This window comes from Spirillospora sp. NPDC052269, assembly GCF_040679435.1.
Taxonomy (GTDB): domain Bacteria; phylum Actinomycetota; class Actinomycetes; order Streptosporangiales; family Streptosporangiaceae; genus Spirillospora.
Genome location: NZ_JBFAUU010000014.1, coordinates 112,018 through 227,360, shown reverse-complemented (window position 1 = coordinate 227,360; position 115,343 = coordinate 112,018). Strand labels below are relative to the sequence as shown.

General features: G+C 72.6%; 92 protein-coding genes and 2 tRNA genes. 44 read left to right on the top strand and 50 right to left on the bottom strand.

From position 1 onward, the window contains the following. Positions 1-75 precede the first annotated feature (75 nt). A complete protein-coding gene (locus tag AB0L06_RS29140) occupies positions 76-1,119 on the top strand; it encodes an SPFH domain-containing protein (RefSeq protein WP_500234308.1) in 1,044 nt (347 codons plus the stop codon). A 151-nt stretch (positions 1,120-1,270) separates the two neighbouring features. Here the strand turns inward: AB0L06_RS29140 and AB0L06_RS29135 are convergent, their stop codons facing one another. Together AB0L06_RS29135 and AB0L06_RS29130 are read right to left on the bottom strand one after the other, a co-directional pair. Next, positions 1,271-3,760 (bottom strand): Tex family protein, encoded by a 2,490-nt coding sequence (locus AB0L06_RS29135; RefSeq protein ID WP_500234307.1) that lies wholly within the window; start codon positions 3,758-3,760, stop codon positions 1,271-1,273. Between the two features lie 133 nt (positions 3,761-3,893). After that, positions 3,894-6,074 carry an MMPL family transporter gene (locus AB0L06_RS29130; RefSeq protein ID WP_500234306.1) on the bottom strand — a complete coding sequence of 727 codons (2,181 nt, stop codon included), beginning with the start codon at positions 6,072-6,074 and terminating at the stop codon, positions 3,894-3,896. A gap of 233 nt (positions 6,075-6,307) precedes the next feature. Here AB0L06_RS29130 and AB0L06_RS29125 point away from each other — a divergent pair, with 233 nt between their 5' ends. Together AB0L06_RS29125 and AB0L06_RS29120 are read left to right on the top strand one after the other, a co-directional pair. Beyond that, the gene (locus AB0L06_RS29125; protein WP_500234305.1) at positions 6,308-7,573 is read left to right on the top strand and encodes a sensor histidine kinase; all 1,266 of its coding nucleotides are present in this window, start codon (positions 6,308-6,310) and stop codon (positions 7,571-7,573) included. After that, the gene (locus tag AB0L06_RS29120; RefSeq protein WP_500234304.1) at positions 7,546-8,190 is read left to right on the top strand and encodes a LuxR C-terminal-related transcriptional regulator; all 645 of its coding nucleotides are present in this window, start codon (positions 7,546-7,548) and stop codon (positions 8,188-8,190) included. Before AB0L06_RS29125 ends, AB0L06_RS29120 begins: the two co-directional genes overlap by 28 nt. A 122-nt stretch (positions 8,191-8,312) precedes the next feature. Here the strand turns inward: AB0L06_RS29120 and AB0L06_RS29115 are convergent, their stop codons facing one another. Beyond that, positions 8,313-11,690: a S8 family peptidase gene (locus tag AB0L06_RS29115; RefSeq protein WP_500234303.1), complete on the bottom strand. Its 3,378-nt coding sequence runs from the start codon at positions 11,688-11,690 to the stop codon at positions 8,313-8,315. A 311-nt stretch (positions 11,691-12,001) separates the two neighbouring features. After that, a complete protein-coding gene (locus AB0L06_RS29110; RefSeq protein WP_500234302.1) occupies positions 12,002-12,409 on the bottom strand; it encodes a cupin domain-containing protein in 408 nt (135 codons plus the stop codon). A 63-nt stretch (positions 12,410-12,472) separates the two neighbouring features. Between AB0L06_RS29110 and AB0L06_RS29105 the strand changes: the two genes are divergently transcribed. Together AB0L06_RS29105 and AB0L06_RS29100 are read left to right on the top strand one after the other, a co-directional pair. Then, positions 12,473-12,952, top strand: coding sequence for a MarR family winged helix-turn-helix transcriptional regulator (locus tag AB0L06_RS29105; RefSeq protein ID WP_500234301.1), 480 nt, complete (start codon positions 12,473-12,475; stop codon positions 12,950-12,952). A 238-nt stretch (positions 12,953-13,190) separates the two neighbouring features. Beyond that, positions 13,191-15,038 (top strand): glycosyl hydrolase family 18 protein, encoded by a 1,848-nt coding sequence (locus tag AB0L06_RS29100; protein ID WP_500234300.1) that lies wholly within the window; start codon positions 13,191-13,193, stop codon positions 15,036-15,038. A gap of 110 nt (positions 15,039-15,148) precedes the next feature. Here AB0L06_RS29100 and AB0L06_RS29095 read toward each other — a convergent pair whose 3' ends face one another. Genes AB0L06_RS29095 through AB0L06_RS29080 form a run of 4 tightly spaced genes read right to left on the bottom strand, consistent with a single transcriptional unit; the run spans position 15,149 to position 18,546 of the window. After that, positions 15,149-16,027: a nucleotidyl transferase AbiEii/AbiGii toxin family protein gene (locus AB0L06_RS29095; RefSeq protein ID WP_500234299.1), complete on the bottom strand. Its 879-nt coding sequence runs from the start codon at positions 16,025-16,027 to the stop codon at positions 15,149-15,151. A gap of 10 nt (positions 16,028-16,037) precedes the next feature. Then, positions 16,038-17,030: a nucleotidyl transferase AbiEii/AbiGii toxin family protein gene (locus AB0L06_RS29090; protein WP_500234298.1), complete on the bottom strand. Its 993-nt coding sequence runs from the start codon at positions 17,028-17,030 to the stop codon at positions 16,038-16,040. Beyond that, on the bottom strand, positions 17,030-17,929 hold the full coding sequence (locus AB0L06_RS29085; protein WP_500234297.1) for a nucleotidyl transferase AbiEii/AbiGii toxin family protein: 900 nt from the start codon (positions 17,927-17,929) through the stop codon (positions 17,030-17,032). The genes AB0L06_RS29090 and AB0L06_RS29085 overlap by 1 nt, the downstream gene beginning before the upstream one ends. After that, on the bottom strand, positions 17,926-18,546 hold the full coding sequence (locus AB0L06_RS29080) for a hypothetical protein (protein WP_500234296.1): 621 nt from the start codon (positions 18,544-18,546) through the stop codon (positions 17,926-17,928). Before AB0L06_RS29080 ends, AB0L06_RS29085 begins: the two co-directional genes overlap by 4 nt. A gap of 65 nt (positions 18,547-18,611) precedes the next feature. Between AB0L06_RS29080 and AB0L06_RS29075 the strand changes: the two genes are divergently transcribed. Continuing rightward, entirely contained in the window at positions 18,612-19,304 is a 693-nt protein-coding gene (locus AB0L06_RS29075) for an HAD family hydrolase (protein WP_500234295.1), read from the top strand. Here the strand turns inward: AB0L06_RS29075 and AB0L06_RS29070 are convergent. Continuing rightward, positions 19,287-19,877 carry a YceI family protein gene (locus AB0L06_RS29070; protein WP_500234294.1) on the bottom strand — a complete coding sequence of 197 codons (591 nt, stop codon included), beginning with the start codon at positions 19,875-19,877 and terminating at the stop codon, positions 19,287-19,289. The genes AB0L06_RS29075 and AB0L06_RS29070 overlap by 18 nt on opposite strands. A 121-nt stretch (positions 19,878-19,998) precedes the next feature. On the opposite strand from AB0L06_RS29070, the gene AB0L06_RS29065 reads away from it, so the two are divergent. Both AB0L06_RS29065 and alaS read left to right on the top strand, forming a co-directional pair. Beyond that, entirely contained in the window at positions 19,999-20,409 is a 411-nt protein-coding gene (locus AB0L06_RS29065) for a winged helix-turn-helix transcriptional regulator (protein ID WP_500234293.1), read from the top strand. A 202-nt stretch (positions 20,410-20,611) separates the two neighbouring features. Beyond that, entirely contained in the window at positions 20,612-23,308 is a 2,697-nt protein-coding gene (alaS, locus tag AB0L06_RS29060) for an alanine--tRNA ligase (protein WP_500234292.1), read from the top strand. 137 nt (positions 23,309-23,445) lie between these two features. On the opposite strand, the gene AB0L06_RS29055 is transcribed toward alaS, so the two are convergent. Beyond that, entirely contained in the window at positions 23,446-24,480 is a 1,035-nt protein-coding gene (locus tag AB0L06_RS29055) for an NAD(P)-dependent alcohol dehydrogenase (RefSeq protein ID WP_500234291.1), read from the bottom strand. Between the two features lie 186 nt (positions 24,481-24,666). Between AB0L06_RS29055 and AB0L06_RS29050 the strand changes: the two genes are divergently transcribed. Continuing rightward, positions 24,667-24,741 (top strand) — tRNA-Pro (locus tag AB0L06_RS29050). A gap of 117 nt (positions 24,742-24,858) precedes the next feature. Beyond that, positions 24,859-24,932, top strand: a tRNA-Gly gene (locus AB0L06_RS29045). 68 nt (positions 24,933-25,000) lie between these two features. On the opposite strand, the gene AB0L06_RS29040 is transcribed toward AB0L06_RS29045, so the two are convergent. After that, entirely contained in the window at positions 25,001-27,142 is a 2,142-nt protein-coding gene (locus AB0L06_RS29040) for a beta-glucosidase family protein (RefSeq protein ID WP_500234290.1), read from the bottom strand. Positions 27,143-27,300: 158 nt separating this feature from the next. Beyond that, positions 27,301-29,766, bottom strand: coding sequence for an ATP-binding protein (locus AB0L06_RS29035; RefSeq protein WP_500234289.1), 2,466 nt, complete (start codon positions 29,764-29,766; stop codon positions 27,301-27,303). Between the two features lie 187 nt (positions 29,767-29,953). On the opposite strand from AB0L06_RS29035, the gene AB0L06_RS29030 reads away from it, so the two are divergent. The 4 genes from AB0L06_RS29030 to AB0L06_RS29015 all read left to right on the top strand — a co-directional run bounded on the left by AB0L06_RS29030 (position 29,954) and on the right by AB0L06_RS29015 (position 33,466). Then, positions 29,954-30,409, top strand: a complete 456-nt coding sequence (locus AB0L06_RS29030) for a carboxymuconolactone decarboxylase family protein (RefSeq protein ID WP_500234288.1) — start codon at positions 29,954-29,956, stop codon at positions 30,407-30,409. A gap of 227 nt (positions 30,410-30,636) precedes the next feature. Beyond that, positions 30,637-31,455, top strand: a complete 819-nt coding sequence (locus AB0L06_RS29025; RefSeq protein ID WP_500234358.1) for a sulfurtransferase — start codon at positions 30,637-30,639, stop codon at positions 31,453-31,455. A 110-nt stretch (positions 31,456-31,565) separates the two neighbouring features. Further along, the gene (locus AB0L06_RS29020) at positions 31,566-32,636 is read left to right on the top strand and encodes a Dyp-type peroxidase (protein ID WP_500234287.1); all 1,071 of its coding nucleotides are present in this window, start codon (positions 31,566-31,568) and stop codon (positions 32,634-32,636) included. Next, positions 32,633-33,466: a family 1 encapsulin nanocompartment shell protein gene (locus AB0L06_RS29015; protein WP_500234286.1), complete on the top strand. Its 834-nt coding sequence runs from the start codon at positions 32,633-32,635 to the stop codon at positions 33,464-33,466. Before AB0L06_RS29020 ends, AB0L06_RS29015 begins: the two co-directional genes overlap by 4 nt. Here AB0L06_RS29015 and AB0L06_RS29010 read toward each other — a convergent pair. Further along, positions 33,463-33,951, bottom strand: a complete 489-nt coding sequence (locus AB0L06_RS29010; protein WP_500234285.1) for a MarR family winged helix-turn-helix transcriptional regulator — start codon at positions 33,949-33,951, stop codon at positions 33,463-33,465. The genes AB0L06_RS29015 and AB0L06_RS29010 overlap by 4 nt on opposite strands. 47 nt (positions 33,952-33,998) lie before the next feature. On the opposite strand from AB0L06_RS29010, the gene AB0L06_RS29005 reads away from it, so the two are divergent. Continuing rightward, positions 33,999-34,445, top strand: a complete 447-nt coding sequence (locus AB0L06_RS29005) for a MarR family winged helix-turn-helix transcriptional regulator (protein ID WP_500234284.1) — start codon at positions 33,999-34,001, stop codon at positions 34,443-34,445. On the opposite strand, the gene AB0L06_RS29000 is transcribed toward AB0L06_RS29005, so the two are convergent. Then, a complete protein-coding gene (locus AB0L06_RS29000) occupies positions 34,442-35,551 on the bottom strand; it encodes a cystathionine gamma-lyase (protein ID WP_500234283.1) in 1,110 nt (369 codons plus the stop codon). The genes AB0L06_RS29005 and AB0L06_RS29000 overlap by 4 nt on opposite strands. A gap of 66 nt (positions 35,552-35,617) precedes the next feature. Further along, entirely contained in the window at positions 35,618-36,286 is a 669-nt protein-coding gene (locus AB0L06_RS28995) for a hypothetical protein (protein ID WP_500234282.1), read from the bottom strand. 195 nt (positions 36,287-36,481) lie between these two features. Between AB0L06_RS28995 and AB0L06_RS28990 the strand changes: the two genes are divergently transcribed. Next, positions 36,482-37,975, top strand: coding sequence for a carbon-nitrogen hydrolase family protein (locus AB0L06_RS28990; protein WP_500234281.1), 1,494 nt, complete (start codon positions 36,482-36,484; stop codon positions 37,973-37,975). A 2-nt stretch (positions 37,976-37,977) separates the two neighbouring features. Here the strand turns inward: AB0L06_RS28990 and AB0L06_RS28985 are convergent, their stop codons facing one another. Continuing rightward, positions 37,978-40,080, bottom strand: a complete 2,103-nt coding sequence (locus AB0L06_RS28985; protein ID WP_500234280.1) for an AAA family ATPase — start codon at positions 40,078-40,080, stop codon at positions 37,978-37,980. Between the two features lie 67 nt (positions 40,081-40,147). On the opposite strand from AB0L06_RS28985, the gene AB0L06_RS28980 reads away from it, so the two are divergent. Continuing rightward, positions 40,148-41,848, top strand: a complete 1,701-nt coding sequence (locus AB0L06_RS28980; RefSeq protein WP_500234279.1) for an AfsR/SARP family transcriptional regulator — start codon at positions 40,148-40,150, stop codon at positions 41,846-41,848. Here the strand turns inward: AB0L06_RS28980 and AB0L06_RS28975 are convergent. From AB0L06_RS28975 to AB0L06_RS28965, 3 genes are all read right to left on the bottom strand, one after another. Beyond that, positions 41,845-44,898, bottom strand: coding sequence for an AfsR/SARP family transcriptional regulator (locus AB0L06_RS28975; RefSeq protein ID WP_500234278.1), 3,054 nt, complete (start codon positions 44,896-44,898; stop codon positions 41,845-41,847). The two genes, AB0L06_RS28980 and AB0L06_RS28975, sit on opposite strands and share 4 nt — an antisense overlap. After that, on the bottom strand, positions 44,895-46,094 hold the full coding sequence (locus tag AB0L06_RS28970; protein WP_500234277.1) for an RNA-guided endonuclease InsQ/TnpB family protein: 1,200 nt from the start codon (positions 46,092-46,094) through the stop codon (positions 44,895-44,897). Before AB0L06_RS28970 ends, AB0L06_RS28975 begins: the two co-directional genes overlap by 4 nt. Before the next feature lie 201 nt (positions 46,095-46,295). Beyond that, the gene (locus tag AB0L06_RS28965; RefSeq protein WP_500234276.1) at positions 46,296-47,078 is read right to left on the bottom strand and encodes an IPT/TIG domain-containing protein; all 783 of its coding nucleotides are present in this window, start codon (positions 47,076-47,078) and stop codon (positions 46,296-46,298) included. 184 nt (positions 47,079-47,262) lie between these two features. Here AB0L06_RS28965 and AB0L06_RS28960 point away from each other — a divergent pair, with 184 nt between their 5' ends. Beyond that, positions 47,263-48,978: an ExeM/NucH family extracellular endonuclease gene (locus AB0L06_RS28960; protein ID WP_500234275.1), complete on the top strand. Its 1,716-nt coding sequence runs from the start codon at positions 47,263-47,265 to the stop codon at positions 48,976-48,978. Between the two features lie 61 nt (positions 48,979-49,039). On the opposite strand, the gene gabT is transcribed toward AB0L06_RS28960, so the two are convergent. Further along, positions 49,040-50,380 carry a 4-aminobutyrate--2-oxoglutarate transaminase gene (gabT, locus tag AB0L06_RS28955; protein WP_500234274.1) on the bottom strand — a complete coding sequence of 447 codons (1,341 nt, stop codon included), beginning with the start codon at positions 50,378-50,380 and terminating at the stop codon, positions 49,040-49,042. A gap of 92 nt (positions 50,381-50,472) precedes the next feature. On the opposite strand from gabT, the gene AB0L06_RS28950 reads away from it, so the two are divergent. The 7 genes from AB0L06_RS28950 to AB0L06_RS28920 all read left to right on the top strand — a co-directional run bounded on the left by AB0L06_RS28950 (position 50,473) and on the right by AB0L06_RS28920 (position 57,260). Next, on the top strand, positions 50,473-51,963 hold the full coding sequence (locus AB0L06_RS28950) for a PucR family transcriptional regulator (RefSeq protein WP_500234273.1): 1,491 nt from the start codon (positions 50,473-50,475) through the stop codon (positions 51,961-51,963). A 20-nt stretch (positions 51,964-51,983) separates the two neighbouring features. After that, complete coding sequence (locus AB0L06_RS28945; RefSeq protein ID WP_500234272.1) at positions 51,984-53,411, top strand: aldehyde dehydrogenase family protein; 1,428 nt, start codon at positions 51,984-51,986, stop codon at positions 53,409-53,411. Between the two features lie 57 nt (positions 53,412-53,468). Next, positions 53,469-54,989, top strand: coding sequence for a hypothetical protein (locus AB0L06_RS28940; RefSeq protein WP_500234271.1), 1,521 nt, complete (start codon positions 53,469-53,471; stop codon positions 54,987-54,989). A 15-nt stretch (positions 54,990-55,004) separates the two neighbouring features. Beyond that, positions 55,005-55,229, top strand: coding sequence for a type II toxin-antitoxin system Phd/YefM family antitoxin (locus tag AB0L06_RS28935; RefSeq protein WP_500234270.1), 225 nt, complete (start codon positions 55,005-55,007; stop codon positions 55,227-55,229). 174 nt (positions 55,230-55,403) lie between these two features. Further along, entirely contained in the window at positions 55,404-55,919 is a 516-nt protein-coding gene (locus tag AB0L06_RS28930; protein WP_500234269.1) for a Scr1 family TA system antitoxin-like transcriptional regulator, read from the top strand. Continuing rightward, positions 55,916-56,101 carry a DUF397 domain-containing protein gene (locus AB0L06_RS28925; protein WP_500234268.1) on the top strand — a complete coding sequence of 62 codons (186 nt, stop codon included), beginning with the start codon at positions 55,916-55,918 and terminating at the stop codon, positions 56,099-56,101. Before AB0L06_RS28930 ends, AB0L06_RS28925 begins: the two co-directional genes overlap by 4 nt. Before the next feature lie 277 nt (positions 56,102-56,378). After that, positions 56,379-57,260, top strand: a complete 882-nt coding sequence (locus AB0L06_RS28920) for a hypothetical protein (protein WP_500234267.1) — start codon at positions 56,379-56,381, stop codon at positions 57,258-57,260. Between the two features lie 50 nt (positions 57,261-57,310). Here AB0L06_RS28920 and AB0L06_RS28915 read toward each other — a convergent pair whose 3' ends face one another. Next, positions 57,311-58,219: a LysR family transcriptional regulator gene (locus tag AB0L06_RS28915; protein ID WP_500234266.1), complete on the bottom strand. Its 909-nt coding sequence runs from the start codon at positions 58,217-58,219 to the stop codon at positions 57,311-57,313. Positions 58,220-58,334: 115 nt separating this feature from the next. Between AB0L06_RS28915 and AB0L06_RS28910 the strand changes: the two genes are divergently transcribed. Further along, the gene (locus AB0L06_RS28910; RefSeq protein WP_500234265.1) at positions 58,335-59,546 is read left to right on the top strand and encodes an MFS transporter; all 1,212 of its coding nucleotides are present in this window, start codon (positions 58,335-58,337) and stop codon (positions 59,544-59,546) included. Positions 59,547-59,637: 91 nt separating this feature from the next. Here the strand turns inward: AB0L06_RS28910 and AB0L06_RS28905 are convergent, their stop codons facing one another. Further along, positions 59,638-60,888, bottom strand: coding sequence for a cytochrome P450 (locus tag AB0L06_RS28905; protein WP_500234264.1), 1,251 nt, complete (start codon positions 60,886-60,888; stop codon positions 59,638-59,640). A gap of 13 nt (positions 60,889-60,901) precedes the next feature. After that, positions 60,902-62,290, bottom strand: a complete 1,389-nt coding sequence (locus AB0L06_RS28900; protein WP_500234263.1) for a glutamine synthetase family protein — start codon at positions 62,288-62,290, stop codon at positions 60,902-60,904. Between the two features lie 160 nt (positions 62,291-62,450). On the opposite strand from AB0L06_RS28900, the gene AB0L06_RS28895 reads away from it, so the two are divergent. After that, positions 62,451-63,236 carry an acetoacetate decarboxylase family protein gene (locus AB0L06_RS28895; RefSeq protein WP_500234262.1) on the top strand — a complete coding sequence of 262 codons (786 nt, stop codon included), beginning with the start codon at positions 62,451-62,453 and terminating at the stop codon, positions 63,234-63,236. Between the two features lie 63 nt (positions 63,237-63,299). Here AB0L06_RS28895 and AB0L06_RS28890 read toward each other — a convergent pair whose 3' ends face one another. Then, complete coding sequence (locus tag AB0L06_RS28890) at positions 63,300-64,745, bottom strand: APC family permease (protein WP_500234261.1); 1,446 nt, start codon at positions 64,743-64,745, stop codon at positions 63,300-63,302. A gap of 201 nt (positions 64,746-64,946) precedes the next feature. On the opposite strand from AB0L06_RS28890, the gene AB0L06_RS28885 reads away from it, so the two are divergent. Next, a complete protein-coding gene (locus AB0L06_RS28885; protein WP_500234260.1) occupies positions 64,947-65,519 on the top strand; it encodes a MarR family winged helix-turn-helix transcriptional regulator in 573 nt (190 codons plus the stop codon). 4 nt (positions 65,520-65,523) lie between these two features. Here the strand turns inward: AB0L06_RS28885 and AB0L06_RS28880 are convergent, their stop codons facing one another. The 8 genes from AB0L06_RS28880 to AB0L06_RS28845 all read right to left on the bottom strand — a co-directional run bounded on the left by AB0L06_RS28880 (position 65,524) and on the right by AB0L06_RS28845 (position 74,186). After that, the gene (locus tag AB0L06_RS28880; protein ID WP_500234259.1) at positions 65,524-66,402 is read right to left on the bottom strand and encodes a Vgb family protein; all 879 of its coding nucleotides are present in this window, start codon (positions 66,400-66,402) and stop codon (positions 65,524-65,526) included. Beyond that, on the bottom strand, positions 66,399-66,905 hold the full coding sequence (locus tag AB0L06_RS28875) for a hemerythrin domain-containing protein (protein WP_500234258.1): 507 nt from the start codon (positions 66,903-66,905) through the stop codon (positions 66,399-66,401). The genes AB0L06_RS28880 and AB0L06_RS28875 overlap by 4 nt, the downstream gene beginning before the upstream one ends. A gap of 162 nt (positions 66,906-67,067) precedes the next feature. Continuing rightward, a complete protein-coding gene (locus AB0L06_RS28870) occupies positions 67,068-69,314 on the bottom strand; it encodes an RCC1 domain-containing protein (RefSeq protein WP_500234257.1) in 2,247 nt (748 codons plus the stop codon). 261 nt (positions 69,315-69,575) lie between these two features. Next, positions 69,576-70,745: an NAD(P)/FAD-dependent oxidoreductase gene (locus AB0L06_RS28865; RefSeq protein WP_500234256.1), complete on the bottom strand. Its 1,170-nt coding sequence runs from the start codon at positions 70,743-70,745 to the stop codon at positions 69,576-69,578. A gap of 23 nt (positions 70,746-70,768) precedes the next feature. Continuing rightward, positions 70,769-70,957 carry a ferredoxin gene (locus AB0L06_RS28860; RefSeq protein WP_026416192.1) on the bottom strand — a complete coding sequence of 63 codons (189 nt, stop codon included), beginning with the start codon at positions 70,955-70,957 and terminating at the stop codon, positions 70,769-70,771. A gap of 30 nt (positions 70,958-70,987) precedes the next feature. Further along, on the bottom strand, positions 70,988-71,836 hold the full coding sequence (locus tag AB0L06_RS28855; protein ID WP_500234255.1) for a fumarylacetoacetate hydrolase family protein: 849 nt from the start codon (positions 71,834-71,836) through the stop codon (positions 70,988-70,990). Next, entirely contained in the window at positions 71,833-72,738 is a 906-nt protein-coding gene (locus AB0L06_RS28850; protein ID WP_500234254.1) for a DODA-type extradiol aromatic ring-opening family dioxygenase, read from the bottom strand. The genes AB0L06_RS28855 and AB0L06_RS28850 overlap by 4 nt, the downstream gene beginning before the upstream one ends. Next, a complete protein-coding gene (locus AB0L06_RS28845) occupies positions 72,726-74,186 on the bottom strand; it encodes an aldehyde dehydrogenase (protein ID WP_500234253.1) in 1,461 nt (486 codons plus the stop codon). Before AB0L06_RS28845 ends, AB0L06_RS28850 begins: the two co-directional genes overlap by 13 nt. A gap of 116 nt (positions 74,187-74,302) precedes the next feature. On the opposite strand from AB0L06_RS28845, the gene AB0L06_RS28840 reads away from it, so the two are divergent. Both AB0L06_RS28840 and AB0L06_RS28835 read left to right on the top strand, forming a co-directional pair. Continuing rightward, a complete protein-coding gene (locus AB0L06_RS28840; protein WP_500234252.1) occupies positions 74,303-75,790 on the top strand; it encodes an aldehyde dehydrogenase in 1,488 nt (495 codons plus the stop codon). Continuing rightward, the gene (locus tag AB0L06_RS28835; RefSeq protein WP_500234251.1) at positions 75,787-76,491 is read left to right on the top strand and encodes a gamma-glutamyl-gamma-aminobutyrate hydrolase family protein; all 705 of its coding nucleotides are present in this window, start codon (positions 75,787-75,789) and stop codon (positions 76,489-76,491) included. The genes AB0L06_RS28840 and AB0L06_RS28835 overlap by 4 nt, the downstream gene beginning before the upstream one ends. Before the next feature lie 55 nt (positions 76,492-76,546). Here AB0L06_RS28835 and AB0L06_RS28830 read toward each other — a convergent pair whose 3' ends face one another. After that, positions 76,547-77,308, bottom strand: coding sequence for a type 1 glutamine amidotransferase (locus tag AB0L06_RS28830; protein WP_500234250.1), 762 nt, complete (start codon positions 77,306-77,308; stop codon positions 76,547-76,549). A gap of 107 nt (positions 77,309-77,415) precedes the next feature. Here AB0L06_RS28830 and AB0L06_RS28825 point away from each other — a divergent pair, with 107 nt between their 5' ends. The 3 genes from AB0L06_RS28825 (at position 77,416) to AB0L06_RS28815 (ending at position 80,675) form a co-directional block, all read left to right on the top strand. Beyond that, complete coding sequence (locus AB0L06_RS28825; protein WP_500234249.1) at positions 77,416-78,012, top strand: TetR/AcrR family transcriptional regulator; 597 nt, start codon at positions 77,416-77,418, stop codon at positions 78,010-78,012. Between the two features lie 189 nt (positions 78,013-78,201). Next, a complete protein-coding gene (locus tag AB0L06_RS28820) occupies positions 78,202-79,602 on the top strand; it encodes a DHA2 family efflux MFS transporter permease subunit (RefSeq protein WP_500234248.1) in 1,401 nt (466 codons plus the stop codon). Positions 79,603-79,655: 53 nt separating this feature from the next. Then, entirely contained in the window at positions 79,656-80,675 is a 1,020-nt protein-coding gene (locus AB0L06_RS28815) for an LLM class flavin-dependent oxidoreductase (protein ID WP_500234247.1), read from the top strand. 18 nt (positions 80,676-80,693) lie between these two features. Here the strand turns inward: AB0L06_RS28815 and AB0L06_RS28810 are convergent, their stop codons facing one another. The 5 genes from AB0L06_RS28810 to AB0L06_RS28790 form a co-directional block, all read right to left on the bottom strand. Next, entirely contained in the window at positions 80,694-80,945 is a 252-nt protein-coding gene (locus AB0L06_RS28810) for a ferredoxin (protein ID WP_500234246.1), read from the bottom strand. A gap of 5 nt (positions 80,946-80,950) precedes the next feature. Beyond that, a complete protein-coding gene (locus AB0L06_RS28805) occupies positions 80,951-82,213 on the bottom strand; it encodes a cytochrome P450 (protein WP_500234245.1) in 1,263 nt (420 codons plus the stop codon). A 111-nt stretch (positions 82,214-82,324) separates the two neighbouring features. Then, positions 82,325-82,918, bottom strand: coding sequence for a TetR/AcrR family transcriptional regulator (locus AB0L06_RS28800; RefSeq protein WP_500234244.1), 594 nt, complete (start codon positions 82,916-82,918; stop codon positions 82,325-82,327). 229 nt (positions 82,919-83,147) lie between these two features. Then, on the bottom strand, positions 83,148-84,656 hold the full coding sequence (locus AB0L06_RS28795) for a carboxyl transferase domain-containing protein (RefSeq protein ID WP_500234243.1): 1,509 nt from the start codon (positions 84,654-84,656) through the stop codon (positions 83,148-83,150). Positions 84,657-84,693: 37 nt separating this feature from the next. Continuing rightward, a complete protein-coding gene (locus AB0L06_RS28790) occupies positions 84,694-86,052 on the bottom strand; it encodes a sensor histidine kinase (RefSeq protein WP_500234242.1) in 1,359 nt (452 codons plus the stop codon). A 621-nt stretch (positions 86,053-86,673) separates the two neighbouring features. Here AB0L06_RS28790 and AB0L06_RS28785 point away from each other — a divergent pair. Further along, positions 86,674-88,119 carry a serine/threonine-protein kinase gene (locus AB0L06_RS28785; protein WP_500234241.1) on the top strand — a complete coding sequence of 482 codons (1,446 nt, stop codon included), beginning with the start codon at positions 86,674-86,676 and terminating at the stop codon, positions 88,117-88,119. Positions 88,120-88,146: 27 nt separating this feature from the next. On the opposite strand, the gene AB0L06_RS28780 is transcribed toward AB0L06_RS28785, so the two are convergent. After that, entirely contained in the window at positions 88,147-89,262 is a 1,116-nt protein-coding gene (locus AB0L06_RS28780; protein WP_500234240.1) for a PP2C family protein-serine/threonine phosphatase, read from the bottom strand. Between the two features lie 178 nt (positions 89,263-89,440). Between AB0L06_RS28780 and AB0L06_RS28775 the strand changes: the two genes are divergently transcribed. Both AB0L06_RS28775 and AB0L06_RS28770 read left to right on the top strand, forming a co-directional pair. Then, positions 89,441-89,632 (top strand): hypothetical protein, encoded by a 192-nt coding sequence (locus AB0L06_RS28775; protein WP_500234239.1) that lies wholly within the window; start codon positions 89,441-89,443, stop codon positions 89,630-89,632. 186 nt (positions 89,633-89,818) lie between these two features. Beyond that, positions 89,819-91,102, top strand: a complete 1,284-nt coding sequence (locus AB0L06_RS28770; RefSeq protein WP_500234238.1) for an AMP-binding protein — start codon at positions 89,819-89,821, stop codon at positions 91,100-91,102. Positions 91,103-91,156: 54 nt separating this feature from the next. On the opposite strand, the gene AB0L06_RS28765 is transcribed toward AB0L06_RS28770, so the two are convergent. The 3 genes from AB0L06_RS28765 to AB0L06_RS28755 all read right to left on the bottom strand — a co-directional run bounded on the left by AB0L06_RS28765 (position 91,157) and on the right by AB0L06_RS28755 (position 93,561). Beyond that, a complete protein-coding gene (locus AB0L06_RS28765; protein WP_500234237.1) occupies positions 91,157-91,633 on the bottom strand; it encodes a ribose-5-phosphate isomerase in 477 nt (158 codons plus the stop codon). A 49-nt stretch (positions 91,634-91,682) separates the two neighbouring features. Next, a complete protein-coding gene (locus AB0L06_RS28760; RefSeq protein ID WP_500234236.1) occupies positions 91,683-92,540 on the bottom strand; it encodes a hypothetical protein in 858 nt (285 codons plus the stop codon). A gap of 85 nt (positions 92,541-92,625) precedes the next feature. Next, complete coding sequence (locus AB0L06_RS28755) at positions 92,626-93,561, bottom strand: ATP-binding protein (RefSeq protein WP_500234235.1); 936 nt, start codon at positions 93,559-93,561, stop codon at positions 92,626-92,628. A gap of 249 nt (positions 93,562-93,810) precedes the next feature. Here AB0L06_RS28755 and nicT point away from each other — a divergent pair, with 249 nt between their 5' ends. Next, positions 93,811-94,935: a Nickel transporter NicT gene (nicT, locus tag AB0L06_RS28750; protein ID WP_500234234.1), complete on the top strand. Its 1,125-nt coding sequence runs from the start codon at positions 93,811-93,813 to the stop codon at positions 94,933-94,935. Between the two features lie 42 nt (positions 94,936-94,977). Here the strand turns inward: nicT and AB0L06_RS28745 are convergent, their stop codons facing one another. Then, positions 94,978-95,586 (bottom strand): mycothiol-dependent nitroreductase Rv2466c family protein, encoded by a 609-nt coding sequence (locus tag AB0L06_RS28745; protein WP_500234233.1) that lies wholly within the window; start codon positions 95,584-95,586, stop codon positions 94,978-94,980. A 269-nt stretch (positions 95,587-95,855) separates the two neighbouring features. On the opposite strand from AB0L06_RS28745, the gene pepN reads away from it, so the two are divergent. Next, positions 95,856-98,390: an aminopeptidase N gene (pepN, locus tag AB0L06_RS28740; RefSeq protein ID WP_500234232.1), complete on the top strand. Its 2,535-nt coding sequence runs from the start codon at positions 95,856-95,858 to the stop codon at positions 98,388-98,390. Positions 98,391-98,441: 51 nt separating this feature from the next. Here pepN and AB0L06_RS28735 read toward each other — a convergent pair whose 3' ends face one another. Together AB0L06_RS28735 and AB0L06_RS28730 are read right to left on the bottom strand one after the other, a co-directional pair. After that, positions 98,442-98,894, bottom strand: a complete 453-nt coding sequence (locus AB0L06_RS28735; protein ID WP_500234231.1) for a DUF8820 family protein — start codon at positions 98,892-98,894, stop codon at positions 98,442-98,444. A gap of 20 nt (positions 98,895-98,914) precedes the next feature. Next, positions 98,915-100,153: a DUF6745 domain-containing protein gene (locus tag AB0L06_RS28730; RefSeq protein WP_500234230.1), complete on the bottom strand. Its 1,239-nt coding sequence runs from the start codon at positions 100,151-100,153 to the stop codon at positions 98,915-98,917. Positions 100,154-100,295: 142 nt separating this feature from the next. On the opposite strand from AB0L06_RS28730, the gene AB0L06_RS28725 reads away from it, so the two are divergent. Then, positions 100,296-101,273 (top strand): hypothetical protein, encoded by a 978-nt coding sequence (locus AB0L06_RS28725; protein WP_500234229.1) that lies wholly within the window; start codon positions 100,296-100,298, stop codon positions 101,271-101,273. 15 nt (positions 101,274-101,288) lie between these two features. Here AB0L06_RS28725 and malQ read toward each other — a convergent pair whose 3' ends face one another. Together malQ and AB0L06_RS28715 are read right to left on the bottom strand one after the other, a co-directional pair. Continuing rightward, the gene (gene malQ / locus AB0L06_RS28720) at positions 101,289-103,172 is read right to left on the bottom strand and encodes a 4-alpha-glucanotransferase (protein WP_500234228.1); all 1,884 of its coding nucleotides are present in this window, start codon (positions 103,170-103,172) and stop codon (positions 101,289-101,291) included. A gap of 123 nt (positions 103,173-103,295) precedes the next feature. Beyond that, entirely contained in the window at positions 103,296-104,720 is a 1,425-nt protein-coding gene (locus tag AB0L06_RS28715; protein WP_500234227.1) for an amidase, read from the bottom strand. A gap of 183 nt (positions 104,721-104,903) precedes the next feature. On the opposite strand from AB0L06_RS28715, the gene AB0L06_RS28710 reads away from it, so the two are divergent. From AB0L06_RS28710 to AB0L06_RS28700, 3 genes are all read left to right on the top strand, one after another. Further along, positions 104,904-105,749, top strand: a complete 846-nt coding sequence (locus AB0L06_RS28710; protein ID WP_500234226.1) for a nuclease-related domain-containing protein — start codon at positions 104,904-104,906, stop codon at positions 105,747-105,749. Between the two features lie 637 nt (positions 105,750-106,386). Then, complete coding sequence (gene ilvD / locus AB0L06_RS28705; RefSeq protein WP_500234225.1) at positions 106,387-108,240, top strand: dihydroxy-acid dehydratase; 1,854 nt, start codon at positions 106,387-106,389, stop codon at positions 108,238-108,240. Between the two features lie 334 nt (positions 108,241-108,574). Further along, entirely contained in the window at positions 108,575-108,934 is a 360-nt protein-coding gene (locus AB0L06_RS28700; RefSeq protein WP_500234224.1) for a DUF1330 domain-containing protein, read from the top strand. A 64-nt stretch (positions 108,935-108,998) separates the two neighbouring features. On the opposite strand, the gene AB0L06_RS28695 is transcribed toward AB0L06_RS28700, so the two are convergent. The 3 genes from AB0L06_RS28695 to AB0L06_RS28685 form a co-directional block, all read right to left on the bottom strand. Beyond that, positions 108,999-109,211, bottom strand: coding sequence for an FmdB family zinc ribbon protein (locus AB0L06_RS28695; protein WP_500234223.1), 213 nt, complete (start codon positions 109,209-109,211; stop codon positions 108,999-109,001). 40 nt (positions 109,212-109,251) lie between these two features. Beyond that, positions 109,252-109,761: an HNH endonuclease gene (locus tag AB0L06_RS28690; protein WP_500234222.1), complete on the bottom strand. Its 510-nt coding sequence runs from the start codon at positions 109,759-109,761 to the stop codon at positions 109,252-109,254. Between the two features lie 428 nt (positions 109,762-110,189). Further along, positions 110,190-111,986 (bottom strand): hypothetical protein, encoded by a 1,797-nt coding sequence (locus tag AB0L06_RS28685; protein WP_500234221.1) that lies wholly within the window; start codon positions 111,984-111,986, stop codon positions 110,190-110,192. A gap of 309 nt (positions 111,987-112,295) precedes the next feature. On the opposite strand from AB0L06_RS28685, the gene AB0L06_RS28680 reads away from it, so the two are divergent. After that, entirely contained in the window at positions 112,296-114,374 is a 2,079-nt protein-coding gene (locus tag AB0L06_RS28680) for a prolyl oligopeptidase family serine peptidase (RefSeq protein ID WP_500234220.1), read from the top strand. A gap of 76 nt (positions 114,375-114,450) precedes the next feature. Continuing rightward, the gene (locus tag AB0L06_RS28675) at positions 114,451-115,230 is read left to right on the top strand and encodes a class I SAM-dependent methyltransferase (protein WP_500234219.1); all 780 of its coding nucleotides are present in this window, start codon (positions 114,451-114,453) and stop codon (positions 115,228-115,230) included. The last annotated feature ends 113 nt before the right edge of the window (positions 115,231-115,343 follow it).

Genomic DNA, 115,343 nt, shown 5'->3' with positions numbered 1-115,343 from the left:
TGTCGCTATTCGCGGGAAGAAGGTAGCAGGCACGGTTAGGATCCGTTCGGGGCTTTCCGGCGCAGTGGAGGGGACATGGCCTGGTTCGAACGGGAATTCATCGCGGTTCCGGATGAACGCAAGGGACAGCTGGTGTTCAAATGGCCGGATGTGAACATCCGGCGGTTCACCAAGGCGATCGTCAACGCCGACCAGGCGGCCCTGTTCGTCAACGCCGGCCGGATCGTCCAGATGCTGGGCCCGGGGCGCCACACGATCGACGCCGAGGAGCTGCCCGGCCTGGGCGCGGTGGTCGACCGGATGACCGGCGGGAACGCCTACCGCGCCGAGCTGTACTTCGTGCACACCCGGGAGTTCACCGGGATCACCTTCGGCGGGCGGATCGACAACGTCCAGGATCCGAAGAGCGGGCTGATCGTGACGCTGCGGGTGTTCGGCGACTACGCGCTGCGGGTGACCGACCCGGCGCGGCTGATCGTCAACCTCGCGGGGACGGTGGACCTCACCGACGCCGAGGGCGTCGCGGCGTGGGTGAGCGACCAGCTGCTCAAGGCGATGCGGGCGGGGGTGACCACGCAGATCGTCCGGAACGGGTGGCCGATCCTGGGGCTGTCGGCGTACTCGGAGGAGATCGAGAACGCGGCGGTCGCGGCGGGCAACGACCAGCTCGCCGCGTACGGGGTGGCGATCACCCAGATGGGCAACTTCGACGTCAACCTGTCCCCCGAGGACGAGTCGGAGCTGAAGCGGCTCGCCCGGGACGTCCAGTACTCGCAGCTCGCGGGCGGGTTCAACAACTACGCGGCGGGCCAGATGGCGCTGGGCGCGGGGCAGGGCATGGCCCAGGGCGGGGCGGCGAACGCGGGGGCGTTCCTGGCGGCCGGGCTCGGGCTGGGCCAGCAGGCCGCGGCCGCGCAGCCCCAGCCGCAGGCTCCTCCGGCGCAGGCCCCGGCGGCCGTCGTCTGCACGTCCTGCAACACCGGGAACGCGGCGGGCGCGAAGTTCTGCATGGGCTGCGGCCAGCCCGTCGCCCAGGCCGTGCACTGCACGGGCTGCGGGACGCAACTGCCCGGCGGAGCCCGGTTCTGCGGCAACTGCGGGCAGGCCGCCTCGGGCTGACCCTTCTCAGACCATGCGCGGGTCGCGTGCCGACCACACGGGATCCGCGCCTTCCGAAGGCTTCCGGGCCGTGTCCTCGGCGTCAGACGAGGACACGGCCCGGAAGCTCGTTCAGGGGCCCGCGGGTTCTCTCAGCGGGCCGGAGAACCGGTCACTTGCCTCGGCGGTCCTGCTTCGGGAGGCCCTTGTCGAGGCCCGCGCGGCGCAGGGCGTCGGCCATGGCGCTGTTGCCGACGGGGGCGCTGCCGCCCTGACGTCCGCGGCCGCCGGCACCGCCACCGCCTCCGTTGCCGCCACCGCCTTGGCGGCGCTGCTGGCCGCCTCCGCGCTGGTCTCCGCCGCGCTGCCCGCCGCCGCGCTGGCCGCCGCCCCGCTGGCCTCCGCCGCCGCCTCCGCCGCGCTGGCGGTCGGCGGGCTTCTGGCCCTCGGCCTCGTCCTCCAGGCGGAGGGTGAGGGAGATGCGCTTGCGCTGCAGGTCGACGTCCAGGACCTTGACGCGGACGATGTCGCCGGGCTTGACGACGTCGCGCGGGTCCTCGACGAACTTGCTGGACATGGCCGAGATGTGGACCAGGCCGTCCTGGTGGACGCCGACGTCGACGAACGCGCCGAAGGCGGCGACGTTGGTGACCACGCCCTCCAGGATCATCCCGGCCTGCAGGTCGGCGAGCTTGTCGACGCCCTCCTTGAAGGTGGCCGTCTTGAAGGCGGGACGCGGGTCGCGGCCCGGCTTCTCCAGCTCGGACAGGATGTCGGTGACCGTCGGCAGGCCGGTCGTGTCGTCCACGAACTGCTGCGGCTTCAGCGAGCGCAGCGTGGCGGTGTTGCCGATCAGGGCCTTGATGTCGGTGCCCGCGGCGTCCAGGATGCGCCGGACGACCGGGTACGACTCGGGGTGGACGGACGAGGCGTCGAGCGGGTCGTCCCCTCCGGGGATGCGCAGGAAGCCCGCGCACTGCTCGTAGGCCTTGGGGCCGAGCCGGGCCACGCCGCGCAGGCCGTCGCGGGTGCGGAACGGGCCGTTGTCGTCGCGGTGCGCGACGATCGAGGCGGCCAGGCTCTCGCCGATGCCGGACACGCGGGTCAGCAGCGGGGCGGACGCGGTGTTGACGTCCACGCCGACCGCGTTCACGGCGTCCTCGACCACGGCGTCCAGGGAGCGGGACAGCTTCAGCTCGGACACGTCGTGCTGGTACTGGCCGACGCCGATGGACTTCGGGTCGATCTTGACCAGCTCGGCGAGCGGGTCCTGGAGGCGGCGGGCGATGGAGACCGCGCCGCGCAGGGACACGTCCAGGTCGGGCAGCTCGCGGGCGGCGTAGGCGGACGCCGAGTACACCGACGCGCCCGCCTCGGACACCATGATCTTGGTGAGCTTGAGGTCGGGGTTCGCGGTGATCAGGTCGGCGGCGAGCTTGTCGGTCTCGCGGGACGCGGTGCCGTTGCCGATCGCGATGAGGTCGACCTGGTGCTCCTTCGCCAACTTGGCGAGGGTGGCGAGCGAGGCGTCCCACTGGCGGCGCGGCTCGTGCGGGTAGATCGTGTCGGTCGCGACGACCTTGCCGGTGGCGTCGACGATCGCGACCTTCACGCCGGTGCGCAGGCCCGGGTCGAGGCCCATCGTGGCGCGGGTCCCGGCGGGCGCGGCGAGCAGCAGGTCCTTGAGGTTCCCGGCGAAGACGCGGACGGCCTCGTCCTCGGCGTCCTGGCGGAGGCGGGTGCGCAGGTCGATGCCGAGGTGGACGAGGATCCGGGTGCGCCAGGCCCAGCGGACGGCGTCCTGGAGCCACTTGTCCGCCGGACGGCCCTGGTCGGTGATCCGGAACCGCGCGGCGATCTCGGTCTCGTAGCCGGTCCGGACGGCCGGGTCGGCCTCCTCCGTCTCCGGCTGGAGGTCGAGGTCGAGGACCTCCTCCTTCTCGCCGCGGAACAGGGCGAGGATGCGGTGCGAGGGCAGCTTGGCGAAGGGCTCGGCGAAGTCGAAGTAGTCGGAGAACTTCGCGCCGGCCTCCTCCTTGCCCTCGCGGACCTTGGCGACGACGCGTCCGCTGGTCCACATGCGCTCGCGCAGGGAGCCGATGAGGTCGGCGTCCTCGGCGAACCGCTCGACCAGGATGGCGCGGGCGCCCTCCAGGGCCGCGGACGCGTCGGCGACGCCCTTCTCGGCGTCCACGTAGCCGGCGGCGGACTCGGCCGGGTCGTGGGCCGGGTCGTCCAGCAGCAGGTTCGCGAGAGGCTCGAGGCCGGCCTCGCGGGCGATCTGGGCCTTGGTGCGGCGCTTGGGCTTGTACGGGAGGTAGATGTCCTCCAGCCGCGCCTTGGAGTCGGCCGCCATGATCTGGGCCTTCAGCTCGTCGCTGAGCTTGCCCTGACCGTCGATCGACTCCAGGATCGCGCCGCGCCGCTCGTCCAGCTCGCGGAGGTAGCGCAGGCGCTCCTCCAGGTCGCGGAGCTGGGTGTCGTCCAGCGCGCCGGTCGCCTCCTTGCGGTACCGGGCGATGAACGGGACCGTGGACCCGCCGTCGAGCAGATCGACGGCGACCCGCACCTGTCCCTCCCGGACGCCGAGCTCGTCGGCGATCCGCTCGGTGATGGGCCGCGGGGCGGCCTGCTCGGCGGCGTTCTGGCTGGTGACTGTCACGTATCGATTCGCTTTCTCCCCTGGGATGTCGCCCGAGCATTGTCCAGGAACCGGGGCCGCTTGTCGCGTCAGCCCCGGTTCCCGGACGTACTCGTCCTCCTCCGGCGGCGATCACCGGGGGTGGGACGACCCGTCAGCCCACCGGCATGCGCGGGGCGATCCGGCCGCCCGGCGCCGAGCGCTTCCTGGACAGCGGGCCCGGCCACCAGTTCGCGCGTCCGAGCAGCACCATCAGCGCGGGCAGGACGATGATCCGGATCACCACGGCGTCGACCAGGACGGCCACGGCGAGCCCGACGCCCATCTCCTTCATGTCCATGAGGTGGAGCGCCCCGAAGATCGCGAACACCGAGATCATGATGACCGCGGCACTGGTGATCGTCCCGGCCGAGCCCGTGATGCCCTCGGCGACCGCGCGGCGGGTCGGCAGCCCGGCCTGGGCGGCCTCGCGGATCCGGCTGACCAGGAAGACGTGGTAGTCCATGGACAGCCCGAACAGGACCGCGAAGAGGAAGAGCGGGATCCAGGCGACGACCGCGCCGGTGCTGCTGAAGCCGAGCGGCCCCTCCAGCCAGGTGTGCTGGAAGACCAGGACGAGCGCGCCGAACGCGGCCCCGACCGACAGCAGGTTCACCACGATCGCGGTCAGCGCGACGACCACCGAGCGGAACATCACGGCCGTCATCAGGAAGGACAGGCCGAGGACGAACCCGACGACCAGCGGCATCCGGTCGGACAGCTGGGCGCTGAAGTCGACCGAGCCGGCGGGGTCCCCGCCGACCCAGCTCTCGGCCCCGGCGACCTTCCCGACGGTTGCCGGGACGAGGTCGTCCCGCAGCTGCGCGACCGCGTCGCGGGCCTGTCCGCTGTTCATGCCGTAGGGGGTGGCGAGCGTGAGCATCTGGACGCGTCCGTCCGCGGAGGCGCGGATGTCCGGTCGCGGCCCGCGGGTGATGAACAGGCGGTCGCCGTCGGTGCGGGACGCGAGGTCGGTCAGGGCGGCGTGGACCTGACGGGCCTGGTCCGGGGCCGTCCGGACGACGATCTGGTGCTCGGACGACTGGTCCGGGAACGCCGCGACCAGGCGGTCATAGACGCGCAGGGCAGGGATCGCGCGCGGGAGCTGGTCGGTGGTGGTCGGACGCAGCTGCATGTCGAGCGCCGGGGCGGCGAGGGCGAGGAGCGCGACGACGGCCAGGACCAGCGTGATCGCCGGGTGCCGCAGGGCCGGACGCAGCAGCGCGGGCCACAGGCGCGGGTTCTCGCGGGTCGCGGTCAGCCGCCACAGGACCGGGACGCGCGGCCGGTCCACGCGCGGGCCGAGCTTGGCGAGGACGGCGGGCAGCACGGTCACCGAGCCGAGCATGGCGACCGCGACCACGACGATCGCGGCGGTCGCGAGCGAGGTGAAGATCACGTTGCCGGTGAGGAACAGCCCGGCCATCGCGACGATCACCGCGACACCGGAGACCACGACCGCGTGCCCGGAGGTCGCGGCGGCGATCTCGATGGCGTCCCGGTGGCCCGCGCCGCGCATCCGCTCCTCGCGCTCCCGGCGCAGGTAGAACAGCGAGTAGTCGACGCCGACGGCCATCCCCATGAGCATGGTCATGCTGCTCGCCGTGTCGTACATCGGGACGAGGTGGGAGACCAGCATGGTCATCCCGGTCGCGCCCGCGATCGCGGTGATCGCGAGCAGCACCGGGACGCCCGCGGCGATCAGCGCGCCGAACGCCACGATGAGGATCAGCAGCGTCACCGGGAAGCCGATGCCGTCCGCGCGGACCAGGTCCTTCGCGATCAGCTCGGACATGCCCTTGCCGATGGACGCGCCGCCGGTCTGCTCGACGCGCAGGCCAGGGTGCTTCTTCTGCACGTCCGCGGTCCGGTCCAGCAGCGGCTGGACGCGCTCCTTGGCGGTCAGCGGGTCGCCGCCCATGGTCGCCGGGACCATGAGCGCCGCGCCGTCCTTGCTCGGGATGGCCGCGCCCACCTTCGTGACCTGCGGGATCCCGCGCAGGGCCGCGGTCACCTCGGCGGCGGCGGCGCGCGCCTCGGCCTCGGGCAGCGGCCCGGAGCGGGACGTGATCAACACGTTCTCCGTCGCGGGCGGGGTCACGCCGTGGGCGTGCGCGACGCGTCCGGCGGTCCCCGCGTCCCGGGCGGCCTGGTCGAGGTCGGTCGCCTTGTTCGTGCCGAGGGCCCCGCCCAGGACCACGCACGCCACCACGAAGACGATCCACAACCCGATGGCCCGCCAGGGGTGGCCCGCGCTCCAGCGGGCCACCCGCACTGTCACCGATCGCCTGCTCATGAGCGCGGCACCTTTCCGTCCCGTCCGACGACCTTTCCGGCCGGCGAACGTCCTGTTTCAACGACGGTTCGATGTTCGTGCGGCGGGAGCTTCGGGACACTGGGCCAACCTCCTCCTCGGGGGTAGGGGAAAGCCCACCACCGCGATAGGGGGTTCAGGCCCCCTGCCCGGTTCGCGCCTTCCGGGCACAATGAGCGTGTGAAGGGCGGGCAAGTGGACGGCGAGGCGAGCAAGTGAACGGCGAGGGGCACGACCATGCCGGCGTGGCCGGGCTCGCGGTCGCGCGGAGCCTGCTCCAGGCGGTGCTGGCCCAGGTCGCGAACCTGCCGCTGGCGATCCTCCTCGGGGTGTCGCTGGCGCTCGTCCCGATCGGGGTGGGGCTGGCGCTGCTGCCGCCGGTGCTGCTCGCGGTGCGCGGGCTGGCGAACCAGCAGCGGCGCTGGGCGAAGGAGTGGTCGGGGATCGACATCCCGGTCCCGTACCGTCCGCGCCCGGAGGGCGCGACCGGGTTCGGCCGGGTGCGGTGGCTGCTCGGCGACCCGGCGACCTGGCGCGACATGCTCTGGACGCTCGTGAACTCGGTGACCGGCGTGGTGTTCGCCGGGCTGCCCGCCGGGCTGGTCGTGTACGGCCTGGAGGGCGTCCTGGTGGTGCCCTGGCTGTCCGGCCTGCGCTCGTTCGGGTGGGGGCCGTTCTGGCCGCTGGGCGACTACGGCCTGACCGGGGCGCTCGGCTGCCTGCTGCTCGGGTCGGTGCTGGTGCTGCTGGGCTGGCTGGGCGGGCCGCCGATCATGCGGGCGCACGCGATCATCAACCGGTCGATGCTCGGCCCGACCCGGGGACGGCTGGAGGAGCGCGTCCGGGAGCTGACCGAGACCCGGTCGGACACCGTGGACGCGTCCGCCGCCGAACTGCGCCGCATCGAGCGCGACCTGCACGACGGCGCGCAGGCCCGGCTCGTCGCGCTGGCGATGCACATCGGCCTCGCCGAGCAGATGGTGAAGGACGACCCGGACACGGCCGTGCAGCTCCTGGTCGAGGCGCGGGAGGCGAGCGGGACGGCGCTCACCGAGCTGCGCGACCTGGTCCGCGGCATCCACCCGCCGGTGCTCGCCGAGCGCGGCCTGGACGGCGGCGTCCGGGCGCTCGCGATGAGCCTGCCGATGCCGGTCGAGGTGACCGTGGACGTGCCCGGACGGTCCGCTCCCCCGGTCGAGTCCGCCGCGTACTTCGCGGTGGCCGAGATGCTCGCGAACGTGGCCAAGCACGCGGACGCGGAGCGGGCGTGGGTGGACATCCGGCACAATGGCACCGCGCTCGTGATGACCGTCGGGGACGGCGGGCGCGGCGGCGCCGATCCCGCGCGGGGCAGCGGGATCCAGGGCATCACACGCCGCCTGGCGGCCTTCGACGGCACCGTCGCGGTCACCAGCCCCGAAGGTGGGCCGACCGTCGTGACCATGGAGCTGCCGTGCGCGTTGTCATCGCCGAGGACCTAGCCCTGCTGCGGGACGGCCTGATCCGGCTGCTGTCGGCCTACGGGTTCGAGGTGGTCGAGGCCGTGGACAACGGGCCGTCGCTGAAGCGGGCCCTGCTGGCGCACCATCCGGACGTGGCGGTCGTGGACGTCCGGCTGCCCCCGACGTTCACCGACGAGGGGCTGCGGGCGGCGCTGGACGCGCGGCGCGAGATCCCGGGGCTGCCCGTCCTGGTGCTGTCGCAGCACGTGGAGCAGCTGTACTCGCGCGAGCTGCTGTCGGACAGCTCCGGCGGCATCGGCTACCTGCTGAAGGACCGCGTGTCCGACGTGAAGCAGTTCGTGGAGGCGGTGCGGCGCGTCGCGGACGGCGGGACGGCGCTCGACCCGGACGTGGTGGCCCAGCTGCTGACCCGGCGGTCGCGCGAGGAGCCGCTGAAGGCGCTGACGCCGCGCGAGCGCGAGGTGCTGGAGCTGATGGCCGAGGGACGCTCGAACGCCGCCATCGCCGGGAAGATGTTCGTCACCGAGAAGGCCGTCACCAAGCACACCGCGAACATCTTCGCCAAGCTCGGCCTGCCGGTGTCGGAGGACGACAACCGGCGTGTGCTGGCCGTCCTCGCCTACCTGCACGCCTGACGCGCTGGCCTTGCACGCATGACGTGCGGAACGCGCATGCCTCACGCGCGGAACGTGAACGCCTGACGCGCGAGAGGGGCCGTCCCTTCATGGGACGGCCCCTCTTTTTTGCGGGTCGGGGGTTAGCCGACGGTGTAGGAGTAGGGGATCGCGGTCAGGACGTCGCCGCCGGTGTAGATCGCGCCGAGCAGGCCGTTGAACACGCCCACCGGCGAGGTCACCAGGTAGAGCACGCCGTTCACGACCGTGCCGGGCTTGGCGGTCGGCTTGATCGTCACCGACACCTTGCCGCTCTTGCCGGGCTGGACGACGACCGGGGTGCCGTTCGGGGTGAAGTCCCCGGTGATGGCCGTCTTGTACGGGTCACCGGCCGGGGAGGTCACGGTGGCGTCCCACGGCTGGGCCTTCGCCAGGGCGCCGAGCGTGCTGGTGCCGGACGGCGCCGGGCCCGGGAACGGGCCGATCTGCTGGACGTAGCTGAACCAGAACCCGCGCGCGAGGACGTGCCGTCCGCCCGCCTCGCTGACGCGCGCGATCGAGGTCAGGTCGCCCTTCTTCGCCGAGGCGAGGTCGCCGAACACGTCCGGCTGCCCGGACGGGCCCTGCAACTCGACCTGCGCCGGGGTGCTGGACTGCGCGGCCAGCGACAGCGACCGGGTGCCGGGCGGCACCAGGTACGCCGGGACCGACGAGCTCGGCGTGATCGGCAGCGTGATGGTCGGGGACGAGCCGATCGGCGCGAGCGCCACGTCGGCGTAGTCCCGCAGGCGCGGGTTCACCTGCACCGGGACGGGCGCGACCCCGTGGTTGGCGTAGGTGAGGGTGAAGGTCGCGGCCTTCCCGGCGGGCAGCTTCGCGCCCTTCGGGAGGGAGCCGGTGACCTTCACCTGGTCGAATCCGACCGTCCCGGTGAAGTTCTGCGAGATCTCCTTGCCGCTGACCGGGTTGGCGACGATGACCGTCAGCCGCCAGCGTCCGGGCGCCGGGTCGGCCTGCGTCACCTGGAGCGTGCCCGCGGTGACCGGGGTGCCGTCGTCCTTGAAGTCGCGCGCGTTGGACCCGGTGCCGATGAGCTGGCCGTCCGGGTCCACGAGCGCGGCCTGGACCAGGACGTTCGGGTCGCGGGCGAGCTTCAGGGTGACGCCGAGGTCGTGGCGTCCCTTCGGCACGTCGAACGCGTACGTCGAGGTCTGCCCCGGGGTGTAGGCGCGGGCGTTGCCGCCGATGATCGTCCCGCTGAACGTGCCCTTGCCGCCCTTGGTCGGGATCAGCGTCCGGATGACGGCCGGGATCGACCCCGCCTGGCCCGCCGCCGTCCGGAACCAGACGGCCTCGGGGAGGTCGCCGCGGGTGCCGTCGGTCCTGGCGCGGAAGGTGACGCTGCCGGACTGGCCGGGCTTCAGCGTCAGCGAGGACGGGCTGACCGTGCCGCGCGCGACCGCCTTGCCCGCGCTGGTCGCGAACTGCACGGGGCCGCTGTACGACTGCGCGCCGGACTGCGGGCTGTACAGGATCGCGGTCCAGGTCCCGGCGGCCGGGTAGCGGACGTCCACGTAGGCGTGGTTCGCCGACACGTTGGCGCCCTGCGGACGCGAGTTGGCCGCGTACGAGCCGTCCGGGGCGATCAGCGTGAGCCGGACGACCGGGCCGACCAGCGCGCCGTTCGGCTGCGTCGCGTTCACTCCCTGCCAGGCGGTCGAGACGCCCAGCACGTCCGTTCCCTTGGCGACGTTGAACGTCACCTTCTTGTAGGCCCAGGGCGCGCCGTTGGTCGCGTACGGCATGGTCGGCAGCGACGAGGCCTTGAACGGGACGGTCTGCCAGCCGGTCTGCTTCGTGCTGTAGGACCGCGTCCCGAGGTCGACCTTCGTCGGCGTGGCGCCATGGTTGGTGAACGAGATCTTCTTGCTCACCGTCGCGCCGGGCGTGCCGATCAGCGTCGTCTGGGTGAGGTCCGGGACGACGTTCGCCGAGCCCTTGTAGGCGCGGGCGGCGTCCACGGCGGCCTTGACGTCCAGCAGTCCGGCGCCCTGCTCGGGGCCGGGCAGGCCGAGGTCGTGCGCGGTGCCCGTGAGTAGCCGCTTGACCAGCCACGGGGACGGCGACTGGCCGTGGTGCGCGGACCGGAACGCCTGGATGACCAGCGCGGCGGCGCCCGCGGTGATCGGCGCGGACTGGCTCGTCCCGCCGAACGACTGGATCGAGGCCGGCTTGCCGGAGTAGCCGACGCAGCTCTCGTACTTCTCGGGGTCCGGCGTGCACAGCGCCCAGTCGGACTCGCCGGGCGCGACCAGGTCGGGGGTGCGTCCGCCCTGGCTGATGCCGCCGGACGACAGCGCCGAGATGTTGTTGGAGATCCACTTGCCGGGCTTGGCGAAGCGCGCGGCCCCGTACCCGGTCTGCTGGTAGTTCTGGAAGTCGGTGGACGCGCCGGCCGCGATCACGTTCGGGTCGGTGGACGGGCTGCCCTGCGTCCCGCTGATGCCGCCGTCCCCGGTGGAGACGGTGACGGTGATCCCCGCGCGCACGGCGGCGGCGTTGAACAGCCGGATCGTGTCGCGGCTGCCGTCGTCGGGGTACACGTTGGAGCCGAACGACTCGTTCAGCACGTTGACGTGCTTGGTGATCGCGTAGTCGATCGACTGGAGGATGGCCGAGTTCGGCAGCAGCTCGCCGCCGGCCTTCAGCCCGATGATGGACGCGCCGGGCGCCATGCCCAGCACCCGGATGGTGCAGCCCTTCGGGACGTTCTGCGACGGGTGCGCGAAGTCGGACACGTCGTAGGTCATCCGGCCCTGCGCGCCGATCGCGGACGCGTCGCCGAACGCCTCGGCGCCGCCGGACGGCGTGTCCGGGCCCTCGCCGGAGAAGTCCTGGTAGTCGGCGAAGACCTTCTTCCCGTTCGCGCGGACGAAGTCGGGGTTGTTCGGGTCGACGCCGTCGGCGATGTAGGCGACGGTGACGCCCGAGCCGTCGACGCCGTCCTGGTGCGCGAGGGAGGCGCGGGTGGTCGTCAGCGCCTCGGGCTCGAGCAGCGGCCTCTTCGGGTCGGACGGGCAGACCATGGGCGCCAGCGCGGACCGCCCGGACTGCGCCTTCGCCATGCCCTTGACCGGCGTGGTCGGCTTCTGGTTCGGCGTCGGGGGCGCGACCGGCACGTTCGTGTCGGGCACGACGGCCGCGACCGCCGGGTCGTTCGCGAGTGCGACGGCCTGGTCGGCGGAGACGGTCGCGGCGAACGACGGCACGGCCCGGTAGGCGGTGATCTTCGTCCCGCCCGCGTTCCGCACCTTCGCGACGAGGGCGTCCTTCGCGGACGGCGTCCTCAGCAGCACGATCACCCGGGACGGCTTGCCCGCGTCGGGCTTCACCGCCGCGTGGACGGGCGCGGCGGCCTGGGCGGGCGCGGTGACCGCTCCCGCTCCGAGCGCCAGCACCGCCGCGCCCAGCCCGGCGAGCACACTGCTCCGCCGGGTGGGCGCGAACCGCTGGACGGACACGACACGCCGCGCGGCCTTCCGTCGAGGCGATCTCCCATTTCGTAGGGCCATGAGGTCCCTTCACAAGATCCTTCGCGGCCCCGGGCGGGTGAACGCGGCCACGAGAGCGGCGTCCGGTCGGGAGGGCCGGACGTGTCGCCGCGGAGCAAAAGCGGCGAACGTCCGAATATCAACGGATCTTGACGGGTGGGACAAGAGGGAGAAATGCGACGATTGGATCACGCTTGTGTTTGGGACATCCCGGGGAGCCGGATTTCGCCGGGCCGGTAATTCGTGGGGCTAACCTTCACCCCCGGCCCGGCGGCGCCTCGTCAGCGCGCCCAGAGCGGGACGATCTGCTCGCCGACCTTGGGGGCCAGGTCGCAGTCCTCCAGGCTCTCGGGGACGTGGACGAGGCTCCCGGCGGGCGCGGCGACGACGGCCTGGTAGCCGTCCGCGGAGACGACCATCTGGCGGGCGACGCCACCCGGCAGAACGAGGGTGTCGCCGGACGCGACGTCCACGCGGTCGTCGCCAACGGTGAAGGTCGCGGCGCCGCTCAGGCAGGTCCACACCGATTCGTTGTCGAAGACGTGCAGCGGACCGGTCACGCCGGGCACCGCGTCCACCTTCCACACGGCCAGCTTGGACGTGCCGCCCTGGGTGGGCGTGGCGAGGGACGTCATGACGCCGTTCGGAGTCTCGGTGCGGCGGGACTCGGCGTCGCGGATCACGGCCATGGGGGTTCTCCCGGTAAGGTTTAGACAACTGGGTTGTCCATATAGTCAACGAGGTTGTCTTTCATGTCAAGCTACGAGGCCGCCGCACCGGGCTGGGAGCTGCCGCTCCGCCTGCTCCTGGCGTTCCGGACGATCATCGACGAGACGCACGAGGAGCTGGCAAGACAGGGCCATCCGAACATGCGCCCCATGCACGGCTCGGCCTTCCAGGCGATCGGCCCGCACGGCACCACCGCCGTCGAGCTCGGACGCCGGCTCGGCGTCAGCAAGCAGGCCGCGGGCAAGCTCGTGGACACGCTGGAACGGCTCGGCTACGTCGAACGGGCCTCCGACCCGTCCGACGCGCGGCGCAAGCTCGTCCGGCTGACCGGGCACGGCATGGACGCGCTGCGGCTGTCCGCGGAGATCTTCGAGGCCGTCCGGAACCGCTGGGCGGACGAGCTCGGCCACGACCGGATGCGCGCCTTCGAGGCCGACCTGCGCGCGCTGACGCCCGGCGACCTCTGGCGCCTGGACACCCCCGGCTGGTTCGGCGGCTCCTGACGCGGGCGGTGGCGGGACGGGGCGGGCCGTCCGCACCGGAAGTGCACCGGAGCGTGTGAACCGATCTTCCGGACCGGCGCAGCATACGGGGCGGACCAGCGTGATCACGGTGAAACGGTGCGCCGAAGGCCCTTGCCGGGTGCTGTCAGCGCGGTTAACATCGCGGCGACTCTTAGGAAACTTTCCTAAGAATAATTGGATTCCTGTTGGTTCGGGGGCGCGAACTGAACGGAGAATCATGGTCACAGCGGGCCGACGACGGATCCTCGCGATCCTGTCCGCACTCACCGCCGCGGCGGGGCTGACCCTCACCGCGGCGCATCCCTCGGCGGCGGCCGGAGCCGTCACCGCCACCTGCGCCAAGACCTCCGACTGGGGCACGGGCTTCGAGGGCTCGTGCACGATCAGCAACGGCACGTCCGCCTCGATCGGCTCCTGGAAGCTGGAGGGCGACCTGCCGTCCGGGACCGCGATCACCTCGGCCTGGAACACCACGCAGACCCACTCCGGCAGCCATTACACCTTCGTGAACACGTCCTGGAACGGAACCGTCGCGGCGGGCGCGACCACGAGCTTCGGCTTCGACGGCAGCGGCACGGGCTGGTTCTCCGGCTGCACCGTCAACGGCGCGGCGTGCGACGGCTCGGGCACCCCGCCCGGCGGTGGGGACGACACCCAGCCGCCGACCGCTCCGTCCGGCCTCAAGTCGACCGGCAAGACCGACACGACGGTCGGCCTCTCCTGGACGGCCTCGACCGACAACGTCGGCGTCGCGGGCTACGACGTCTACCAGGGGACGACCAAGGCGACCTCGGTGACCAGCACGTCCGCGACCGTCACGGGCCTCACCGCGAAGACCGCGTACAGCTTCACCGTGAAGGCGCGGGACGCCGCGGGGAACGTGTCCGCCGCGTCCGACGCGGTGTCGGTGACGACCGCCGACTCCGGGGGCGGCACCCCGCCGCCCGGGGGCTCGAAGGTCATGGGGTACTTCACCGACTGGGGCATCTACCAGCGGAACTACCACGTCCGGAACATCGACACGAGCGGCACCGCGAGCAAGCTGACGACCATCAACTACGCGTTCGGCAACGTCACCAACGGCCAGTGCGCGGTCGGCGACAGCTACGCCGACTACGACCGCTTCTACGGCGCGGGCGAGAGCGTGGACGGGACGTCCGACACCTGGGACAACGGCGCGCTGCGCGGCAGCTTCCACCAGCTGCAGGAGCTGAAGAAGAAGTACCCGAACCTCAAGGTGATCTGGTCGTTCGGCGGCTGGACCTGGTCCGGCGGCTTCACCCAGGCCGCGCAGAACCCGGCCGCGTTCGCCGACTCCTGCTACAAGCTGCTCAACGACCCGCGCTGGGCGGGCCTGTTCGACGGCATCGACATCGACTGGGAGTACCCGAACGCCTGCGGCCTGAGCTGCGACACCAGCGGCTTCGCGTCCTTCAAGAGCCTGCTGTCGGCGGTGCGCTCGCGGTTCGGCTCGTCCCAGCTGGTGACGGCGGCCATCACGGCGGACGCCACGTCCGGCGGCAAGATGGACGCGGCCGACTACGCGGGCGCGGCGCAGTACGTCGACTGGTACAACGTCATGACCTACGACTACTTCGGCGCGTGGGACGCCAAGGGCCCGACGGCCCCGCACTCCCCGCTGACCTCCTACGACGGCATCCCGATCAAGGAGTTCGACAGCACCGACACGATCGCGAAGCTGAAGGGCCTCGGGATCCCGTCCGGCAAGCTGCTGCTCGGCGTCGGCTTCTACGGACGCGGCTGGACGGGCGTCACGCAGAAGGCCCCCGGCGGCACCGCCACCGGCCCGGCCGCCGGCACCTACGAGCAGGGCATCGAGGACTACCGCGTCCTCAAGACCAAGTGCCCCGCCACCAGCGTGGTCGCCGGGACCGCCTACGGCCTGTGCGGCAGTGACTGGTGGAGCTACGACACCCCGGCGACCATCGGCGGCAAGATGGGCTACGCCAAGTCCCAGGGCCTCGGCGGCGCGTTCTTCTGGGAGATGTCCGGCGACACGGGCAACGGCGAACTCGTCTCCGCCGTCCGCTCGGGACTCGGCTGATCCCTCTCCCCCGGTCGCGGCCCGGCCCTCCCAGAACGGCGTCAGGGCCGCGATCCCACCAGAAGGCCCCCGGTGCCTCCTCCCGCCGGGGGCCTTCGCCCTGCCCTGGGTCACTGGGCGTCGAAGGTGCTCCGGAGTGCCCTCATCAGGCGGTCGACGAGCTGCAGTGGATCGTAGGTGAGGGCGCGGTCGCCCTTGTGGAGCCCGTCCCGATCCCAGCGGGCCTCCGACAGGCGGCTCAGGAGCCACGCCTCGGTCCCCGGCCCGGGCTCGACCGTCCAGGTCAGGAGGCCGGCCGGCAGGTGCACATGCTCGGCGAGCAGAACGGCGTCGAACAGGTCCTTACGCTTGCAGACGGTGTCCTTGACCAGCCAGGCCAGCTTCCAGGCGAGCGACAACTCGGGCGTCGCTCCGAGGACGGTCAGGGGAGCGCCGCCGTCCGGCCTCGGGATCCGCGTGTACTCGGGATCCGCGGGCAGCCTCTCGTCGAGCGCGAAGTCGATCTGAACGGTCCCGTGTCCGGCGCGTCCGGCGTCCCAGGGCAGGATGACGCGGCGGCCCGGCGCCTCGTCGTAGTCCCAGATGTCGTCCCAGGCCGCGCGGCCCGCGTCGATGATCACGGGCGGGACGGGCGAGGTGTTCTCGCGTGACATCCGCGCGGCGGCGTCCACGACGTCCCTCAGGAGGCCCTCTTTGTGGGCGGCCTCCATCCGGAGAGTCTCGGCATAGTATTCGTCCCAGGTCAGGAGGCCCTCGGCGTGGTCGTCCAGGAGGCCCTTGGCGTGGTCGTCGTCCCCGGTCGGGCTGCTCGGGATGACGACGAAGTCCAGGTCGCCCGGCTCGCGTGCGAGGTCGCCGTACCAGGCGCGCAGGAGCGTGCTCCCGCGCAGCACCATGCTGCCGGCCAGGCGGTCGGAACCGGCGATTCCGGCGAGGACGTGGTCCGCCACGCGCGACCGGGCGCGGGAGATGGCCTTCTTCTTGTTCATACCTCGCCTCTCAGAGAAGGTCGAAGGTGGGGCGGAGCGCCTCCATCAGGCGGTCGATGTACGGCTGCGGGACGTCCGGGAGGGCGGGACGGTCCTTGCGGAACTCGTCCCACTCGACGTAGGCCAGGGATTCGCGGAGGCTCTTCTCCGTCACCGGTGCCTCCTTGTAGGAGTCGTCGGCCAGCCCGAAGACCTTCGCCAGCAGGTCCGCGGACAGGGACGCGTGCTCGGCGAGCAGGCACGCGTCGTACAGGTCCTTGCCCTCGGGGTAGATGTCGTTGGCCAGCCAAAGGAGTTTCCAGGCCAGTGACAGCTCGGGCGACGCGGCGAGGACGCGGGCGGAGCCGGAGCCGTCCGCGCGCGGAACGTCGGCGAACTCCGGCTCGGACGGCAGGTGCTCGTTGAACACGAAGTCGACCTGGACGGTGCCCCCCGGAGTGCGCTCGGCGCTCCACGGCAGGACGACGCGGCGCCCCGGCACGCGGTCGTAGGTCCAGATATCGGACCAGACCGCGCCGTCCGCGTGGATGCGGACCTTGTCGGCGCGGGATGCGGCCTCGGCGGCCTGCCCTATGCCTGTCAGCAGGTCGTCCGTGCGTTGCTCACGTACGCCCCATGTCTCTGGGCGGAGCATGAAGTCCAGGTCGCCCGGGTCGCGCGCGGCGTCGCCGTACCAGGCGCGCAGAAGCATGCTGCCGCGCAGCATCAGATTCTCCGACCAGGACGAACCCGCGACGGCCGCCAATACGTGGTCGAGCGCGCGACGGCGTGCCACGAACCAGCGAGCACTGTCGCCCGGGTCACCGAAGCGCGGCTCGCTGGGACGCAGTGCGCGGTTGTGGTGCCTCATCGCCGGGTCGAAGACCGGGATCTGCGCGGCGCCGGGAACCGGGCGGATGGTCGGGGGGAGGGACAGGCGGGAAGCGGTCTCGGCGTCGGGGGCGTCCGCGGGCAGGCGTGCCGTGTGGGGCCATGGGCCGTGGCGCAGGTCGTCCCAGGTCATCAGGGGTCCTCGGGGGTTGCGAAGGTGGGGCGTAGGGCCGCTAGGAGGCGGTCTTTGAAGGGGGTGGGAGACGGCGTGGTGCTCGGCAGTTCCAGGCGGAAGCTGTCCCAGTTCAGGTCGGCGTCGGCCAGGTTGTCCCGCAGGGCGGCCTCGGTCACCGGCGTGGCCTTGGACTCATCGGCGAACTCGTACACCTCCGTCAGCAGGTCGGCGGGCAGCGTGACGCGCTCGGCGAGGAGGCAGGCGTCGTACAGGTCCTTGCCCTGGGGAGGCGCGTCGTTGGTGAGCCAGAGCAGCTTCCAGGCGAGGGACAGCTCGGGCGTCGCGGCGAGGACGGTCGTGGGCGGGCCGCCGTCCGTCCTCGGGATCTCGGTGCGCTTCGGCTCGACGGCCGCGTACTCGCTGAACGCGAAGTCGACCTGGACGTGGCCGTCCCCGGCGTCGCCGGCGTCGTAGAGCAGGACGAGGCGGGCGCCCGGTGCCTCGCCGTACTCCCAGATGTTCTCCCAGTACGCGCCGTCCGCGTCGAAGAGCACCGGTGCGCCCGTCGGCGCGTCCGCGCGGGGTGCTCGCGCGGCGGCCTCCTCGACGCCGCTCAGGATCTGCTCGGCGGGCATGTCGAAGAAGCCGATCGTGTCCGGGACGACGACGAAGTCCAGGTCGCCGGGCTCGCGCGCGTCGTCGCCGTACCAGGCGCGCAGGAGCATGCTGCCGCGCAGCATCAGGTTCTCCGACCATTCCGAACCGGCGATCACGGCGAGGACGTGATCGAGCGCGCACCGTCGCGCCAGGGCCTCGGCGGTGGGGGCGGCGGGAGCCGGTGGCGCCTCGGACCAGGGCTCGTCGTCCCGGGGGGCGGTGGGAGGCCAGGGCGGGGAGGGGGGATTCTTCCGGCTCATCGGGGCTCCTCGGTGATCCAGCCGTCGTCGAGCGACGGGGTGTCGTCGTGCACGACGTACTCGCGCTCGACCTCGACGATCTCGTGGCCGGCCGCGCGCAGGGAGGTGACCAGGGCGTCCAGGCGGGCGGCGGCCGTGGGCGCGCCGACGCGGTGGCAGCGCTGGGTGACGAACCGCTCCGGACGTCCGTCCGGGCGGACGCGCCGGGCGTTGCGGGACAGGTGCGCGCCGTGCGCCACGGCCAGGACGGCGAGCGCGGCGAGGTCGGTCTCCGGGGTGAGCAGCAGCTTCATGTGGTGCTCGAAGTAGGAGCCGAGCGCGTCGCCCTCGGCGTCGGTGCGCGGGACGCCCTCGTTCCAGGGCGCGGCCTCCACCTTGACGCGGACGACCCGGAGGCCGTCGCCGCGCAGGTCGTCGGCCGTGCGGGCGGCCTCGGCCAGGACGGCGTCGCCGGCGCCGGAGCGGCGCAGGCTCAGCATCGGCTGGGACGGGGTCCGCCCGCGGGCGAGTTCGATGAGGGTGAGCTTGAGTCCGCGCGCCGTGGCGGCCTCGCGCGCTCGCGGCGCGTCGGGGGCCGCGACGGTCAGGTGGATCTCGAAATCACCCTTGATGTTCACCTTGTGGAGGGTCGCAGAATTTCGAGACCCAGGTCATCCGGTTTTCGAATGACAGAATCTCGAATATGGACTCTCCCGTCGCCGCCGTCCTGTTCGACCTCGACGGAACGCTGATGGACCACGAGACGGCGTCCGTCCGGGCCGTCCTGGAGTGCTGGCCGGACGCCGATCCCGCGTTCCTGGCGCGGCGGTGGGGCGAGCTGACCGACGAGTACGTGGAGCGCTTCGCGGCGGGCGAGATGAGCTTCACCGAGCAGCGGCGGTGCCGTGCGGTCCTGCTCGCGGACGAGCTGGGGCATCCCGGGTGGGACGAGGCGAGGGCGGACGCCTGGTTCGCCGACTATCTCGTCCGCTACCAGGGGTATTGGGCGGCGTATCCGGACGTCCTGCCCGCGTTCGAGGAGCTGGCGGCGCGCGGGCTGCGGTTCGGGATCGTGACGAACGGGGACGGCGCGCAGCAGCGGGCGAAGCTGGAGAGGATCGGGGTCCTGCCGCGTGTGGCGGACTGCGTGATCGCGTCGCGGGAGGTCGGGGCGGCCAAGCCGGACGCGGCGATCTTCGCGGCGGCGTGCGGCCGGCTGGGGCTGCCGCCCGGAGCCGTCCTGCACGTCGGGGACCTGCTCGACACCGACGCGCGGGGCGCGACGGCGGCGGGGCTCACCGGGGTCTGGCTGGACCGTCCCGGCACCGGCTCCGCCGCCGACGTCCCCCGCATCGGCACGCTCGCCGAGCTGCCCGGCCTACTCGGACCCGGTTGAGGCGGAGTTCAGGACGGCCTCGACCTCGATGGTGATCTCGACCTTCTCGCCGAGCGCGACGCCGCCGGGGATCGGCGTGTTGGTGTCGACGCCGAACTCGGTGCGGTCGATCACGCCGGAGGCCACCATCCCGGCGCGGACGCCGCGGCCGCTCTCGTCGAAGATGTCCGGGCCGAACCCGCCGATCTCCAGGTCGAAGGTGACGGGCCTGGTCACACCCTTGATCGTCAGTTCGCCGTCCAGCTCGAACCGGCCCTCGCCGCGCGCCGGGCGCAGGCCGGTCGAGCGGAAGGTCATGGTCGGGTGCTCGGCCACGGCGAAGAAGTCGTTGGCGTTCAGGTGGGCGTCCCGCTGCGCGTTGCCGGTGTCGACCGACCCCATCCGGACGGTCGCGGTGACAGTGGAGTCGAGCGGGTCCTCGCCGGTCGTGAACGTCGCGTCGAAGTCGTCGAAGCGGCCGCGGACCTTGCTGATCATCAGGTGCCGGACGGCGAAGCCGACGGAGGAGTGGACGGTGTCCACGGTCCAGGTGCCCGCGACATAGCCGGGGATCTCGACAAGCTGCGCGGTCATCGTGTCTCCTTGGTTCTGGGTAGTAAGTCGGTTCCTCGAAGGAACCGGCTTCATCCTGCGAGAATCTCGGCAAGTCCCACAAGAAGGCACTTTTTCCTGCCACAGGCACCCGGAGATAACCATGGACGTCAGCGGCCCGAGCGGGCTCATCAACGAGGCCTGCCCCGCCCTGAGCGGACAGTCCGCCGAGGCCTGCCGCGCCCGCAGGACCCTCGACCGCGTCGCCGAGAAATGGACGCTGATGGTCGTCGCGGTGCTCGGCGAGCGCACCCTGAGGTTCGGCGAGCTGAAGCGCGAGTGCGTCGGGATCAGCCAGCGGATGCTGACCGTGACGCTGCGCGGCCTCGAACGCGACGGCTTCGTCGTCCGGACCGTGTACCCGGAGATCCCGCCGCGCGTCGAGTACACGCTGACCGAGCTCGGCCGGACGATGCTGCAGGCGATCGTGCCGCTCGTCGAGTGGACCGAGTCGCACGGCGAGGAGATCGACGCCGCCCGCGCCGCCTACGACCTCCGGACGGCGGAGGGGTGATCCGGACAACCCGGGTGCGGATCGGGGGTTCGGCGGCTACCTTGGGTGACATCTGACGGAACGCACGGAGCAGACGCAAGGACGATGGATCTTCACGAGGTGGGGCGGCGAGCTAGCCGCGCCGAGCCGGAGAACGCGCGGGGACGCGCGGTCCGGCTCGGCGGTGTGCGCCGCTGCCCCGACCACCTCGTGAGGGTTCACCATGCTGTCCAGTGACGTCCGTTCGACCTTCCTGACGTTCTTCCGCGAGCGCGGCCATGTGCGCGTGCCGTCCAGCCCCCTGGTGCCGGACGATCCGACGCTGCTGCTGACGAACGCGGGGATGAACCAGTTCAAGCCCTACTACCTGGGCGAACGCACGCCCGAGCACCAGCGGCTGATGTCGGTGCAGAAGTGCGTGCGCACCGTCGACATCGAGAACGTGGGCCGGACGACCCGGCACGACACGTTCTTCGAGATGCTCGGCAACTTCGCGTTCGGCGACTACTTCAAGCGCGAGGTCGTCCCGTGGGCGTGGGAGCTCATGACCGGGCACTACGGCCTGGAGCGGGACCGCCTGTGGGTGACGGTGTTCCGCGACGACGACGAGGCGGAGGCGATCTGGCGGAGCCTCGGGGTCCCGGCGGACCGGATCCAGCGGCTCGGCATGGCCGACAACCACTGGTCGATGGGCGTGCCGGGGCCGTGCGGGCCGTCCTCGGAGCTGCACTACGACCGGGGCCCGGCGTTCGGCCCGGACGGCGGCCCGGCGGTGGACGGCGAGCGCTACCTGGAGCTCTGGAACCTGGTGTTCATGGAGAGCCTGCGCGGCGCGGGCGACGGCAAGGACGGCTACGAGGTCCTCGGCCCGCTGCCCGCGCGGAACATCGACACCGGGCTCGGGCTCGGACGGCTCACCGCGATCCTCCAGGGCGTCGACACCGTCTGTGAGACGGACATGATGCTGCCCGCGTTCCGGCTCGTCCAGGAGCGGGCGGGCCGGGAGTACCCGGGGCGGCACGGCGGCGAGGTCGCGACGTCCATGCGGGTCGTGACCGACCACGCGCGGACGGCGGCGTTCCTCATCGCGGACGGCGTGCTGCCGTCCGGGGACGGGCGCGGGTACGTGCTGCGGCGGCTGCTGCGCCGCGCGATCCGGCACGCGCGGCTGCTCGGGATCGAGGGGCCGCTGCTCGCGGACCTGACCGGACGCGTCGTGGACGGCCTCGGCGGCTTCTGGCCGGAACTGGTCTCCGGGCGCCCGCTGGTCGAGCGGGTCGTCACGGCGGAGGAGGAGCGGTTCGACCGGACGCTGCGGCAGGGCTCGCGGCTTCTGGAATCGGCGATCGCGACGTCCTCCGGTTCCGGCTCCGGCGGTGAGCTGTCGGGGCGGACGGCGTTCGATTTGCACGACACGTACGGGTTTCCGATCGACCTGACCCTGGACGCGGCGCGCGCGGCGGGCCTGTCCGTGGACGAGGACGAGTTCGGGCGGCTCCTGGAGGCGCAGCGCAGGCAGGCGCACGAGGCGAGTCAGGGCCGCAAGGGCGACGCGGTCGCGCGCCAGGACCTCTACCGGGGCGTGCTCGCGCGTCATGGCCGGACCAGGTTCGTGGGCTACGACCGGACGTCCGCGGAGGGACGCGTCGTGGCGCTCCTCACCGGCTCCGATCCCTCGCACGCGCATGAGGAGCTCCTACCCGCGCAGGGCGCGCGCGGGCAGGGGGAACTCTCGCGTGCGTTCGAGGGGGCGACGGTCGAATTGGTGTTGTCGCAGAGCCCCTTCTACGCGGAGGCGGGCGGGCAGGTCGGGGACACCGGGCGCGTCGTCACGCCGTCCGCGACGCTCGACGTGCTGGACACGCGGCTCGGGCTCGACGGGCTGCACGTCCACACGGTCCGGGTCGTGTCGGGCGAGGTCGGCGTGGGCGACGAGGCGGAGGCGGTCGTGGACGCGGACCGGCGCACGGCGACCGCGCGGTCCCACAGCGCGACGCACGTCCTGCACGCGATGCTGAAGCGCGTCCTCGGCGACCACGCGGCGCAGCGCGGCTCGCGGGTCGAGCCGGGACGGCTGCGGTTCGACTTCGCGCACTTCGGCGCGGTGACGGAGGACGAGCTGGCGACCGTCCGGACGCTCGTGAACGACTACCTGCTGGACGATCCGGAGGTGCGGGTCTGGGAGGCGGACCGCGCGGCGGCGGAGGCGGCGGGCGCGGTCGCGCTGTTCGGCGAGCGGTACGGCGAGCGGGTGCGGATCGTGGACATCGGCGACGCGTCCCGCGAGCTGTGCGGCGGGACGCATGTCGGGCACGGCGCGCAGGCGGGCCCCGTGCACCTGCTCGGAGAGTCGTCGGTCGGGTCCGGGCTGCGCCGCATCGAGGCGCTGACCGGCCCGGACGCGCTGCGCCACCACGACCACGAGCGCGTCCTGCTGCGTGAGCTGGCGGACCTGCTGTCCGTCCCGGCGGACCGGGCGCCGGACCGGCTGCGGCAGCGGCTCGCGACCCTCGCGGAGGCGGAGCGCGAGCTCGCGGCGCTGCGCGCGGCGGACCTGTCGTCCCGCGCGTCCCGGCTCGCGGCGTCCGCGACCGGCGACGTCCCGGTCGTGTCCGCGCGGGTGGACGGCGTGGCGGCGGAGTCCCTGCGGGGGCTGGCGGCGGAGACCGCGGGCCTGCTGCCGCGTCCGGGCGCGGTCGTCCTCGGGACGGTCTCCGGCGGAAAGGCGCTGCTGGTGGCGGCGGTCTCGGAGACACTCGGCGTCGAGGCGCGGGAGCTTCTGGCGAACGCGGCGCGCGTCGTCGGCGGAGGCGCGGGCGGGCGCGGCCCGGTCGCGAACGCGGGCGGACGGCGCGTGGAGGCGCTGCCCGAGGCGCTGAAGGCGGCGGAACGGACCGTCCGGAGCGTCCTCGCACCTTGAGCCCTCGCGCTTGAGTCCTCGAGCCTGAGACCTCGTGCTTCGAGTCCTCGTGCTTTGGGTCCTCGTGCCTTGACCGGAGGTCGCGTCCCGCGGGAGCGGTCCTGCGGGACGCGAACGGTCACTTCAGGCGCGAGCGGTCAGTTCGGGACGATGACGGCGCGGCCGTCGACCTCGCCGGCGTGCAGCCGCTGGTAGGCGACCGGCGCCTCGTCGATCGAGTACGTCTCGACGTGGACGTCCAGCACCCCGGCGCGGGCCAGGTCGAGCACCTCGATCAGCTCGGACCGGCTGCCCCAGTACGGCGACCGGACGGACGCGTCGTAGGCGATCGCGCCGAAGCCCACGGAGGCGAAGCCGCCGCCGATGCCGACGATCACGACGTCCGCCTCGGTGCTCGCGACGGCCGTGGCGGTCGCGGTGGTCGGCGGGGCGCCGACGAAGTCGAACACGGCCTGCGCGCCGATCCCGCCGGTCAACTCGCGCACGCGCGCGGCGGCCTTGTCGTCGGACATGACGGTCTCGTGCGCGCCGACCTCCTTGGCCAGGGCCAGCTTCTGCTCCGACACGTCCAGCGCGATCACGCGGGCCGGGGACAGGGCGCGGATCAGCTGGATCCCGACGTGCCCGAGGCCGCCCGCGCCGATCACCACGGCCGTGCTGCCCGGCACCAGGCGCGGCAGCGCGCCCTTGATCGCGTGGTACGGGGTGAGCCCGGCGTCCGTCAGCGGAGCGCTCCGCGCCGGGTCGAGATCACCGAGCGGGACGAGGTGGCGCGGCGCGTCCACCAGCAGGTACTCGGCGATCGCGCCGGGCGCGCCGAGTCCGGGCGGCTGGATCTTGAGGGCGGCGGCACGTCGGCAGTAGTTCTCCTTGCCCTGGGCGCACTCCGGGCACGTCCCGCAGCCCCACGGCCCGTACACGGCGACGGACTCGCCGACCGTGAGCCCGGTGACGCCCGCGCCGAGCGCCGCGACCGTGCCGACGCCCTCGTGGCCGAGTGTCAGCGGCAGGCCGATGCCCAGTTCGGCCGAGCTCTGCATCACGACGAAGTCGGAGTGGCAGACCCCGGCGGCGGTCACCCTCAGCAGCACCTGTCCGGGGCCGGGTTCGGGGTCCGGAACCTCGACGACCTCGGGCGCCCTCCCGACCTCGCGGAACTGGACGGCCTTCATGATCTCCCCTTCCCCGTCCGGCGACCGGTCTGCGGACCCGCGTCACGCGGTCCATACCCCCAACCACCCCATCTCCACCTCAACCCGCGAAAAGCCTCAGGGAGGCAGAATCTTCCCGGGGAGACACATCACTCGCCTCGCATCTCTGCGCCGATGCCGCGGAACGGGATAGACTGCTGCGCGCTGCGGGCTGTAGCGCAGTTTGGCTAGCGCACCGCCTTTGGGTGGCGGGGGTCGCCGGTTCGAATCCGGCCAGCCCGACGGACGAGGCGAGGCGGGGCCCACGGGTCTCCGCCTTCCTCACCCCGTTATCGAAGCGACAACCACTGGGAAAACCCGGTACGCTACGGTCACGGACGAGGCGATGCCTCACCCCACGCGGATGTAGCTCAATGGTAGAGCCCTAGTCTTCCAAACTAGCTACGCGGGTTCGATTCCCGTCATCCGCTCCACGCACGAAACGACAACGGCGGCCTCCCGGCCGCCGTTTCGCTTTTCTCACCTAGGATCTACCGCCGTTTCAGCAAAGGCTTCCGGAGAGCGAGACCGAGCGCGAGGAACTGCCGACCATCACCTTGGCGCAGCCCTTCATCTGCTGCCAGGAATGGGTCGTCGTGTTCCAGTACGAGAAGGCGCGGGCGTCCAGCGGGAAGGTGACGCGGGCGGACGCGCCGGGCGCGAGCGAGATCTTGCCGAAGCCCCTGAGCTGCTTGGCGGGCTCCGGCACGGCCTTGCTGGACGGCAGCCCGAGATACAACTGCGGGACGGCGTAACCGCGGCGCTTGCCGGTGTTGGTGACGGTCACACTCACCCCGGTCCGCGACATCTTCAGGGCGCTGAACTTGAAGCCGGTGTAGGAGAGCCCGTATCCGAACGGGAATGCCGGAACATATCCCTTGGCGTCGTAGTGCCGATATCCGACCAGCAATTCCTCGCCGTATCGGACGGTGTTCCCGGCGCCTGGATACTGGGCCGGGTTTCCGCTGATCGGGGCCTGCTTCTCGGCGGCGGGGAAGGTGACCGGGAGTCGTCCGCCCGGGTCGACATCACCGAAGAGGACACGCGCGATCGCCGTCCCGCCCCGTCCGCCCGCGTACCAGGACTCCATGATCCCGCGGACCTTGCCCGCCCACGGCGTCAGCACCGGACCGCCGGTCTGCAGCACGACCACGGTGTTCGGGTTGGCCTTGGCGACGGCCGCGACCAGGGCGTCCTGGTCACCGAGCTTCCCGTCCCCGCAGCGCAGCGTCAGGCACTTCACGTCGGCGTCCTCGGCCCGCGCGTCGGCGACGAACACCACCGCGACCTTCGCCGCCCGGGCCGCCTTCACGGCCGCCGCGACGTCCTTTCCGCTCTGGTAGGTCACGTTCTTGGCCCCGGCGCGCGTGGTCAGGCCCTTCAGCGGTGTGACCGTCGACACGGGCTTGACGTACGCCGACCCGATCCCCGAACGCATCTGCGCGGCGGGACCGCCGATCACGGCGATCTTGCTTCCGGACTTGAGCGGCAGCACCCCGCCGGTGTTCTTCAGCAGCGTGATGCCCTGCTCGGACAGTTGCTGGGCGGTGCGGCCATGCGCGGTGTAGTCGATGTGTCCATCGTTGGCCGGACGGGCCCGGTCGAACACCCCGAAGGCGAACAGGGTCCGGAACCGGGCGCGGAGCCGGGCGTCCACGTCCGCCCAGGTGATCTTCCCGTCCTGCAGCGCCGAACCGAGCGCGGGCGGGCTGTACTGAACGCCGATCGGCATCTCCAGGTCGAGCCCGGCCTTCATCGACCCCACGGTGTCCTTGGCGCCGAGCAGCCAGTCGCTGACCACGAATCCCGTGAAGCCCCACTGCTTGCGCAGCACGCCGTCCAGAAGCGGCGTGTTGGAGCAGCTCGGCAGGCCGTTGACCAAGTTGTATCCGCACATCACGCTGCCGACCTTGGCGTCGCGCACGGCGGACTCGAACGGCGGCAGGTAGACCTCGTGCAGCGCCCGCTCGGACACCACGGCGTTCACCGAGTACCGGTTGGCCTCCTGGTTGTTGGCCGGGAAGTGCTTGACCTCCGCGATCAGTCCCTTGGACTGGACGCTCTGGATCCAGGACGCGCCCATGCGCGAGGTCAGCAGCGGCTCCTCGCCGTACGCCTCGAACGTCCGCCCGCCCCTCGCGGTGCGCATGATGTCGACGGCCGGGCCCAGGACGACGTCGTTCCCGTGGTGGACGGCCTCGTCCGCGACCACGGCGCCCGCCTGCCGCGCGGCCTTCGGGTCGAAGGTCGCCGCCAGGGACAGCCCGGACGCCAGAGCCGTGTTCGGGCCCTGCTTCACGCCCATCGACCCGGCGTCCACCAGGTACAGGTCCGGGATCCCGAGCCGCGGCACACCGTGGACCGTCCCGGCCCGGTACCGCGCGTCGTCGGCCGCCCGCAGCGGCCCGACCAGGTCGTCCCCGGCGAGCAGCGCCAGCTTCTCGTCCCCGGTCAGCGCCGCGACGAGCGCGTCCGCCCGCCGCTCGGCGGGCAGCCCGCGGTCGCACCAGGGCCGTCCGGACGGGGCGGCGCAGGGCGCGCTGTTCGACGCCGCGCCCGCGACCTGCGACTGGATCACCGGAGCGGCGAGGAGCCCGGCGGCCGCCAGGGTCCCGACGACGGCCACGGTCTTACGTCTGATCATTTCTTGCCGACTCCCAGGAGGGGCGCTTCAGGAGGCATCGGCGATGTCGCTCCCGAGATCTTCGCCACACTGAGGCGCAAAGCTAGCAATCGGCACGAAAGGCGGGCAAGCAATACATCCCACCTGTTCAGCGGTGAACCAGGCGGGTGGGATGGGAGTCAGGGGGTCTGGAGGAGTGCCTGGCCGGCGGCCCGGTGTTCGGCGGCGGTCGAGGGGTCGGTGTCGGCCAGGACGGCGGCGATCCCCTCGTGGGCGAGGACCTCCTCGTGGCGGTAGCCGACCTCGGGCGCGAGGCGGAGGGCCTGGCGGTGGAGGCGGAGGGCCTCGTCGGGGAGGCCGGCGAGGCGGCAGGTCTCGCCGTAGCCGTTGAGGAAGTGGATCTTCCAGTGCTCCTCGAACAGCTCGTCCAGCAGGGCGAAGGCCCGGCGGTGGCTGGCGAGGGCCTCGTCGTAGCGGCCCATCTGGCGGAGCGCCACGCCCAGGCAGTTGAGGCACCAGGCCTCGTTGTGCTTGTGGCTGTCCTCGCGGGCCTGTTCCAGGGCCCGGGTGAGGTGCTCGGTGGCCTCGTCGGGGTGTTCGGAGGCGATGGCCACGCCGAGCGTGATGCGGGCCGTCAGGGTGGACGGCCAGTCGGACTCGGAGGCGGTCGGCTCGAGGGTCTGGCGGGCGCGGGCGGCGGCGGCGTCGCGGTAGCCCAGCTGGAGGAGGGCCCAGGCCTCGTTGGCGGTCGCGTGGGCCCTGCCCATGGGGGAGTCGATGGAGTCGTAGAGCGCGGCGGCCTCGCAGAAGAGGGTCAGCGGCTTCTGCACGTCCCCCTCGTCCCAGAGGAGGAGCGCGCGGCGCATCGTCAGTTCGGCTTCGGCCCAGGTGTCGCCGGTCTGGGCGATCAGGGGTCCGGCGGTGTCGTAGGCGGCGTGGGCCTCGGGCATGCGGCCCGCGTTGTAGCGGGCGAAGCCGAGGTCGCTGTGCGCCTCGGCCAGGCGGAGCGGGTCGTCCAGGCGCCGGGCCGCGTCCAGGGCGCGTTCGAACAGGACGTTGAGGTGGGTCGTTCCGCAGCGGCGGGCGAAGAAGGCCCGCATGAAGCGGGGCAGTTCGCAGGCGTGGACGTCGGCTCCGGCCGCGACCGCCGTTTCGAAGACGGCCATCAGGTTCGTGTACTCGGTGGCGAACCAGAAGAGGGCCTGGTGCTTGTGGGTGAACGCCGGGAGCTCGGCCGGGGGCTCGCCCGCGGTCGGCGCCTGGCTGCGCGACAGGTAGGGCATCGCGGCCTCGGCGGCGGCCGCCGCGTGCACGTAGTAGTCGAGGACGCGTCCGACGGCGCGGTCGCGGTCGTCCTGGGTGTCCTGCTCGGCGGTGGCGCGGCGGGCGTGCTCGCGGACGAGGTCGTGCAGCCGGTAGCGGCCGGCGGACGGCTGCTGGACGAGGTGCGCGTCGAGGAGGTCCTCCAGCATCGTCCTCGCGGTGCGCAGGGGGACGTCCGCGACGGCCGCCGCCACGTACTCGTCGAAGGACGAGCCGGGCAGCAGTCCCAGCAGGCGGAAGAAGCGGCGCTGCGACCGGTCCAGCTGCCGGACGGACATCGCGAAAGCCGTGTCGAACTCGCTCGGGCCCTCCGCCATCCGTTCGACGAGGATGCCGACCGTCCAGCCCGGACGGTGCCGGAGGCGGGCGGCGGCCAGGCGCAGCGCGAGCGGCAGGTGGCCGCACAGGCGCAGCACCTCGGCGGCCTGCTCGGGCTCGCGGGCGAGGCGTCCCTCCGGACGGCCCGACTCGCCGCTCGCGCGGGCCAGCAGCTCGGCACTCTCCTCCGGGGACAGGACGTCCAGGGACACCGGCGGGACCTCGTCCAAGCCGAGCAGGCGGTTGCGGCTGGTGATCAGCGCGACCGAGGCGCCCGCGCCGGGCAGCAGGTGCCGGACCTGGTCCGCCCCGGCGGCGTTGTCCAGGACGACGACCGCGCGCCGGGACGCCAGCTCCGAGCGCCAGAACGCGGCGAGGGGCTCGACGCCGCCGGTCTGCGGGATCTTCTCGGACGGGACGTCGAGCGCGGCGAGCAGCGCCCGCAGCGCCATGTCGGGGTCGAGCGGCTCGCGTCCCTCGGTGAATCCGTGCAGGTCGAGGTAGAGCTGTGCGTCCGGAAAGTCGGGTGTGAGCCGGTGCGCTGCGTGGACGGCCAGGCAGGTCTTGCCGACGCCGGGCATGCCGTCGATCGCGACCAGCCGGTCGGCCTCGACGGCGGCGAGCACCGCGGCGAGGTCGTCCTCGCGTCCGGTGAAGTCGGGCACGTCCCGGGGCAGGTCGTTGCGCGGCGGGCGCGGCGTCCCGGCGGGCGGCGACGGCGGCTGCACCTGGCGGCTGGTCTTCGGCGGCGCGGGCAGCGGGCTCCCGGCGCGCTCCCACAGCGGACGCAGCGGACGCGGATCGCGCTTGACCAGGCGGCACAGCTCGACGACCGCGGGCCAGGGCGGGACGGTCTGTCCGCCCAGGTACCGCGACAGCGAGGACGAGCTGAGGCCGGTGTCCCGCGCGAGGGCCCGGACGCCGCGTCCGGACAGCTCCTGGATCAGCCGCAGCCGTTCGGCCAACTCTTCCTGCGGGTCGGTCGTCCGCTGTTCCGCCACCATCGCGATCCCCGCCGATCTGTCCCGCCTCGCCGGAAGTTTCCCGGTACGAGTTCTGGCTGGTCGTGACCGTACCAGCTGTCCCACGGTGTCCCACGGGGATCGTCCCGGGCGCCCGTTCCGGCTGTGATTAAGCCATGCCGCCGCGGAACACGGGGCGGCACACCGGACACGGACAGAGGAGAACGACATGCAGGCTCGGATGAAGAACCCCGCCCAGGTCCTCGACGGCGCGATGAAGCCGATCCAGGAGCTCTTCAAGGCCGTCCACACCGGCGGAGTGGACGCGCAGACCCTCGAGCTGGTGCACCTGCGCGTCAGCCAGATCAACGGGTGCAGCGCCTGCGTCGACGCCGGGGTCAAGGGCGGCCGCAAGGCGGGCGTGAGCGAGGAGAAGCTGGCCACCACCGCCGCCTGGCGCGAGGCCCCGTACTTCTCCGACGAGGAGCGCGCGGCGCTGGAGCTGGCCGAGGCCGCGACGCGCCTGGCGGACCGTCCGGACTCGGTGAGCGACGAGATCTGGGACACCGCCGCCACCTACTACGACGAGAAGCAGCTCGCCGCGATCGTCATGATGATCAGCGTCACGAACCTGTTCAACCGGCTCAACGCCACCACCCGGCAGATCGCCGGCGCCTGGGGCTGATCCGCCCCACCCCACAGAAGACGACGAAGGCTAGGAGAAGCGCCATGGCTCGCTTCTTCCAGAACGCCGACCTGGTGAAGCGCGCGGCGGGCTGAGCCCAGACCCCTCGCAGGTGATGCGGTGCGTCCCCCCGGACGCAGCGCTCAGCCGCGTTCCCCGGCGTCGACCTGGGCGGGCGGTCGGGGGTGGGCGGGGGGCGTCCGGCATTATGAGTGGTCGTGGACGAAATGCGAGTTTTGGTTGATGTCGAATGGGTGCGGGCGCGGCTCGGGACGCCGGGGCTGGTGGTGCTGGACGCGTCCGTGGGCACCCATCGGGCGAGCGGCGCGGGGCGGATTCCCGGAGCGCGGCGGTTCGACATCGACGGGGCGATGTCCGATCACGCGAGCCCGGTGCCGCACACCATGCCGGGCGCGGAGCAGTTCACCGAGGAGATGCGCGCGCTCGGTGTGAACTCGGACGACACGATGGTCGTGTACGACGCGGCGGGCATCTACTCCAGCGCCCGCGCCTGGTGGATGCTGCGCGCCATGGGCTTCGACCGGGTGGCCGTCCTGGACGGCGGGCTGCCCGCGTGGATCGCCGCAGGTCATCCGACCGAGGAGCACGACTCCGCCCCCGTCGGACGCGGTGACTTCACGGCGCGGCCGCGCGACGGGTGGTTCGTGGACGCGGACGAGGTGGCCACGGCCCTGGACGATCCGGAGCGGGCCGTGCTCGACGCGCGCTCGGCGGGACGGTTCGAAGGGACGGCCCCCGAGCCGCGTGACGGACTGCGCGGCGGTCACATGCCGGGCTCGGTCAGCCTTCCGTTCACGGGCCTTCAGGACGACGGGCGCATGCTGCCGCCGGACGACCTCCGCGAGCGCTTCGCGCGGGCGGCCGGAGGACGGGAGCGGCTCGTCGTCAGCTGCGGGTCGGGCGTCACCGCGTGCGTGCTGGCGCTGGGCGCCGAGCTGGCCGGATACCGCGACGTCACCGTGTACGACGGTTCGTGGAGCGAGTGGGGGCTTCCGTCCGGACGTCCCGTGCAGACCGGGCGATAAAGGAGATCAACGACACATCCGTGTGCTTTTGGACGGTGCTTGGGGTTGAGGAGCCGCACGGGAAGGTAGAGACACCGCTAGGGCCCACGCGATCATCGAGGAGATTCGTCATGCCGCCGCAGCAGCAGCCGCAGCCCCAGCGACCCGACCCGCAGGCGGTGCTCGGCCCGCTCACCGACGCCGCCGTGTTCCTCGTGGTCACCATAGAGGCCGGGGCCGAGCAGGTGGTGCACGAGCTGCTCGCCGACATGTCCGGGCTGGTCCGGGCGGTCGGGTTCCGGATCCCCGAGGGGAACCTGTCCTGTGTGACCGGCGTCGGCTCCGCGGCCTGGGGCCGGTTGTTCTCCGGGAACCGTCCGGCCGAGCTGCACGCGTTCGCCGAGCTCGAGGGTCCCCGGCACCGCGCGCCGGCCACGCCCGGCGACCTGCTGTTCCACATCCGCGCCCGCACCATGGACCTCTGCTTCGAGCTCGCCACGCACATCATGGACCGGCTGCGCGGCGCGGTGACCGTCCAGGACGAGGTGCACGGCTTCCGGTACTTCGAGAAGCGCGACCTGCTCGGGTTCGTCGACGGCACCGAGAACCCCGGCGGTTCCGCCCTCGAGCGCGCGGCGCTGGTGTCGGCGGAGGACGACCCCGAGTTCGCGGGCGGCAGCTACGTGATCGTCCAGAAGTACCTGCACGACCTCCCGGCGTGGAACGCGCTGCCGGTGGAGGCGCAGGAGCTGGTGATCGGCCGCCGCAAGCTGTCCGACATCGAGCTGGACGACGCCTCCAAGCCCGCCGACTCGCACGTCGCGGTGAACACCGTCGTCGGCCCGGACGGTGGGCAGCGGCAGATCCTGCGGGACAACATGCCGTTCGGCGCCCCCGGGAAGGGCGAGTTCGGAACGTACTTCATCGGCTACTGCCACACGCCCGAGACGACCGAGCAGATGCTCCGGAACATGTTCCTCGGCACCGCCGACGGGAACACCGACCGCATCCTGGACTTCTCCGCCGCGGTCACCGGCTCCCTGTTCTACGCCCCGACCCTCGACTTCCTCGACGCGCCGCCCGACCTGCCCGCCTCCGACGTCGCGGCGGCCGGTCCGCCCGTGTCGGCCGCGGCCACCGACCTCGCGCCGGGCGATCCGTTCGGGTCGCTGGGCATCGGCGGACTGAAGGAGACCCCGTGAACAACCTGCACCGCGAACTGGCGCCGATCTCGGCATCGGCCTGGGCCGATCTGGAGGACGAGGTCCGCCGCACCTTCACCCGCGGCGTCGCCGGACGCCGCCTGGTGGACGTGCCGGACGCGGCCGGTCCCGAGCTCGCGGCCGTCGGCACCGGCCACCTCGACGCGGCGGACTCCCCCGCCGAGGGGGTCACCGCGGCGCTGCGGACGAGCCGTCCGGTCGTCCAGCTGACCGTGCCGTTCACCGTGTCCCGCGCGGCCGTCGACGCCGTGGAGCGCGGCGCGCGGGACGCCGACTGGCAGCCCGCCAAGGACGCGGCCGCCAAGCTCGCCCGCGCCGAGGACCGCGCGATCTTCCACGGGTACGCCCCCGGAGGCATCGCCGGGATCGCGTCCGAGGCCGTCACCGCCTCCCCGGCCCGTCCGCTGCCCGTCGAGGCGTCGCACTACCCGGACGTCGTCGCCGAGGCCCTCGCCACGCTGCGGCTCGCGGGGGTGGGCGGGCCGTACGCGCTCGTCCTGGGCTCGGACGCCTACACGGCCGCGACCCGCTCGTCCGACCAGGGCTACCCCGTCTACCAGCACCTCGCCAAGCTGGTGGACGGCGGCATCGTCTGGGCTCCGGCGCTCGACGGCGGCGTCGTCATGAGCACCCGGGGCGGCGACCACCGGCTGAGTCTCGGCCAGGACCTCTCCATCGGCTACACGAGTCACGATGCGTCCGGCGTCAACCTGTACCTGATCGAGAGCTTCACGTTCTTCGCCTACACGGCCGAGTCCGCGGTCGCGCTGACCGGGCCGTCCCCGCAGTCGCACCGCACCGGCTTCTAGCCGGTCCCCCTGTCGGTTCCCGGGGCGGCGACCGTCGCGCCGAAGGACGTCACGAACGCCGTGATCAGGCGGGCGAACTCGTCCCGGTCGCCGTCCGGCCAGTCGGCCATGACCTGCGCGAAGAGGCGCCGGCGCATCCGGTGCGCGCGGTCGAGGCCGTCGCGGCCGGCCGCCGTGAGCTCCAGCAGTGTGCGCCGCCGGTCGGACGGGTCGGGCCCGCGGGTCACCAGGCCCTCCTCCTCGGCGCGCAGCGCGAGGCGGCTGGCGCGGGGCTGGTCCACGCCGAGGGCGGCGGCGACATCGGTGACCGCGCACGGACCGCCGTGCCCCTCGATGGCGTCCAGGACGCCGAACAGCGTCGGGTCCATGCCGCCGGGCCCCGCGAGTCTTCCCAGCGTGCGGCGGGTCTGGCTGCGCCGGATCGCCACCATGGCCCGCTCGACGGCCGCCACCGCCTCGCTCTGGTCACCTGTTGCGCTCGACATGCATGTCATCCTACATTCATTGTAAAAGTACATGCATTGGAGGACGGATGACCGACACCTTTCCCGGAGCCTTTCCCGACGCCCGCACGGACCGTCCGATCGGGTACTGGCTGCGGCACATCGACGGCGCGCTGAGCGCGAACCTCGGCCGGCTGCTCGCCGAGGACGGGCTCACCCGGCGCGGCTGGCAGGTGCTCAACACCGTGTCGTACGAGCCCGTCACCATCGCCGACCTCGACCGGACGCTCGACGCCTTCATCTCGCCGGACGAGCCGACGATGCGTCCGCAGGTCGAGCGGCTGGCCGAGCTCGGCTGGGCGCGCCTCGACGGCGACACGGCCGAGCTGACCGGCGAGGGCGTCCGCGCGCACCGGCGCATCCGTGACGCGATCGGCGTCCAGCGCGCGCGGATGACCGAGTGCTTCACGCCGGACGAGTTCGGGTCGCTGATGGAGATGCTGCGGCGGTTCGCCGCCCACCTCGAAACCGTCTAGTCGAGGGTGTCCAGGGCCAGGAGGACGTCCGCGACCAGGTCGTCGGCGTCTTCGATGCCACAGGAGAACCGGATGAAACCGGGCGGGACGGCGTCGCCTCCCCAGCGGGCGCGGCGCTCGGCGGTGCTGTGCACGGAGCCGAAGCTCGTCGCCTCGCCGACCAGGCGCAGCGCGCCGAGGAACGCCTCCGCAGCGTCCTGCGACGGCAGCGTGAACGACACGACGCAGCCGAACCGGTGCATCTGCCGTGACGCGAGTTCGTGCGCCGGGTCGCTCTTCAGGCCGGGGTAGCGCAGGCCGCTGACCAGCGGGTGGTCGCGGAGGGCGGTCGCGAGCGCGAGGGCGTTCGCGGTCTGGCGCTCGAGCCGCAGCCCGAGCGTCGCCAGGGAGCGGTGCGCGAGCCACGCCTCCATCGGGCCGGGGATCGCGCCGATCGTCTTCCGCCACGTCCGGACGGAGGCGGCGAGCTCGGGGTCGCGGGTGGTGACGTGGCCGAGCAGCAGGTCGCCGTGGCCGGTCAGGGACTTGGTGTCGCTGGCGACGGCCAGGTCTGCGCCGAGGTCCAGGACGCGCTGCCCGAACGGCGTCGCGAGCGTGTTGTCCACGGCGACGAGCGCGCCCGCGGCGTGCGCGGCCTCGGCGATCCGGGCGATGTCGCAGACGTCCAGGCCGGGGTTGGACGGCGTCTCGAGCCAGACCAGCCGCGCGCCCTCGACCAGCGCGAGCTGCGCGTCGTCCGCGGTCGGGGCCATGCGGACGCGCACCCCGTAGGACTCCAGGCGATCCCGCAGCGAACGGGTCGTCTGGTAGCAGTCGTCCGGCATGACGACGGTGTCGCCGGACGAGACCAGCGACAGCATCGCGGCGGACACGGCGGCCATCCCGGACGAGAAGACGGTCGTCGTGCCGCCGCCCTCCAGGTCGCTGATCGCGTCCTCCAGCAGCGTCCACGTGGGGTTCGTGTCGCGACCGTAGGTGTAGGGGCCGGCGGCCTCGCCGGACAGGTGGAAGTGCGCGGCGAACGTCGGGCCGGGCAGCTCCGGCGTGTGGTTCTCGGGGGCGGGCCGTCCCGCCCGGACGCTGCGCGTGCTCTCGCCGTCGGCCATGCCGTCCTCCTTCGGGATCTTTCGCCCGAAGGGTAACGGCACAGGTCAGAGCACCGGTCACCCGGGTCAGGGGTGGCGGCGGGGGGCGGGGGCCGGGTCGGGGTCGACGCCGCGCCGGGACGGGCCGGACGGCGCGGGTGACGGCGCCGGGGCGTCGCCGTCGGCGGGGGCGGGGAGCATGCCGATCTCGGCCAGGTAGGCGCGGCCCCGGGGCGTGATGTCCCACAGGTTGCTGCGCCACTCCCTGCGCCGCCACACGACGCCCGCGGCGAGCAGGCGGCGGCCGACCCGGCTGATCTCGGTGTCGTCGGTGCCGAGCTCGGTCGCCAGGTCGCGGTTGGACCGGCCGGGCCGGGCCGCGACGGCGACCAGGAAGCGGGCCGCGTGGCCGCCCGGGCGCAGGCCGAGCTGGAGGCCGGACGGCATCCGCCGCAGCGCCCAGTGCGCGACGTCGATGAGGCCGAGCACCCGGCCGCGCTGCTCGCGCTGGTCGGGATCGAGGGCCGGGAGATCGAGGTAGCGCGTCCGGTGGAGCCACTGGAGGCCGTCCTTGAGGGCGGTCAGCGCCGGCTCGTCGGCACAGAGGGACGCGTCGGTGATGAGCATGCCGAGCGCGCTGAAGTGCCCCTCCTCGATCGACTTCGCGTGCTCCAGGGTCTCCAGCAGGCGCTCGGCCTCGGCGAGCCGCCCACGGCTCGCTCCGAACGCGGGGGTCGTCGCTGCGGTAGTCGCCATATCAGGGGTCCTCGGTCTCGTGGACGTCGCTACGACCGGGCGCTCCTCGACCGGCCTTCCTCCACTGTCCGTCGATGCCAAGTGAATGTCAAGTGACTCATCCGGTTCGCGCCAAATGACACGGAAGCCTTACCTGGTCGGGGATAGGGTCGTGTCAACCCCCTGCCGCGCGCTGTCACCCCCCGGAGGGCGCACATGACGGAACGGCTCGCGGAGCACCCGCCCGCGACCGCGGAGTACCCGTCCGACCCGGCGGACCTCTTCGTCCGCCTGTACGACGAACTGCCCGCCCGGTTGCACCGGGCGTGGCCCCTGAACCTCTGGTACGAGGACGACCGGGTCCGCAAGACCGCCGACGACCTGCGCGAACGTATCGCCGACGAGGGCGCGCTCGACCCGGCCGAGACCGCCGCGACCGTCGCTGCGGACGAGGACCGCGGCCGCTTCACGCTGCTGCTCGCCCTGGACGGCGCCCTCGCGCTCGCCAACCCGTACGGGCCGTTCCACGACGCCGCCGCGCTGACCGGGATCACCGTCCGGTACCTGGTCGAGGGCCGGTTCGACAGCGGGGCGGCGGGCGGCGCGCTGCTCCCCCGCTGCGCCCTGCCCGGACGTCCCGACGGCATGCGCTCGCTGCCGGACTTCTTCGGCGTCCACCGCGTCCCGCCGCACCTGTGGGACAGGATCGAGCACACCCGGCTGGCCGCCGTCCACGACCCGCACCTGTCCCGGGACGTGCCGGTCGAGGTCGGCTGCGCGCCGCTGATGGAGTCCTACGGCGACATCCGGGTCGAATTCGCCGAACGGGCCGCGCGCACGGTGTACCGGCTCGACCCGGCCGACTCGGCGGAGATCCGGGCGCGGATCCGGACGATCGTCCGGAAGCTGGACGAGGCGGGCGCGCGGATCGCCGTCCTGCCCGAGGCGACGCTGTCGGACGGCCTGCTGGAGGTGTGGAAGGAGGCCGCGTTCGACACCGCCCGCCCGAACTCCCCGCTGCGGCTGCTCATGCTCGGGTCCGGGCCGCTCGGCGGGGGCGACCCGCCGCCGAACCGGGCGGTGCTGATCGACCGCTGGACGGGCACGGAGCTGCTCGTCCAGGACAAGCTGAGCCCGTTCGTCCTCGGCGAGCAGCAGTTGCGCGACTGGGCTCCGCCCGGCGCGCCGCCCGCGGGCACCGCCGAGGAGGACATCGCGCCCGGCGCGGCCGTCCGGCTGCTGGACTGCTCGCTCGGCCGGCTCGCCATCCTGATCTGCGAGGACCTGAGCCGCGCGGACCGCTGGGACCGCGAGCTGATGGCGGCCGGGGCGTCCCACCTGCTGGTGCCGATCTTCTCCAAGCCGATCCTGCGGTTCCGCTGGGAGGAGCAGAACGCGCAGCGCCAGGTCAACACGCTCGGCGCGTGGGTCGTGGTCGCCAACAGCCTGGTCGTCGGGAACGGCATGCCGCACCCGCCGGCGCCCGCCGACCGGCACACCTGCCTGGTCGCGGGCCCGGACGGCGCGGCCCGGCTCGACTACGCGTCGGTGCTCGCCTTCGGCGCCGCCGGACGCGGCGACGAACCCGGCCTCACGGCGGACGGCGTCCTGCCCGTCCTGCACGCGGGAGCCGCGCACGAGGCGTGGCTCCCGCACTGGTCCGACGGCCTCCCCGAGGAGGACCCGCTGGACGACTGCACCCTGGACTGACGTCAGCCGGGGTCGGGTGGTGTGCGGCCCTCGACGAGGTGCTGGTCGGGGACGTTCAGCGACAGGCCCGAGCGGTGCCAGGGCGTCTCGGCCGCCTCGCGGGCGCGGGCGGCCTCCTCGGGACGGTCCAGTTCGTCCAGGGCGACGGCGAGCAGGGACAGGACGCGTCCGCCGAGGTGTTCGTCGCCGATCTCGGCGAAGACCTCTGCGGCGTGCGCACCGAGCTCCGCGGCCTTGTCCGGCTGGCCCAGCCTCAGGTGCGCGACGACGATCCGGGGCAGGCACCAGGCCTCGCGGAGCGGCATGCCGCGCGTCCGGTAGATCTCCCGGGCCGTCTCCAGCTCGTGCAGCGCGCGCTGCGGATCGCCCGCGTACAGGGACGCGACGCCGAGCCCGAGCCAGCACAGGCCCTCGGCGTTGCCGTCGCCCGCGGGCGCGGCGAGCGCGAGCCCGGCGCGTCCGTGCCGCCGGGCCTCCTCGGTCATCCCGGACTCGCCGTAGGCGACCGACAGCTGCGCGTGGGCGCGGCTGATCAGCGCGTCGTCGTCCGGGAGGACGTCCAGCGCGTCGGTGAGCAGGCTGATCGCCGCGTCCGCCGCGCCGAGGACGCGCGCGCCTGCGCCCATCGCGAACAGCACCCCGCCGGGCAGCAGTTCGGCCGGGACGGTCGTCCGGTCGGCGAGCGACGGGACGACGAACAGCCGGCCGACGAGCCGTCCGGGCGATCCGCCGCCCGCGAGGTAGCCGCGGATCGCGGCCATCACGTTGGCGTGCTCGGCGCGCATCCAGGCGACCATCTCGGCGGCGTCCGTGAAGGGCGTCCCGGTGTGCAGGGCGTCGGCGGCGGCGCGGTGCACCTCGACGACCTCGGGTTCGCAGTAGATCTGGTAGGTCGGGATCGTCTGGCGGAACAGGCCGCGGATGCCCGCGAGGTAGTGCTCCAGGAGCCGTTCCAACGCGCGGGCGCACGAGACCGGGCCGTCGCCGGTCTCGGCGAGTCCGCGCGCGTAGAGGCGGAGCAGGCTGTGGTAGGCGTAGCGGCTCGGCGCACGGCATTCCAGCAGGCCGGAGTCGACGAGCGACTCGCAGAGGTCCTCGGCGTCCAGGACGTCCAGGTCGAGCAACGCGGCGGCGGCCTCGACGTACAGGTCCGGGCCGTCGTGCAGGGCGAGCAGCCGGAACGCGCGGGCCTCCTCGATGCCGAGCTGGGCGTAGCCGAGCGCGAAGCAGGACTCGACGGCCTCGTCCCCGATGCGCAGTTCGCCGAGGCGGCTGCGCTCGTCGGCGAGCCGTCCGGCGAGGACGGCCGGGCGCATCCGGGGACGGGCGGCGAGCCGGGACGCGATGATCCGCACCGCGAGCGGCAGCAGCCCGGACGCGTGCACCAGGCGCAGCGACGCGTCCGGTTCGGCGGCGATGCGCTCGGGTCCGGCGACCCGTCCGAGCAGGGCGGTCGCGGCCTCCGGGGTGAACGGCGCGAGGTCCAGGTGCGCGGCGACGGGCAGTTCGGCGAGCCGCGTGCGGCCGGTGACCAGGACGGCGCTGCCGGACTCGCCGGGCAGCAGCGGCGCGATCTGCGCGGCGTCGCGGGCGTCGTCCAGGACGACGAGCACGCGGCGTCCGGCCAGGTGGGAGCGGAAGAGCGCGGCGCGGCGGTCCGGTTCGGGCGGGATCTCCCGGTCCGGGGCGCCGAGCGCGCGCAGGAACGCGGCGAGGACGGCGGCGGGCGCGGCGGGGGCCGGTCCGGCGCCGTGCAGTTCGGCGTAGAGCTGGCCGTCCGGGAAGGCGTCCCGGACGGTGTGCGCGACGTGCAGCGCGAGCGCGGTCTTGCCGATCCCCCCGAGCCCGGCGACGGTCACGACGGGCACGGCGCTGCCGTCCCGGGTGGTGAGCGCGGCGGCGAGGCGGGCGGTCTCGGCGTCCCGTCCGGTGAAGTCGGGCAGATCGGGCGGGAGCTGCCCGGGCTGCACCGGACGGCAGCCGGACGTGCGGGCGGGCGTGCGGGTGGGCGTGCGGGTGGCATCGGCGGGCGGAGCGGTGGCGGGCACTGCGTCGGTGGGCGGAGCGTCGTTGGACGGAGCTTTGGCGGGCGGCGCGTCGGACATGGCGATCCCCTCGTTCCCCTCAGGCGTTATTTTGCATGTCGGTCACGTCTGCGGCGGAAGGGACCAGATGGGCGATGGTCCGCGTTTCGCGGTGCTCGGACCGGTTCGCGGGTGGCGCGGGGACGCCGAGCTGGGCCTCGGCGCGCCGCAGCAGCGCGCGATGCTGGCGTTCCTGCTGCTGCAGGAAGGGCGGGCCGCCGCCGCGCAGACCATCGTGGAGGCGCTGTGGGGCGAGCGTCCGCCGGAGAAGGCGATCGGCGCCGTCCGCACGTACGCATCACGGCTCCGTTCGGCCGTCGAGCCCGACCGCGCGCGGCCGGAGGTGCTGCTCAGCGCCGGGGACGGGTACCGGCTCGTCCTGCCCGAGGGGGCCTTGGACGCCACGCTGTTCCGGACCAGGCTCGCCGCCGCCGAGCGCGCGCGGGCGTCCGGCGAGCTCGGCTCCGCGCGGCGCCTGGTCGCGGACGCGCTGGCGCTCTGGACGGGTGATCCGCTGGACGATCTGCCGGGGCCGTTCGCGCGGGCCCAGCGGGCGCGGCTCGCGGAGTGGCGGCTCGTCGCGTCCCAGACCCGGTTCGAGCTGGACCTGGCGCTCGGCCTGCACGAGGAGGCCGTCGCGGAGCTCGCGCTCCTGGCGGCCGCGCATCCGCTGCGGGAGGCGTTCCAGCGCCTGCTGATGCTCGCGCTGCACCGGGCCGGACGGCGGGCCGAGGCGATCGAGGTGTTCGAGCGGTCGCGGTCGCTGCTGGACGCCGAGCTCGGGCTCGATCCCGATCCCGACCTGGTCGAGTTGCGCCGCATCATCGCCGCAGGTCCGAGCGTGTTCTCGGCGGTCGCGCAGCTGCCGACCGACCTGATCGACTTCACCGGGCGCGAGGAGCCGACCCGGAAGCTCGTGCGCCTCCTGTCGGGCGGGCCGACTGTCGCCGGGGTGTGCGGGCCGGTCGGGGTCGGGGCGTCGGCGCTGGCCCTGCGCGTGGCCCATCTCGTCAGAGATGTGTATCCCGACGGCCAGCTTTATGCCGACATGCGGCGCAGCGATCCCGACGCGATCCTTCTGGACTTCCTGCGGACGCTCGGCGTCCGCGCCGAGAACGTCACGGACCGCGCGGAACGGGCCGCGCTGCTGCGCTCGGCACTGCGCGGACGCCGGATGCTGCTCGTCTTCGACAACGTGCCGGACGCCGCGTCACTGCGTCCGCTGCTCCCCGGCGGGAACTGCTCGGTGCTCGCCACCTGCCGGACCCTGCCGGGGTGCGTCCGGCAGGCGATCCATCTGGACGAGTTCTCCGAGGACGAGGCCGTCGCGTTCTTCGGACGCGTCGCCGGACGCGACCGCGTCGCGCGCGAGCCGGAGGCCGTCGCCGAGGCCGTCGCGCTGTGCGGACGGCTGCCGCTCGCCCTCCGGATCCTCGCGGCGCGGCTGGCGTCCCGTCCGGGCTGGACGGTCGGATCCCTCGTCCGCCGCCTCGCGGACGAACGCCGCCGCCTCGCCGAGCTGAAGGTCGGGACACTCGGCGTCGAGGCGGCGTTCGCGCGCGAGTACGCGCTGCTCGACGCCGAGCAGGCGCGCGCCTTCCGGCTCCTCGCGCACGCCGGCGGGCCCTCCTTCTCGCTTGATATGGCCTCTGAGCTGCTGAAACGTCCTCACGATGAGGTCGAGGGCGTGCTCGCGGCGCTGATCGGGTCCGGCCTCCTGACCTCGCCGTCGCCCGGCCGGTTCCGCTATCCCGACCTGCTCCACCTCTACGCCCGGAACCTCCCCTAGCGGGCGCAGGTGCCGGTCGGGCTCGGCTGGGCGCCGGTGGCCAGGAGGGCGCGGACGCCCTCGGTCTCGGCGATGCCGAGACCGGTGAAGATGTCCAGGGCGGTGCGCCATTCGCGGCGGGCGCGGGAGGTCTGGCCGAGCGCGGCCCACGCCCGGCCGAGGACGACCCGGGTCCGCGCCTGCTGCCAGTCCACGCCGATGACGCGCGCGACCGCGAGGGATTGCGAGGCGGTGTCGGCGGCGTCCTCGAACTGGCCCAGCGCGAGCCTCGTCTCGGCCATCCGCATGAGCACCTGCGCCTCGCGCAGCGGCAGCGAGTGCGTCCAGCAGACCGTGAGCGCCTCGTCGTATGCGCTGAGCGCTTCGGCGTGCTGGTCCAGCGCCCCCTGGATCTGCCCGACCAGGTACAGCGCGTAGGCGACGGCGACCGGCGCGTCCGCCCGGCGGGCCAGCGAGAGTCCCTGGTAGCCGGTGGCGAGCGCGGACGCCCGGTCGCCCAAGGCGAGGTGCAGCTGCGCGATGTTCGCCAGCCGCGTCCCCTGCCCGCGCAGGTTCCCCGTCCGGACGTCGATCGCGAGCGCCTCCTCGCAAAGGCGCAGGCTGGACGCGAGGTCGCGGCGGTAGAACGCGTCCAGCGCCAGGACGCCCAGGGCCTCGGCGAGCGCCGGTTCGTCGCCCAGATCACGGCAGAGTCCGACGGCGCGCCTGAGCAGCGCGGTGCCTCCGGGCTCCTTGGCGCGGTGGATCAGGTGGTATCCGAGGACGAACGAACCGGCCATCTCGGCGCGCAGGCTCCCGGCGATGTCGCCGCGCCGGTCCCCGGCGGAGAGCGACGCGTCCAGGAGTATCCGGGCGGCGACGACGAACTCCGCCCAGCGGGAGCCGTCGTCGAGTTGCTGGGCGAGGGCGAGGGTCAGTTCGGCGACGCCGGAAAGGGGTAGGGCGTCGTCGTCGGCGTACAGCGTGACCAGCGCGAACAGTTCCGAGAGGTGGTCGGTCGTCCACTGGGTCGCGGCGCTCGCGGACGCGAACCGGGGCGGGCCCGCCGCCTGCGCGCTGGTCTCCCCGAGCAGGACGAGCGCCTCGCGCTGGGCCTCCAGGTGGTAGTCCAGCAGGCGGGCGAACGCGGCGCGCCGCTCGCCCGGGCCGCGGCGTTCGCCGAGGGCCCGGGCGAACAGCAGGGTCAGGTTGTGGAAGCGGTACCGGCGCGGCGCGGGCGAGGCGAGCATGCCGAGCTCGACGAGCGAGTCGGCGAGCTCCTCGGCCTCGTCGGCACTCGTGCCGAGGAGGGCCGCGGCGGTCCCGGCCGAGATCACGGGCGCGTCCGAGAGCGCGAGCAGGCGGAAGGCGCGGGCCTGCGCGGCGTCCAGGTGCTCGTAGGCCAGCTGGAAGGTGGACTCGACGGCCGTCCGGCCGATGCGGAGCTCGGCGAGCCGCCGGTGGCCGTCGGACAGGCGGGCCAGGAGGCGTTCGACCGTCCAGTCCGGGTGCGCGGCCAGCCGGGACGCGACGATCCGCACGGCGAGGGGCAGCCGGTCGCACAGCCGCAGCACCTCCTCGGCGGCGGACCGCTCGGCGGCCGTCCGCGCCTCCCCCGCGATGCGCGCGAACAGGTCCAGCGCCTCGGCGCGGCCGAGTGTGTCGAGGTCCAGGTGGCGGTCGACGGGGAACGCGGCGGGACGGGCCCGTCCGGTGACGAGCACCGCGCAGCCCTCGCCGCCGGGCAGGAGCGGCCGGAGGCGCGCGGCGTCCCCCGCGTTGTCCAGGACGACCAGGACCCTCCGGTCGGCGAGCCACGAGCGGTAGAGCGCGGCGGCGGCCGCGACGTCGTCCGGCTGGTGCGCGTCCGGGACGCCGAGCCGCCGCAGGAAGCCGCGGAGGACCTCGCTCGGCTCGACCGGCCGGGCCCCGGCGGCCTCGTCCGGTTCGTCCGCGCCGCTCTGGAACGTCCCGAGGTCGGCGTAGAGGACGCCGTCGGGGAACGCGTCGGCGACCTGGTGCGCGGTCTGGACGGCCAGGGTCGTCTTGCCGACGCCCGCGCCTCCGGCGAGCGTCACGATGACGGGGGCGCGGGCGGGCCGTCCGCCTCGGCCGGGGTCGGTGAGCGTCGCGCGGAGGTCCGCCAGCTCATGCGTCCGCCCGACGAAGTCGGGTACCGCATGGGGCAGCTCGTACGCGCGCGTGGCGGCGCATGCGGGCGGCTCGGCCGGGACGGCCGGTTCCAGGTCGGCGGCGGAACGAAGGATGCGCTGGTGCAGGTCCTGGAGGACGGGGCTCGGGCGGGCGCCCAGCTCGTCCGCGAGCGAGCGGCGGGCGGTGGCGTACGCCCCCAGCGCCTCGGCACGGCGTCCGCTCCGGTACAGGGCCAGCATGCGGAGGGCGTGGAGGCGCTCGCGCAGGGGGTGGGCGGCTGCGAGCGCGGCCAGCTCGACGGCGGCTTCGGCGTGGTCGCCCAGGGCCAGGTCGGCCTCCAGGCGGGCTTCCAGAGCGTCCAGGCGGAGGAGGCGGAGGCGCTCGCGATGCGCGGTGGCGGACGGCCCGGGCAGGCCGACGAGCGGTTCGCCGCCCCACAGGGCGTCGGCGTCCAGGAGCAGGCGGCGGGCTTCTGCGTGGTCGCCGCGTCCGGCGGCGTCGCGGGCGTCCTGGACGAGCCGCTCGAACACGACCGCGTCGACCGACTCCGGCGGGACGCGCAACGCGTACCCGCCGCCCACCGAGACCAGGACGCGCGGACGCGTCCGGTCGTCCTCCAGCGCGTGCCGCAGCCGGGACGCGTAGGTGCGGACCATGCCCACCGCGCGGGCGGGCGGCTCGCCCTCCCAGAGCGCGGCGACCAGTTCGCCGATCCCGGCCGTCCGTCCGCCGCGCAGGAGCAGTGCCGCGAGCAGCGCCCCCTGCTGCGGCGATCCCGTGCCGATCCGCGTGCCGTCCTCCTCGCTACCGTCGCGCCGGACCATCAGCGGTCCGAGCAGCGTGAAGCGCAGCCGTGTCGAGTTGACGTCCTCCCTGGCTTGAAGACCGGGGATTCCTGCCGGGCCGCTGCGGTTCATTCGGCGGCCCCTGGGTGGGTTCCTGCTTCGTCGGCGTGTGCCAGCACGAGTGCTGGTCTTATCTCGCCTCCACAGGCGTTTGACCTGTCCGCCCGTCCGGCGGCCAGGATGTTGATCGCGGCGTTGTGGTCACGGTCGTGGACGGTGTCGCAGTGTGGGCAGGTCCAGTGACGTACGTGGAGCGGCTTGGGCCCGTCCTTGACTCCACAGGTCGAGCAGACTTGGGAAGTCGGCTCGTACCGGCCGATCCTGCCGAACCAGCGGCCGTGCCTGGCCGCCTTGTACTCCAGCATGGAACAGAACGCCGACCATCCGGCGTCGTGAACGCTCTTGGCCAGGCGAGTGCGAGCGAGCCCCTTCACCGCCAGGTCCTCCACATACACCGCTTGGTTCTCGCGGACGATCTTCGTGGAAAGCCGGTGAAGGAACTCGCGGCGCGCATCGGCGACCTTCGCATGCTGACGTGCGACCTCGGTCCGGGCCTTGACCCGGTTCCTTGATCCCTTCTCGGTCCGAGACAGGGCCTTGTGGAGCTTGCGGAGCTTCTTCTCCGCCCGTCGCAGGAAGCGTGGACCTGAAATCTTGGTGCCGTCCGACAAGACGGCGAAGTGCGACAGGCCCAGGTCGATCCCGATCTCAGGCCCGGCGGCCGGTAGGGAGTCGTCGCCGGCCTCCACCACGAAGGAGGCGAAGTAACGGCCCGCCGCGTCCTTGAGCACCGTGACCGAGGAGGGCTCAGCCGGAAGCGGACGGGACCATCGCACCGAGATCTCACCGACCTTGGCCACATACAAGCGGCCGTTCGCACGAAGGGAGAAGCCGTTGCGGGTGAGGCGGATCGCCTGCCGCTTGTCCTTGAGAGACCGGAACCGGGGCGGGGCTACCTTTGCCCCCTTGCGCCTACCGGTGACCGAAGCGAAGAAGTTGCGGTACGCGGTGTGCAGGTCTCCCAGAGCCTGAATCAGCACCACCGAGGACACCTCAGCCAGCCAGCCACGTTCACTGGTCTTCTTCGCTGCGGTGATGACCTGCTTCTGCAAATCAGTGTCAGTGACATACGGCAGTCCGGCCCCATGCGCTGCCTGCCGGATACGCAGCCCGTCGTTGAACACCACTCGTGCACACCCGAACGCCTTGGCCAACTGGATGCGCTGACCGGGCGTCGGATAGAGACGGAACTGGTAACGCAACTGCACGACCAAGACCATAGCTTCCTGGCTCAGGAGCCGAACGGAAGATACTTCAAACCGGCAGGCGACACGTTCACCAGCCGATCCTGCGCCGGCACGCTGAGCCAACGGCGTACTGAAGGGCGCGCTCGCGCCCAAGAAGTGGGTCACCCCGGAAACCCTCTCGGATGTCGATCTGAGACTGGGTCGCGGCCGGTCCGGGCCCGGTCACCGGTGGACGGTGAACGGGTCGGGGCTGGTCGCGGAGCCGCCCGGGGTGCGCACGACCAGGTGTCCGGTCGTCGCGTCCGCCGGGACGGTGGTGGTGAGCCCGGTGTCGGTGACGCCCGTGACCTCCGCCTCGGCGGCGCCGAAGCGGACGGCCGTGGCGGACGCCAGCCCGACCCCGGTGACGCGGACGGTCTCGCCAGGCGCCGCGTCCGCCGGGTCCACGCCCCGGACCTGCGGACCCATCGCCTGGTCGCGCCCCTGCTCCGCGGGAGACAGCAGTGTGGCGAACACCGCGCGCAGCTTCTCGGCCGTCTCCCGCGAGAACAGTCCGACCAGCGCGGCGATCGCGGCGATCCCGTACGGGTTGACGTCGTCCGCGCCGCCCGCGCCCGTCACCAGGCCGCCGCGCAGCACCAGGTAGACGATCAGCCCGAGCAGCGCGCCCGCGAACGGGAGCGACAGGTACATCATCAGCCAGCTGCGCCGCAGCGACCGGTTCCCGACGTACCAGTACAGCGAGCGCGACACGTGCACGCACGAGCCGAGCGCGCCCGCGGCGAGGACGACCAGGAACATCGACTTGTCGCGGGACAGGTGCGTCCGCCAGCCGAACCAGTTCAGCGTGTGCCCCGGCGCGACGGTCGCGCCGGGAGGCGTGGCGGGAGGCCACGCCTGGACGAGCAGCGCCACCAGCACGACCGCGAGCAGGGCCACGACCAGCGCCACCGCGACGATGTCGCGGGTGCGCGCGTACTCGCTGCCGACCGGTGACTCCTGCACGGATGTTCCTCACCTCGGGGACGTCTCACACATATCGCTCCGTTCGGTCGGGCCGTTTCCACGGTGGCACACCTCGGAGTGCGGCGAGGGAGAGCGGCGAATTCACCCCAACTCATTACAAATTGGTGGAGTCTTCACCCTTGGTTCTGTTTGGGGCGTACGTCCGCCTCTACGCTCGCGTCCCATGCGCCGAAAAGCATCAGCACTCGCGGCCGCGGCCGTCGTCGCCGCCGGGCTCGCCGGATACTCCGGCACCGCCCGCGCCGAGACCCCCGCGACCGCCTGTGAGACTCCCGCCGACCACCGGATCGCGCAGGTCCAGGGGTCGGGAGACGCCTCTCCCCTCGCCGGGCAGACCGTCCGCGTCGAGGGCGTCGTGACCGGCGACTTCCGCCGCACCGACCAGCTCAAGGGGTTCTACATCCAGGACCCCACGCCCGATGCCGACCCGGCGACCTCCGAGGGCCTGTTCGTCTTCTCCACCCAGGACGTCAAGGCGGGCGACCGCGTCCAGGTCACCGGCAAGGTGACCGAGTACAGCGGGCTGACCGAGCTGTCGCCCGTGTCCGCCGTGGACGTCTGCGGCGCGACCGATCCGATCAAGCCGGTCGACGTCTCGCTCCCGCTCCCCGCGGGCGTGACGATGGAGCGCTACGAGGGCATGCTCGTCCGCTTCAAGCAGCGCCTCACCGCCACCGAGGTCTACAACCTCGGCCGCTACGGCGAGGTGTCACTGTCGTCCGCCGGACGCCTCTTCAACCCCACCGAGGGACGCGGCAAGACGCAGGCGTGGAACGACGCGCACCGCATCCTGCTGGACGATGGCTCGAACGTGCAGAACCCGGCCGTCCCGCCGTACACCAAGCCGAAGGTCCTGCGCGTCGGCGACTCCACGGCGAACCTGACCGCGATCGTGTCGCAGGGCTTCGGCGCCTACCGGCTCGAGCCGCCGGTGCTGCCGACGTTCGCCCGGACCAACCCGCGGCACGCCAAGCCGTCCCCGGTCGGCGGCGACGTCCGCGTCGCCAGCTTCAACACCCAGAACTGGTTCACCACGCTGAACGAGCGCGGCGCGACCTCCGTCGAGGAGCGCGACCGGCAGCTCGCCAAGCTGGTCTCGGCGATCAAGGGCCTGAGCCCGGACGTCGCGGGCCTGATGGAGGTCGAGAACAACGACGCCGCGGGCGCCGACTCGGCCATCCAGACGCTGGTCGACAAGCTCAACGGCGAGGTCGGCGCGGGCACCTACGCGTGGATCCGGCACGTGAACCCGGGCACCGACCAGATCCACGTCGCGGCGATCTACAAGCCCGCCAAGGTCCGTCCGGTCGGCGCTCCGCGCTCGTCCGACGCGCCGGTCTTCGAGCGCCCGCCGCTCGTCCAGACGTTCGGGCTCGCGAGCGGCAAGGGCGCGACGTTCACGCTCATCGCCAACCACTTCAAGTCCAAGGGCTGCACCGGCGCGACCGGCGCGGACAAGGACCAGGGCGACGGCCAGGGCTGCTTCAACCCGCGCCGCGTCGCGCAGGCGAAGGCGATCACCGAGCTGGCCGCGGGCGAGAGGAACCCGGTCGTGCTCGGCGACCTCAACGCCTACACCGCCGAGGACCCGGTGAAGGCGCTGGTCTCCGGCGGCCTGGTCGGCCAGACCGAGCGGTTCGTCAAGCCCGCGCAGCGCTACAGCTACGTGTTCGACGGCCAGTCCGGCGAGCTGGACCACGTCCTGGCCGGGAAGGCGCTGTCCAAGCGCGTCACCGGCGCGGCGATCTGGCACATCAACGCGGACGAGCCGCTCGCCGAGGGCTATGAGACGAAGTACAACCCGCCGTTCCTGTACCACCCGGACGCGTACCGGGCGTCCGACCACGACCCCGTCGTGATCGGCATCGACCTGCGCTGACCCTCTGAACGACGATGCCCGGAGCGCCGCCTGCGCGGCGCTCCGGGCATCGTCGTCTCGATCAGGCGGTGGCTTCGGCGAAGGCGTCGGCGAGGATGTCGAGGCCCTCGTCGAGGAGGTGGTCCGGGATGACGAGCGGCGGCAGGAAGCGCAGCACGTTGCCGTAGGTCCCGGCGGTGAGGACGAGCAGGCCGGCGGCGTGGCAGCGGCGCGCGATCTCGGCCGTGACCTCGGGGTCCGGGTCCTTGGTGCCGGGCTTGACCAGCTCGACGGCGATCATCGCGCCGCGTCCGCGGACGTCCCCGATCACCTCGTGCTTCCCGGCCAGTTCGCGCAGGCGCGGCAGCATCGTGTCGCCGATGGCGCGGGCGCGCTCGACGAGCCCCTGCGACTCGATCTCCTCCAGGACGGCCAGGGCCGCCTCGCAGGCGAGCGGGTTGCCGCCGTAGGTGCCGCCGAGGCCGCCGCCGTGGACCGTGTCCATGATGTCGGCGCGTCCGGTGACGGCGGCGAGCGGCAGGCCGCCCGCGATGCCCTTCGCGGTGGTGATCAGGTCCGGGACGATGCCCTCGTGCTCGGACGCGAACAGGTGCCCGGTGCGCGCGAAGCCGGTCTGGACCTCGTCCGCGATGAACAGGATGCCGTTGTCCTTGGCGAACTCGGCGATGCGCGGCAGGAAGCCGGGGGCGGGCTCGATGAAGCCGCCCTCGCCCGCGATCGGCTCGATCACCACGGCGGCCACGTTCTCCGCGCCGATCTGCTTGGTGATCTGCTCGATGGCCTGCTGCGCCGCCTCCGGGCCGCAGTTCTCCGGCCCGGTCGGCCAGCGGAACGGGTAGGCCAGCGGCATCCGGTAGACCTCAGGCGCGTACGGCCCGAAGCCCTGCTTGTACGGCATGTTCTTCGCCGTGAGCGTCATCGTCAGCAGCGTCCGGCCGTGGTAGCCGTGGTCGAACACCACGACGGCCTGCCGCCCGGTCGCGTACCGGGCGATCTTGACGGCGTTCTCCACGGCCTCCGCGCCGCTGTTGACCAGGATCGACCGCTTCTCGTGGTCGCCGGGCGTGAGGGTGTTCAGCGCCTCGCAGACCTGCACGTACGACTCGTACGGCGCGACCATGAAACAGGTGTGGGTGAACTTCTCGACCTGGGCCTTCACCCGCTCGGCCACGCGCGGGTTGGCGTTGCCGACGTTGGTGACGGCGATCCCGGAGCCGAAGTCGATCAGCGAGTTGCCGTCCACGTCCACGACGACGCCGCCGCCCGCGTCCGTCACGTACACCGGCAGCACGCTGCCGACGCCGGGCGGGACGGCCGCCTTGCGGCGCTCCTGCAACTCCCGGGAGCGGGGGCCGGGGATCTCCGTGACGATGCGCCGTTCCTGGGCGATTTCGCTGGTCATAGGCCTGACGGTAGACCGGCGGGGCCGTAGGCTGAACTCGCCGCGGCGGCGAATCGGCGCCGCCCGGCTCGCCCTCACGGAAGGATTCGGACGTGCCGCCCCGCCTCGCCGCCGTCGCCGCGCTGCCCCGGCTCGGCCTGCGCCCGCTCACGCCCGTCCCGCCGGACGCCCCGGTCTCCTGGGTCGCGGTCAGCGAACTGGAGGATCCGACCGCCTATCTGGAGGGCGGCGAGCTGCTTCTCACGACCGGCATGCGGCTGACCTCGGAGAACGCCGACGAGTACGTGTCGCGGCTGGTGCGCCGTGAGGTCGCGGGCGTCGGGTTCGGGATCGGCGTGGTCCACGACGCGGTGCCTCCCGCGCTGATCTCGGCGGCGCGGACGCACGGCCTGGCGCTGCTGGAGGTCCCGCGCGCTACGCCGTTCATCGCAGTGGGCAAGGCGGTCTCCCGGATGCTCGCCGCCGAGTGGTACGAGGACGTCACGCGCGCCTTCCGGGCCCAGCGGGCCCTGTCCCGCGCCGCGATGGACGGCCCGTCCGCCGTGATCGTCCGGCTGGCCCGCGAGCTGGGCGGCTGGGCGCTGCTGCTGGACGCCACCGGGGCCGTCCGGCACGCGGAACCGCCGTCCGCCGCGTCCCGCGCTCCCGGCCTGGCCCCGGATCTGGCCCGCCTCCGCCCGGCCCCGTCCACGACGGCCCTGAGCGGGTCGGGAGCCCGAGGACGGGCGGTCGTGGGCAGTCTGTCCCTCGTGAACGGGGACGCGCACGTGGTCGTCCAGGGGATCGGGCTGGGCGACCGTCCGCTCGGATTCCTCGCGGTCGGGACCCCGGAACCGCTGCCGCACGTGGCGCACACGATCGTGGGCGCCGCCGCCGCGCTTCTGACGCTGCGTTCGGAGACACCCCGCTCGGGCCGCGATCTCCGGGCCGCCCTGGCCGCCGCCTTGCTCGACCTCCCGGCGCCGGACAGGGCCGCGCCGCGCTTCCCCGCGTCCGTCCTGGCCTGCGCGAACACCGCCATCGTGGACGCCCTGGAGGCCGATCCGCTCGGCGACCGCTGCCTGGCCCTCCCCCGCCCCGGGCACGTCGTGGTGATCGCCCCCTCGCCCGACGTCCGCCGGGTCGCGGCCCTCGCGAACGGCCCGGTCGGGGTGAGCGAGCCCGCCGCGTCCGCGTCTTCTCTCGGGACTGCGCTCGTCCAGGCCGAACGGGCCCTGGCCGCCGCCCGCCGCACCGGCGAGCCCCTCGGATACGACGAACTCCCAGGTCAGGGCCTTCTCGGCGTCCTCGACCCGAACCTCGCCCAGGGCTTCGCGGACGCCCTGCTCGCTCCCCTGCGCGCCGAACCGTCCCTCCTGACGTCCCTGCGCGCTTACCTGGCCGCCGGCGGACGCCTCGAAGAGGCCTCGCGCGACCTGGACGTCCACCGGCACACGCTGCGCACCCGCGTCCGGCGCGTCTCCGAGCTCCTGGGCCGTGACCTGGACGATCCGGGCGTCCGGGCCGAGCTGTGGGTGGCACTCGCCGTCACGGACAACGCGGCCGGTCCGATTGGCCTGACCGGCGCATCCGACCTGGAGTAAGCAGAGATAACGTCGGTTCTATGGACGTGACTCCTTTCTGGCTCGCCGGGCGCCCCGAGACCGGCACCGAAACCCTCGTCGTGACGCACCCGTACGACGGCCGCGAGGTCGGCGTCGTGGCCGTGCCCACGCCCGAGCAGGTCGAGGAGGCCGTGGCGGCGGCCCACGCCGTCCGCGATCAGGCCGCCGCCCTGCCCGTCCACGTGCGCGCGGACGCGCTCATGCACGTCTCCCGCCGCCTCTACGAGCGGCTGGAGGAGATCGCCCGGCTGATCACCTCCGAGAACGGCAAGCCGCTCATGTGGGCGCGCGTCGAGGTCAAGCGCGCCGTGTCGGTGTTCCGCTTCGCGGCCGAGGAGGCCCGCCGCTGGTCCCCGACCATGCAGCGCCTCGACACCGAGCCGGGCGGCGTCGGCCGCATCGTCTACGTGGACCGCGTCCCCAAGGGCCCCGTACTCGGCATCGCGCCGTTCAACTTCCCGCTGAACCTCACCGCGCACAAGGTCGCCCCGGCGATCGCGGCGGGCGCGCCGATCATCGTCAAGCCCGCCCCGGCGACCCCGCTGTCCGCGCTCGTCCTGGGCGAGATCCTCGCCGAGACCGACCTGCCCGCGGGCATGGTCTCGGTGCTGACCGTCCCGAACGACCGCGCCTCGGACCTCGTGGACGACCCGCGCCTGCCGATCGTGTCGTTCACCGGCTCCGTCCCGGTCGGCTGGTCGATCAACGACCGTGTCCCGCGCAAGCACGTCACCCTCGAACTGGGCGGCAACGGCGCGGCCGTCGTCCTGCCGGACGCCGACATCGACTGGGCCGCGTCCCGCATCGGCCTGTTCTCGAACTACCAGGCCGGGCAGTCCTGCATCGCCGTCCAGCGCGTCTACGTCGACGAGACCGTCCTCGACGAGTTCCTGCCGAAGCTGACCGAGACCGTGGAAGCCCTGGTCACCGGCGACCCGTGGGACGACAAGACCCAGGTCGGCCCGCTGGTCAGCGAGGCCGCCGCCGAGCGCGTCGAGGCCTGGGTGAACGAGGCCGTCGCGTCCGGCGCGAAGATCGTCGCCGGCGGCACCCGCGAGGGCGCCACCTACGCCCCGACGATCCTCACCGACGTCCCCGAGGACGCCAAGGTCCTCCGCGAGGAGATCTTCGGCCCCGTCCTGGTCGTCCAGAAGACCTCCGGTGTGGACGAGGCCTTCGCCAAGGTCAACGACTCCAAGTTCGGCCTCCAGGCGGGCGTCTTCACCCGGAACGTCGACGTCGCCTTCCGCGCCCACCGCGAGCTGAACGTCGGCGGCGTGATCATCGGCGACGTCCCGTCCTACCGCGCCGACCAGATGCCCTACGGCGGCGTCAAGGACTCCGGCGTCGGCCGCGAGGGCCTCCACTCCGCCATGACCGACTACACCGAAGAAAAGATCATGGTCCTCACCGGCCTCCCCCTCTGATTTCCCCTGGCGGCCGGGGCCCTCGGGCGGCCCCGGCCGTCAGCCACAATGACCGGCGTGCCCCCTATCTCGCCCGTCCTGCTCGGCCTGGCGGCCAACCCGTCGCTGCCGCCCGTCCTGCTGCCCCGCCTGATCGCGCTCGACGCCCCGGACCTGGCCTCCGAACTGGCCAGACGCGACGACCTCACCGCCGCGCAGGCCCTCGTCCTGATCGCCACGGACGAGTCGTGCGCATGGTCACTAGCCGAAACCCTGAACCCGGACGACCTCGACCCGGCGACCTTCCCCGAAGCGGCCCTCGCGCTGCTGGACCAAGGCCACGGCCGCCCCGAATGGGCCCGCCTCCTGGCGGTCGACCCGGACCCCAGGCGCCGCGCCCGGCTCACCGACTGCCCGAACCTCCCCGCCGACGTCCAGTACACCCTCGCTCGCGACAAGGACCCCCAGGTCGTCGAGGAACTCGCCTGGACAGCCCTGCCCGAGCTCGCCGCCGCGCTCGCCCTGCATCCGCACGCCGGCGTCCGGACCGGCGTCGCCGCCAACCCCGCGACCCCGCCGTCCCTCCTCGCATCGCTGCTCACCGGTCACGGCCTTCCCCCGGCCGTCCGTTGCGAGGTCTGCGAGCGGGAGGAGATCCCGTTCGTCCACGACCCGTCCTGCCCGCACATCGACTGCCACTTGCCGCCCGGCGCGGCGTGCGACGGCTCGCACCAGTCCACCGTCCAGGTGACGCGCCAGCAGGCGCTGGAGAACCCGTCCACCCCGACCTCGGCGGCCATGTCGTTCGCGGACAGCCCGTTCTACTCGCTCCGCTACGCGCTCGCGTCCCGCGCCGACCTGACCCCCGAGGCCGCCGAACGGCTCGCCACCAGCAGCGAACCGGGCGTGCTCGGCCAGCTGGCCGCCAACCCCGCGATCAGCACGTCCCTGATGCGCACGTTCGCCACGTCGACGGACTCGTTCATCCGCCGCTCCCTGGCGTTCAACCCGCGCGTCCCCCTCGACGCCCTGGCCGCCCTGGCCCCGATCACCAAGCTCGGCACCACCAACGCCCTCCCCCGCGTGCTGGCCGCCTCCCCCGACGAGACCGAGGCCATGGCGACCTCCCCGAACCCGGCCGTCCGCATGCTGATCGCGGCCCGCCGGGACCTCCCCGCCACGCTCCGCGACGCCCTGGCCGACGACCCCGACGCCAAGGTCGTCAAGGCCATCGCCCCGCACCCCGGCCTCACCGCACCCCAGCTCCGCACCATGCTCGACCGGCACGGCCTCCGCATCGCGATCAAACTGGCGTCCAACCCGGAAACCCCATCCGACGTCCTGGAGACCCTGGCCGCCCAGCACCCCACCCGAAAGACCCTCGCCACAATCGCCGAACACCCCAACGCCACCCCACCCGCCCTGACGGCCTGCCTGGCCGACCCCAGAGCCAGACACCTCGCCGCGGCCCACCCCACACTCCCGCTCGAAACCATCGTCGCCTTGCTCAGCGACCCGATCCCAGAGGTGGCCGAATCCGCCGCCTCCAACCCGTCCCTCCCACCCCACGAAATGCGAAACCTCCTCACCACCCCGTGACGAGAAGGCGAAGCCGTGGCCATCACCGCGCGCGAAGCACGCGAACACCTGGAAGCTCTGATCCAAAAGGTCAACGACGACGCGAAGGCGATGAAGATCGTCTCCCCGACCGAAAGCGCCTATCTCGTACCGGCGGACGAGTACGAGGCCCTGCGGGAGACCGCCCACCTGCTGCGCTCTCCGGAGAACGCCCGCCGACTCCCCACCTCCCTGCAAGAGGCCCTGCAGTACCCCAAATAACCTCCTTCGCCTGACTTCCATCCAATTTATTGCGCCATTTTCGAACGCCACGCCGATTCGCTGCTCGAATCCAAGGAAATTCAGCTCGACTGCGCCCCACTCCCACCACGCCCGACTTAAGCTGCTCCACGAAGCCCCCTGGAGGGACCCCCTTACTACAAATGGGAGTCGCCGATGCCCGCCGCCGACTTTCTCGACCCCTTCGCCTCCCTCTGGAACGCCATGGGCGTCCAGCTGCGGCACGAGCGGAAGCTGCGAGGAGTGACGCTGGACGATGTCGCAAAGATCATCGACGCCGACCGGCAGCGCGTAGGAAACTACGAAGCCGGACGCCTGAAGCTCACCAAACTGCACGTCGAAGCACTCGACGAGGCCGCCCTCACCCCGCCGATCAGCGACGACGTCGTCCGCGAGCAGTTGCAGGCACTCCTGGATCTCAGCGAGCGCGCCAGCCTCCGAATCCTGCCCGCCTCGGAATGGCACGTCGGATACTCGGGGAGTTTCGAGCTGATCACGACACTCGCCGGAACGCTGGTGGGCTACATGTGGGCCCAACTGGGCGGAAAAGTCGTACTTGATGGGCTCGAAGTGAGAGAACTCGGGCTACGGTATGACCGAATGAGCGCGATGGCCCTCTCAGAGTCGGCCACGCGGGATCGCCTCATGCAGAAGTTGGAGAGCTTGCAGTGACCGAATGGCGAAAGAGCAGCCACAGCGGCGGCAGCAGCAGCGGCGACTGCGTCGAACTCGCCGGCCTGGGAACCACCGTCGGCATGCGCGACAGCAAGGACCCCGAGGGCCCACGCCTCGAACTGGACACCACGGGCTTCGCGGACCTCGTCAGCGCCGTCAAGGCCCACACCCCAGCCTGACGTCCACCCCGAAGCATCAACGGGCCCGCCCTCAAGGCGGGCCCGTTTCGCTTTGCCCAGGCGAACCCGCCTTAGCGCACACGGGGGTCCAAGTAGACAAGCCCCGTTCGACCGTCCGCGACCCATGCCATGACACCACCATTCAAGCAGACATATACGGGCGCTCCCGACTTTATGGGCGACAAGAACGGACGTTTGTTCGAACGAAACTGCATTCGGTGGCCCACTTGCCGAAATCGCACAACGTATTGACTCGAACACCATTAACGTTCACCACATGCCCCCTTCAAAAGATCACGAGATTCCTCTCGAATACTTCCGGAACCGGCCCGAGCTGGCCCGGAAGGTCGCGACCGACGTGTTCGGCCTGGACGTACCGGACGACCTGAGCTGGCAGATGGGCCCCGAGACCGTCACCGACCTCGGGCCGCAGCAGATCACCCTGGACATCTCGTTGATCGGCTCGTCCGCCAAGAATCCCCGGCGCGCGATCGTTCACGAGGTGCAGCGCAGCGCGGGCCGGAAGGACCTGGAACGCATCTCCTACTCGTGGCCGGAGTACGTGACCAGCATCCGGCGCCGTTTCCAGTGCCCGACGACCATCATGGCCCTCTGCCCGACCTCGTCCATCGCGCAGCGCGTCCGCGCTCCCATGAAGACCGGCCACCCCGGGTTCGACTTGAAGGTGCTGGCCTACACACCGCACGACCTCAAGCCGATCGTCGATCCTGCCCAGGCCAAGGAGTGTCCGGAATGGGTCCTCCTCTCGGCCCCGGCACACGCCGACGAAGGCGGACCGCCCGTCCTGGAGGCGATGGCCGCAGCCCTGCAGGTCACCAACGAGGATTTTCGGGGACAGTACTATGACTACGTGCTGGGCCACCTGTCGGAAGCCGCACGACGCACCCTGGAGGCCATCATGAAGACGGACGCCTACAAGCCGCAGAGCGACTGGGGCCGCCAGATCTGGTCCGAAGGCGAAGCCACGGGCGAGGCCAAGGGCAAGGCCACGGCGCTGCTGGCGGTGCTGCGGTCGCGTGGGATCGAGGTTCCGACCGCGGCGGCCGATCGGATCAACGCGTGCACCGACCTGGACGTGCTCGATGGGTGGCTTCGCAAGGTCGCCTTTGTCGGGAACGCTGAGGCGCTGTTCGACTGACCCGAGCTTGAGTGACTGACCGCGCTTCCTGAGGGTTCTCGGGGGCGCGGTCAGTGGTTTGTGGTGGGGGTTTTCGTCCAGGTGGTGAGGTGGGCGGCGAAGTGGGTGGCGGCTGGGGACGGGGTGGTCGGGAGGACGAGGGCCAGGTGACGTTCGACCTTGGCGTCCTTCAGGGGGATCAGGCGGAGGGTGTCGGTCGGGTCGTCGGCTCTTGGGGTTAGTTGGGTGGGTGGGGCCAGGGCTATGCCGAGGCCCGCTTCGACTAGGTCGCGGAGGAGTTGCCAGTCGGCCACCTCGCAGACGATGCGGCGGGGGACGGCGGCTTCGGTGAAGGCGGCGTCGGTGCGGAGGCGGGTCGTCCAGGCGGGGTCGGTTTCGACGAAGGGTTCGTTCGCGAGGTCTTGGAGGGTGACGGTCGCGCGGGTGGCCAGGGGGTGGGTCGCGGGGACGGCCACCTGGAGTTCTTCGGATAGGAGGTGGACGGCGCGGAGGCCCTCGGGCAGGGGGCCTATCTGGTCGAAGATCGCGCAGTCGAGTTCGCCGTCGGCGACCTTGGCGGCGAGGCCGGTGCCGGGGATCTGGCGGACGGAGACGTCCAGCGCGGGGTGGGCTCGGGCGAAGGCGACCAGGAGCTCCGGGAGTGGGAGCAGGCGCGGGTTGATCGGGTAGGTGCCGATCCGGAGCCGGCCGGAGAGCAGGCCGCGGACGTCCTGGACGGCCTGACGCGCGGCTTCCGCGGATTCCAGGGTGCGGCGGGCGGCCGGGAGGAGCGCGGCGCCCTCGGCGGTGAGCCGGACGGGGCGGCTGCCGCGGACGAAGAGTTCCGCGCCGACCTCGCGTTCCAGGGCGCGGACCGAGGACGACAGGCCGGACTGGACGATCAGTTCGCGGTCGGCCGCGCGGGTGAAGTTCCGTTCCTCGGCGAGTGCGACGAAATGGCGGAGGTGGCGTAGCTCCATGGGCTCATTATCTCCAGGAGAGATGAAAAGTATCTCCACTTGCTGTTCTGGAGGGGGTTGGAAGGGGCGCGGGGGCTTGCTTGTCTGGAGGGGTTCCCGTTCGAATGGAGTTGGTATGCCCGTTGTTTCCCTGATCCGGAGCCCTGCGCGCGAGGACGCGCGGGCGCCCATGCGCGCGTTCTGGGTCACCGCTGCGGCGTTCGCGGTGGTGATGGCGTTCGGGACGGCGCCGACGCCGCTGTGGCCGTTGTTCGCGGCACGGGACGGGTTCGGGCCGACGATGGTGACGGTGGCGTTCGCGGCGATCGTCGTCGGGACGGCCACCGGGTTCCTGCTGCTCGGGCACCTGTCGGACCGGCACGGACGGCGGATGGTGATCGTCCCGGCGTTGCTGGTCACGACGGCCTCGGCCGTGCTGTTCGTGGTCTGGCACGGGCTGGCGGGGGTGATCGTCGCGCGGGTGCTGAACGGGGTCGGGACGGGCCTGATGGCGGCGACCGCGACGGCCTATCTGGCGGATCTGTATCGGCGCGCCCATCCGGATCGTCCGCTTTCGCGGGTTCCGGGGGTCGTCGCGGCGTCGGCGAACCTGGGCGGGCTGGCGCTCGGGCCGCTGGTCGCCGGGGTGCTGGGCGCGTGGGCGCCGAGGCCGCTGGCCACGACGTTCGTGGTGTTCGCGGTGACGATGACGGCGCTCGCCGTCGTCCTCTGGCTGGACGCGCCGGAGACGGTGGACGGGTCGGAACGCGTGCCGCGCCGGTTCGGGCTGCGGGACGGAGCGGGCGCCATGTTCGCCGGGGCGGCCGGGACGGGCGCGTTCGCGTTCGGGGTGATGGGCTTCTTCTCGTCGCTGAGCGCGGTGATGCTGCGGAGCGAGCTCGGCGAGACGTCGGTGTTCGCGGCCGGGATGCCCGGTTTCGCGCTGTTCGCGGCGAGCGCGGTCGTCCAGCTGACGGCGGGCGGCTGGTCCGGGGCGCGGATGTCGGCGTTCGGTGTCGTGCTGTTCCCGGCGGGGCTCGCGCTGACCGTCCTGTCGCTGTACCGGCCGTCGCTCGCGGTGTTCCTGGTCGCGGCGACGGTCACGGGTGCGGGCGCCGGGCTGCTGTTCAAGGCGTCGCTGGCGGACGCGGCCGAGGCGGCGCGGCCCGAGTCGCGGGCCGGGGTCCTCGCGGTGTTCTTCGCGATCGCCTATGTGGGGCTGGGGCTCCCGTCGATCCTGTTCTCGGCCGCGCAGCGCCACTTCGGGCTGAACGCGTCCATGGTGTGGTTCGCCGTGCTGCTCTCGGCGGGCGCGGTCGCGACCGTCGTCCTCGCGCGCCGCAGATAGCGGAGGGGCGGACCCGTGCGGGCGGGTCCGCCCCATCGCGTGGGCGGTCCGCCCTCCGCCAAGCGGGCGGGCCCGCCCTCCGGATCGCCGGTCAGGCGAGGGTGACGGTGACCGGCATCTCCTTGATGCCGTTCACGAAGTTGGAGCGGACGCGCCGGACGTCGCCCGCGAGGCGGATGTCGGCGAGCCGCGGCAGCAGCTCCTCGAACATGACGCGCAGCTCAAGGCGGGCGAGCGCGTTGCCCAGGCAGAAGTGCGGGCTGCCCTTGCCGAAGGTGATGTGGTCGTTCGGCGTGCGGGTCACGTCGAAGACGTCGGGGTTCTCGAAGACGTCCTCGTCGCGGTTGCCGGACGCGAACCAGAGGACGACCTTGTCGCCCTCGCGGATCGTCTTGTCGCGCAGCTCGACGTCGCGGGTGGCCGTCCGGCGGAAGTGGTACACCGGGGAGGCGAAGCGCAGGAACTCCTCGACGGCCTGCTCCATGAGCGCGGGGTTCGCGCGCAGGAGGTCGGCCTGCCCGGGGTTGTCGATGAGGGCGCGCATGGTGTGCGTGATGGCGTGCCGGGTGGTCTCGTTGCCCGCGACGACCAGCAGCAGGAAGTAGTTGTCGAAGTCGTGCCCGGACAGCGGCTCGCCGTCCAGGGGCATCTCGTTGACCAGCTTGGACACCAGGTCCTCGCCGTTCCCGCCACGGCGCTTCTGCGCGAGGTCGCGGCCGTACTCGAAGACCTCGAGGGCGGCGGGCGAGCGGAACGGCAGGTCCTTGTACTTCTCCGACTCGGCGCTGTGGATGACGACGTCGGCGTACTCGGGGTCCTGGTTGGCGATGATCCGGTTGCCCCACTCGATGAGCCGGGTGGTGTCGTCCTCCGGGACGTCCATCATGCGGGCCAGGACGTTGATCGGGAAGTCGGCGGCGACGTCCTTGACGAAGTCGAACGTGCCCTTGGCGAGGGCGCGGTCGAGCGTCCGGGCGGTGAGGCCGCGCAGGAACGTCTCGTACCCGGCGACGGCGCGCGGGGTGAACTGGCGCTGCAGGACGCGGCGCAGCGCGTGGTGGCGCGGGCCGTCGGTCTCCAGCAGCGAGCGGCGGATGCCCGCCTGCCGCTCGTCCACCTCCTCCAGGTTCACGAACTTGGTGGAGGTGAAGGTCTCGGCGTCGCGGTCGACCCGGACGATGTCGGCGTGCTTGGTCAGCGACCAGAAGCCGCTGCCGCCGTCGTGCTCGGGCGTCCAGTGGACGGGGTCGGTGCGGCGCAGGTCGGCGAAGATCCGGTAGGGGGTCGCGCCGTCCAGGAACAGGTCCGGGTCGGCGAGGTCCAGGGACGTCGCGGTGCTCAAGCGGTGCTCCTTCTCAGAGGTGGTAGGCGTACTCGCGGAACTCCCAGTCGGTGACGTACCGCTGGAAACGCTCCACCTCGTCGCGCTTGTAGGTCAGGAAGGCCCGGACGAACGCCTCGCCGAGCACGGTGGTCAGGTCGGTGTCCGCCTCCAGCGCGTCGAGCGCCGCGGGCAGGTCGGCGGGCAGCAGCGGGGAGCGCTCGGCGTCGTAGCCGTAGCCCTCCAGCGGCGCCGGGCACTCGAGCTTGTCGCGGACGCCGAGGTGCACGGCGGCGACCAGGCCCGCGATGCCGAGGTAGGGGTTGGCGGTCGCGTCGCCGAGGCGGACCTCCAGGCGGGTCGCGGCGCCGCGCTCCGGCGGGATGCGCACCATCGCGCTGCGGTTGTCCAGGCCCCAGTCGATCAGCCAGGGCGCGAGCGTGTCCGGCCCGAACCGCTTGTAGGAGTTGACCGTCGGGTTGAACAGCGCGGCTAGCGCGGGCGCGTGGGCGAGGACGCCCGCGATGGCGTGCCGCGCGGTGTCGGACAGGCCGTGCTCGCCGGTCTCGTCCGCGAAGACGTTACGTCCGTCCTCGTCGCAGACCGACAGGTGGACGTGGAAGCCGGAGCCGCCCTCGTCGTTGAACGGCTTGGCCATGAACGTGGCGAGCCGTCCGTCCTGGCGGGCGATCTCCTTGACGGCGGACTTGAAGCGGAAGGCGCGGTCGGCGGCGTCGAGGGCCTCGGAGTGGTTCAGGTTGATCTCGAACTGGCCGCCGCAGAACTCGTGGTTGCCCATGGTCGCGCCGATCCCGTACCTCTTCAGGTGGCGCAGCGTGGACAGCAGGTGGCCGTCGGGGTCGCCCTTGCGTCCGGCGACGTAGACGTTGCCCGTGGCGTCGCCGTAGCGGCGCCATCCGGTCGGGCTCTGCGCGTCGGGCTCGCAGAGGAAGTACTCCAGCTCCGGGCCGGCGACGGCGGTCATGCCGGTCGCGCCGAGCGCGGCGGTGACGCGGCGGAGCACCTCGCGCGGGCCCTCGGGGCACATCTCCTCGCCCTCGGGCTCGTGCGCGTCGCCGAGGCAGTGCGCGACGCCCGGCTCCCACGGGATCGGGGCGAGGGTCGACAGGTCCGGGACGACCTTGATGTCGGGAAGTCCGGCCTCAAGGCCCTCGGGGACCGGGACCACGTCGCCCATCGGCGAGGTGTGGTACACCGCCCGGCAGAACGCCAGGCCGTGCTCCATCACGCCGGGCAGCTGCTCGACCAGGACGTCCCGGGCGCGCTCGGTGCCGATGAGGTCGGAGTAGGCGACGCGGACGACGTCGATCCCGTCCGCGACGAGCCGCTCCACGACGGACGCGACATCCGTGTCGGAACCGGGGGCGGCGTGGTCACGGGCCGCGTCGAGTGGGTTGTTCACCGTCGAACACTCCCTGCACGGGGGGTCATTTGAGCCCAAACCATATGGGCCGAAGTAAGCGCTGACAAGACCTCGTGGCGACCGAAATCCGTCCCGGCCCTGGTCATGTCCCGGGCCCGCAGATAACGTACGGACCCAAACGAACCCCCGAAGGAGCAGCATGGACGTGCACGGCTTCCTGCACCCCCGAACCGCGACGGGCCGGTCGTCGCTGATCCCCGGCCCGCCGTGGCACTACTCCGGCGACCTGCTCACGATCGAGTACCGGACGGACCCGGCGCGGGTGGCAGAGCTGCTGCCCGCGCCGCTGTCCCTCGCGGACGAGGACCCGGGCGCGGTCGCGCTGATCTGGGCGGACTGGCAGTCGAGCTCGGCCTCGGGCGAGGAGCTGCTCGACCCCGTGCGCGCGCAGTACAAGGAGTGCTTCGTCGTCGTCCGCTGCTCCTTCGAGGGACGGACGTACTCGCGCTGCGTCTACATCTGGGTCGACAAGGACTTCGCCATCGCGCGCGGCCTGCACCAGGGCTACCCGAAGAAGCTCGGCTCGATCCACCAGACGCGTCCGCACCCGTTCGGCGGGGCCGCGCCGCGCATCGCCGAGGGCGGACGGTTCGGCGCGACCCTCGCCGCCGCCGACCGGCGCCTGGCCGAGGCCGTGGTGACGCTGCGCGAGCCGTCGGAGACCAACGGGTTCGTCAACGGCCACCCGATGGCGCACCACCGCTACCTGCCGAGCATCGAGCTCGGCGGCGGGCCCGCGCTGGACGAGCTGATCGAGTCCGGCGCGTCCTCGTTCGAGGCGGGCCAGGCGTGGCGCGGCGACGCCGAGCTGCGGCTCTTCGAGGCCCCGACCGAGGAGCTGGCGTCCCTCGAGGTGGACGAGATCATCGGCGCCTACTACCGGCAGGTCGGCGTCGTCTGGAACGGCGGCCGCAAGCTCGCCTGACCGCGGAATACAGAGAGCGGCGTGCCGGACCTCCCGGCACGCCGCTTCCTCGTTTCGCGGACGTCAGCCGCGGCCGATGCGCTGGTAGACCTCGGGTCGCCGGACCCGCAGGAAGAGCGCGAACGCCACGCCCACCAGCCCGGACACGAAGATCATGCCGGGCAGGACCCAGACCAGCGGGGAGTTCTTGTCCGCGCCGAGCAGCGCGTCGAAGTTCCGCAGGCAGACGACGAACAGGGCGGCCAGGCCGAGCCCCGCGAGGACGGGCGCGATGAGCCGGTTCCAGAGGTTCTCGTTCCGCGCGTCCTTGAAGAAGAACGCGACGACGGCCGCGGAGGTCAGCGCGAGCAGCAGCATCACGCCGAGCGCGCCGAGGTTGGTGAACCAGTTGAACAGCGTCAGCACCGGGTCCTTGCCGGACGCCGCGAACGCCACGACCACGACGATCGCGAGGACGGTCTGCGTCGCCGATCCCACGTGCGGGGACCGGTGCTTGGCGTGCGTCCGGGCGAGCGGGCCGGGCAGCACGCCGTCCCGTCCGAGCGAGAAGAAGTAGCGCGCGACCGCGTTGTGGAACGAGAGCAGAGCCGCGAACAGGCTCGTGACCAGGAAGAACTGCGCGGTGTCGGAGAACGTCTTGTTGACGTGCTGGGTCGCCAGGCCCCAGACCATCCCCGGCCCCTCCTTGCCCGACCGGTCGATGATCTGGCTCGGGCCGGCGCCGATCGTCATCGCCCACGCGGTGAACGCGTAGAACCCGGCGATGACCGCGACGGCGATGTAGGTCGCGCGGGCGACCGTCCGGCGCGGGTCGCGGCACTCCTCGGCGTAGATCGCGGCGGCCTCGAAGCCCATGAAGCTGGCCATCGCGGCGACCATCGCCGCGCCGGTCGCGCCCGTCTGGACGGCGTCCCAGCCGAGCGGCTGCGCGGTCACGCCGTCCGGCGCGTCGGTGAACTGCGCGAGGTCGAACACCAGGACGGTCAGGAACTCGATCGCGAGCAGGACGCCGAGGACCCGCGCGTTCAGGTCGATCCGGCGGAACCCGAGGACGGCCACGACCGCGACCCCGGCGAGCGCGACGCCCCACCACGGCAGGTCCCAGCCGAGCTTGCTCTTGAGCAGGTCGGCCGTGGTGAAGCCGAAGATCCCGTACAGGCCGACCTGCATGGTGTTGTAGGACAGCAGCGCGATGAACGCCGTCCCGACCCCGGCGACGCGCCCGAGGCCGTGGGTGACGTAGGCGTAGAAGGCCCCGGCGTTGGCGATCGAGCGGCTCATCGCCGCGTATCCGCCGGTGAAGAGGACGAGCAGGGCGCCGAGCACCACGTAGAGGGCCGGGATGCCGAGCGTCCGCGAGACCGCGAACGAGGTGGGCATGCCGCCCGCGGCGACCGTCAGGGGCGCGGACGCGGCGACGACGAAGAACACGATGCCGGGCACGCCGATGCGGCGTCCGGGCTGGTCGGCGGGAGCGGACAGGGGGGATGCGACATCTGAGATCGCCATCAGCGGCTCCAGGCTGGGCGCGGAAGGATCGCCCGGCGGGTGTGTCGGGGGCAGGGGCGCGGATCGCTCGCCATTGCCCGACATGCAGGACAAAAGGGGTCATTTGGCCCCGCACGACTTCCGGGTTGCAGGGATCGTACGGATTCAAACGAGCGCCGACAAGAGTAGGTTCGTCGGGAGCCGACGACGGATGGAGAGCGCGTGACCGGGCATCACACCCTCGGCGAGACCGAGCAGGCGATCCAGCGGCGGCTGGGCGACGTGCCCATCCGGCATGAGGCGATGATGGCGGTCTCCAACATCTACCGCGCCGCCACCGCCATCCGGCAGCACGTGGAGGGCTCGGTCCTGCGCCGCGCCGACCTCACCTGGACGGCCTTCGTCGTCCTGTGGGTGGTGTGGATCTGGGAGGAGATGGAGACCCGCCACGTCGCCGAGGAGGCGGGCATCTCCAAGGGCACCCTCACCGGCGTCGTCCGCACCCTGGAGGGCCGCGGCCTGCTGGAACGCCACCAGCACGCCACCGACGGACGGCTCGTCCTGCTCCGCCTCACCGCCGAGGGCGAGACCCTCATGTGCGACCTGTTCCCCGCGTTCAACGCCGAGGAGTCCTTCGTCGCGGCGCCGCTCTCGACCGAGGAGAGCGCGAGCCTGGCGCGCTCCCTGCGCGCCATCGTCGAACACCTGGAGGCCGACGGCGACGACCGTCGCCAGTCGCTGCTCGCGGGCTCCCCGCCCCCGCCGCGCCGCTCCGGCCGCCGCCCCCGCCTCTGATCCCCTAGGCGAGCCGTGCCAGGGAGCCGATCTCCAGGGCCGTCCAGATCGCGCCGTCCGGGCCCAGGGCCAGGCCGTGCGGCTCGCTCTTCGCGGTCGGGAGGTCGTGGCCGGTCACGGCGCCGTCCGGAGCGATGCTCGCGAGGCGGTTTCCGGCCCATTCGGTGAACCAGGGAGTTCCGTCGCCGTCCACGATGACCGCGTGGGGACGAGCGGCACGATCGGGCAGCGGGAATTCGGTGATCCGGCCGTCGAGTTCGATGCGCCCGATCTGGCCCGCGCCGATTTCCACGAACCAGAGGCAGTCGTCACCGGACGCGATTCCGACCGGCGCGGCGCCCTCGGTGGGCAGCTCGTGCACGGTGACCTCGCCATCGGTCGTGATGCGTCCGATGGCGTTGGCCATGTTCATGGTGAACCAGAGCGCGCCGTCCGGGCCCGCCGTGATCGCGGACGGGAACGCGCCCTTGAGCGGCAGCGGGAACTCGGTCACCTCGCCGTCCACGGTGATGCGGCCGATGGCGTCGGCAGCGGTCTCGGTGAACCACAGTGCACCGTCCGGACCTGCGACGATGCCGAACGGCTTGGCGTCGGCGGCCGGGAGCGGGAACTCCGTCACCGCACCGTCGACCGTGATGCGGCCGATGCGGTTCGAGCGGTACTCGGTGAACCAGAGCGCGCCGTCCGGGCCGGGTGCGATGACCGTGGGGCCGCTGTCCGGGGTCAGCGCGAAGCTCTTGGGCTCCTCACCGGGGACGAGGCGGCCGATCCTCGCGGCCTCGACGAGCGTGAACCACAGGGCGCCGTCCGGGCCGGTGGTGATCGCGTAGGGGCCGTCCTCCGGGCCGGAGACGGCGTGTTCTTCGATGGTCGTGCGGATCAAGCCATGCCTTTCGTCGAATCGGTGGTGCTGAGGAAGTCCGGACGGCTGTCACGCCATTCAGGAGCGTCCAGGCTGTTGAGGGCCGCGACGATGCGTTTCTCCTCGTAGAGGAAATGGGTCTCCATCAACGCGGCGAGACTGTCCAGTTCGCGCCCGACCACGACGGGGTCGCTTTCGGGGGTCAGGGTGTCCAGGAGGGATTGGAGCCGGCGGAGGGAATCCTCGATGATCCGGTGGTCCCGAGCCAGTTCCTCGAGGACCGGACGCAGTTCCGGGAACTGGTCGGCGAGCGTGCGGAAAGCGCCGCCGTCCTCCCCTTGGTGATGCCGGTTCAGGGCCGCGCAGAACGTCAGGCAGTGGGCTCTGAGTTCGCGCGGACGGGCTCCGCCGGACAGGTGTTCCTCGACGCTCTCGCGGAGCGCGTCGAGTTCGTCGCGGAGCCAGAGGTGCACTTCGATGAGCTGATCGCCGAACGCCGTGAGGCGTTCACGGGGTGAAGACAAGGTCGTCCCTTGCTACCGCGCCTCCATGCCCGCGACGTTCTCCTGCCGGGTGCACGCGACGCTGGGCAAGGTTGTACCAGCGCGTGGAACGGCCGTTCAACTGGATATCGCCGCCCCGCGCCGCCCCGCCGGAGCGCGGGACGGCGCGGGGCACCCGCCCGGCTATCCCGTGACGGGGACGTGGCCGTAGGCCCTGGCCACGGACGGCCTGGAGGTCACCGGACGGCTGGATCCGGGCGGTGTCCCCTGCGCGGTGGCGCGGTTCCGGACGATCTTCGACCTCACGTCCCCCACGCGGATGCGGTAGGTGGCGGTGCAGGTCATCGACCGGCCCGGCGCCAGCGTCGCCTTCGGGCAGCGGATCGCGGACAGGCCGCGCAGCCTGTCGTCGATGCGGACGTGCTGGAGCGCGACGTTGCCGGTGTTGGTCACCCGGTAGCCGAAGTGGAGCACCTGGCCCACCGCGGAGTAGTGCGCCGGACGGACCGACTTGCGCAGCCTGATCGCGGGCTTCGCGGCGGGAGGCACCCTGAGGCTCACAGTGGCCCCCGCCGGAGACGACTCGATGGGCGTGGTCGCGCCCTCCGGAGTGCCGTGCGCCGTCGCCACATTGCGAACCGAGCCGTTCCGCACGTCCTCCGAAGTGGTCGTGTACGTGGCCGAGCAGTCCGTGCCCTGCCCCGGTGCCAGCGTCGTCTCCGCGCAGGTGATCTCCGAAAGGCCTGGCAGAGCGTCGCTGATGCCCACATCCGTCAGCGGCGCATCGCCGGTGTTGGTCACCCGGTAGGAGTACACGATCGCCTCACCGGCGGCCGAGAAGGTCGTCCGGTCGGCCGACTTGGTCATCGTGAGCGCCGGGCTCACGACGGGTCTGACGGTGACCGTGACGGGCTCGGACGTGGACCGCGGGCAGTTGCCGTCTCCCCCGTAGAGGGCCGTGATCTGGTGCTCTCCCTCGCCCAGCGCGATGGTGAACGTGGCGGTGCCATCGGGCTCCACGGGAGCGCTGTCGAGGAAGGTGTCGCCGTTCAGATAGAAGTAGACGGCGCCGCCCGGGGTTCCCGCGCTGCAGGTCACCGTGGCGGTCAGTCTCACCGGCTGGCCCGCGGTCGCCTCGGTCGGGTCGGCGGTCAGCGACGTGCTGCTGGTGATCGGCTCGGCCAGCAGCAGGGAGTGCTGGAATCCGGCGGCGACCTCGGTGGCCAGGTATCCCGGGAGATTCATGTAGACCGGGCTGTTGCGCTGGTTGGTGCTGTTGTCCCCCAGCTGCCCGAAGGCGTTCCGGCCCCAGGCCAGCACTCGGCCATCGGACGTCAGCGCCACATTGTGGGCCCAGCCCCCTGCGACCTGGGTGACGGTGACCCCGTCGGGCAGATCCACGTCCACCGGAGTGGTCTGGGGCCCGGCGGTGGAGCCGATCCCCAGCTGCCCGTAGGTGTTGCCGCCCCAGGCCAGCACCCGGCCGCCTGCGGTCAACGCCAGAGTGTGGGTGTCACCCGTGGTCGCCTGGGTGACCGTGACCCCCGCGGGCACCAACGAGAACACCGGACTGTTGCGCTGGGTCAGGGTGCCGTCCCCCAGCTGGCCGTTCTCGTTGTTTCCCCAGGCGAGGACCCGGCCGTCGGACGTCACCGCCGCACTGTGGGTGGTGCTCGCGGTGACCTGGTCGACCGTGACCCCGTCGGGCAGGTGCACGTACACCGGCGTGAGGCGCTGGGTGGTGGTGCCGTCCCCCAACGTGCCGTAGTAGTTGCGGCCCCAGGCCAGGACCCGGCCGTCCGAGGTCACCGCGAGGCTGTGGTACTCGCCTCCGGAGACCTGGCTGACGGTGACCCCGTCGGGAAGCTCCACGTAGGCCGGGGTGTCGCGCGGGGTGGTGGTGCCGTCCCCCAACTGGCCCTGGTCGTTGTTCCCCCAGGCCAGGATGCTGCCTTCCGAGGTCAGCGCGAGGGTGTAGTAACGACCGGCGGCGACCTGAGTGATGGTGACCCCGTCGGGCAGCTCCACGAAGACGGGAGTGGTCCGCGTGATGTCGGTGCCGTCGCCCAGCTGGCCGTAGAGGTTGGAGCCCCAGGCCAGCAGGCGGCCGTCGGAGGTCAACGCCACACTGTGGCCGTTGCCGCGGCCCACGATGTGCGTGACGGTGACGCCTTCGGGCAGGGCCACCCTCGCCGGGCTGGTGCTGTTGTTGGTGGAGCCGTTCCCCAACTGCCCGGCGGAGTTCTCGCCGGTGCCGAAGGCGAAACTGGTGGGCGGCGCCGCGGCGGACGGCCTCCGGGCCGCCGCCGGTCCCGCGATCACGCACACCACCATGAGCAGGGCGGTCGCCGCCGCCAGCACTCCCCACACCCGGGACCGTCCCCGGGTGCTCCCCGCCCTGGTCCTCCCGCCGATCGGGCACACCGTCATCGCGCATCCCCCAGTGCCGCTCAACCGGCGCTCGGACACCCGCGGTCACGGCAGCGCCGGCGCCCACGAGCGGCCAACGGCCGACCGGGGCGGAAGTCGGACGACGAGACCGCCTCGCCGCCGCAAACAGTGACTTCCTGTCTATCGACGGTCACTCAATGATCATGCAAAGGGCCGCCTGCCGCCCGGCAAATGATCTACGCGGCTCCGAGCGGCCCGGCGCGGCGCACGGCCGGGCGGGGGGCTACCTTCCTCAGGCGGCTAGACCTTGGCGGCGAAGGCGTCCATGAGCTGCTTGCGGTAGCGCGGGATGGCGGACGTCAGCCCGAGCAGGACGACGCCGACCAGGTCGCCGTCGCGGTGGTAGCCGACGGCGCACTCGCCGGACGGCTCGCCCTCCAGGACGCGGATGTCGTCGCCGCCCAGCCCCGGGGCGCCGAACGACTGGATGCGCAGCTCGTACTGGTCGCTCCAGAAGGACGGCAGGGGCGCGAACGGCGGGGAGGCGACGCCGAGGAGGCTGCGGGCGGCCTTGCGGGCGGTGTCGGTCGGGATCGACCAGTGCTCGACGCGGCGGCACTCGCCGTCGTAGCGGGCGTTGGGGAAGCGGGCGACGTCGCCGACCGCCACGACGTCCGGACGGCCCTCGACCCGCAGGTCGGCGTCGCACAGGACGCCGTCCGAGAGGTCGAGGCCGTTGCCGTCCAGCCAGGACACGCAGGGCGTCGAGCCGACCGCCTCGATGATCACGTCGGCGGCGAGCGCGGTGCCGTCCGACAGCAGGACGTCGCCGACCTCGCCGAAGGACGTGACCGTGCGGCCGAGGAGGAAGCGGACGCCCTGGGCCTCGTGGCGGCGGCGCAGCTCCGCCCCGAGGTCGGGGCCGAGGGGGCTCATCAGGGGCTCGGACGTCGCGCAGACGACCGTGACCTCGGCGCCGAGCTTGCGGGCGGTCGCGGCGACCTCGCAGCCGACGAAGCCCGCGCCGATCACGACGACGCGGGCGCCGGGAGTGAGGACGGCCCGGAGCCGGGTCGCGTCGTCCAGGGTGCGGACGACGTGGCGCCGGTCCGCGAGGCCGGGCTGCGGCAGGCGGCGGGCGCGCAGGCCCGTCGCCACCACCAGGCCGTCGTAGGCCAGGGACGAGCCGTCCAGGAGGGTGAGCGTGCGGGCGGCCAGGTCGGACGAGACGACCGGCACGCCGAGCCGCCAGTCCACGTCCTCGACCGAGGCGCGCATCCGGAACGCGACCGCCTCGTGCGTGACCTCGGAGGCGAGCACCTCCTTGGACAGCGGCGGACGGTTGTAGGGGCGGTGGGGCTCGTCCCCCACCACCGTCAGCTCCCCCGCGAACCCGGCCGCGCGCAGCTGCTCGGCCGCGCGCAGCCCGCCCATGGACGCGCCGACCACCACGATCCGCCGCATGCTCATCCCTTCCTCGATCAGAAAAGCGGTCAGCCCTCGATGGTGATGGCCTGGAGCGGGCACACGTCCGCGGCCTCCTCGACGGCGTCGCGGAGCGACTCGTCGGCGGTCTCCTCGTACTCCAGGTGGCCCTCGTCGTTCAGGCGGAAGACGTCGGGGGCGGAGAAGACGCACTGGCCGTGGTCCTGGCAGCGGTCCATGTCCACGATGATCTTCATGGGGGTGGTTTCCTCTCGAACGTGCGGGGGTCAGCGGCGCGGGGCGCGGACGCCCCGGAACTCCCAGTCGCCGCCGAAGGCGGTGGAGACGACCTCTTCGGACTCGGTCGGCTGGGCTCCGCAGTCGTCGCGGACCGGCACGGGGCCGGTGACGATGTGGTTGCGGAGGCGGCCGAGGCCCTCGGCCTCGACCTCGACGACGTCGCCGGGCGCCACCGGGCGCGAGTTGGCCGGGGTGCCCGACAGCAGGACGTCGCCGGGGACGAGGGTGATCGTCCGGGCGATGTCGGCGACGAGGTAGTGCATGTCCCACTGCATCTCGTCGGTCGAGCCGTCCTGGACGAGCTCGCCGTTGACGTAGGTGCGCAGGTACTTGCCGCGGAAGTCCCAGCCGGTGACCAGGCCCGGGCCGAGCGGGCAGAACGTGTCGGAGCCCTTCACGCGCAGCATCGAGCCCGCGTCGGTGTCGCGGAAGTCGTGCAGGCCGTAGTCGTTGGCGACCGTGTAGCCCGCGATGTGGTCGCCCGCCTCGGACGGCGCGATGTTGCGGGCGGTGCGCCCGATGACGATCGCGATCTCGCCCTCGTAGTTGAGGTACTTGCAGCCCTCGGGCCGGACGATCGCGCCGTTGTGGGAGTTCAGCGCGGACGTCGGCTTGTGGAAGTAGGTCGGCGCGGGCGGCAGCGAGGTCTGGAACTCCTCGACCCGGCTGCGGTGGTTCAGGTGCACCGCGACGATCTTGGACGGCTCGACCGGCGGCAGGTGCGCCGCGTCCTCGACGCCGACCCGGCGGCCGTCGGCCGCGACGAGCTCGTCGCCGTCGCGCACGACGCGGGTCACCGCGCCGTCCAGCAGGATCCGGCGGTATTCCACGGTCATCGGGTCGTCCATCCGTTCTCGGGCCGGTCGAACCAGATGTGCACCTGGCCCGTGCCGACGCTGTTCTCGTACTCGCTGTAGAGGCGTCCGGGGGCGGCGCAGTCCCGTTCGCCCAGCGCGCCGATCATCATGAGGTAGTGCCCGAAGCGGGCCTCGGGCTTGTGCTTCAGGAACTCGGGCATCGTGTCCAGAACGCGGGCGTGGTCGCCCTTCCCGAACCACTCGATGCGCTCCTCGTCCGCGCGCCGGGCCTCCTGGGTGCGGATGTGCTCGGGGCCCGCGGCCTCGTGGTCGCGGATCTCGCGCAGCGGCCAGAAGGAGTGCGACAGCGCGCCGGACGCGACCAGCAGGACGCGCCGGTCGGTCTCGGCGATCCCGGCGGCGAGGGCGCGGCCGAGGCGCAGGCTGTCCTCGACGTCGGCGGTCTGGCAGACGCCGATCGAGATCCACTTCTTGCCCGCGCGGTCCAGGTACGGCTCGTCCCGGACGCCGAGGAACTCCCACAGATTGACCGTGGCGTACTGGATCGGCAGGTAGGGGTCGTCGACCGGGGTGATCCAGGTGCCCTGGGCCTTGGCGTGCGCCGCGATGGCGTGCGCCAGCTCCGGGTCGCCAGGGATGTCGTAGGGCATCCGGCACATTCCGCGCGGAAGCTCGTCGGACGTGTAGAGCCCGGCGCGGCGGTCGTGCGAGGTGACGACGAACTCGACGGTCGTCGCCCAGTGCGAGTCGAGGACGACGACGGTGTCGTAGTCGTCCCGGTCGAAGACGTCCGCGCGGAGCTTCTCCAAGCCCGCGACCAGGGTGGAGTCCTCGCCGTTGTTCAGCTCGCGGCGGGTGACCTCGGGCAGGACGATGGTGGGGACGTGCGCGAGGATCCCCGCGCCGACTACTTCTCCCATGGGGCCGTCACCGTGTTCTTCAGGTCGCAGTAGAAGTCGAAGGACCAGTCGCCGCCCTCGCGGCCGACGCCCGACTGCCGGGAGCCGCCGAACGGGGCGCGCAGGTCGCGGACGAAGAAGCAGTTCACCCAGACCGTCCCGGCCACCAGCTGGGACGTCACGCGCTCGGCGCGCTCGGGCGAACCGGTCGCGAGGGTCGCGGCGAGGCCGAACCTGGTCTCGTTGGCCATCGCGACGGCCTGCTCTTCGGTGTCGAAGGTCTGGAGGGTCAGGACGGGCCCGAAGACCTCCTCCGACACGATCTCCTTGCCGGGGTTCGCGAACAGCGTCGGCCGGTAGAAGAGGCCGCCGAGGTCGTCGTTCGGGCCGCCGCCGAGGAGCGCGGCCGCGCCGTCCGCCTTCGCCCGCTGGACGAACCCGTCCACGCGCTCGAAGTGCTTCCGGTGGACCTGCGGGCCGATGTCGGTGGTCTCGTCGCGCGGGTCGCCCTGCTTCAGCTTGGACGCCTTCTCGATGAACCGCGCGGTGAACTCGTCCGCGACGGAGGCCTCGACGAGCAGCCGCGTCGCGGCGAGGCAGACCTGCCCGGCGTTGTCGTACTGCTCGACGGCCAGGGTGACGGCGAGGTCGAGGTCGGCGTCGGCGAAGACGATCAGCGGGGACTTGCCGCCCAGCTCCAGTGAGAGCGGGGTGAGGTTCGGGCCGGCCGCGGCGGCGATCGTCCGGGCGGTCGGGACGGAGCCGGTGAAGCTGATCCGGCGGACGTCCGGGTGCGCGGTCAGCGGGCCGCCGACCTGCGCGCCGTAGCCCTGGACGACGTTGAACACGCCGGCCGGGAGCCCGGCCTCGGCGGTGATGTCGGCCAGCAGGGACGCGGTCAGCGGCGTCCACTCGGCGGGCTTCAGCACGACCGTGTTGCCCGCCGCGAGCGCCGGGGCGATCTTCCACGTGGCGAGCATCAGCGGCGCGTTCCACGGGGTGATCAGCGCGGACACGCCGGCCGGGTCCCAGGAGACGTGGTTGGTGTGGCCGCGGGTCTCGAAGTCCTCGTGGCCGAGGTTCAGCAGCCAGTCGGCGAAGAACCGGAAGTTGTGCGCGACGCGCGGCATGACCCCGCGCCGGTGCGACCGGATGAGCGCGCCGTTGTCGTGCGTCTCGACCTGCGCGAGGTCCTCGATCCGCTTCTCCACGCCGTCGGCGATGGCGTGCAGGAGGCGGGCGCGCTCCTCGCGGGACGTGCGGGCCCAGGCCGGGAACGCCTTGCGCGCGGCGTCGACGGCGGCGTCGACCTCACGCGCGCCGCCGGAGGAGACCTCCGCGAGCGGACGCTCGTCGATCGGCGACACGTCGGTGAACGTCTCGGGGACGTCGCCCGTGCCCACCGACGGGACGCGCTCACCGCCGATCCAGTGACCGGTGTCGACGGTGACACCCGCGATCGTTGCCACGCGGCACCTCCAGGTTGTTTGATTCCAAACAAGTTTCCGGACGGGAGTGACTCGGGTCAACCCCCACCCCTAACATTCGGGACCAAATGACATCCCCCGGACCCCGAGGAGGGACCGTGCCCCAGGTCTCCCACGCCGAGTGGCTCGAGCGCGCCGCCCGGCTCGTCCCGGCGACCGCCCACCGCATCGACGGCGCCGACGCCCCGCCGTCCTCCGACGACGGCTTCGACCTGGTCTCCCCTCGGGACGGGAAGGTGCTCGCGCGCGTCCCGTCCGCCGGGAAGGCCGACGTGGACCGCGCCGTCGCCGCCGCCCGCCGCGCGTTCGACGAGGGCCCGTGGCCGCGGATGGCGCCCGCCGAGCGCAAGGCCGCCCTGCTGCGCTGGGCCGACCTGGTCGAGCGCGACCGCGCCGAGCTCGCGCTGCTGATCTCGCTGGAGATGGGCAAGCCGGTCGCCGAGGCGGACGGCATCGAGCTGCGCGCCGCGATCAACGGCCTGCGCTGGTACGCCGAGATCGCCGACAAGGGCCTGGACGAGGCGCCGCGCACCGCCGCCGGGTCGCTGGCACTGGTCACGCGCGAGCCCGCCGGGGTCGTCGCGGCCGTCGTCCCGTGGAACTTCCCGCTCACGATGGCCACCTGGAAGCTCGGCCCCGCGCTCGCGGCGGGCTGCACGGCGGTGCTGAAGCCCGCCGAGGAGTCGCCGCTGTCCGCGCTGCGCTTCGCCGCCCTCGCGGACGAGGCGGGCCTGCCCCCGGGCGTCCTCAACGTCGTCAACGGGCCGGGCGAGGTCACCGGGCGCGCGCTCGGCGAGCACCCGGGTGTGGACGTGCTGGCCTTCACCGGATCCACCGAGGTCGGACGGCACTTCCTGCGCTACGCGGCCGACTCGAACCTGAAGCGGGTGTGGCTGGAGCTGGGCGGCAAGTCGCCCAACATCATCCTGCCGGACGCCCCCGACCTCGACGCCGCCGCCGACACCGCCGCCTGGGGCATCTTCTTCAACGCCGGGGAGATGTGCACCGCGCCGTCCCGGCTGCTGGTGCACCGCGACGTCGCCGAGCGCGTCGTCGAGCGGATCGTCGCGCGGGCGTCCTCGATGCGCGTCGGCGACCCGCTCGACCCGGCGACCGAGATGGGGCCGCTCGTGTCGTCCCGGCACCGCGACCGCGTCCTGTCCTACGCCGACGCCGGACGCGCCGACGGCGCGAACCTGCTGGCCGGAGGCTCGGCGATCGACCGTCCGGGGCACTTCGTGGAGCCGACGGTGTTCGGGGACGTCACGCCGTCCATGCGGATCGCGCGCGAGGAGATCTTCGGCCCGGTCCTGTCCGTGCTGACCTTCACCGACGCGGACGAGGCCGTGCGCCTCGCCAACGACACCGACTACGGCCTCGCCGCCGCCGTCTGGACGTCCGACCTGTCCGCCGCGCACCGGATCTCCCGCGCCCTCCGCGCCGGGACGGTCTGGGTGAACTGCTACGAGGAGGGCGACTACAGCGTCCCGTTCGGCGGGGTGAAGCTCTCCGGGCACGGCCGCGACAAGTCCCTGCACGCGCTCGACAAGTACACCGACCTCAAGACCACCTGGATCGAGCTGTGACCGGGGCGTCCGGCCTCCGGCCGCTGATCGCGCTGCCCTGCCGCTTCTCCGAGTCCGCGTCGGCGCTCCGCTACCGGGCCGAGGTGACCGCGCGGGCGCTCGCCGAGGCCGTGTGGCGCGGCGGCGGCGAGCCGTTCATGATGCACCCGGCCGAGCCGGAGGAGGTCGCGTCCCGGCTGGCGCGCTGCGACGGCGTCCTGCTGCCGGGCGGCGGCGACCTGCACCCGCGCTACTACGGCGTGACGGACGAGCACGAGACCCTCTACGACGTGGACGAGGAGCAGGACGCGTTCGACGTCGCCGTCGCCCGCCACGCGCTCGCCGCCGGGCTCCCGCTGCTGGCGGTCTGCCGCGGCCTCCAGGTCGTGAACGCCGTCCTCGGCGGGACGCTCCGCCAGCACATGGAGCCCGACCACCGGCACCACGTCCACCCGGTGGCCGTCACGCCCGGCACGCTGCTCGCCAAGGTCACCGGCGGCGGGGAGCTGACCGCGTCCTGCTACCACCACCAGGCCGCGGAGACCCTCGGGACGGGCCTGACCCCGGTCGCGCGCGCGACCGACGGCACGGTCGAGGCCGTCGAGCTGGACGACCCGCGCGGCTGGTTCCTCGGCGTGCAGTGGCACCCCGAGGACACCGCCGCGTCCGACCCCGTCCAGCAGGCGGTCTTCACCGAATTTGTCGAGGCGTCCCGCCCCTGAAAAGCAAAGATCCCGGCGCCGCCCACAAAGGGCGGCGCCGGGATCGGTGCGACTGCTAGGCGGTGGCGACCTGAACGGCCGGGACCGGGACGTCGACGACCTGGACGTCGGCGACCTCGGACTCGGCGGGGCTCGGGGCGGTGGCGACCTGGGTGAAGAAGGCCTCGACGAGGCCGTCCATCAGGGCCGTCGTCTCCTCGGCCCGGGTGACGACCTCGGCGAGGAGCTCGGCCGGGTCGTGGCCGGCCGCGCGCAGGACGGCCGAGCCGCCGCCCGCGATCCAGTGCTCCAGCAGCGCCGGGTTGATCTCGGGGTGGAACTGCACGCCCATCGAGCGGCCGAGGACGAACGCCTGCGGCGCGGAGCCGGTGCCGGCGACCGTCCGGGCGCCGGGGGGCGCGATCCAGCGGTCGTCGTGGAACTGGAACCACGGCCCGGACGGGACGAGCCCTTGATCCTCGGTCTCGACCTTCACGAACCCGTGCTCGGAGTACGCGGCGCGCTCGGTCCGGCCGCCGAGCGCGGTCGCGAGGAGCTGTCCGCCGAAGCAGATCCCGAACACCGGGACGCCCGCGTCGTGCGCCCTGCGGATCAGAGCGAGCTCCGGCTCGATCACCGGCGCGATCTCCGGGGCGTGCGCGGTCCAGACCGAGCCGAGCGGGACGACCAGGTCGAATCCGAGCGGATCGGGCAGCCGGTCGCCGATCCCGGTGAACGTGTGGACTTCGTACTCCCAGCCCCGCGCGGTGAGCGCGGACTGGAGGCCGTTGACGGGGGAGGGGGCATGAGAGTCATGCTGAATGATCAGGGCTCGCATGGACATAGCGTATGACCTGGGGTCAAATGCATACCAGAACATGACAGACCTGACGCATTCGCCCCCCGGGGTTGCACTTCGCTTGGTTTGCAGTAAACATTTACTTCATGACCGACAGCCGGACCACACTGCTGGACGCCGCGGCCGAGGAGTTCGCCCGCCACGGGTTCAAGGGCGCGCGCGTCCAGGAGATCGTCCGGCGCGCCGGGGTGAACGAGCGCATGATCTACCACCACTTCGGCAACAAGGAGGGCCTGTACCGGGCGACCGTCCAGGAGCTGCGCCGCCGCACCGGCGAGCTCTGGGCGCCCGTGCTGGCCGAGGCCGTCGCGATGGAACCGGTCGACGGCGTCCGGCACGCCCTCCAGGGCCTGTTCACGGCGCTCGACAGCGTCCCGCAGATGATCGCCGTGATGCTGCATGAGTCGCTGTCCGGGGAGTGGCGCTCGACCATGCCCGGCCCGGACGAACTCCCCACCGAGCTGCGGAGGATCCACGAGCGCGGCCAGGCCGAAGGGGTCTTCGCGCCGGACGTCCCGTTCGAGGTCCAGTACGCGGCGATCATGGGGATCGTCATCTCCACCAACGTCTTCGTCGGACGCTTCGCCGAGTTCAACCCCGAGGTCGTCCCCACCGACAAGGCCCGGCAGCGCGAGGTCGCGATCGACCAGCTGCTCTACGGCATGAGCGCCCGCAGGGCCTGACCTCCGCCCGCAGACCTTGACCTTCACCCGCAGGGCCTGACCTCCGCCCGAAGTGGCCAGGGCCACGCGCCCCGGCCACTTCGCAACCCCTGAGTCCAGCCCGATCCACCTGAGTCCAGCCCGATCCACCCCCGCATCTCCGTCGCGCAGTAAATATTTACTGCACTCTCGAACCGGGAGCACCGGACCATGGCAGAGACCACACTCACTCCCCCGCCGGACGACCGGCGCCTGTCCCCCGCGCTGCTGCGGCTGGCGGGCGTCATCATGCTCGCGTCGCTGATGATGCAGCTGGACATGACGATGACCGGCGTCGCCACCAGGACCCTGCTGCGCCGCTTCGACACCACGCTCGGGACCGTCCAGTGGGTGACCACCGGCTACCTGCTCGCGATGGCCGTGGTCATCCCGGTCGCGGGCTGGGGCATGGAGCGGTTCGGGCCGCGCGCGGTGTGGATGACGTCACTCGTGCTGTTCCTCACCGGGTCGGTCGCCTGCGGGGCGGCCTGGTCGGTCGGGTCGCTGGTGGCGTTCCGGGTCGTCCAGGGGCTCGGCGGCGGGCTGATCCTGCCGCTGGCGCACGCCATCGCCGTCCGCGAGGCGGGCTCCGAGCGGCTCGGGAGGATGACCGCCGCGATCGCCGTCCCGTCCCTGCTCGGGCCCGTCCTCGGCCCGGTGCTGGGCGGCTGGATCGTCGACGGCCTCGACTGGCGCTGGATCTTCTTCGTGAACGTCCCGGTGTGCCTCGCCGCGCTCGTCCTGTCGCCGCGGGCCGTCCCGTCCGGCCGCGGCGACGGCCGGACGCCCCTGGACGTCCTCGGCCTCGTCCTGCTCGCGGGCGGCTGCGCGGCCCTGGTGTTCGGCTGTGCGGAGGCCGGACGGCTCGGATCGGTGACCGGCGCCCGTGTGCTCACGTCCCTGGCGGCCGGGGCGGCGCTGCTGGCCGCCTTCGTGGCGCACGCGCTGCGCGCCCGGACCGTCCCGATCATCGATCCGCGGCTGTTCCGGTCCGGATCGTTCGCCGGGCCCGCCGCCGGAATCCTGCTGGCGAGCGTCCTGATGTTCGGCGCGCTCGGCCTGCTGCCGCTCTACTTCCAGCAGGCGCGCGGCGAGGACGCGCTGCACACGGGCCTGCTGGTCATCCCGTTCGGCGTCGGCATGGGCGTGGCCCTGGCGGCGTGCGGGCGGCTCGCCGACCGTGCCCCGGCCCGGCTGCTCGGGGTCGCCGGGGCCGTCCTCACCGGGGCCGGAGCGCTCCTGCTCACCCGCCTGGACGCCACGACCGGCATGATCACGGTCGGCGTCGCGGAGGCCCTGTACGGCGCGGGCATCGGGGCGCTGCTCGTCACCATCCTCACCGCGGGCATGCGGGGCGTCGCCCCCGAGGCCATCCCCCGCGCGTCCACGGCCCTGCGGATCCTGCAGCAGCTGGGCGGCGCGTTCGGCAGCGCGATCCTGTTCGTCATCCTCCAGCGGCGTGAGGTCCGTCACCCGGGTGCGCACGCCTTCGGCCACACGTTCTGGTGGGTGGCCGCGTTCTCCGGGCTCACGCTGGTCGCCGCACTGTTCCTGCCGGGCCGGAAGAGGTAGGACGGACGGCCCCGACGGGAAGATCCGGCGGCGGGCGCGGGTTGGCACTGAGCATGGCTCTCCCGTTCTCCGTGCTTGATCTCGCGCCCGTGGCGTCCGGTTCGACGTCCGCGCAGGCGCTCCGAAACACGCTCGACCTGGCCCGGCTCACCGAGGATCTCGGTTTCCACCGGTACTGGCTCGCCGAGCACCACCGGATGCCGGGCATCGCGTCCTCGGCGACCTCGGTGCTGATCGGGCAGGTGGCGGCGGCGACGCGGCGGATGCGGGTCGGGTCCGGCGGGATCATGCTGCCCAACCACGCGCCGATGGTGGTCGCCGAGCAGTTCGGCACGCTGGAGGGCCTGTTCCCGGGCCGGATCGACCTCGGACTCGGCCGGGCGCCCGGCACCGACCAGGCGACTGCGCGGGCGCTGCGCCGCACGCCCGGCCCGCTCTCGGCGGACGACTTCCCCGAGCAGGTCCACGAGCTGCGCGGATACTTCGAGGACGGCGGCGCCGTCACCCCCGCGGCGGGCAACCGGCCGCCGGTCTGGCTGCTCGGCTCCAGCGGCTACAGCGCGCAGTTCGCCGGGATGCTCGGCCTCCCGTTCGCGTTCGCGCACCACTTCAGCGCCGAGAACACGCTGCCCGCGCTGGCCCTGTACCGCGAGTCGTTCCGTCCCTCGAAGGACGGCCTGGACGAGCCGCACGCGATGATCGCCGTGTCCGTCACCGCCGCCGAGGACGACGCGACCGCCGAACGCCTGGCCCGTCCGCAGGCGCTGTCGTTCCTGCGGTTGCGGCAGGGCCGTCCGGGCACGCTGCCGTCACCGGAGGAGGCCGACGCCTACCCGTACACGGCCCTCGACCACGAGATGATCCGCGCCCGGCAGGACGCGCAGGTCGTCGGCGGCCCGGACTCCGTCCGGCGGAAGATGGACGCGCTGATCGAGTCCACCGCCGCCGCCGAGGTCATGGTCACGACGATGGTCCACGACCACGCGGACCGCCGCCGCTCCTACGAGATCCTCGCCGGGCTGTACGACTTGTCCGGCGCCACGGAACAGGAGGCCGACCTGGCCCGCCGCTGACGGCGGGCCAGCGCTGCCTCAACCTGAGGAGGAGGACGAGCCGACCGGCGGCGCGTCCTTCTCCTCTTCGTCTTCGTCTTCCTCAAGGGAGAGGACGGCGTTCGGGCACATCCGGACGGCCGCCCGGACGTTCGCCTCCTGCTCCTCGGGCGGTGTCTCGGTCAGGAGGACGACGGTGCCGTCCTCGTCGGACTGGTCGAACACGTCCGGCGCGTGCAGGACGCACTGACCGGCCCCTTGGCAACGGTCGTGGTCGGCGATGACGCGCATGACGATCACTCCTCCCAGGCCACCGGCAGCCGGTGGACCCCGTAGATGGCCATGTCATGCCGCATGGGAACCTCGTCCGCCGGGACGGCCAGGCGCAGCCCCGGCAGGCCGTCGAACAGGGCGGTGAGCGCGATCCGCATCTCGACGCGGGCGAGCTGCTGGCCGAGGCACTGGTGGATGCCGTGCCCGAACGCGACGTGCTGCGACGGCGGCCGGGTCACGTCCAGCTCGTCCGGACGGTCGAAGTGCGCCGGATCGCGGTTCGCGGCGGGCAGCGACAGCACCACGGTCTCGCCCCGCCGCACCTGCCGCCCGTGGACCTCGACGTCCTCCCGCGCCACGCGCGTGGTGCCGAACTGGATGATCGTCAGGTACCGCAGGAGCTCCTCGACCGCGCTCCCGGCGGCGTCCGGGGAGCTCCGGAAGGCGGCCAGCTGGTCCGGGCGGGTGAGGAACGTCAGGGTGCCGAGGGCCAGCATGTTCGCGGTGGTCTCGTGCCCGGCGATGAGGAGCAGCCGCCCGATCCCGCTGAGCTCGGCGTCGGTCAGGTCGTTGTCGGCCCTGATCAGCGTGCCGAGCAGCGCGTCGTCCGGCTCGCGGCGCTTGGCGTCGACGAGCTCGCGCATGTAGGACACCAGCGCGTCCCGGGACGCCAGCACCTCCTCGTCGGTCGCGGTCAGGCTGAGCACGGTCGCCGACCAGGCGTGGAAGCGGGCGCGGTCGGCGTACGGAACGCCCAGCAGCTCGCAGATCACCAGGGACGGGATCGGCAGCGTGAACGCGGGCACCAGGTCGGCGGGCGGCCCGGCGGCGCGGAGCGCGGCGAGGTGGTCGGCGACGATCCCCTCGACGCGCGGCGCCAGACCCTGCATCCGGCGGGTGGTGAAGTACGGCGTGAGCAGCTTCCGGAGCCGGGTGTGGTCGGGCGGGTCCATGGTGAGCAGCAGCCCGGGGCGGTCCTCGGGCTTGAAGGTGAGGCGGCGCACCGGCGAGGACGCGGTGACCCGGTCGGCGCTGAACCGGTCGTCGGCCAGGACCGCCCGGACGTCCTCGTGCCGGGTGAGCAGCCAGCCCTGCGCGCCGTCGGGGAAGGACAGCCGGGAGATCGGCGTCTCAGCGCGGATCAGGCCGAGCTCGGCCGGCGGGTCGAACGGGTCCTCGCGCCGGACGGGCAGCCTCGGCGGCCCGCCCGCCGCGGCGGTAAGCGGCGCGGCGGGGGCTGGCGCGGAGGGCGTCGGAGCGGAGGCGGGGGGCTGTGGAGCGCGCATGAGAGGTCCCTTCCTCGACGAGCGCTACGCCGCCGCACCCCGGCGGACGGATGCGGGCGGGCGCCCGCCGGACGAGGGCGGCCTCACTTCCAAAAATAGAACTGTTTCGTTCTATGTGCCAGGATCCCGCGGGTTCGGGACACCCAGAAGCGGTCGGAGGATGCCGTCCACAAAGCGCTCGACAAGCTCCTGACCTGGAGATTCATCCTTGACCAGAACATGACTGAGGATCATCGCGAAAGGCAGATCGACCAGGAGCCCGGCGTCCACCCGGTCCGGGATCTCGCCGCGCCGCCGCGCCCGCTCGAGCGAGGCCTCGATGGACCGCCGCACCGGCGTCGCCAGCCGCTCCCGCCGCAGCCGGGCCAGCTCGGGGTCGGTGCGGCTCCCCTCCAGGATCGCGATGAGCAGGCCCCGGTCGAGCCCGGACCAGCCCGCGATGTAGGCCGCCATCAGCTGCCGGATGTCCTCGACGAACGACCCGGCGTCCCCGTCCGGCACCTCCGGCCGGTAGCGCTCCATCGCGGCCACCACCAGATGCGCCTTGGACGGCCAGCGCTGGTACAGCGTCGCCTTCCCCGCCCGCGCCCGCCGCGCGACCAGGTCCATGGTCAGCCGCTCGTAGCCGACCTCGGCGAGCACCTCCAGCACCGCGTCGAACAGCTCCGCCAGCCGCTCCGGACGGCTGAGCGGCACCTTCCGCATCCCGCTCCCCGCCCGGCCCTCCACAGGCGTCCCGTCCACCGGACGCTTCCCATCCCCTGGCCGCCCCCGCGCCGCTGATTCGTCCCGCACACCGTCCGCCTTCCGCACCCGGATCCCTGGGTGCTCAGCACGGTAGGCCCCGAGCCGCCGCGTGACAGCCCCTTGGGACACGATGCGGCCCCAACAGGACACGCCCGAACGAATTCGTCCCGCCGGGCCGCCTGGACGATCAGGACGTCGGCCGCCGGACGTACCGCGCGCTGCGCCCGTCCGGATCGGCGCGCAGCGCGGGCAGCCCGCGCGCCAGGACGTCCGCGACGCGCGCGCAGAACGCCTCGGGTTCGTCGGCGGCGTCCGGCTCCTCGGGGACGATCGCGTCGACGATGCCGTCCTCGTACAGGTCGGTCGCGCGGATCCGCTGGGCCGCGGCCAGCTCGGGCGCGCGGTCCGGCGTCCGGTGGACGATCCCGGACGCGCCCTCCGGCGGCAGCGGCGCGAGCCAGGCGTGCCGCGCGGCGAGGACGCGGTCGGCGGGCAGCAGCGCCAGCGCCGCTCCGCCGCTGCCCTCGCCCAGCAGCAGGCACAGCGTCGCCGCCCGCAGGGTGATCAGGTCGGCGAGGCAGCGCGCGATCTCGCCGGCCAGCCCGCGTTCCTCCGCCTCCGGCGACAGCGCCGCGCCGGGCGTGTCCACGACGGTCAGCAGCGGCAGCTCGAGCTGGGCGGCGAGCCGCATCCCGCGCCGCGCGACGCGCAGCCCGGCGGGCCCGATGGGCCGTCCGACCCGCTGCGCCGCCCGGTCCTGCCCGATCACCACGCAGGACGCCTCACCGAACCGCGCGAGCGCGAGCAGCAGCCCTGGATCCGCCTCGCCGTCCCCCGTCCCGGACAGCGGTGTCACCCCGGACGCCCCGTAGCGAAGCAGCTCACGAACCCCTGGCCGCTCCACGCGCCGCGACCGCTCGACCGATTCCCACGCGGGAACGTCCGCCAACCCCAGATCAGCGCGAACACCCCGAACACCGCGCCCAGACCGAGGTTCCGCCGGAACGCCCCGGACGGCGCACAGGACGTCCAAGGCTTGGGCGGCGACGTCCGGAAGGTCGTCCACGCCGACGACGGCGTCCAGAAGCCCCTTGGCAGCCAGGTTCTCGGCCACCTGCACTCCGGCCGGAAAGGGCTCGCCGTGAAGCGTCTCGTACACGCGCGGACCGAGGAAGCCGATCAGCGCCCCTGGCTCGGCGGCGGTGACATGCCCCAGCGATCCCCAGGACGCCAGAACACCCCCGGTCGTGGGATGCCGTAGATAAACGAGGTAGGGCAGCCCCGCGGCCCGGTGCGCCATGACGGCGGCGGTGATCCGAGCCATCTGGACGAACGCGACGGTCCCCTCCTGCATGCGCGTCCCACCGGAGGACGGCGCCGCAAGCAGCGGCAGCCCCTCAGCGGTGGCGCGCTCCACTGCCGAAACGATCCGGTCGGCCGTGGCCACACCGATGGACCCGGCCAGGAACGCGAACTCGGACACGACGACGGCCACACGCCGTCCACGCAGACGCCCTGATCCGGTCAGGACGGCCTCGTCGCGTCCGCTGCGCTCGCGCGCCCGCGCGAGGTCGGCCGCATACCGCGGACTCAGCGCCGCATAGGAGGGCGGGACGTCCCAGGACTCGAAGCTGCCCGGATCCAGGACCCGGTCCAGCAGCCCGGCCGCGTCCGGCCGCTCCAGCGACGCGCTCATGTCTCGCAGGCTAACGTCCGCCCTTCCCGCGCCTCCGCTACGGGGCCAGAGGAAGGGTCAGGACCAGGCGCGCGCCCAGCTTGGTGTCGGCGATGACCAGGCTGCCGTCGTGCGCCTGCGCGATGTCGCGGGAGATCGGCAGCCCCAGGCCGGAACCGCCCGTGTCGCGCTTGCGCCCCTCGGCCAGGCGCTGGAACCGCTGGAAGACCCGTTCGCGATCGGCGACCGGGATGCCGGTCCCGTCGTCCGACACCATCAGGACGGCGTCGGGCCCCCGGGTCTCGACGGTGATGCTGACGAGCGAGCGGGCGTGCCGGGCGGCGTTGTCGAGGAGGTTGGTGATCAGGCGGAGTAGCGGCCCCCGGGCGCCGAGGACGACCACGCCCGGCTCGACGTCGACGTCCACTGGAACACGCCGTGGCCGCGCCCCCTCCTGCCGCGCCAGATCGCCGAGGTCCACGGGCTCGCGGTCGAGCGGGACGCCCGCGTCCAGCTTGGCGAGCAGGAGCAGGTCGGTGACGATCCGCTGGAGCCGGTCGGCGTCGTTCAGCGCGGACCGGGCGACGGCGGGCCAGTCCTCGTCCTCGGGATGCTCCAGGGCGACCTCGAGCTGGGCGCGCAGGCCGGTGAGGGGGCTGCGGAGCTCGTGCGAGACGTCCCCGACGAACTGACGCTGCCGCGTGACCTTCTGCTCGAGCCGGTGCAGGGTCACGTTGACGGACGAGGCGAGCTGCGAGATCTCGTCGTGCGTCTCCGGGACGGTCACCCGGCGCGGCCGGCCCTCCCCCGTCCCGGTCACCTCGGCGAGCTCGGCGCTCATCCGGCGGACGGGCCGCAGCGCGCTCCGCACGGCGAGCCACACCGAGAGGGCGACCAGGGCGAGCCCCAGCGGCACCGCGAGCACCAGCAGCAACGTGAAGTACTCGCGCGTCTGGACGAACCCGGGCATGGGCACGCCCGCGTAGAGCACCCGCCATCCGCCCGGGGCGTACTCGCGCGACGCCACGACGAACACCTGCTCCCCGGACAGCTTCGTGGTTCCGCTGACCGTCGGGTGCGCGGTGTCCGGGCGCAGGCCGCTGATCGGCGGAAGGCCGTCGAGGGCCGGGCTGGAGGCGCGGACGCGGCGCGTGCCGTCCAGGACCTGGAGCAAGGGGAAGCCCGTGTCGCCGGGGTTCAGCACGCCCTCGCCCTGCGGATCGGCGGTGCGGACGGTCTCGGCGAGCGTGGACACGGCGCTGTCGCCGCGCTCGCGCAACGAGTCGTAGACGGCCTTCCGGAGCGTCTCGTAGAAGCCGACCGCCCCCGCGATCAGCAGAACCCCGACCACCACGGTCGCGACCACCGACACCCGGGTGCGCAGTGACCAGGGACCCGGCGGCCAGCGCCCCGACATCGTTCGCGTCCTCCCCCGTCGCAGCGCCATGCGGCACCAGGCCGCCCGAAGATCCACGCTGGGGGTTGCGGCGGCGGGACGCCACCACCGGGGGCGGGGACTGGCCGTACCGGAACGATCAAGTTACGCAATCTTGTGCGGCGGCCGACCGTTCGGGCCCCGGTCCGGGGAGAAGTGCCGGTGGCCGGGACGGGCCGTGCCAACGCCGTCCCGGCCACCGCGCGCCCGCCGAAAGAGCGCCCCAACGGCGGGGAGGCCCTGCCTCGGACCCGACTTCGCGCCTCCCATCGTGAACCGGGTTCCCTATAAAGTCAACCGATTTTGTAGGGAATCCGGCAGCCGATGCCCGCGCGGTCCGGGACCTCCCACCCCTGGGGACCCGTCCGCGCGAACACCGCCTTCGGAGCCGCCGACCGCCCGCCCGTACCGCGCCGAGAAGGTTCCGCCGGGAGAGCCGGGGCGATCGTCGAACACCCCCCACTCTGCCCCGCCTTCGTGCACTGCCCGCTACATCCAGATGACGATCACGTTTCGCGCATTCGTGCGAAAGGGGGCACCATGTTGGGCCGGACGTCCGGGAGGCGGACCGGACCAGAGCGACGAAAGGGCCCCAGGGACGGCATGGACGAACACGAGCCCGAGCCGCCCCACGCCCCACCCCCGCCTCCCCGCGGTCCGGCTCCCTCGGAGCCTCCCCGCGGGCTGGCTCCGCTCGGCCCTCCGCCCCGGCCGGCGCCGCCGCCCGCGCCCGTCCGGCCCGACCCGGCCGACGCCTCGGCGACGCCGCTCGAACTGGCCGACCCCAGGGCGGTCGGCGTGTACGCGCTGCTCGGACGGCTCGGCGCGGGCGGCATGGGCACCGTCTACCTGGGCGTCGACCCGAACTCCGGGGCCCGGGTCGCGGTCAAGGTCATGCGCCCGCACCTGACCGACGACCCCAGGTTCCTGCGCCGCTTCCGGGACGAGGCGCTGCTCGCCGGACGCGTCGCGTCGTTCTGCACGGCCCGCGTCCTCGCGCACGGCGAGGAGGACGGCCGCCCCTACATCGTCAGCGAGTACGTCGCCGGGATCTCGCTCCAGCAGCGGATCACCTCCGGCGGCCCGCTGCCCGCCGCCGACCTGCACGGGGTCGCGGTCGGCGTCGCGACGGCGCTGGCCGCCATCCACTCCGCCGGGCTCGTGCACCACGACCTCAAGCCGGCGAACGTGATGCTCACCCTGTCCGGCTGCCGCGTCATCGACTTCGGCATCGCACGGACGCAGGGCTCGCAGGGCTCGGCCACCACGTCCGGGACCGTCCTCGGCACGCCCGGCTGGATGCCCCCGGAGGTCATCGCGGGCGGCCCGGCCTCCCCCGCGGCGGACGTGTTCTCCTGGGGCTGCCTCGTCGCGTACGCGGGCACGGGACGCCTGCCCTTCGGCGAGGGCGCGGCCCCCGAGATCGCCCTGCGGGCCGCCAAGGAGGAACCGGACCTCGCCGGGCTGCCCCCGCAGCTCCTGTCCGCCGTCCGCTCGGCGCTCTCCAAGAACCCGGACGACAGGCCCGCCTCGTCCGAGCTGCTGATGTCCCTGGTCGAGCAGACCGGTTCCGCGGCCTCCGACGCGAAGGACCAGACCGAGATCTTCGGCGCCGTCCCGTCCACGCCGCGCGCGCACGAGGACGACCCGTCGGCGCACACCCAGGTCTTCAGCCCCGTCCACGACAACGCGCACACCCAGACGTTCAGCCCCGTCCACGACAACGCGCACACGCAGACGTTCAACCCGGTTCACGACAATGCCCACACGCAGGCGTTCAGCCCCACCAGGACGAACACGACGTCCTCGCCACTCCGGATGCGCGTCCTCATCGGAGTCGGCGCGGCCGCCGCGACCGTCCTCGTCGGCGCGGTGGCCATCGGCCTGACGGACCAGAGCGCGGCCGCGCCCCCGCCCAAGCCGTCGCCGACCGCCACCGTTCCGGCCCCCAAGCCGCCCGCGCCCACGGCGAAGCCGAAACCCAAGCCGAAACCGAAACCGAAGCCCAAGCACAAACCGAAGCGCAAGCACAAGAAGCGCCACCACTAGAGCGGCGCCGAACTCGCGGGACCGGCGTCAGGTTCGCCAGATGAGGAGCAGCGCGCAGTCGTCGTCCCGCTCGGCGGACATCAGCTCGACCAGCTCGCGCGCGCCCTTGCGGAACCCGTTCGGGACGAGCCGCTCCGCCTCGCCCAGCAGCCGGTCGATTCCGGCGTCCAAGTCGCTTCCGGGCGCCTCGACAAGGCCGTCGGTGTAGAGGAGCAGCGCGTCCCCGGCGCCGAGCTTCCCGCGCTCCGGCAGGGCCGCGAGGTCGGGGATCACCCCGAGGACGACGCCCTTCGCCGGGCTGACCTGCCATTTTCCACTGCTCGCGTCGAACTGCACGGCCGGCGGATGCCCGGCCGACTCGACGGTGTACTCGCCCGTCGCCAGGTCGAGCACCACGTGGACGGCGGTGACGAACCCCTCGTCCCACTGCTGCCGGTGCAGGTAGGTGTTGCACGCGGGCAGGAACCGCTCCGTCGGGACCGACCCCAGCAGCCCGCCGAACGCGCCGGACAGCATCAGCGCCCGCGTGCCCGCGTCCGTCCCCTTGCCCGACACGTCCACGAGCGCGACCTCGAGCACGCCGTCGTGCAGCGCCGACACCACGAAGTCGCCGCCGAAGGACGACCCGCCCGCCTGGAGCATGACGACCTGCGAGTCCCAGCCGTCCGGCAGCTTGGGCATCTGCCCCTGACTGCGCAGCCGGTCGCGCAGCTCCAGCAGCATCGAGTCGCCGCGCAGCCCCATGACGCCGAGCTGCTGCCGCGTCCGCGCCAGCGTCACCGCGAGGACGGCCGTCACCGCGAGCGTCGCGACGATCCCGGGCCCGGTCTGGTTCGGCGCGTTCCACGCGTCGTAGCCGACCATCACGGCGACGACCCCGAGCAGGACGGCCAGGCTGCGCACCCGGAGGAGCAGTCCGCCGCCGAGCAGCGTCAGCACGAGCGCGCCGGACGGCGACCAGCGCTGCGACTCGACCGCGCCGAAGCCGAGGACGATGGCGAACAGGGCGAGGCCCGCGAAGAGGTAGCGGTCGCGCGACTGGGTCCCCCGCCGCAGCCACCTGTAAAGCGCCACGAGCACGGGGATCCTTCGCAGGAACGCGCGTACTCGCGGCGGAAGCAGGTGCACCAGACGTTGAAGCATGACGTTGGCACTGTACCGAGCATCGGCACGAAGGGCCCGACATCCGCGCCCGCCATGACCGATCGCGACGTCCGGGCGACGCAGGATCACCGAAACGCGATCATCGGACCGTCCACCCCTTGCGGCGCCCCCCGCCCGCAGGTGTCCAATGGGTGAACGCCCGACATCAGGAGCCGCGATGTCCCAGCCGAGCATGCGCATCACCGTGGACGCCGCCATGCGCGCCCGCGACGTCTCCCGCCCCGTCCCGGAGGGCGTCCAGCCCCCGGCCACCCCCGCCAACGCCCCCGCCGACCCGCCGCGCCAGTCCCGCGCCGCCAAGAACGAACGCCGCCGCTTGGAGAAACGAGGCGCCCGCCCGCCCCTCTGACCCCTCGGCCCGGCCCGCGACACGGGCCTCGACCAGGTCGTCCACCTCGCGCCGCCCGCCCTTCCTGACGTGCGCGTACACGCCGTCGCCTGCAACGAAACGGATACTCAGCGTGGTCGCTCAACTATTATAAGCAACAGACGGTCGGTTCGTTGATCGTCACGCATCAGAGGAGTTCGCATCAACATGAAGCCGCAGACGTCGCCCGAACCGGATCCGGCCCTTTCCCGGGACGACCACCACGCGGCGGGCTGGTGGCGGCAAGAGGTGTTCGCGGACGACCTGGCGGCCCGCGCGGACGATACTCCGGACGCTCCCGCGTACGTGAACCATCGGCGAGGCGAAACGGTCACAGTCACCTTCGCGCAGCTGGCGGAGTGGGTGGAGCGCCTCGCGGCCGCCCTGCGGGCCCGGCGGGTCGGCCGCGGGGAGGTGGTGGCCTTCCAGCTCCCGAACATCTGGGAGACCGCCGCGCTCTGGCTGGCGTGCGGACGCGCCGGAGCGGTGGCGGCCGCGCTCCCTCCGCGGCTCGGACGCGAGCAGCGCGACCTCGCCCTCGGCGCGATATCACCGGCGCTGCTGGTGGGCACGGACGGGAGGCTTCCCGACCGGCTCGAGAACGGCGCCCCCGTCGGCAAGCCCGTCGCCCTGGACGAGCTGGTCGCCGAGGCCGCCGTCCAGACCAGGCCCGTCGAGCCGCTGTCGCCCATCCACGCGGACAAGGTGTGCCAGCTGGCCTTCACGTCCGGCAGGGCAGGACGTCCGAAGGCGGTGGCGCACACCTTCAACACCCGGTACGCCGCCCTGCGCGTGGCGATGCGACTGGTCCCGTCCGACACGGCGACGGCCGCGATCGCGGACCTGACCGACACCGTGGGCCTGATGTTCACCACGCTCGCGCCCCTGATGACCGGACGGCCCTCGGTCTTCCGCGACGACGACGACCTCCAGGGCTGGCTCGACCTGCTCGCCGACCAGCGGGTGGGATGCGTGGTGTCCACACCGTCCGTCCTGGACGACCTGGTCACCGCCCGGACGCGCCGCCAGGACCGCCTACCGGGCCTTCAGCAGGTCGTCAGCGTGGGCGACCGGCTTCCCCCGCGGCTCGCCGCGCGACTGCGCACAACGCTGGCCCCGCACCTGGTCAACGGCTTCGGCACCACCGAGACCGGCATGCTCACGGCGTCCTCGCCCGCGCTGGACATCGCCGAGGAGACGCTCGGCCGTCCGGTCGAGGGCGTCCAGGTCCGCCTGCGTCCCGAGCGGAACCCCAGGGCCGCCGACCTCGGCCGCCTGGAGGTCCGGTCGCCGGGACTGTGCCGCCGCGTCATCGACCTGCGGACGCGCGAGCAGGTGTGGTGCGCCGACGACGGCGACGGCTGGTACGGCACCGGTGACCTGGTCGAACGCGACGTGGAGGGGCGCCTGCGCCACCTCGGCCGCGCCACCGTGGAAACACCGATGGGCTGAGGGGGCCTCCCGGCCCGCCTCAGCCCATCAGCCCGTGACGAATCTGGTGTCGGATCAGGACTCGGGCGGGAGGGGCGGAAGCTCGCCCGTGTTCTCGAACTCGCTCAGCATCGTGATGCGGCGGGTGTGGCGCGGCTCCTTGGAGTACGGAGTGCCCAGGAACAGTTCGACGAAGCGCGTGGCGTCCTCGACGCTGTACTGCCGCGCGCCGAGGCTGATGATGTTGGCGTCGTTGTGCTCGCGGGCCAGGCGGGCGGTGTCGTCGCTGAAGACCAGGGCCGCGCGGGCTCCCTTGATCTTGTTCGCGGCGATGGCCTCGCCGTTGCCCGAGCCGCCGATGACGATGCCCAGGGAGCCGGGGTCGGCGACGGTCCGCTCGGCGGCACGCAGCACGAACGGCGGGTAGTCGTCCACCGCGTCGTAGACGAACGCACCGCAGTCGACGGGCTCGTGGCCGTTGTTCTTCAGCCAGTCGACCAGGTGCTCCTTCAGCTCGTACCCGGCATGGTCGCTTCCAAGAAACACGCGCATGCGCCGATTCTCGCAGGTCGTGAACGATCTTGAGACGGCGGTGAGGGATTTACGCCGGCGGACCCGGTGACCCCTCGTCCTCCCCCTCGGCCGGGGCCGTCGGCGTGGGCGAGGGAGCCGGAGCGGGCTGCGGCATCGGCGCGGGCGGAGCGGGCGGCGGGACGTTGGGCGCCCACTGCGGGAATCCGGGCGGAGCGTACGGAGCGGCGGCAGGCGGCGCCTGCGGATACCGGGCGGGCGGCTGGCCGGCGACAGGTGGCTGCGCAGCGGCGGGCCCCGGCCCCATGGCGGGCCCCGGCCCCATGGCGGGCCCCTGCCCCATGGCCGGTTGCGGACGCTTCTGATTGGCACGGAGGAAGACGACGCCGAGGAGCGCGCCCACCCCCGCCACCCAACCGAACCAGAAACCGAACTCGGTGCCGTTGGCGACTTCCCGCCAGACCAAGTTGTTGAACAGCGGCAACCCGCCCGTGCTGGTGTAGATGCCGCTGGTGTTGCTGTAGAAGAGGCCGCGGACCAGGCCGGCCAGGCCCGAGGCCATCACGGTGGCCCACCAACCGAGGGGGAGAGCCGCGAACGGACCGCTTTCCGTGCTGAGGGCCCGGGCGCCGCCGAAGACCAGGGCGGCCAGGACGAGCAGGAGGAGGAACGTCGAGAGATCCTGACCGAAGATCATCTCGCCCGCCTTGTCGCTCAGGCCGCGCCTGTCGCCGATCCCGTCGGTGAAGCGCCAGGCCGGGTTCTGGCCGACCGTGATCAGGTGACGGAAGCCGCCCATGTCCACGTTGTGGAGCGACTCGTCCCTCAAGGTCGCGTCGACGACCCATTGGTTCCCGAAGACCAGGACGTACAGGACGGTCGGCACCAGGGCGCCGACCGTCACGACGAGCATCCGCCGGACGGTCATGCGCGCACTGTAACTCTGACCACTCCGGCACAGCAGCCCTTTCCGGGCGTGCGGAACGGGCCGGTTCAGGCCACGTCGAACGGGTTCAGGCCGGGTAGCGGAAGTCCCGGTCGACCTGCCGCTCCAGGGACTCGGCGGCCGCGGTGTCGGGCAGGCTCCGGGCGTACCGGCGATGGAACTCGACGGCCTGCCGGTGGTACCGGGGCCAGTCCTTGCGGCGGGCGTCGACGGCGGCGAGCATCCAGTCGAGCGCGGCCTCGTTCGCCGACTCCAGGTCCACGCCGTACCGGCCCTGCTCCAGGGCGCGGACGGCGGCGGACTGCCCGACCCAGGTGAGCAGGTCGTCGCCGACCTCCTCGCGCAGGAAGGCGATGTCGCCGTCCCCCTGGATCTTGTTGCCGACGACGGTGACGGCGACGTCGTGGTCGTCGGCGAACGCCTTGAACTGCCGGTAGACGGCGACGCCCTTGCGGGTGGGCTCGGCGACCAGGAACATCAGGTCGAACCGGGTGAACAGGCCGGACCCGAACGCGTCGGCGCCCGCCGTCATGTCGACGACGGCGTACTCGCCCGGCCCGTCCACGAGGTGGTTGAGGTAGAGCTCGACCGCGCCGGTCTTGGAGTGGTAGCAGGAGACGCCGAGGTCGTCGTCGTTGAACCCGCCGGCGACCAGCAGGGTCGCGCCGTCCACCTCCTCCCCGAGGGCGTGCACCGGGTCGTCCCCGGCGAGGGACAGCAGCCGCGAGCCGGAGCCGGGCGGGGTGGTCCGGACCATCGCCGACGGCGAGGGGATCCGCCAGTTCCGGCCGCGCAGATGCGTCCTGACCTCCGGAAGGCGGTCGCCGAGCGCCGGGATCTTGGCGGCCACCTCCGCGTCCAGGCCGAGCGCGACCCCGAGGTGCTGGTTGATGTCGGCGTCCACCGCGACCACGGGCAGGGCCCGCTCGGTGAGGTGCCGGACGAACAGTGCGGCCAGGGTGGTCTTGCCGCTTCCCCCCTTGCCGACGAGCGCTACCTTCACGAAATGCCCCCGATGCCCCCGAAACGGATATGAAAACCGTTGCCACTTGCGGAGGGCCGAGTCTGGTCCAGTGGCGATCAAGAGGCAAGGAGAATCCCCGGGCACCCCGCAGGACGCCGCTCACACCCGCCGCTCCCGCGCAAGCGGATGCCCGAATCCCGGGTGAATGTCACGGTCCGAGGTATTGCAAATCTCTTGCAACTGCGTAGATTTGGCCACAGCGGTGACCATGCGAGAAAGGCGGACCGGATGAGTGAGAGCGGCGTCGGGGTGCGGCGCTCACTCGGCGCGGGCGAGTGGGGACGGCTCGGCGGAATGGCCGCCTTCATCCTCGCGCTGCACGTCGTCGGGTGGGGGATCCTGCTCCTGCTGGTGCTGCCCGGTCACTACCGGCTCGGGGACGGCAAGCTGTTCGGCATCGGCGTCGGCCTGACCGCCTACACGCTCGGCATGCGGCACGCGTTCGACGCCGACCACCTCGCCGCGATCGACAACACCACCCGGAAGATGATGAACGAGGGCAAGCGCCCGGTGTCCATCGGCTTCTGGTTCTCGCTCGGGCACTCCTCGGTCGTGTTCGTCTCGTGCGTCCTGCTCGGACTCGGCGTGAAGGCGCTCGCCAACGGCATCTCCGACGAGAACTCCGGCCTGCACCAGATCACCGGGACGATCGGCCCGACGGTCTCCGGCACCTTCCTGGCCGCCATCGCGACCATCAACCTGGTCATCCTCGTCGGCATCATCAAGGTGTTCCGGAGGATGAAGGCCGGCGAGTACGACGAGGCCGCGCTGGAGGACCAGCTCAACAACCGCGGCTTCATGAACCGGATCCTCGGCCGGTTCACCCGGCTCATCACCAAGCCGTGGCAGATGTACCCGCTGGGCTTCCTGTTCGGGCTCGGCTTCGACACCGCCTCGGAGATCGCGCTGCTCGCGCTCGCCGGAAGCGCGGCGGCGGGCGCCGGACTCCCCTGGTACGCGGCGCTGTGCCTGCCGATCATCTTCGCCGCCGGCATGTCGCTCTGGGACACCATCGACGGCACGTTCATGAACTTCGCCTACGGCTGGGCGTTCTCCAACCCCGTCCGCAAGGTCTTCTACAACATCACGCTGACCGGCGTCTCGGTCGTGTTCGCGTTCGTCATCGGCGGCACCGAGCTGCTCCAGGTCCTCCAGGACCGGGCCGGGCTCACCGGCGGCTTCTGGGACTGGATCGGACGCCTCGACCTCAACATCGCCGGGTTCGTCGTCACCGGCCTGCTGCTCGTCCTGTGGGCGGGCGCGCTGCTCTACTGGAAGCTCGGCCGGGTGGAGGAGCGCTGGTCCGCGGGGCTCGCCGAAGCCGACGGTGAGCCCGCGCGAACCGGCGCCTGACCGGGCCGCCCCCGAGCCCGGCCTCCGTCCGCGCGCCGCGGATCAGTCGAAGATCGGGTCGCGGGTGCGGGTGCGCTTGAGCTCGTAGAAGCCGTCCACGGACGCGACCGCGAGGACGCCGTCGAAGAGCGTCAGCGCCTGCTCGCCGCGCGGGATCGGCGTGACGACCGGGCCGAAGAACGCGTGCCCGTCGATCTCGATGACCGGGGTGCCGACCTCCTGGCCGACGCGGTCGATGCCGTCCTTGTGGGACGCGCGGACGGCCGGGTCGAGCGAGGCGTCCTCGGCGGCCGAGGCCAGCTCCGGGTCCAGGCCCGCGGCGGCCAGCGCCTCGCGGAACAGCTCCGGGCTCCACTCGCGGCCCTCGTTGTGCCGGCGCGTGCCGAGCTCGGTGTAGAGCCGTCCGACCGCCTCCGAGCCGTACCTCTCCTCGGCGGCGATCGCGATCCGCACCGGGCCCCAGCCGCGGTCGATCATGTCCTTGTACTGCTGCGGGACGTCCTTGTCCTCGTTCAGGACCGACAGGCTCATCACGTGCCAGCGGACGTCCAGGTCGCGGTGCTCCGCCACCTCGTGGATCCACCGCGACGTGATCCACGCCCACGGGCACAGCGGGTCGAACCAGAAGTCCACGCGCTGGGACATCGTCATCCCTCCTCAGGGGCAGGCGAAAGCTCGTCATCGGCAACCCCGGCCCGTCCATCCGCATTCCCCGCGGACGGCCCCGCCGCGGCGCCGTGACCAGCGTACGGGCGGTGTCCGCGCGACCTCCCACCGCCACATTTCGTCCCGCTCTCGGCGAACAAGGCGCCCCTGGCGAACCTTGGGCGGCGCCGCCGACGCCGCAGGGCCCCGGGCATTGGTAGACATGGGGTGGACAGGGTTCTTTGACGACGTTCTTTGACCACCAGGGAGTACACGTGGCAGGCAACCTCACGCGCGACGAGGCGCGGGAACGGGCGCGGCTGCTCACCGTCGAGTCGTACGAGGTGGAGCTCGACCTGACGGCCGGCGCCGAGCGGTTCGGCTCGACCACCGTGATCCGGTTCGGCTGCGCCGAGCCGGGCGCCTCGACCTTCGTCGACCTGCACGGCGGGGTCGTGCACGAGGTGACGCTGAACGGCCGGGCGCTCGACCCGGCGTCCTACGACGCCGAGAAGGGCCGCTTCCCGCTGCCCGACCTCGCCGCCGACAACGAGCTGCGGATCGCGGCGGACGCGACGTACTCCAACTCCGGCGAGGGCCTGCACCGCTTCGTCGACCCGGTCGACGGGTCGGTCTACCTGTACACGCAGTTCGAGACGGCCGACGCGCACCGGATGTTCACCTGCTTCGACCAGCCGGACCTCAAGGCCACCCACGAGTTCACGATCACCGCCCCCGAGGACTGGCAGGTCGTGTCCAACGAGGCCCCCGACAAGGTCGCGGGCAAGGTCCGGCACTTCCCGAAGACGCCGCGCATCTCCACCTACATCACCGCGCTCGTCGCCGGGCCGTACCACGTCGTCCAGGACGAGTACCGGCGCGCGGACGGCTCGGTCATCCCGCTCGGCGTGTTCTGCCGCGCGTCGCTGGCCGAGCACCTGGACGCCGACGCGATCGTGGACGTGACCCGCCAGGGCTTCGCGTTCTTCGAGGAGGTCTTCGGCCGCCCGTACCCGTTCAGCAAGTACGACCAGCTGTTCGTGCCGGAGTTCAACGCGGGCGCGATGGAGAACGCGGGCTGCGTCACCTTCCTGGAGGACTACGTCTTCCGGTCGCGGGTCACCGACGCCGCCTACGAGCGCCGCGCCGAGACGATCCTGCACGAGATGGCGCACATGTGGTTCGGCGACCTGGTCACCATGCGCTGGTGGGACGACCTGTGGCTGAACGAGTCGTTCGCGACGTTCATGAGCGTCCTGTGCCAGTCCGAGGCGACCAAGTGGAAGGGCGCCTGGACGACGTTCGCGAACCTGGAGAAGGCGTGGGCGTACCGGCAGGACCAGCTGCCGTCCACGCACCCGATCTCGGCCGACATCCCCGACATCCGGGCCGTCGAGGTCAACTTCGACGGCATCACCTACGCCAAGGGCGCGAGCGTCCTGAAGCAGCTGGTGGCCTACGTCGGGCGGGACAACTTCCTCGAGGGCGTCCGGCACTACTTCGACCGGCACGCGTGGGGCAACACCGTCCTGACCGACCTGCTCGGCCCGCTGGAGCAGACGTCCGGCCGTGAGCTGACGTCCTGGTCGAAGGAGTGGCTCGAGACCGCGGGCGTCAACACGATGCGTCCGGCGTACGAGCTGGACGCGGACGGCAACTTCACCTCGTTCGCCGTATTGCAGGAGGCCAAGGCCGACTACCCGACGCTGCGCTCGCACCGCCTGGCGATCGGCCTCTACGACCGGACGCCGGACGGCATCGTCCGCCGCCGCCGGGTCGAGCTGGACGTCGTCGGCGCGCGCACCGAGGTCCCCGAGCTCGTCGGCGAGAAGCGCCCGGACCTGGTCCTGGTGAACGACGACGACCTGACCTACACCAAGGTCCGGCTCGACGACCACTCGCTGCAGACCCTCGTCGACGGGATCGGCGACATCCGGGAGAGCCTGCCCCGCGCGCTGTGCTGGTCGGCCGCGTGGGACATGACCCGCGACGCCGAGATGGCCACCCGCGACTACGTCCGGCTCGTCCTGTCCGGGATCCGCGGCGTCACCGACATCATGGTCACCCAGACCCTGCTGCGGCAGGCGCGCACGGCCGTCCAGCAGTACGCGGACCCGGCGTGGCGTCCCGAGGGCCTGCGCCTGATGGCCGACGCCCTGCACGACCTCGCCCGCGAGGCCGCGCCCGGCTCGGACTTCCAGCTCGCCTACGTCCAGGCGTTCACCGCGGTCGCGTCCTCGGCCGAGCACCTGGCGTACGTCAAGGGCCTCCTGGACGGCACGCAGGTCCTCGACGGCCTCACCGTCGACACCGAGCTGCGCTGGACCCTCCTGCGCCGCCTGGTCGTCACCGGCGAGGCGGGCCAGGCCGAGCTCGACGCCGAGCTGAAGCGCGACCCGACGGCCGCGGGCGAGCGCCACGCCGCCGCCGGCGCCGCCGCCATCCCGACCGCCGAGGCCAAGGCCGCCGCCTGGGACAAGATCGTCTCCGGCACGCTGCCGAACGCCGTCTTCCGCGCCACCATCGGCGGCTTCGTCGACCCCGACCAGACCGAGCTGCTCGTCCCGTACGTGGACAGGTACTTCGCCGAGGTCGGCCGCGTCTGGAAGGAGTGGTCGAGCGACACGTCCCAGACGTTCGCCGAGGTCGGCTACCCCTTCCTCGTGATCGACCAGTCCACCGTCGACCGCACCGAGGCGTACATCGCGGACGAGAACCCCCCGTCCGCCCTCGTCCGCCTCCTCTCCGAGGGCCGCGACGGCATCACCCGCGCCCTCAACGCCCGCGCCAAGGACGCCACCGCCTCCTAACGCACCCACAAAAAGGCCGCCCGGCACCCGCCGGGCGGCCTTTTTGTGCGGTCAGTCGTAGACGTATGTGCGCTGGACGGAGCCGGACGTCATGCCTCGGCCTTCGCGTTGGCGGCGGATGGCGTAGGCGCCGGAGGCGATGCCGGAGGCGCCGTGCTCGGGGTGCATCAGGTGGACGGGCTGGTCCGCCCAGAGTACGCCGAGGGCGAGGCCGGTGCGGTCGCGGACGTCCTCGGTCCAGCGGCACGTGTGCGGCTCGGCGACGAGGGTGTGCGGGTTGCCGCCGGCGCCGCCGCGGAGCACCTCCACGCCGTCCGGCGGGACCGGGCGCCAGCGCGCCCACTCCAGGACGGTCACGGCGCCGGCCAGATCTTCGAGCGGGACGATGAGCAGGTCGCCCTGGGCCTGGAGGCCGTCGAGGACGGGGATCGCGACGTCCATCTCGAGGTGGTCGAGGACGTCCAGGCCGCTCTGCCGTGTGAGGTCGGACAGGGTGAGGGTCATGGGCATCACCTTGGGAGGTCTCAGGTCCGGCGCTGGAGCCGGGCGTACTGGTCGGAGTCGAGGCCGTAGGTCCAGGCGGCGGCCGCGAGCGGGTCGGGGAGGTCGGCCGGGACGGTCAGGCCGTACCGGCGGCGGGTGCCGTCGCGTTCGAGGGATCCGTTGACGGCGACGAGCAGCCGCGCGGGGCTGCCCCACGTGTGGCTCGGCAGGTCGAACAGGCACAACTCGGAGGCGGGGTTGCCGGGGTCCGGGGCGGTGCTGAGGAGCCGGAGGCCGGCGGCCTCGATGTAGGCGTCCCAGCCCATGCGTTCGATGGCGCAGCGGCGGACCTCGATGTTGAGTTCGGCGGCGATGCGCCCGGGGGTCGGGTCGGTGACGACCCATTCCGGGACGCGGGTGCCGTTCACCGCGTGGAATCCCCACCCGTCGGCGTAGCGGACGGCCGGGCCGTCGAGGCTGTGGAGACGCCGTCCGCCGTCGGGCGCGGGTTCGGAGCGGACGTCCACGGGACGCTCCGACACCACGCACACGTCGTCGCCCGGCCACCACCAGCCGCAGGACCGCGCGAGCGCCATCCACACCTCGAGCTGCTCCACCTCCTCCGGGCGGAGGCGCAGCAGCCCGCTGCGACGCCAGATGTCGTACTCGCCGACCTGGTGGGCGCTGTGCTGGCCGTAGCAGGCGTACCCGAACGGGTCGCCGGCCTCCGATCCCAGGACGTCGCGGAGCGGGAAGAGCAGCGAGTCCCGGACGGTCCGGGCCAGCGCGGGGATCACCGCTTCGGAGACGACCAGCCGGACGTCCGTGCCCTGCCGGACGGCCTGCTCCGGCGCCTCCCTCCGCCAGGGGTCGGAGAGGAAACGGCTCAAGCGCTGGTGCTGCAGTCTCAGCGCCTCGCCCATGCGGAGGCTCAGCCGCGCGTTCAGGGCCGAGATGAGGCTGGCCGCGGGCCAATCGTCGCGCTGGCGCGGCAGCTCGTCGTAGCGGGGCGGGGGCATCTGCCGCACGGAGGCGCCAGCGTCACGGACAGCGGCCGGGGACGGCACCCAGACGAAGCGGGGCGTGGGTCTGCGGACGCGTGCGTACAGCTCGGAGATGGCCGCTTCGGCGGCCGGACGGTCCGCGGGGAGGGCGCAGAGGCCCTGTTCGATCCATTCGTCGCGGATCCGGATCGCCTGGCGCACGTTGTCGAGTGCGTCCAGTCTGGCGTCCGCCGCGGTTCTCTGGTCGCCGCGCGTGCGCGGCGTGGGGTGCGTCATCGCACCGGGGCGTCAAGCCCCCTTCGGTTGATCACGAGCCGATGGTGACACGGCGGCCGCGGGAGGGCAAGGGCCCGCGGTGGCGGAGGTTTTCCACGGACGGGCGGGACCGGGCGGGGAAATCGCGTGGCAGAGTGACGGGGTGGAGACCGCGCGGGACGTGCTCAGGGTGTTGGCGAAGCGGCAGGCCTTCGGAGATCTGGAGGCCTTGACGACGGGAGGCCGGGGGCCGGTCGCGCCGCTGTGCGCGTTCGGGCAGAGGGTGCTCGACCTGGACGCCGAGGACTTCGGGATGCCGGAGGAGGCCGGGGAGGTCCCGAAGGACCTGCTCGACCGAGCGCGCGCGAGCCGGATGCCGCAGACGGCCAAGGAGCGGCCGCGCGGAGCGCTGGCGAGCCTGCGTCCGGCGTACCGGCTGCTGCTGGAGGTCATCGAGATCCGGTGGCGGCGGCGGGAGATGGCGCCGCTGGTCGCGGCCGTCCACATCGCGAGCGAGTACGCGCCGATGCTGGCGTGGGAGCCGGTGCTCGGGCACGCCGGCGACCCGGCCCTGATCGGACGGTCGGTGACCGGGCCGGGCAGCCGCTTCGGGGTGCCGGTCGAGCCGGGTTCGGAGCGCAACTGCGACCACACCCGCCCGGAGCGGTCCGCGTGCGAGCGGACGCTGCGGGTCGCGCACGAGCCCGGACCGGGCTGGCGCGCCTACCTGGACCGGCAGCACAGCCAGGTCGCGCGGGCGCTCGGCGACTGCGCGGCGCGCTGCCGGACGCCCTGCAGCGTGATGACCCGCATGGACGAGGACACCCGGCGCGACCTGGTCGACCGCTGCCGCCTCGCCGCGGACTTCGCCGACAGCGCCCTGGTGCGGCTGCGGCACGCCGCGCCGGTCGGGCACGGCTTCGGCGTGCCGTCGCCGGAGGAGGTGCAGACGGCGTGGGCGCGGGCCCGGGCGTCGCTTCGGCACCAGCCGCTCGGTGAGGAGGCGCTGAAGAACGACGAGCAGGACGACTACCCGCTGCCCGGTATGCCCGGCCTGTTCTCGGCGTTCGGCGCCACCGAGCTCGTCCCCGACGACCTGCTGAACGAGGTCTCGCGCCGTCTCCTCGTCGCCCTCGCCTGAGCGGCGAGGAGGCGCCTAGGCGGGCAGGTCGTCCAGGAGGACGGGACGGCCCGACGCGTCCGCGAGCGGAACCCGCCAGTTCGGGTACTCGTCGATCGTGCCGGGCTGGTTCTGCGTGCGGCGCTCCCCCACGAGGTCGGCGAGCGAGAACCCGGCCAGGCGGGCCGGGGTGCGGCGCAGGAAACCGTGCATGGCCTGGACGACCTCGGCGTCGTGCTCGGACGAGCCGGAGTCGAGCGCCGCGAGGATCGCCGCCGGGGACGAGGCCAGCAGGCCCTCGGCGGCGAGGAGGTCGAGCCATCCGGCCAGGGCGCGGCGGTGCTCGGCGACCTCGTCCGCCAGCGGGCGGGTGAGCAGGCCGAGCCGGTCGCGCAGCGTGAGGTGGTCGCCGTGCAGCATCCCGGTGATCGGCGGCATGTCGTGCGTGCCGACCGTCGCCAGGGACGCCTCGCGCCACGCCTCCGGCCGCTTCGGACGCCCCTGGTCGTCGCGTTCGAACCAGAGCAGGGACGTCGCGTACAGGCCGCGCGCGGCGAGGTCCTCGCGGAGGCCGGGTTCGACCGTGCCGAGGTCCTCGGCGACGATCACGCCGCCGGCGCGGGCGGCCTCCCAGGTCAGCGCGGACAGCATCGCGTCCCGGTCGTAGGAGACGTACGTGCCGTCCGCCGGGGACGCGCCGTCCGGGATCCACCACAGCCGCGAGACCTGCATCGCGTGGTCGAGCCGGAGCCCGCCTCCGCGCCGGAGCGCCGCCGCGACCATGCTGCGGAACGGCAGGTAGGCGGCCTCGGCGAGACGTCCGGGGTGCCAGGGAGGCTGGACCCAGTCCTGGCCGAGCTGGTTGAACTCGTCCGGCGGGGCGCCGACGCTCATGCCGGGCGCGAACAATGTCCGGTACATCCACGCGTCCGCGCTGGCCGGGTCGACGCCGACCGCCAGGTCGTGGACGATCCCGACCGTCATCCCGGCCTCGCGCGCGGCGGTCTGGGCCGCGCCCATCTGCCCCTCGAGCCGCCACTGAAGCCAGGCGTGGAAGTCCACCCGGCCGGCGAGCCGTCGCGAGGCCCGCGCCAGGGCCCCGCCGTCGGCGTCGCGCAGTTCGGCGGGCCACGCGCGCCAGTCGGGTCCCTGCTCCTCGCACAGCGCGCACCACGTCGCGAACGCCGTCAGCGGCGCGCCCTCCTTACGCCTGAACTCCGCATACGAGGCATGTCCCTCAAAAGCCGCGTACAGGATCTCCAGGGCGCGCATCTTGGCCGCGTGGACCGCGTCCCGGTCCAGGGCGTCCAGGGTCGCGTTCCGGGCCTTCAGGGGCACGCTGAGGCGGTCCACACGGTCGCGCTCGTCCGGCGGGAGGGCCGCGCACTCCGGGACGTCCTCGATCCGCAGGTACAGCGGGCTCGTGAAGCGCCGGCTCATCGGCGAGTACGGCGACGGCCCGACCGGCGGCACGGGCTGGGACGCGTGCATCGGGTTGACCAGGACGAACCCCGCTCCCTGACGCGCGCCCCACACCGCGAGGTCGGCGAGGTCCCGCAGATCGCCCATCCCCCAGGACGCCCGCGACCGGACGGAGTACAGCTGCGCCGCAACCCCCCACGCGCGCGGCGCGGCGCCGAGCCGCTCCGGCGCGACGAGCAGGGCCGCCTCCTCGCCGCCGACGGTCAGCCGGTGCCAGCCGAGCGGCAGCTCCTCGTCGGCCGGAAGATCGAGGACTCGGCCGTCCGCCAGCTCGACCGAGCCGTCCGCAAGCGGCGGACGGCCTGGCCGCGCCACCACGACCGGCGGCAGTTTCCGCTGTTCAGCGGACTGCACCGCCAGCCCGTCCCGGACGGCCCGGGGCGTCGAGACGTCCACTCCGAGCGACGTCAGGACGGCCCGGAGTGTCTCGGCGGACACCGCTCCGCTCCGTCCCCGCCAGTCGACAAAATCCGTCGAAACATTATGAAAGCGGGCCAAAGCCCTCAAATCCCGGTCAGTCACCCCTAACCATGCCCTTGCCGGGCGGGGGCATGGCAAGTGTCAGGCGTGCCAGATCTCCGGTTTGCGGTGGGCCCAGGGACGTGCCTCCTCGAGCTGGGCGGACAGGGAGATGAGGGTGGACTCGCCCCCGAGGCGTCCGGCGAGCATGACGCCGATGGGCAGGCCCTCGTCCGTCCAGTGGAGGGGGACGTTCACGGCGGGCTGGCCGGAGATGTTGTAGACGGAGGTGAAGGGGGTGAAGAGCTTCTGGCGCTCGAAGTTCTCCTCGGGGGTCTGGTCGTGGAAGTGGCCGACGGGGGCCGGGGGCTGGGCCAGCGTGGGGTGCAGGACGGCGTCGTAGGCGGAAAGGACGGGCAGGACGGTCCGCATCGCGCCCTGCAGGGACGCGTGGGCCATCATCAGCTGCGCCGCGCTCGTCGCCTCGCCGCGGGCGCGCAGCCAGCGCGTAAGGGGCTGGAGCAGTTCCTCACGATCAGGGGCGACCGGCGTCAGCGTCGCCATCGCGGCCCACAGCGTCTCGAAATGCGGGATGAGGTCGGCGTTCCAGAGGAGCGGAACGTCCACGACCTCGTGGCCCAGCTCCTCCAGCAGCTCGGACGCCGCGTCGTAGGCGGCCCGGACGTCCGGGTGGATCTCCACGCCCGGCACGCCCGCCTCGATGCTGCGGGCGATGCGCAGGCGGCCCGGCGGGCGCTCGGCGGCCGCCAGGAAGGTCCCCTCCCCGGACGGAACGTGGAACATGTCGCCCGGTCGCGGGCCCGCCATGACGTCCAGCAGGAGCGCCGCGTCCCGGACGGTCCGGGCGATCGGGCCGTTGGTGGACAGGCCGAACAGGTCCGGGACGATCGGGCCGTGCGAGATCCGGCCCCGGCTCGGCTTGATCCCGAACAGGCCGCACGCGGACGCCGGGATCCGGATCGAGCCGCCGCCGTCGCTGCCCTGCGCGACCGGGGCGAGACCGGACGCGACCGCCGCGGCGGCCCCGCCGGACGAGCCGCCCGCCGAGCGGGAGGTGTCCCAGGGCGTCCGCGCCGGGGACGCCACGTCGTTTTCCGTATAACAGGGCAGGCCGAATTCGGGGGTGTTGGTCTTGCCCAGATGGACAGATCCCGCTTCCCTCAGCCGGACGACGACGGTGTCGTCGGCGAAGCCGGTGAGGTCGGCGTGCGCGGCCGAGCCGAGCGTCATCCGGACGCCGGACACCATGTTGAGGTCCTTCACCGGGACCGGGACTCCGAGGAGTGGGGGCAGGTCCGCCGGGTCGTCCGCCGCGGCCACCGCCTTCTCGGCCGCCCGCGCCTGCTCCAGAGCGAGTTCGGGCGTGAGCGTGACGTAGGCGCCCACCTGGTCGTTCAGCCGCTCCGCGCGGTCGAGGTAGTGCCGGGTGAGCTCGACGGGGGAGATTTCTCGGGAACGGACGGCGGCGGCGGTCTGTTCGGCCGTGAGGTCGTGGGTATGAGTCACAGAGTCGAACGCTAGCCGCAGGCCCGGGAGGAGAATGAACGTACCCGCTCGCCGGGTCCGCGAACCGCACGGAAACGGCGACAAAAGTATTAACCCGGCACGTCTGGTCGGGGACCCGCGAACTGATTACTCTGCGCTCGGAGGATCATGATTCCGGCGCGAAAGGAACACGGAGCGTCACCTATGGCGATCACGGAACGGAGCAACGGCCAGCAGGCCCGCGGCCAGCCCGACCCGGCCGCAGAACAACGTCCACCCGAGGGCGAACCTGTCGCGGACGGCCCTCCCGAGGGCCCGCCCGACCGGCCCCCCGGCCCCCGCTCGTTCGGCGAGATGCTCGCCGACCCCATGATCCGGCCCTGGATCCAGCGCGGCGTCGCGGCGCTGGTGGTCCTGATCGTGGTGTCGGTCGCGTCCAGCCTCCTGCTCGGCATCGTCGCGGCGGTCCTCGTCGTGGTCGGGGACGTGGTCCGCCGCGCCCGCACCGCGTCGAGCGTCGAGGCGTGGCAGAAGGCGTCGGCGGTCGAGCGCAGGACCGAACGGCAGCTGAAGTCCCTGGAGAAGAACGGATACCGGGTACTGCACGCCCGGGCCGTCCCCCGCGATGACGAAGGTGTCAGCGACGGGCGGATCGACCACCTGGTCATCGGCCCGAGCGGGGTGTACGCGATCGACTCCGAGGCCTGGGACAAGCGGCTGCCGGTCCGCACGCTCTCCCACCGCAAGCTCTTCCACGGGCCCTTCAACAAGAAGGACCGGCTGGACGAGACGGCGTGGGAGGCGGGACTGGCCAGCAAGATCATCAGCGAGCAGGTCGGCTTCGAGGTGCCGGTCCAGGGTTCGGTGGCGATCTACGGTCCGTCCATCCCCTGGAAGGTGATGCGGGTCCGCGACGTGGACGTCTACGCGGGGAACCGGGCGCGGGGCTACCTGCGCCGCAGGCCGCGCATTCTGACCGTCACCGACGTGGAGCGCATCTTCCAGGCGGCCGAGGACTCGCTGCCGCCCAAGTATCCCGACTCCGACTGATCCGATCGGACCGATCCACGGGCCCGTCCACGGGCCTGGTCCGCCATCGATCACTACGCACCGCCCGGGCGGTCCAGCCGGACCGGGCCGCCCACCAGGCTCGACGACGAGCCCCCGGCCGCCGGACCACGCTCTCCGGCCGCCACGGAGGGGCACCCCGCCACTCGGGGTGCCGCTTCCCACTCCCGGCCGTCCTGCAAAGCCCCCTCCCCGGCCCCGGGACGCGCCCCTCGCCTCACCCGCCCCACCGGGCCCCGCCACGCCGCCCCACCCGGGCTCTCGCCGTGCGGCGCCACCCGGGCCCTCGCCGTGCCGCCCTCGCCATGCCGTCTTCTCATGCGTGGCGCACGTCATGCCGGGCACACGCAGGGCGTTGGTACGATCGGACGACACCGGCCGGCCGACCCGTTCCGCGGACCGGCGTCCGCGCGCGGCGGCCCGTCCGACGCGTCCGGGACGTCCGCCCCGCACCCGAACGGATCGGGCACACCCGGCCCCGCGCCGACCGGCGGCAGCGCCGCGCGACCCGCCCGCTGCGGCCCGAGCCCGGCCCGCGCCCGCCCCACCCGCCGCGGACGAGGTCCCCGCTCGCCGTCAGCTCGCCGTCCACGCTCGTCCACGGTTGGAGAAGGTCCCGATGCCACCGCTCAGGTCACGTACGGTCACCCACGGCAGGAACATGGCGGGCGCCCGCGCCCTCATGCGGGCCAGCGGCGTACAGCGCGAGGACTTCGGCAAGCCGATCATCGCCGTGGCCAACAGCTTCACCCAGTTCGTCCCCGGGCACGTCCACCTGCGCGAGGTCGGCGACGTGGTCGCCAAGGCCGTCCGCGAGGCGGGCGGCGTGCCGCGGGAGTTCAACACGATCGCCGTCGACGACGGCATCGCCATGGGCCACGACGGGATGCTGTACTCGCTCCCGTCCCGCGAGCTGATCGCCGACGCGGTCGAGTACATGGTCGAGGCCCACCGCGCGGACGCCCTCATCTGCGTCTCCAACTGCGACAAGATCACGCCGGGGATGCTGCTGGCCGCGCTGCGGCTGAACATCCCGACCGTGTTCGTGTCCGGCGGGCCGATGGAGGCGGGCAAGCCCGTCCAGGGCGTCTCCGGCGGCAACAAGCTCGACCTGATCGACCCCATGATCGCGGCGGCGGACGAGTCGGTCAGCGACGCGACGCTCGCCGAGATGGAGGAGAACGCCTGCCCGACCTGCGGGTCCTGCTCGGGCATGTTCACCGCCAACTCGATGAACTGCCTCACCGAGGCGATCGGCCTGGCGCTGCCCGGCAACGGCACCGTCCTCGCCACGCACACCGCGCGCCGCCGCCTGTACGAGGACGCGGGCCGGACGGTCGTGGACATCGCCAAGCGCTTCTACGACGAGGACGACGCGTCCGTCCTGCCGCTGAACATCGCGACCAAGGAGGCGTTCGAGAACGCCATGGTCCTCGACATCGCGATGGGCGGATCGACGAACACGATCCTGCACCTGCTCGCCGCGGCGGTCGAGGGGCACGTCGACTTCGGCCTGAAGGAGATCGACGAGCTGTCCCGGCGCGTCCCGTGCGTCTGCAAGCTGGCGCCCGCGACCGGCAAGTACCACGTCGAGGACTGCCACCGCGCGGGCGGCATCCCGGCGCTGCTCGGCGAGCTCGACCGGGCCGGGCTGCTGCACCGGGCCGTCACCTCCGTCCACTCGGCGTCGCTGACCGAGCACCTCGCCAAGTGGGACGTCCGCTCCCCCGACGTGCTGCCCGAGGCGGTCGAGATGTTCCACGCCGCGCCCGGCGGCGTCCGCTCGACCTCGGCGTTCAGCCAGTCCGCGCGCTGGGACGACCTGGACCTCGACCGCGCCGAGGGCTGCATCCGCGACGTCGAGCACGCCTACACCACCGACGGCGGCCTCGCCGTCCTGCGCGGCAACATCGCCGAGGACGGCGCGATCGTCAAGACCGCGGGCGTCGACGAGGAGCTGTGGACCTTCACCGGCCCGGCCGTCGTCTTCGAGTCCCAGGACGCGGCGGTCGAGGGCATCCTCGGCGGAAAGATCAAGGCGGGCGACGTCGTCGTCATCCGGTACGAGGGACCGCGCGGCGGGCCGGGCATGCAGGAGATGCTCTACCCGACGTCCTTCCTCAAGGGCCGGGGCCTCGGCAAGGCGTGCGCGCTGATCACCGACGGCCGGTTCTCCGGCGGCACGTCCGGGCTGTCCATCGGGCACGCCTCGCCGGAGGCGGCGGGCGGCGGCGTGATCGCGCTCGTCCGGGACGGCGACCGGATCGTCATCGACATCCCGAACCGGGTGCTCGAGCTGGACGTCCCCGAGGAGGAGCTGGAGGCGCGCCGCGCCGAGCTCCTGGAGGAGCTGGGCGGCTACCGCCCGCGCGACCGCGACCGCAAGGTCAGCGCGGCGCTCCAGGCGTACGCGGCTATGGCGACGTCCGCGTCCACCGGCGCGGCCCGCGACGTGAGCCTCCTCGCCCCCTGACCCGTCTCGCCCGAACGCCCGTCCGGACGACACCGTCCGGACGGGCGTTTCGCATTCTCCGAGGCGCATGACCGCACGGGCTCGGGCGCCAGGGCCACCCAGCAGGAGGCAGCGGTCCCGCCCGCCGGAAGGCGGCAGGGCTCGCCCGGCGGAAGGCGGCAGGGCTCGCCCGGCGGGCGATCGGCTCGGGCCGCCGGGCGTGCCGAGCCGGGCTTCCCTCGGAGGTAGGCGGCGGCATGACGTCCGACGTCATCGCCGGAATGCGGGTTCACGGGCCAGAGTTAGATCACCAACCGGACGCACCGGGCGCCCGGAAGGATCAGAGGAGCCCGCCATGCCCGCCGCCTTCGCCATCGCCCGCATGGACCCCCAGCCGCGGATCCACGACGACGCGCTCGAGTACATGGAGCGCATCCAGGCGACCATGGACCCGTTCGGCGGGGAGTTCCTCGTCCACGGGGGCGTCCCGGATGTCAAGGAGGGCGACTTCCCCGGCGTCCTGGTGATCATCAGGTTCCCGGACGCGGCCGCCGCCCAGGCCTGGTACGCGTCGGAGCCGTACGCCGAGATCCTGCGGAAGCGCGCCGACCACATCCCCGGCGACCTGTTCATCGTCGAGGGCGTCGAGGCCGGCTACGACATCGCCAAGACCGCCGCCGCGCTGCGCGAACAGCGCGACGCGGCCGCCGAGTGATCGCGACAACGCGGAACGCCCGCCTGGACGTCGCCGTCCGGACGGGCGTTCGGGTGAGAAGGAATCAGGAGCAGCAGCCTCCGCCGCAGCACCCGCCGCCACCGCCCGCGCGCGGGGCGGGCGCGGACGCCTGCCCCGTCACCGCGACGGTGGACAGCAGCTTGACGGTGTCGTCGTGGCCCGCCGGGCACGGGGCCGGATCGGACGCCTGGATCATCGGGCGCGAGACCTCGAAGGTCGAGCCGCACGCGCGGCAGCGATAGTCATACCGTGGCACGTCCCCAGGATACGTGGGGACGCCCACGTGAACAGAGGGGTCAGGCCGCGGGTTCGGTCACGTACGGAGCCCACTGCGGATCGCCGTCGTTGACGATGCCGATCAGCCGCCAGTGCGCGCCGCGCGGCACGCCGGGCGTGATCGGGAGCGTCCAGCCGAGCTCCTCGAGCAGCCGGTCCGCCTTGCTGTGGTTGCAGGTCTGGCAGGACGCGACGCAGTTCTCCCAGACGTGCTTGCCGCCCCGGCTGCGCGGCTGCACGTGGTCGATGGTCTCGGCGCGGCGGCCGCAGTAGACGCAGCGGTGGTTGTCCCGGCGCATCAGCGCCGTGCGGGTCAGCGGGACGCGGGTGCGGAACGGGATCCGCACGTACCGGCGGAGCCGGATCACGGAGGGGACCTCCACCGTCATCGCGGCGGAGTGCAGCACCGCGCCGGACGCGTCGTGGTGGACGATCTCGGCCTTGTCGCGGAGGACGAGCACGACCGCGCGGCGGAGCGGGAGGGTGGTGAGGGGTTCGTAGGTCGCGTTGAGGAGCAGGACCTGGCGCATCAGACGGCCTCCGCCGGGGTGAGCGCGGCCGTCGTCAGGGGATGTGCTGTTCGTTTCTTCGCCTCGGCGGGCGCACGACTCGCACGCGCCCCGGTCCGAGGCCCGAGTATCGTCTCCGGCACCTGTGCACCCGCCACGAGGACCTCCCCAGGGGCGTTTCCGGTCCGTCCTTTTTCTGCCCTGCCGTCCACTGCCCGGCCCGCGGGGGCGGGCGGTGGCAGCCGACCGAAACGGCCGGCCCGCAATCAGTGTGGCCCCTGAGCTGACCGCCCGCTACCCCCTTTCATCCCCACGATCACGACGGTTCGAACGGCCGAGGCCCACGGCGCCGGGATTTTTCCGGCGCCATGGGCCATCGCGCGGGCCCGGCGGCCCGGTCCGTCCCAAAGGCCGGACCGGATCACCCCCGAACCCCGGCCGGACCGGCGCTACGAAGCCCCCGCCCCGCCCGCCGCGTCCTGACCATTGGCCGAGTCCTGACCGCTGGCCGAGTCCTGACCGTTGGACGCCTGCTGACCGCTCGGCGCCTGCTGACCGTTACCCGCGGCCTGACCGTTCGGCGAAGCCTGACCACTGGGCGCCTGCTGACCGCTCGGCATGCCCTGGCCATTGGGCGAAGCCTGCCCGTTGGGCGTGGTCTGCCCGTTCGGCGAAGCCTGACCGGTGGGCATGGTCTGAGCGTTCGGCGTGGTCTGAGCGTTGGACGCGTCCTGGCCATTCGCCGAGGTCTGACCATTCTGAGCATCCGTACCCATCACGCTGTCGCCACCGGCCGCGCTGTCAGCACCCGTCGCGTTGTTCGCACCGGTCGCGTTGTTCGCCCCCGTCGCGCTGTCGGCCCCCGTCGCGTTGTCCGCGCCGGTCGCGTTGTCCGCACCGTTCGCGTTGTTCGCCCCCATGGAGCTGTCCGCGCCGTTCGCGCCGTTCGCACCGTTCGCGCTGTTCGCACCCGTCGAGCTGTCCGCGCCGGTCGCGTTGTTCGCACCCGTCGTGCCGTTCGAGCTCGGCGTCGGCGGCGCGGGGTCCGCCGCCACGCCCGGCTGCCAGGTCACCTTGCCGTTGATCTTGACCGTCCCCGTCGCGTTCGACGGCACGGCGGCCGCGAGGTCACCCGACGAGGTCGCCCCCGCCTTCAGCTCCCCGTAGGAGCACCGGACCTCGCTCCCGGCCTCCTTGCACTCCTTCGGCAGCTTGCCGACCTTGAGCCGCGGCGTCAGTGAGTGGACGAGGACGACGTCCTTCACGGCCTTGCTGCCCGCGTTGCGGACCGTCCAGCCCCATTTCACCGCCCCGCCGGCCTGCGCCATCTTCGGCGCGGTGTAGGAGACCACGACCTGCCCGGTCTCCGGGCCCGCCCCGCGAGCCCCACCTCCCGGCGCGAGATTCGCGGGCGTGGCCCGCGGCGCGTGGTTGTACGCCGTCCGCGGCGCGGAGTTCGCCCGCGACGCCAGGTTCGCGGGCGTGGCCCGAGACACCAGGTTCGCGGGCGCCGTCCGCGGCGCCAGGTTCAGAGGCGTCGTGCGCGGCGCGAGATTCGCGGGCGCGGTCCTCGGGGCGAGGTTCGACGTCGTACGCGGCACGAAGTTAGGAGTCGTGCGCGGCACGAGGTTGGACGTCGTACGCGGCACGAAGTTCGGCGTCGTCCTCGGGACGTAGTTCGGCGTCGTGCGGGGCACGGCGTTCGCGGACTGCGGCGTCACGCTCAAAAAGGGCGTGGTCCGCGGCGCGAGATTCGTGAACGTCGTGCGCGGAGCGAGGTTCGCGGGCGTGGTCCTCGGCGCGAACTTCAGCGGCTTGCGCGGCGTCATGCCGAACGGCGACGTACGCGGCGCGAGATTCCTGGGTGTGGTCCGCGGCGCCAGGTTCGGCGCCTGGCCCGGCGCCAGGTTCGTGAACGTCGTGCGCGGAGCGAGGTTCGCGGGCGTGGTCCTCGGCGCGAACTTCAGCGGCTTGCGCGGCGTCATGCCCAACGGCGACGTACGCGGCGCGAGGTTCAGCGGCTTGGCCCGCGGCGCCAGGTTCACGGGCGCGGTGCGCGGCGCGAGGTTCGCGGGCGCCGTGATCGGCGCGGGGTCGGCGGGCGTCGTGTGCGGCGCCTGGCCCGGCGCGAAGTTCGACGGCGCGCCCGGGTGCGTGAGGTTCGTGGGCCGGGTCCGCGGAGTGTTCTGTGCCGTTGTGTGCGCGCCCGCGGGGTTCGCGGCCGCGATGGCGGGCGTGTCCTGCATTTGTGCCGATGTCGGAGTCGGAGTGAGATCGTGGGTGGCGTGCGACGGAATGAACCCCGGCGTGGCGTTAGCGTGGCCGGGGACGGGTATGGGCGTGGCCTGTGCGGGTCCGGCGGCCAGCAGCGCGGCGCCGGCCAGCGCTCCACCCAGGACAGTCCCGCGAACGGCCTTGCTGTTCTTCATGTACTCCCCCGTTGTTGATGAACCCAGTGATCATTTGCCTATCTACCGATGTCACTGTGCGTGTACACCTCGTTACGGTAATTGATCTGGGATCAAGCTCAGGTCGAGATGAATACAGTGCTTCGCATGAGTCGACCGCAATATCCCTCAGCGCTCCGCCTGGACGTCGCCGACGACCTGCACGGTCACCGCGTGCCCGATCCGTACCGCTGGCTGGAGGACGCCGACTCCGAGGACACCGCCAAGTGGCTCTCGGCGCAGGACGACCTGTTCCACCACACGGTGGACGGGCTGCCCGGACGTGACCGGCTCCGCGCCCGCCTCCGCGAGCTGCTCGGCGCGGGCAGCGTCGGCGCGCCGGTGTGGCGCGGCGGGCGGCGGTTCTTCACCCGCCGCACCGCCGAGCAGGAGCATCCCGTCCTCTACACCGTCGACGCGGACGGCGCCGAGCGCGTCCTGGTCGACCCGACCGCGCTCGACCCGGACGGCACGACCACGCTCGACGGCTGGCAGCCCGACAAGGAGGGGCGGCGGCTGGCCTACAAGGTCTCGCACGGCGGCGACGAGGAGTCCCTGCTCCACGTGCTGGACGTGGCGTCCGGCGAGCGCGTCGAGGGGCCGATCGACCGCACCCGCAACTCCGTCGTCGCGTGGCTGCCGGGCGGGGAGGCGTACTACTACGTGCGGCGGCTCGCGCCGGGCGACGTCCCGGACGGCGAGGAGCAGTTCCACCGCCGCGTCTACCTGCACCGCGTCGGCACCGATCCGGACACCGACGACGTCCTGGTCTTCGGCGACGGGCTGGACAAGACGAACTACTACGGCATCGCCGTCAGCCGCGACGGGCGCTGGCTGACCGTCACCGCGTCCGCCGGGACCGCGCCGCGCAACGACCTGTGGATCGCCGACCTCGCCGCCGCGCCGCTCGAAAGCCCCGGACTGCGTCCCGTCCAGGTCGGGGTGGACGCCTCGACCGGCCTGCACGTCGGACGCGACGGACGCGCCTACGTGTTCACCGACCGGGACGCGCCGCGCTCCCGGATCTGCGTGACCGATCCGTCCGCCCCGTCCCACGAGACCTGGCGCGACCTCGTCCCCGAGGACCCGGAGGCCGTCCTCACCGACTACGCGATCCTGGACGACCTCGACCGGCCCGTCCTGCTCGCGGGCTGGGAGCGGCACGCGATCAGCGAGATCACCGTGCACGACCTGGCGACCGGCGAGCGGCTCGGCGCCGTCCCGCTGCCCGGCCTCGGCTCGGTCGGCGGCATCGTCGAACGCCCGGAGGGCGGGCACGAGGCGTGGTTCGGCTACACCGACAACGTCACGCCGTCGTCGGTGCTGCACTACGACGCGCGAACGGGCGAGACGCGGGTGTGGGCGTCCGCGCCCGGCTCGGTCACCGTGCCCGAGATCGAGACGCGGCAGGTCACCTACGAGTCCTACGACGGGACGCCCGTCCGGATGCTGGTGATCTCCCGTCCGGGCGGCGAGGGCCCGCGTCCGACCGTCCTGTACGGATACGGCGGCTTCAACGTCTCGCTGACCCCGGCGTACTCGGCGTCCATCCTCGCCTGGGTCGAGGCGGGCGGCGTCTACGCGATCGCGAACCTGCGCGGCGGCTCGGAGGAGGGCGAGGACTGGCACCGCGCCGGAATGCGCGACCGCAAGCAGAACGTCTTCGACGACTTCCACTCCGCCGCCGAGCGCCTCATCGCGGACGGCCTGACCACCCCGTCCCAGCTGGCGATCTCCGGCGGCTCCAACGGCGGCCTGCTCGTCGGCGCCGCCCTGACGCAGCGTCCCGACCTGTACCGCGCCGTGATCTGCTCCGCGCCGCTGCTCGACATGGTCCGCTACGAGAAGTTCGGCATCGGCCAGATCTGGAACGACGAGTACGGCTCGGCCGACAAGCCGGACGAGCTGGCGTGGCTCCTCGCGTACTCGCCGTACCACCACGTCCACGAGGACGTCGCGTACCCGGCCGTCCTGTTCACCATCTTCGACAGCGACGGCCGCGTCGACCCGCTGCACGCCCGCAAGATGTGCGCCGCGCTCCAGCACGCCACGTCCTCGGACGAGCCCGTCCTGCTGCGCCGCGAGTCCGACGTCGGCCACGCCGCCCGCTCCGTCAGCCGCTCCGCCGCCCTCATGACCGACAACCTCTCCTTCCTCGCCCACGAGACGGGGCTGGACCTGTCCTGAGACGGCCCTCGGTGGGGTCGGCCACACCGCCGCCCCCACCGGGACACCGGGCCCCGACGCATGATCGAATTCGTTCGTGCCCTCTTCGACACCCCAGGACGACGACCTGCTCGACCGGGTCTGCGCACTGCTCTCGGACCCGCCGGACGCGCCCGCCGCACCGGACGGCTACCTGGATCTCCTCGAGGCCGAGCCCGCGCCGACGCTCGCCCAGCGGGCCATGCAGTCCACGCTGCTGCCGCAGATCTACGAGAGGATCTGGCGCCCGGTCGCGTTCAACATCGCCAAGGGCTGGCCGTCCGGGCCGGGCACCGCCGAGGAGCACGCGCTCGCCCGCGACTGGCTCGGCCTCGCCCAGCCCGGCGACATCACCAAGCCCGCCGCGACCGTCCTCGACCTGGCCTGCGGGCCGGGCAACACCACCCGCGCCGTCGCGACCGGCGTCGGCGAGAACGGCCTGGTCGTCGGGCTCGACGCGTCCGCGTCCATGCTCGCCCGCGCCGCCGCCGACAGCCAGGGCATCGCCTACGTCCGCGGCAACGCGATCGACCCGCCGTTCCGCACCGGCGTCTTCGACGCGGTCAGCTGCCTCGGCGCGCTCTACCTGTTCGACGACCCCTGGACGGCCTTGGACGGCATGGCCCGCGTCCTGCGTCCCGGCGGACGCCTGGTCATCCTCACCAGCCGCCGTCCGACACTCCCCGCCACCCGCGTCGCCGGAGACCTCCTCGGTCGCGCCACCGGCATCACCGTCTTCGAGGACGACCTGCCCGACGAGCTCACCGCCCGCGGCCTCACCGTCCTCCACCACCGCCGCTACCCCCTGATGCAGTTCATAGCTGCTGAGTTGAAATAGCCCCAGCCCAGCTGAATCGGGCAGGGCATGAAAAAGCCCGGGACGACGGCCTTTCGGCGGACCGCGCCTCCGCCGGAGGCCGTCGTCCCGGGGGTCCGCTGGTGCTCAGCGGA

Excerpts from the sequence above, each read along its gene's own strand:
- AB0L06_RS28785 (WP_500234241.1), top strand. The coding sequence starts at position 86,674 with ATGGACGAACACGAGCCCGAGCCGCCCCACGCCCCACCCCCGCCTCCC.
- AB0L06_RS29040 (WP_500234290.1), bottom strand. The coding sequence starts at position 27,142 with ATGATCAGACGTAAGACCGTGGCCGTCGTCGGGACCCTGGCGGCCGCC.
- AB0L06_RS28770 (WP_500234238.1), top strand. The coding sequence starts at position 89,819 with ATGAAGCCGCAGACGTCGCCCGAACCGGATCCGGCCCTTTCCCGGGAC.
- AB0L06_RS28985 (WP_500234280.1), bottom strand. The coding sequence starts at position 40,080 with ATGTCCGACGCGCCGCCCGCCAAAGCTCCGTCCAACGACGCTCCGCCC.
- AB0L06_RS28690 (WP_500234222.1), bottom strand. The coding sequence starts at position 109,761 with ATGCGCCAGGTCCTGCTCCTCAACGCGACCTACGAACCCCTCACCACC.
- AB0L06_RS29005 (WP_500234284.1), top strand. The coding sequence starts at position 33,999 with ATGACCGACACCTTTCCCGGAGCCTTTCCCGACGCCCGCACGGACCGT.
- AB0L06_RS29065 (WP_500234293.1), top strand. The coding sequence starts at position 19,999 with ATGGACGTCAGCGGCCCGAGCGGGCTCATCAACGAGGCCTGCCCCGCC.
- AB0L06_RS28765 (WP_500234237.1), bottom strand. The coding sequence starts at position 91,633 with ATGCGCGTGTTTCTTGGAAGCGACCATGCCGGGTACGAGCTGAAGGAG.
- AB0L06_RS28685 (WP_500234221.1), bottom strand. The coding sequence starts at position 111,986 with ATGCAGGACACGCCCGCCATCGCGGCCGCGAACCCCGCGGGCGCGCAC.
- AB0L06_RS28775 (WP_500234239.1), top strand. The coding sequence starts at position 89,441 with ATGTCCCAGCCGAGCATGCGCATCACCGTGGACGCCGCCATGCGCGCC.
- nicT (WP_500234234.1), top strand. The coding sequence starts at position 93,811 with ATGAGTGAGAGCGGCGTCGGGGTGCGGCGCTCACTCGGCGCGGGCGAG.
- AB0L06_RS28945 (WP_500234272.1), top strand. The coding sequence starts at position 51,984 with ATGGACGTGACTCCTTTCTGGCTCGCCGGGCGCCCCGAGACCGGCACC.
- AB0L06_RS28895 (WP_500234262.1), top strand. The coding sequence starts at position 62,451 with ATGGACGTGCACGGCTTCCTGCACCCCCGAACCGCGACGGGCCGGTCG.
- AB0L06_RS28795 (WP_500234243.1), bottom strand. The coding sequence starts at position 84,656 with ATGAGCGCGTCGCTGGAGCGGCCGGACGCGGCCGGGCTGCTGGACCGG.
- AB0L06_RS28920 (WP_500234267.1), top strand. The coding sequence starts at position 56,379 with ATGCCCCCTTCAAAAGATCACGAGATTCCTCTCGAATACTTCCGGAAC.
- AB0L06_RS28975 (WP_500234278.1), bottom strand. The coding sequence starts at position 44,898 with ATGAACCGCAGCGGCCCGGCAGGAATCCCCGGTCTTCAAGCCAGGGAG.
- AB0L06_RS28995 (WP_500234282.1), bottom strand. The coding sequence starts at position 36,286 with ATGGCGACTACCGCAGCGACGACCCCCGCGTTCGGAGCGAGCCGTGGG.
- AB0L06_RS29130 (WP_500234306.1), bottom strand. The coding sequence starts at position 6,074 with ATGAGCAGGCGATCGGTGACAGTGCGGGTGGCCCGCTGGAGCGCGGGC.
- AB0L06_RS28980 (WP_500234279.1), top strand. The coding sequence starts at position 40,148 with ATGGGCGATGGTCCGCGTTTCGCGGTGCTCGGACCGGTTCGCGGGTGG.
- ilvD (WP_500234225.1), top strand. The coding sequence starts at position 106,387 with ATGCCACCGCTCAGGTCACGTACGGTCACCCACGGCAGGAACATGGCG.
- AB0L06_RS28810 (WP_500234246.1), bottom strand. The coding sequence starts at position 80,945 with ATGCGCGTCATCGCCGACCACGACCGTTGCCAAGGGGCCGGTCAGTGC.
- AB0L06_RS28855 (WP_500234255.1), bottom strand. The coding sequence starts at position 71,836 with ATGACCGTGGAATACCGCCGGATCCTGCTGGACGGCGCGGTGACCCGC.
- gabT (WP_500234274.1), bottom strand. The coding sequence starts at position 50,380 with ATGACCAGCGAAATCGCCCAGGAACGGCGCATCGTCACGGAGATCCCC.
- AB0L06_RS28780 (WP_500234240.1), bottom strand. The coding sequence starts at position 89,262 with ATGCTTCAACGTCTGGTGCACCTGCTTCCGCCGCGAGTACGCGCGTTC.
- AB0L06_RS28800 (WP_500234244.1), bottom strand. The coding sequence starts at position 82,918 with ATGCGGAAGGTGCCGCTCAGCCGTCCGGAGCGGCTGGCGGAGCTGTTC.
- AB0L06_RS28850 (WP_500234254.1), bottom strand. The coding sequence starts at position 72,738 with ATGGGAGAAGTAGTCGGCGCGGGGATCCTCGCGCACGTCCCCACCATC.
- AB0L06_RS29105 (WP_500234301.1), top strand. The coding sequence starts at position 12,473 with ATGTCAAGCTACGAGGCCGCCGCACCGGGCTGGGAGCTGCCGCTCCGC.
- AB0L06_RS28960 (WP_500234275.1), top strand. The coding sequence starts at position 47,263 with ATGCGCCGAAAAGCATCAGCACTCGCGGCCGCGGCCGTCGTCGCCGCC.
- AB0L06_RS28865 (WP_500234256.1), bottom strand. The coding sequence starts at position 70,745 with ATGAGCATGCGGCGGATCGTGGTGGTCGGCGCGTCCATGGGCGGGCTG.
- AB0L06_RS29100 (WP_500234300.1), top strand. The coding sequence starts at position 13,191 with ATGGTCACAGCGGGCCGACGACGGATCCTCGCGATCCTGTCCGCACTC.
- AB0L06_RS28915 (WP_500234266.1), bottom strand. The coding sequence starts at position 58,219 with ATGGAGCTACGCCACCTCCGCCATTTCGTCGCACTCGCCGAGGAACGG.
- AB0L06_RS28805 (WP_500234245.1), bottom strand. The coding sequence starts at position 82,213 with ATGCGCGCTCCACAGCCCCCCGCCTCCGCTCCGACGCCCTCCGCGCCA.
- AB0L06_RS29085 (WP_500234297.1), bottom strand. The coding sequence starts at position 17,929 with ATGAGCCGGAAGAATCCCCCCTCCCCGCCCTGGCCTCCCACCGCCCCC.
- AB0L06_RS29025 (WP_500234358.1), top strand. The coding sequence starts at position 30,637 with ATGCGAGTTTTGGTTGATGTCGAATGGGTGCGGGCGCGGCTCGGGACG.
- AB0L06_RS28830 (WP_500234250.1), bottom strand. The coding sequence starts at position 77,308 with ATGCGAGCCCTGATCATTCAGCATGACTCTCATGCCCCCTCCCCCGTC.
- alaS (WP_500234292.1), top strand. The coding sequence starts at position 20,612 with ATGCTGTCCAGTGACGTCCGTTCGACCTTCCTGACGTTCTTCCGCGAG.
- AB0L06_RS29030 (WP_500234288.1), top strand. The coding sequence starts at position 29,954 with ATGCAGGCTCGGATGAAGAACCCCGCCCAGGTCCTCGACGGCGCGATG.
- AB0L06_RS28910 (WP_500234265.1), top strand. The coding sequence starts at position 58,335 with ATGCCCGTTGTTTCCCTGATCCGGAGCCCTGCGCGCGAGGACGCGCGG.
- AB0L06_RS29070 (WP_500234294.1), bottom strand. The coding sequence starts at position 19,877 with ATGACCGCGCAGCTTGTCGAGATCCCCGGCTATGTCGCGGGCACCTGG.
- AB0L06_RS28680 (WP_500234220.1), top strand. The coding sequence starts at position 112,296 with ATGAGTCGACCGCAATATCCCTCAGCGCTCCGCCTGGACGTCGCCGAC.
- AB0L06_RS28735 (WP_500234231.1), bottom strand. The coding sequence starts at position 98,894 with ATGACCCTCACCCTGTCCGACCTCACACGGCAGAGCGGCCTGGACGTC.
- AB0L06_RS29020 (WP_500234287.1), top strand. The coding sequence starts at position 31,566 with ATGCCGCCGCAGCAGCAGCCGCAGCCCCAGCGACCCGACCCGCAGGCG.
- AB0L06_RS28730 (WP_500234230.1), bottom strand. The coding sequence starts at position 100,153 with ATGACGCACCCCACGCCGCGCACGCGCGGCGACCAGAGAACCGCGGCG.
- AB0L06_RS28990 (WP_500234281.1), top strand. The coding sequence starts at position 36,482 with ATGACGGAACGGCTCGCGGAGCACCCGCCCGCGACCGCGGAGTACCCG.
- AB0L06_RS28890 (WP_500234261.1), bottom strand. The coding sequence starts at position 64,745 with ATGGCGATCTCAGATGTCGCATCCCCCCTGTCCGCTCCCGCCGACCAG.
- AB0L06_RS29010 (WP_500234285.1), bottom strand. The coding sequence starts at position 33,951 with ATGTCGAGCGCAACAGGTGACCAGAGCGAGGCGGTGGCGGCCGTCGAG.
- AB0L06_RS28860 (WP_026416192.1), bottom strand. The coding sequence starts at position 70,957 with ATGAAGATCATCGTGGACATGGACCGCTGCCAGGACCACGGCCAGTGC.
- AB0L06_RS28820 (WP_500234248.1), top strand. The coding sequence starts at position 78,202 with ATGGCAGAGACCACACTCACTCCCCCGCCGGACGACCGGCGCCTGTCC.
- AB0L06_RS29140 (WP_500234308.1), top strand. The coding sequence starts at position 76 with ATGGCCTGGTTCGAACGGGAATTCATCGCGGTTCCGGATGAACGCAAG.
- AB0L06_RS28760 (WP_500234236.1), bottom strand. The coding sequence starts at position 92,540 with ATGACCGTCCGGCGGATGCTCGTCGTGACGGTCGGCGCCCTGGTGCCG.
- AB0L06_RS29090 (WP_500234298.1), bottom strand. The coding sequence starts at position 17,030 with ATGACCTGGGACGACCTGCGCCACGGCCCATGGCCCCACACGGCACGC.
- AB0L06_RS28790 (WP_500234242.1), bottom strand. The coding sequence starts at position 86,052 with ATGTCGGGGCGCTGGCCGCCGGGTCCCTGGTCACTGCGCACCCGGGTG.
- AB0L06_RS28930 (WP_500234269.1), top strand. The coding sequence starts at position 55,404 with ATGCCCGCCGCCGACTTTCTCGACCCCTTCGCCTCCCTCTGGAACGCC.
- AB0L06_RS28700 (WP_500234224.1), top strand. The coding sequence starts at position 108,575 with ATGCCCGCCGCCTTCGCCATCGCCCGCATGGACCCCCAGCCGCGGATC.
- AB0L06_RS29035 (WP_500234289.1), bottom strand. The coding sequence starts at position 29,766 with ATGGTGGCGGAACAGCGGACGACCGACCCGCAGGAAGAGTTGGCCGAA.
- AB0L06_RS28825 (WP_500234249.1), top strand. The coding sequence starts at position 77,416 with ATGACCGACAGCCGGACCACACTGCTGGACGCCGCGGCCGAGGAGTTC.
- AB0L06_RS28870 (WP_500234257.1), bottom strand. The coding sequence starts at position 69,314 with ATGACGGTGTGCCCGATCGGCGGGAGGACCAGGGCGGGGAGCACCCGG.
- AB0L06_RS28710 (WP_500234226.1), top strand. The coding sequence starts at position 104,904 with ATGGCGATCACGGAACGGAGCAACGGCCAGCAGGCCCGCGGCCAGCCC.
- AB0L06_RS28815 (WP_500234247.1), top strand. The coding sequence starts at position 79,656 with ATGGCTCTCCCGTTCTCCGTGCTTGATCTCGCGCCCGTGGCGTCCGGT.
- AB0L06_RS29075 (WP_500234295.1), top strand. The coding sequence starts at position 18,612 with ATGGACTCTCCCGTCGCCGCCGTCCTGTTCGACCTCGACGGAACGCTG.
- AB0L06_RS28745 (WP_500234233.1), bottom strand. The coding sequence starts at position 95,586 with ATGACGATGTCCCAGCGCGTGGACTTCTGGTTCGACCCGCTGTGCCCG.
- AB0L06_RS29055 (WP_500234291.1), bottom strand. The coding sequence starts at position 24,480 with ATGAAGGCCGTCCAGTTCCGCGAGGTCGGGAGGGCGCCCGAGGTCGTC.
- AB0L06_RS29110 (WP_500234302.1), bottom strand. The coding sequence starts at position 12,409 with ATGGCCGTGATCCGCGACGCCGAGTCCCGCCGCACCGAGACTCCGAAC.
- AB0L06_RS29000 (WP_500234283.1), bottom strand. The coding sequence starts at position 35,551 with ATGGCCGACGGCGAGAGCACGCGCAGCGTCCGGGCGGGACGGCCCGCC.
- AB0L06_RS29095 (WP_500234299.1), bottom strand. The coding sequence starts at position 16,027 with ATGAACAAGAAGAAGGCCATCTCCCGCGCCCGGTCGCGCGTGGCGGAC.